The organism is Paraburkholderia sp. SG-MS1 (genome assembly GCF_012275575.1).
Taxonomy (GTDB): Bacteria; Pseudomonadota; Gammaproteobacteria; order Burkholderiales; family Burkholderiaceae; genus Paraburkholderia.
In genome coordinates, this window is record NZ_NPIH01000274.1 from 22,564 (window position 1) to 137,906 (window position 115,343).

Sequence of the window (115,343 nt, forward strand, 5' to 3'; positions counted from 1 at the left end):
GGGCAGTTCGATACGCCCGCCGATGCCAAGGGCCCGGGCTCGAGAACCGCGTCTGGTTGAATCTGAATCCGAATCTCACGTAGCGCCGCACAGGTGAGCCACCCTCACCTGTCGGCGAAAACTTTTCTTTTGCCGCTTCCGACGCTCGCTGCGACCATGGTGTCCAAGGAGATCAGAACCATGTCGAGCACCAATAGCAAACGCTTCGCCCCCGTCATCAACCCGACGATGCTCGTGATCCTCGCTGGCGCGCTGATCCTGAGCGCGGCGATGGGCATCCGCCAAACCTTCGGGCTTTTCATCGGTCCGTTCTCGTTCGACCGCGGCTTGCCGGTCACGCAGATCGCGTTCGCCATCGCGCTGCACAATCTCGTGTGGGGTTTCGCGCAACCGTTCGCGGGCGCCGCCGCCGACCGCTACGGCTCGGCGCCGGTGGTCGCGTTCGGCGCGACGACGTTCGCGGCCGGCCTCGGGCTCGCGGCCGTGGCACCGAACAGCACGCTGTTGATCATCGGCATGGGACTGCTGGTCGGCATCGGCGTGAGTTGCACGACGTTCGGCGTCGTGTTACCTGCGGTCGGCCGCATTGCAACACCGGAGAAGCGCAGCATGGCGATGGGGCTGGTGAGCGCGGGCGGCTCGGCGGGACAGGTGCTGATGATTCCGCTCGTGCAAGGCATCCGGCTGAGTTCGGGTGTTGCCACGTCGCTCTTCGTGCTCGCCTTCCTGATGCTGTCGATCGCCCCGCTCGGCATCCTGCTCGACCGGCGTGCGCGAGTCGGCACGCCGGTGCAGGAAGCGCCTGCCGCGCCGCTGCGCGAGGTGCTCGCGCTGGCGACCCGCCATCGCGGCTACCGGCTGCTGACCCTCGGCTTCTTTACGTGCGGTTTCCAGCTTGCGTTCATCGCGACGCATCTGCCCGAGTATCTGTCGCTCTGTCACATGCCGCTCGGGCTCGGCGCCACCGCGCTCGCATTGATCGGCCTGTTCAACATGGCGGGCAGTTGGGCGTGCGGCTGGCTCGGCGGCCGGTTCCGGCAGCATCATGTGCTCGGCTGGCTTTACCTGATTCGCAGCGTCACGATCGGCGCGTTCTTCGTGTTGCCGAAAAGCGCCGCGTCCGTGGTGATTTTCGCGGCCGTGATGGGCTTGACCTGGCTCGGCACCGTGCCGCTCACGAGCGGGCTGGTTGCGAAAGTGTTCGGCACGCGCCACCTCGGCAGTCTGTTCGGCGTGTGCTTCCTGAGCCATCAGATCGGCTCGTTTCTCGGCGCGTGGCTAGGCGGCCTGGTGTTCGATCTGACGGGGTCGTATTCGCTGCTGTGGGAAGCGACGGTTGTCGCCGGGCTCGCCGCGGCGATGCTGCATTTTCCGATCGATGACACCACGGTGAACAAGCCCCCGCTTCGGGGCGAACCAGTGCGTGCGTGAGTGGGCTTGTTCCGCGCCTCGATTCGATATGAATAGCGGATCAATCCGTGCGGTTATTTTTTCGGCTTCTCCGCCGCGTCTTTCGGCACGCGCCCCATCAGATAGAACTCATCGTTCGGGCGCATCGATATCACGTTGGCCATCCGGTTCGACAGACCAAAAAATGCGGTAATCGCCGCGATATCCCAGATGTCTTCATGGCTAAAGCCGTGCTCGCGCAGCGTTTCGAAATCGGCGTCGCCGACTGTGCCGGATTCGCGGCACACCTTCAGCGCGAAGTCGAGCATCGCCTTCTGCCGCGCGGTGAGGTCCGCTTTGCGATGATTGACGGCGACCTGATCGGCAAGCATCGGCGCCTTCTCGTAGATGCGCAAAATCGCGCCATGCGCGACCACACAATAGAGGCATGCGTTCACGGCGCTCGTGGCGACAACAATCATTTCGCGCTCACCCTTGGTGAGGCCACCGTCCTTCAGCATCAGCGCGTCGTGATAGGCAAAGAACGCGCGGAATTCGTCGGGACGATGGGCGAGCGTCAGAAACACATTCGGCACGAAGCCGGCTTTCTCCTGCACTTCAAGGATGCGGGCGCGGACGTCGTCCGGCCATTCGCCCGGCTGCGGCACGGGGTAGCGGCTGATTGGTTGAGCTTTTGTCATGCGATGTCTCCGTTATATCTCGTGGTGCACAAAGACGATTGTAGCAATCGCCGCCCCAGCTGCTGCGCGCTCGACAAGGTCTGATTTCGACGCCCCTATCGTCTAGACTTGCAGTCTCGGCGAACGTGAGCTGAACCCCGAGCAGCGGCGGCGACCAGCACAGGAGAAACCATGTCAGACGTTTTGCGCGAAGCGCAGGCCACGGTCGTCAAGGTGCGCCCCGAGCGGGAGATGATGACGACCCAGCGGCTGCCTTACTTTGTCGGCATCTCCGCGGGCACCGCGGGCGCCACGGGTTTGTCGATGTATATGGTGGTGGTGCCGCCGGGCGGTCATGCCGAGCCGCACTGTCACGCCGACTACGAAACCGCGATCTTCCAGCTCGAAGGCAAAATCGAGACCCGCTATGGTCCGGGTTTGCGCAAGTCCGTGATTACCGAAGCGGGCGACTTTCTGTTCATTCCTCCGGGCGTGCCGCATCAGCCCTTCAATCTCGACGACAGCCGCCCCGCGCGCGCCATCGTCGCGCGCAACCATCCGGACGAACACGAACGCGTGGTGCCCTACGACCCGGCCGCCGACGCGTGATCTGACCGGATCCGCCGCCTCTTTCGATTCGCGCTGGCAACCGGCCCATTGCTTCACGCCAGCCGGTTCGCGCGCGGCTTCCTGCCGACTAACCCAGCTAAAATCCACGCGGCGTTCGGCTGCACTCCCTGCGCCCTTTCGCCACCTGTGCTTAAATCCGCTCTTCGCGCGGATGCGTGTTCGCCATGCGCGGCGAGAGCCTGACTTCGTTTCATTTCCTTTCATTGCCTTCTCAGGAGCGCGGTTGTGTGGCATTTCCCGGTTGCTATTCCCTCCTCGCTGGGCGTATGGGCCGTTTTCATGAGCGTGCTCATCACGCAGCTCGGTGTGCCGATTCCCGCCGCGCCGATGCTGATCTTCGGCGGCACCATGGCCGCCATGGGGCAAACCTCTTACGTCAACGTCGTGTTCGCCGCGGTTGCCGCGACGCTGATCGCCGACTCGCTATGGTTCTTCACCGGACGGGCGTACGGCCGGCGTCTGCTGAACTATCTGGTGCGCTTCTCCCTTTCGCTGGATACCACGGTGCGCGTCGCGCGCAACACCTATGAGCGCTACGGTGCGCCGATTCTCACGATCGCCAAGTTTCTGCCGGGACTCGGGCTGATTTCCGCACCGCTGCTCGGCACGACCGCGATCAGTGTCGGCGTGTTTCTGTGGTGGGATCTCGTCGGCGCCACGTTGTGGGCCAGCGTGTGGGTGATCGGCGGCGCCGCGTTGCACGATCAGATCGTGCAACTGGTGCTGCTCGTGCGGCAAAACGGCGGCACGATCTTCGATGCTTTCGCGGCGATCTTCGTGGCCGCGCTGTTGTATCGCTGGGTGCGCCGTTGGCAGTTTCGCCGCTGGCTCGCGCATACGCGCATTACGCCGGATCAGCTCGACGCGTTGATGAAGTCGAATGAGCCGCCGCTGATTCTCGACGCGCGCCCACCCAGCGTGCGCGAAAAGGAGTCGCACCGGATTGCCGGCGCGCGGCCGCTCGATCTCGATTCACCTGATCCGATTCATCCCGAGTTCCTGAAGCGGCCGATCGTGGTCTACTGCGTGTGCCCCAACGAGGCGACGGCCAAGCGCATCGTCGCCCAGTTGCATCGCAAGAACATCCATCATATCCGCGCGCTGAAGGGCGGACTCGACGCGTGGGAGAAACGCGGCTATCCGGTCGAACCGCTGCCGCCGGACTTCAATACGGCAATGGCCCATATGATCGAGGATCATGATCATTCAGGTGCCGAGGATGAATACACGGTGCGTGCGAGGCTCGCGGAGTGAGCGCGGCGATCGGTGCCATGTGCGCAATGAATATTGAATCCTTTTTGATCACTTGAGTAATAGCACCATTGGGTAAATCCCGGTCCATCTTTTTTATAAAAGGGGTTTGACGGCCTTATTGGCTCGTATATGCTAGTTACCAGGCGGTCGTCTCGCGCATGCCAAAAAACATCGCACGATGTTCTGCGGCACAGCGAATTCATTTCGCACGCTTCGAGACGATCGTGCCAGCGGTCTGTTTCTTTAAACGCCCCGTGCGGATTTCGAGCAGGCCGTTCAACACTTTCAACGTTGCCAGTCGAGTGTAATCGTGAGAGTCCGAGGCCCTTTGGTTAGATGGAATCGCAGTCAGGCGGGTTGTACGCTCGCTGACAGCGCCATCGCCGACGGCAGCAACGGCAGCCTTACGTTCCGCCGCTTCCTGTCCGTCTTTCCGATCCTGTCCCGCCGTTCAGTTCGACGTCACAACTCCGTTTCCGCGCGCGCTTTCATTGCGGTGCGAACGGACGAAGTCGCCTCGCTGCTGCCGTAGCGCCTCCCTCCTTTTCGCCATTCGTTCCATCCGTTTGCCTATGCGTTCGTGCGTATGGGCGGTGCTGTCTGCCGTCCCTGCGCTTTGCGCGGACGCTTTGGGCGGACGCTTTGTGCCGCTTAACGCGGCTCCGTGACTCGCGCACTGCGGCGGATCGAATCGAGCGGCCATTCCTGCTGCGGCGCGCGGCGCGTCTTTCCTCGACAGCGACAGCACGCGAACTCCTGGCGGCCTCGCGCATTGTGCGCGGCCGCGGGGTCATGTCGCGCCGCGTTTTAGCGCTATTCCCATCACACACCTCGCTATGCGAAACAAACCCCTGGTCGGCATCAGCGCCGACAGAACGATGCTCGGAGCCCACCTGTCGCATGTAGTCGGCGAGAAATACATTGCGGCGATTGTCGATGGCTCGCAGGCGTTGGCCATGCTGCTGCCTGCGCTCGGTGAACGTCAGTCCGCTGAAGACGTGCTGCCGATAGTCGACGGACTGTTGTTTACCGGCAGCTATTCAAACGTCGAGCCGCATCGCTACGGCGGCCATCCCAGTGCGCCCGGCACGCTGCACGACGCCGCACGCGATGCGACGACACTGCCGCTGATGCGCGCGGCGCTCGCTGCCGGCGTACCGGTGCTGGCCATATGCCGGGGCTTCCAGGAAATGAACGTGGTGTTCGGCGGCAGCCTGCATCAAAGCGTTCACGCCGTGGCGGGCATGAACGACCATCGCGAGAACAAACACGACGAGCTCGACGCGCAATACGCGGCGTCGCATTCGATCACGTTGATGCGAGGCGGCCTGCTGCAGCGTCTTGCGGGCAACGCGCATGAGGCGCGCGTAAATTCCCTGCACGGCCAGGGCATCGAACGCCTGGGCGTAGGTCTCACTGCCGAAGCCATCGCACCGGATGGCCTGATCGAAGCGCTCAGCGTGAACGACGCATGCGCTTTCGCACTGGGCGTGCAGTGGCACCCGGAGTGGAAGTACGCCGACGACCCGCTCTCCACCGCGATCTTCCGCACGTTCGGCGACGCGTGCCGCGATCGAATGCGCACGAAGACCGGCTGCGGTGCGGCATTTGCATCCGCCGCCATGCAGGTTTGAGCCGGTCACGCATCAAAAACTGAGAGAACAATCATGCACGACATCGACGATTTTCTGAAGAAGCATCACGTCACCGAAATCGAAGCGATCATTCCGGATATGGCCGGAATCGCGCGCGGCAAGATCATTCCGCGCAGCAAGTTCGAATCCGGCGAGTCCATGCGCTTGCCGCAGGCGGTGATGATCCAGACCGTCACGGGCGAGTATCCCGAAGACGGTTCGCTCACCGGCGTCACCGATCCGGACATGGTGTGCGTGCCCGACGCGGCCACCATCCGGATGATTCCATGGGCCGTCGATCCAACTGCTCAGGTGATTCACGATTGCGTTCATTTCGACGGAACACCGGTCGCGATCTCGCCGCGCCGCGTATTGCGCCGGGTACTCGAACTCTACAAGGCCAAAGGCTGGAAGCCGGTCATCGCGCCCGAACTCGAGTTCTATCTGGTCGACATGAACAAGGACCCGGACTTGCCGCTGCAACCGCCCATCGGCCGCACGGGCCGGCCGGAAACAGGACGGCAGTCGTATTCGATCGAAGCGGTCAACGAATTCGATCCGCTTTTCGAAGACATCTACGAGTACTGCGAGGTGCAGGAACTGGAAGTCGATACGCTGATCCATGAAGTCGGCGCCGCGCAGATGGAAATCAACTTCATGCACGGTGATCCGTTGAAGCTCGCCGACAGCGTGTTCCTGTTCAAACGCACGGTGCGCGAAGCGGCATTGCGCCACAAGATGTATGCAACCTTCATGGCCAAACCGATGGAAAGCGAACCGGGTTCGGCAATGCACATGCATCAAAGTCTCATCGACGAAGAAACCGGCGAGAACATTTTTACCAGCGCGGACGGCAAGCCGACGGTGCAGTTCACGAGGTATATCGCAGGCTTGCAGAAGTACACACCGGCGCTGATGCCGATTTTCGCGCCGTACATCAATTCCTATCGCCGTCTTTCGCGCTTCATGGCCGCACCGATCAACGTCGCCTGGGGTTATGACAATCGCACAGTGGGTTTTCGCATTCCGCATTCGGGACCGGCCGCGCGCCGCATCGAAAACCGCATTCCGGGCGTGGACTGCAATCCCTATCTGGCCATTGCCGCGACGCTGGCCGCGGGCTATCTCGGCATGACACAGCAACTCGACGCCACCGAACCGCTGCTCAGCGACGGTTATGCGTTGCCGTATCAATTGCCGCGCAACCTCGAAGAAGGGCTGACGCTGATGGCCGCCTGCGAACCGATTGCCGAAGTACTCGGCGAGAAATTCGTCAAAGCCTACCTGGCGTTGAAAGAGACCGAGTACGAGGCGTTTTTTCGCGTGATCAGTTCGTGGGAACGCCGGCATTTGCTGCTGCACGTTTGAGACCGGATCAAATAAAAAGGCCCAGTCTTACGACGTCGTTATCCGATGCAAACATAAAATCTGGAGGCAGTATGAGCTACGGAATCGAAGAAGCCGCTTACATGCAACTCGCGCAAGGTGGGCAGAGCGCGTCGCGCAGCACCGCCGAATACCGCGCGCTCGACGCCGCCCATCACATTCATCCGTTTTCGGATATGGGCTCGCTCAATCGCAGCGGCAGCCGCGTGATCGTCAAAGCCCAAGGCGTGTATCTGTGGGACTCGGAAGGCAACCGGATCATCGACGGCATGGCGGGGCTCTGGTGCGTGAACGTCGGCTATGGCCGCAAGGAACTCGCCGACGCCGCATACCGGCAAATGCAGGAACTCCCCTACTACAACACCTTCTTCAAGACGACGCATCCGCCGGTGATCGAACTGTCGGCCTTGCTCGCGGAATTGGCGCCGGAGCCGTTCAAGCACTTCTTCTATTGCAACAGCGGCTCGGAAGGCAACGACACGGTGCTGCGCATCGTGCATCAGTACTGGGCGGCACAGCAGAAGCACGCGAAAAAGTTTGTCATCTCGCGCAAGAATGGCTATCACGGTTCGACGATCGCGGGCGGCACGCTCGGCGGCATGGGTTATATGCATGAACAGATGCTGTCGAAAGTCGGCAACATCGTGCATATCGATCAGCCGTATTTCTTCGGCGAAGCGCAAGACAAGCAGACGCCGGAAGAATTCGCGCTGGCGCGCGCGCAGCAGCTCGAAGCGAAGATCCTCGAAATCGGCGCGGACAAGGTGGCCGCGTTTATCGGCGAGCCTTTCCAGGGGGCGGGCGGTGTGATCTTCCCGGCGTCGACGTATTGGCCTGAGATTCAACGCATCTGCCGCAAGTACGACATTCTGCTGGTTGCCGACGAAGTGATCGGCGGATTCGGCCGCACGGGCGAGTGGTTCGCCCATCAGCACTTCGGTTTCGAGCCCGATCTGATCACGCTCGCAAAGGGGCTGACGAGCGGCTATGTGCCGATGGGGGCGGTCGGCCTACATGACCGGGTCGCCAAGGTGATCATCGAGAGCGGCGACTTCAATCACGGCCTCACCTACTCCGGCCACCCGGTGGCGGCCGCCGTGGCGCTCGCCAATCTCAGGCTGCTGCGCGACGAGAAGATCGTCGAGCGCGTCAAAACGGATATTGGCCCGTACTTCCAGAAAAAGCTGCGCGATACCTTTGCCCACCATCCCATCGTCGGCGAGATTGCCGGCGCGGGTCTCGTGGCCGGTCTGCAACTTGCGCAAGACCCGGCGGCACGCAGGCGTTTCGCCAATGGAGGCGACGTCGGCACGATTTGCCGCGACTTCTGCTTCAACGGCAACCTGATCATGCGCGCCACCGGCGACCGGATGCTGCTGTCGCCACCGCTCGTGGTCAGCAAGATCGAGATCGACGAAATCGTCTCGAAGGCCAAAGCGGCGATCGATTCCACTGCGCGGCAACTCGGCGTGGCGTAGAGGCGTTACGCAAGGCACCCGTCCGCCTATCCCCGTGCTCATCGAGCCGCATGCCGAGCGCGGCAGATCCAGCCGCTCGGCCCGTCCGCCCGCGGCATGCCATGCCGCGATGGACGCGCTCGCGCAGGCCTCTCCATCCAACCCTGGCGTTTACCCGATAAACCGAAATTACCGACTATTTATCGATAAATTATCGTGTTAGATTCCGTCGCCTGCCAGCCATTGCCAACCGGCAAATCTGCGCCGGAACACACGGCGGCGGCACAACTCCGACCAGGCAGAAGACAGAACAAGGAGACCCCTATGTGGGTTTTAATCGGCGTGCCGATCGTCGTAATCGGCTTCGCATTGCGCTTTAACGCGCTACTCGTGGTGACCATTGCGGGGGTCGCCACCGGCGTGGCCGGCGGCCTGCAGCCGGTGGAAATCGTCAGCGCCTTCGGCAAGGCGTTCGCGGATAACCGCTACATGGGCCTGATCTGGCTCACGCTGCCGGTGATCGCGCTGCTCGAACGCAACGGCCTGAAGGAACAGGCGCGGCACCTGATTTCGCGCCTTCACGCCGCCACCACCGGCCGCGTGCTGATGCTCTATTTCGTGATTCGTCAGGTCACGGCCGCGCTCGGGCTCACGTCGCTCGGCGGTCACGCGCAAATGGTGCGTCCGCTGATCGCGCCGATGGCTGAAGCAGCCGCCGCGAATCGCTACGGCGAATTGCCCGATGCGGTGCGCCAGCAGATTCGCGCCAACGCGTCGGCGGTCGACAACATCGCGGTGTTCTTCGGCGAAGACATTTTCATCGCGATCCAGTCGATCCTGCTGATCAAAGGCTTTCTCGAACAGAACGGCATCGTGGTCGAACCGCTGCACGTGTCGGTATGGGCGATTCCTACCGCCGTCGCCGCGCTCGTGATTCACATGGTTCGGCTCATGCTGCTCGACCGCAACCTGTCGCACAAAATGAATACATTGGGCGGGGGCGCCGCGCAATGACGATCAAACTCGAATCCCTCTATATGCTGGCCGGTTTGATGTTTGCCGCGTTCGCGCTCTTCAATTTGCAAGACCGTTCCAATCCGCGCCGCGTCGTCAATTTTCTATTCTGGGGCATCTACGCGATCACGTTCATGTTCGGCGGAGAACTGCCGCACTTCGTGATGGGCTGCCTCGCCATCGCGCTCGCGCTGATCGCCGGTTCCGGCAGGCTCGGCAAAGGCCGCGCGGACAGCAACAGCGAAGCGGCCGCCGCGCGCCGCGAAGCCAATGCGCAGCGCTTTGGCAGCAAGCTGTTCATTCCCGCGCTGCTGATTCCGGTCATTACGCTGCTCGGCACATTGACGCTGAAATACGCACCGTTCGTCGAAACGAAGAACGTCACGCTGATTTCGCTCGTAATGGGCACGCTCGTCGCGTTCGTCACGGCGCTGTTCATGCTGCGCGATTCGCCGGTGCACGCGCTCAAGGACGCACGGCACACGATGGACACCGTCGGCTGGGCCGCGATCCTGCCGCAGATGCTCGCCGCGCTCGGCGCACTGTTCGCGATTGCCGGCGTTGGCCACGTGGTATCGGATCTCGTGAAAACGTGGATTCCGGTCGACTCCGCATTCGCGGTGGTCGCGGCGTACACCTTCGGTATGGCGATCTTCACGATGATCATGGGCAACGCGTTCGCCGCATTTCCGGTGATGACCGCCGGCATCGGCCTGCCGTTGATCGTGCATCAATTCAACGGCAACCCCGCGATTCTTGGCGCGATCGGCATGCTGTGCGGCTTTTGCGGCACCTTGATGACGCCGATGGCCGCGAACTTCAATATCGTGCCGGCGGCGCTGCTGGAGCTGAAAGACCAGAACGGCGTGATCAAAGCGCAATGGCCGACCGCTTTACTATTGCTGATCGTCAATACCATACTGTTGTATATGCTCGTATTCCGCTTCTGAGGAGCCTGCCGATGACCGTTCAACTCACTCGCGAAATCGCGTCCCGTTTCGCCAATCTCGCGCTCGCTCACCTCACACGCGAGTATCCGAACAAGCTGACGCACTCGCTCGCCGGACCGCAGGACGTGCAAGGTCCGCGAGCTTTGCATCCGATCTTCTACGGCAGCTACGACTGGCATTCGTGCGTGCACGGTTACTGGCTGATCCTGCACCTGCTGGAGCGCTTTCCCGATCTGCCAGAGGCCGCGCGCATCATCGCGGTGGTCGACGAGCATTTCACCGACGCCAACGTGGCCGGCGAACTCGCGTATCTCGAGCAGCCGCACAACCGCGGTTTCGAACGGCCATATGGCTGGGCCTGGCTGCTCGCGCTCAGCGCGCAGCTGCACTCGTTGAAACTCGCGGACGCGACGCGCTGGTCGAAAACGTTCGCGCCGCTCACCGGGTTTTTCGTCGAACGCTTCGAGGAATTTTTGCCGAAGGCGACTTACCCGCTACGCGTGGGCACGCACTTCAACATGGCGTTCGCGCTTGCGCTCACGCTGGATTTTGCGCGCCAGACTTCACACAGCTCGCTCGAAGCGCTGCTCGTCAGCACCGCGGAGCGCTGGTTTCTGAACGACGTCGCGTGCCAGGCCTGGGAGCCGGCCGGCGACGAGTTCCTCTCGCCCTCGCTGATGGAAGCGGAGTTGATGCGCCGCGTGCTGCCGGCCGCGCAATTCGTCGACTGGCTCGGGCGCTTTTTGCCGGATCTCGGTGCGAAGAAACCCGCGACGCTGTTCGAACCGGTGAGCGTGACCGATCGCAGCGACGGCAAGATCGCGCACCTGGACGGCCTGAATCTGAGCCGTGCGTGGTGCCAGCGCTCGCTCGCGCGAGCGCTGCCCGCGGGCGACGTTCGCCGGACCGTGCTGTGCGATACCGCCGAGCGTCATCTGCAAAGCGCGTTGCCTCATGTGGCCGGTGACTATATGGGCGAGCACTGGCTAGGTACTTTCGCGACGCTTGCTCTGGAGGCTTGATTGATGAGTTTTTTGGGGCAGCGGTGTGGCGCTCTCGCCTGATTTTTTGAGGCCTTATTGACGGGCCTTATTCGAACCCGGACGGCTCGCATACCCCCTCAGCAATACAATAGCGGCGCCGTTAGCATGAAACGGCTTTCACAACATCAACCGCTTCGCGCCACGTGCGCCGCTTATCGATTGGCAACCCGATCGCAAGCCGCCGACCGTATCAGAGCCGATCGGCCGACCGGCTCCCTGCCTCACTGCCCCGTCAGCTTCTTCGGCTTCGGCGGCGTCTGCACCTTGTTGTACTGGAACTGGGGCGTCGCCTTCAACGCAGCCTTGGACGCGCCTGCCAGATAGAAATTGCCGTCATGAATATCGAGCGCGGCGATCGGCACGGCGACGTCATGCGACGCGACGCCGAGGAAGCCGCCGGCGGACACGATCGCTGCCGACAGCGAACCGTCCGGCGCGACCACCAGGTCACGCACCGTGCCGATCTTTTCGTTCTGATCGTTGTAGACGGCCTTGCCGAGAATGCTCTTCTTCACGCTCCAGCCGCTCAGCAGCGCATTCGACTGTTCGACCGTGACGCTCAGCGTCTGTGTGCCGGCGACCTGCGCCTGCGCACCCAGACTGGTTGCAGCTACCGCGACTACGACAACAAGTTTGCCCAACGTCATCTCATTCACTCCGTTCTTAGTAGACTTGACCAGCGCATGCGCTGCGCCGAGGGAATCGCTGCAGCACGATCATACAGATAGCGCCGCGAGGCTGCAGTGAGGGTGGGTCGTGGATGCCGCGTTCGAGAGGCGCGTCGTGGGTCGGCACCGCCCGGCGCGCATGGCGGTAAAATTGCGCGAGGCGATGACGCCCGTTTAAAGGTGGAAGTTTGACTGAGCTTGAGCAGGGTTTCATATTGACCCGACATTGGCGGGACACGCCCGCCGGCACGGAGATCGATTTCTGGCTGGCAACAGACGGCGGGCCCCGTCACATCCGCTTGCGGCCTCAGCCATCGGTCGCATTCATTCCCGCCGAACACCGCGAGCGCGCCGAAACGATCCTGCACCGCGACATGCCGCTCGATCTGCGTCCACTCGAACTGCGCGACTTCCAGCATAGGCCGGTGATGGGGCTTTACTGCTCGCAATACCGGCAATTGACGGGCTTCGAGAAACGCCTGAAACAAGGCGGCGTGGACGTCTACGAAGCCGATATCTTCCCGCCCGAGCGCTACATGATGGAGCGCTTCATCACCGCGCCGGTGTGGTTCAGCGGCGAGTCGCAAGCGGGCGGCCCGCTGCTGAACTGCGAGTTGAAACCGGCCACGAACTATCGTCCGCCGTTGAAACTCGTCTCGCTCGACATCGAAACCAGCGCGCATGCCGAGCTTTATTCAATCGCGCTCGAAGGCTGCGGACAACGCCAGGTGTACATGCTCGGACCGCCGAACGGCGATGCAAGCGGGCTCGACTTCGAACTCGAGTACTGCGAAACCCGCGCCCAGTTGCTCGAAAAACTGAACCTGTGGATGGAGCGGCACGACCCCGATGCCATCATCGGCTGGAATCTCGTGCAGTTCGATCTGCGTGTATTGCAGCAGCATGCCGAACAATATCGCGTACCGCTGCGGCTCGGGCGCGGCAGTACGGTGATGGAGTGGCGCGAACACGGCCTCACGCGCAATCACTTCTTTGCCGGTGCCGCGGGACGGCTGATCATCGACGGTATCGAGGCGCTGCGTTCCGCGACGTGGAGCTTTCCGTCATTCAGTCTCGAACACGTGGCGCGCGCGGTGCTCGGCGAGGGCAAGGCCATCGACAACCCGTATCAGCGCATGGATGAAATCCAGCGCCGCTTCGACGAGGACAAGCCCGCGCTCGCACGTTACAACCTGAAGGACTGCGAGCTGGTCACGCGCATCTTTGCGAAGACCGAGCTGCTGCCGTTCCTGCTGGAACGCGCGACCGTGACCGGCCTGCCCGCGGATCGCAGCGGCGGCTCGGTCGCGGCCTTCACGCATCTGTACATGCCGCGCATGCACCGGCAAGGCTACGTCGCGCCCAATCTCGGCGATGTCGCGGGCGCGGCGAGCCCGGGCGGCTTCGTGATGGACTCCCGGCCCGGCCTGTACGATTCGGTACTCGTGCTCGACTACAAGAGCCTGTATCCGTCGATCATCCGCACCTTTCTGATCGACCCGCTCGGTCTCGTGGAAGGCATGCTGAACCCCAGCGACGAGCACTCCGTGCCGGGCTTTCTCGGCGCACGCTTCTCACGCACGCGCCATTGCCTGCCATCGATCGTCGCGCAAGTGTGGCAAGGCCGCGAAAGCGCCAAACGCGAGCACAACAAGCCGCTTTCGCAAGCGCTGAAGATCATCATGAACGCGTTTTACGGCGTGCTCGGCTCTACCGGTTGTCGCTTCTTCGACCCGCGTCTGGCGTCGTCGATCACGATGCGCGGCCACGAAATCATGCACACCACGCGCGAGCTGATCCAGGCCGAGGGCTATGAGGTCATCTACGGCGACACGGATTCGACCTTCGTGTGGCTCAAACATGCGCACAGCGAAGAAGACGCCGGCCGCATTGGCCGCGCACTCGTCGAGCAGATCAACGCATGGTGGCGAGAGAACCTGCGCGCGCGGTTCGGGCTCGACAGCGCGCTCGAGTTGCAGTTCGAGCGGCACTATCGGCGCTTTTTCATGCCGACCGTTCGCGGCGCGGAGGAAGGCAGCAAGAAACGCTATGCGGGGCTCACGGTATTGCCCGACGGCGGCGAGGAGATCGTCTACAAAGGACTCGAAACCGTGCGCACGGATTGGACGCCGCTCGCGCAGCGGTTTCAGCAGGCGCTATACGGACGCATATTCAGGCAGCAGCCGTATCAGGACTACGTGCGCGACTATGTGCGCGACACGCTCGACGGCAAGCTCGACGATCAGCTCGTCTATCGCAAGCGCCTGCGCAGAGCGCTCGGCGAATACGAACGCAACGTGCCGCCGCATGTGCGCGCGGCGCGCGTCGCCGATGAGTTCAACCGTAGCCAGGGGCGCCCGCTGCAATACCAGAACGGCGGCTGGATCAGCTACGTGATGACGGTGGCCGGTCCCGAACCACTGGAAACGCTGCGCTCGGCAATCGACTACGAACACTATCTGACGCGGCAATTGCAGCCCGTCGCCGATGCCATTCTGCCGCTGCTGCGCGATGACTTCACGACGCTGCTGTCGGGGCAAAGGCAGTTGTTCTGACGCGGTGTCAGCATCGGGCGGGGCGCGACCCGATCAACCACGAGGAGTCGAAAGTTGACGACAGCAAGCGGACAGCAGAACCACGCGCAAACTGCGGCGAGCCGCGTGTTCGCAAACGATGCACTCAGTCTCGGGCTCACGCTGCCGCTGCTGCGCGCCGGCACCATCGTCGCCGATTTCGACGAGCAGTTGACGCTTGCGCGGCTCGCCGACGAACGCGGCTTTCGCGCGCTCTGGGTCCGCGACGTGCCGTTGAACAGCGCCGACTATCCGGACCCGGTCGGCCACCTCGACCCGTGGGCCCTGCTCGGCGCACTTGCCGTCCACACACAGCGTATCGCGCTCGTGAGCGGCGCGATCGTGCTGACGCTGCGCCATCCGTTGCATATCGCCAAGGCGGCGCTGTCCGTCGACATGCTCAGTCACGGCCGCTTCATTCTAGGACTGGGCTCCGGCGACCGCCCGCCGGAATACGCAGCCTTTGGCCGCGCCCCGGATGAACGGCGCGAACTGTATCGACGACATTGGGACACACTGGCGGCCGCGCTCGGCAAGCCGTCTCGCGTGATTCCCGATCGTGCGCCCGAAGGCGCGCCGACTTTCCAGCTACTGCCCGATAGTGCGAATACCGTGCCGCTGCTGGCGGTCGGCTCGGGCGGCCAGAGCGTCGATTGGATCGCACGGCACTCGCTGGGGTGGATGACTTATCATCGCGAGCCCGATGCACAGCGCGCGCGTTATAACATGTGGCGCGCCGCGGTCGAACGCGCGGCGCCCACTGCGTTTCGCGCATTCGGCGTGGCGATGCGGCTCGACCTCAGCCGCGATCCACATGAGCCGGCGCGGCCCGTCACATTAGGCTATCGAACCGGCCGGCGCGCATTGGTCGGCATCCTCAACGACATGCGCGCCGGCGGCACGCATCACGTGACGTTCAACCTTGCATCGGAGCGCCCGGCCGCCGACGTGATCGAAGAACTCGCGCACGACGTGTTGCCGCTATTGCAGCCGGAACCCTAACGCCGCGCGTCTGCTTCTAGATCTTCTCCAGTTCGAGCCCCTTCGTGCGCGGCCCCATCAAACCGATCGCCAGCATCACGATCAACATCGCACCGGCGATGAACACGAACACGCCGGTCGTGCCGAAGTGCTTCAACACCGCCGCGATCAGAAAGGCCGTGAAGATCGCCGAAAACCGGCTCCACGAATAAACGAAGCCCACCGCGCGTGCGCGGATGCTGGTCGGAAAGAGTTCGGTCTGATACGCGTGGTAGCTGTACGAAATGATGTTGCCCGCAAGCGTCAGACACACGCCGAGACTCACCAGCAGCACCGCGCCCGACGCCTGACTGAACCACAGCCCGCAGACGATGTTCACGCCGGCCATCACGACGATCACCGTCTTGCGCTCGAAGCGGTCGCCGATGAAGAGGCCGATGACGGGACCGAGCGGCGCGGCCAGCGCAATCATGCTCGAATACATGAGGCTCGTCGTGATCGTGATGCCCTGCTTGATCAACAGTGTCGGCACCCAGTTCGCGAAGCCATAGAAGCCCACGGTCTGGAAGATGTTGAAGAGAGTCATCATTAGCGTGCGGCTTCGATACGGCGGCACCCACATATCGCGGAAGCTGCCGCGCGGCGTAACCGGCAGCGGCGGTGCGGGCGGCGGCAACTCGCGGCCGTACTCGCGGCGCACCTTCGCTTCGAGCGCGCTCATCACGCGGTCCGCTTCGGCGAGACGCCCCTGCTGCGCGAGCCAACGCGGGCTTTCCGGCAGCGCGCGACGAATCCACCAGACGAACAGCGCGCCGTGCGCGCCGATGAGCACGACCCAACGCCAGCCGTCGAGACCGAATAGCGTGCGCGGCACGAGCAGAAACGACAGAAACGCGACCACCGGCACCGCCGTGAAGCCGACCGCCTGCTCGCACGCGAACGCGCGGCCGCGAATCTGCTTGGGTACCAGCTCGGAGATATACGTGCCGATCGTTACCAGTTCGACGCCGATACCGACGCCCGCGACGAAGCGCCAGAAATTCAGGCCAGTGGCCGTTTCCTGAAAGGCCATCACGACGTTGGCCGCTGTATACCAGAGCAGCGAATACGTGAAAACGGCGCGGCGTCCGAAGCGATCGGCCAGAAAGCCACAGGCGATCGTGCCGATAAAGAGGCCGCTGAACAGAGCGGCAATGAAACTCGCGACGCCGGTCGAGCCGAACAGACCGTGCGTCGTCGCGCTCAGCAAGCCGCTCTTGACGAGACCTGGCGCGACATAACCGGAGTACAGCAGATCGTAGAGTTCGAAGAAGAAGCCGAGGCTCAGCAGCACTACCAGCTTCCAGATGGAACGCGTGGCGGGCAGCCTGTCGAGGCGCGCCGAAATGCTGCCGGCGTCGAGCGGCACGGTGGCCGTGGTGTCGGAAGGTGTGTCGCCGAAAATGCTGGAACGCGTCACGCCGCCGCCGTTGCGTGCGACGGAGTCGGCGTGATCTGGGGAAGCCATGTCATTTGTCTCCTTTGTCGACTGGAGTTGGCGCTTTAGCGCCTACTCCAGTCCCATGCAAAGCTGTCGACTGGAGTTGCCGCTTTAGCGCCTACTCCAGTCCCATGCAACCTGAATGCTCGTAATACCGGCGAAAAATAAGGTTCGCCGAAACCGGTCTGACGCCGGCCTTTCGTAAGTTCGCGCGTCGCACGCACCACGATGCCGGCTCCAGGGTCCGGCCAGCATTCTAGCCGCGTGTGCGCTTCAATTGTTCAAAGCTCGTGATTTTCCCGGCCAGCGCACTCGCCGCCACCGTATACGGGCTCGCCAGCCATACGTTGCCCGGGCCTGAGCGACCCGGGAAATTGCGGTTGATCGCGCTGATCGTCACCTGACCCGCGTCGGCCGACTGGCCCGGGCCGCAATTCGCACACGAGCCGCAACCCGGCATGACGATCGTCACGCCCGCTCGCTCGAAGACGGGCAAATAGCCCTGCGCCTCGCAATACTCGCGCACCGCCATGGTGCCAAATTGCAGATATAGACGCGTCCCCTCCGCCACGCGGATGCCACGCTCGACGCCCCAACGTAGTACCTCGTGATAGAAATCGAAGTCTTCGCGCTTGCCTGCGGTACACGAGCCGCCATACGCAATGTCGATCGCGACGTCCTGCTCCAGTTGCCGCGCCGGCACCCCGTTGCCGGGATCGCCAGGACGCGCGAGCATCGGCTCGATGGCGCCGGCGTCGATGCGGATCGTGTCGCGGTAGACTGCGCCCGCATCGCTTTTCATCCAGCTTTCCAGCGCGAAATCGACGCCGCGCCGCTCCTTCAGAAACGCCACCGTGCACGCGTCCGGCTCCACGATGCCGGTGAAGCCGCCCAATTCCGCGACCATGTTGGTCAAGGTCGCGCGTTCGTCGATTGACATCGCGCGCACCGCTGCGCCGCCGTATTCGAACACGAGGCCGATTGCGCCGCCCGAGCGGATCGCATCCATTTGCAGCAGATGCAGCACGACGTCCTTCGCGCTCACGCCCTCGCCCAAGCTGCCGTCGACCTCGACACGCAGCGTCTGCGGCACCTTGCAGCGCACATAGCCCGTCACCCAGCTATTGGCGATTTCCGTCGCGCCCGCACCGAACGCGAGGCAACCGAGCGCGCCCGAATGCGGCGTGTGCGAATCGGTGCCGCACGCCACCTGGCCGGGCAACGCATAGTGCTCGGCCATCAACGCGTGACAGATGCCTTCGGAACCGGGCATGCCGTCGAGCGCGCCGTGCGAGCGCACCGGATAATCGCGCGAGAACGACGTATGCCCTTCCATCAGATTGGCAACGCCCGGCAACAGACCGTCGCGCACGTGCGGGATGCTCTGCGGCGCCAGCACCAGATGGTCCTGAAACGCGATGATGTGATCCGCCGCGTGCAGCGGCGCCGGCTTGCCGAACGCGCGATGCATCAGATGCGCGCACATGCCGGTGAAGTAGTCGTGGCTGAAGCGCCAGTCGGCGGCGATGAACACCCCGTCGCCGCGCTGCGCGCTGGCGATGCCCGGATGCAGATGGCGATCGATGATTTTCTCGACCAGCGTTTTCGGCTCGTCAACTTGAGTGCCTTGCGCTGCGTTGCCCACGGCATCGCGCACACACGGCGCGGGCCACTGCGCGAACTTGCTGTATGCAAGCAGGCCGCCGCTGCGAATGATCTGCTGCGTGAGCGCGTCGCGGCCTTTGAGAAACTCGTCGATCGGCACCGTTTCGCCGGCGACCAGCCGATCGAGTACGGAGAAATCGGTGGTCGTGAGAATGCCGATGTTGTCGCAATTCTGCTGATAGATCCGCTCGAAACTCTCCGCGACGATCAGCCGGATGCCCGCCGACAATTCCGCCAACGGGCTCGATTCACGCGACGAGCCCTTGCCGTAACGCTTGCCCGCCACCGTGACCTGAAAGCCGCCGTCTTTCACCGCATGGCGGCCGATCGGCATGCGCTCGCCAGCCTTGAAGCCGACGTAGGGATATTGGCCGAGCCGTTCGTCGTAGGTGAGCATCACGGTGACCGGCGTGATCTCATCGGTGGACACGTTCTCGCGTAACGGCCCGGCTGTGACGCGCGTGAAATTTTTACCCGCGAGTTGCGCGTCGATCACCGCAGGGTCTTGAGACAGGTACAGCACGCGGCCATCCAGACGAATCGTATCGCTCATCAGTGCATTTCTCCTTGCGCTCACTATACGGCGCACAGGGTCGATGCCGAAGTGCCAGTGCGGCAACGCAGCCTTCTCGTTTGGCGAGGGCGGGGTGCGTTATGTTGCTTTGAACATCACGGCGAAGCGCCTCGGCTGGCGTTGGTTCGCGCCAGCTTACCCTGCCTCGGTCATGCTATGGCTGGTTGCCGAGGAACCCGACCAAAGCTGCCCCGCTCGCGCTCAACTGCTCGCGCGCCTTGAAGATCATGATGAGACGGCGCACGGCCCACGCATCGCTCAAGGACGGCAGGCGCACGTCGAGCGCATTCACGTAAAGCAGCCCGACCTGCTCGGGCACGATCGCGATGCCGAGCCCGGCGTGCACCATTCGGCACAGCGCGTCGAGACTGCTGACGCGAATCCTCACATCGAGCTGACGCCCCGCGCTCGCCGCCTGCTGCGCGAGCAGCCGCGTCAAGGCGCTCTCGCTGCGCAGGCCGACGAAGCGGTCTTCGAGCAGTTCGTCGAACGTGACGCGCGGCGCGTTGGCGAGCCGATGCCCACCCGGCACCAGCACCGCCAGCCGGTCTTGCCAGTAAGGCACCTGCTCGAAAGCCTCACTGCCGGCGATCTGGTTGCAGATGCCGAAGTCGGCGCCGTGCTCATCGACGATACGCAGCACGTCCGCGCTGTTTTCCTCTTCCAGTTCAATCGATACCTCCGGAAACGCGCGCCCAAATGCCGCCACGTCTTCCGGCAAAAACTGCACGATCGACGAAAGATTCGCGACCACGCGCACGCGCCCTTTTGCGCCCGACGAAAAGCGCGACAACTCCGCACTCATCTGTTCGATGTTGCCGATGATCGCCAGCGCGTAGCGCAGCACGGTCTCGCCGACCGGCGTCACGGTGATGCCGCGCGACTGGCGCTGGATCACAGGCAAGCCGATCACGACTTCGATCTCGGCGATGCGCCGGCTCACGGCCGACGACGCGATGAACTCCCGCTCGGCCGCACGGGCAATGTTGCGCTCCTGGCAGACGGCAACGAACAGGCGCAGCGAAGTGAGGTCCAGCTTCTTGAGGAGGTTTTCCATGGTGTCGTGTCGCGGCGGATTCCTGAATTGTGACGCGGGTTGCGGAATTCGCCAAAGAAGACGGTGTGTGCCGGTGCGGACCTTCATGCGTGATGACGACAACGCCGCTTATGACGCTCTTTTGATCCCTGCGCGGCCGCTTCCAACCTGCACGACTCACCTCACAATGCGTCGTGAAAGATAATGCCCACGGTATGCCGGTGCCCCGACCGCAACCGGCTAACCCCATGACGCAGATTGACACGATATGGACCCCGCGTCCCCTGGACGGGCCGGCTGTTCACCGTAAATACCACTGCGTCGCCTTTTGCCAGCGGCACCACTTCCGCACGCGACTGCATACGCGGACGCTGCTCCGTCATGACGAACTCCCCGCCGGTAAAATCCCGCCCCGGCTCCGACAGCAAAATCGCGAGCTGAAGCGGGAATATATGTTCGCCGTAAAGATCCTGATGCAGACAGTTATAGTCGCCCTCGCCATATTGCAGCAGCAACGGCGTCGGACGGAGCTGGCCCGCGTCATGGCACCGGCGGATGAAGTCCGCGTGCCTCGCCGGATAACGCACGTCGATGTTCATGGCCTGATTCCATCGGTTCGCGATCGGCACGAGGTGCGGATATATTGCTGTGCGCAATTCTCCAATCAGGTTTGGCAGCGGATACTGGAAATACTTGTATTCGCCACGGCCAAAACCATGGCGAGCCATCACGACGCGGCTTCGATAAAGTTCGTCGCGCGGATACAGCGCCGCCAGAATGTCGCATTGGGACGCTGTGGCGAGTTCGGACACGGTAGCACATCCGTACAGGTCGAGATCCTGCTCGATTCTTCGCCAGTCCAGTGCGTCGATCCGCTGCGTTGCTGTAAATGGGAGGGTGGGAGCATTCGCTTCACTTGGGTTCATAGCTGCTTCGCGGGCGCACGCGTGCCCGGTTCCATGAGATATCATCATTCGAGCCAGTGTACGGCCGACGGCAAAAGAAAACACACCGGGACTTGCGCTTCAATTCGACAATGCTCGCCCATCGACGCGCGGTCCTGCAAGAGCCGGCGATTCAGGCTACGCTGTCGGCCTCTGTTGCGAACTTGCCGTGCAGGCCGCGCAACGCCCCATTCCAGCAAGGACCACAATGAAACAGGCGCTAACCATCGACTTTGTCTCCGACATCGCATGCCCGTGGTGTGCGATCGGTTTATCTTCGCTTCAGCTCGCGCTCGCGCGTCTGGGGGACACTATAGACGCTGAAATTGCCGTGCATCCGTTCGAACTGAATCCGCAGATGGGACCGGCCGGCGAGGCCATCGTCGATTATCTCGGCAAAAAGTATGGACGCACACCGGCGCAAATCGCCGAAACGCAAGCGATGATCCGCGAGCGCGGGGCGAGCGTCGGCTTTACGTTCGGCCCGCGTACGCAGGTCTACAACACCTTCGATGCGCATCGCCTGCTGCATTGGGCCGGCATCAAGGGCAAACAGTTGCCACTCAAGATGGCGCTGCTGCAGGCCTATCACTCCGATGGGAAAGACCCGAGCAATCATGGCGTGCTGCTCGAAGCGGCGCAGTCCGTGGGACTCGACGCTGCGCAAGCGCGCGACATCCTGACGAGCGGCATCTATGCCGATGAGGTTCGCGCGGAAGAACAGAATAATCAGGAGATGGGCATTCAGTCGGTGCCGGCTATTATTTTCAACCGTCGATTTCTGGTGACAGGCGGGCAGCCTGTCGAGCAGTTCGTGAAGGTCATCGAGCAGGTTCTGGCCGAGACGTAATTGACTGGTGTTGCTGGAAAGGGTTGATGGTTAGCGCTTGCCGAGGGCTGCGTGACGCCATTCGGTGTCGATACTGCAAACCGGTGTCAACGCGAGGAGAAAGTCCAATGGGAAACTCTATCAATCTTTTCCGTTCGGCCGCAGCGTTGGCGGCGCTCGTCTTCGTCACGGTCACTAGCACGGCGCATGGGGCAGATGCAAGCGAACCCTTCGCATGGCCGGCCTCACTTGCTCCCTTCGGTGACGGCTATCCCAAGGCAGGAGACGCGTGTCGCCGACTTGGCGAGTCGCCCGCGACTGCCGCCTACCTCGACCATACGGCAACGCTCGTCGGTTGTCCGGGCGGCGCTGATAGCGCGAGTGTGCGCGCCATGCTGCGCGATCATCGCGGGCATGTGGTCGGCCAGGCGGAAGGCGTCACACTGATTTCGGTGCCAATAGATGCAGCGATGAGCAGCGCCGCGTCCCGCCACAAAAACGAACACCCAAAGGCAAAGGGAACCGCTTTCAGCGCGACGGGGAAGCTTCCGTGCGTGCGAAGTGCGGGCCAGACTGCAGGCATGTGCAGATTCAGCGTCACACGTCACAGCGACCGTACTGCGAATGTCACGGTCTACTGGCCTGGAGGCGGGGCCCGCACAATCTTCTTCGGTGCGGACGGTGTAGTGACAGGAGTCAGTACAACGACCACCGGTCAGTCACTGGCGGAGAAATCTGTCGCCCGAAAAAACGGCGAGGTCAATCTGATTTCCATTGGCGATGAGCGGTATGAAATTACAGACTCGATTCTTTCTGGCAAATAATTCGGGCGACGTTCGAAAACCATTTCAGCGTAACCGATGAGATCTCAACGACGATCACAATGTTGGAACAGTCGTTCGCTCACGCTGAAGATGACGAGCAAAAGGCCAACCTCAAAGCCACCCTCTGCTCTCCTGCTGAATCTGCGCCCACTGCCTGAAGGCCACTGGCGGCGTAGCGTGCCGGCTGCGAAAGAAGCGCGTGAAGGCGCTTTGAGACGAGAAGCCGAGTTGCTCGCTGATCTGCGCGACGCTGAGGCGGGTGTCAGCCAGTAATCGGCACGCTTCCTTGAACTTGACCCGCGCTTCCAGCTCGCTGAAATGCAGGCCTTCTGCCTGCAATTGACGACGCAAAGTCCAACGCGAGGTATTCAGTTGTTCACAGATCTGAGCCAGCAAGGAGGATGACGTCGGCGCCTCCGCGCTTTCGTCCGCGATGATGTCCCTGACCAGCTCCGCGACACGGGCAGAAAACAAACCGCTCTGCTGAACGCGCTGCAATTCCTTTTGCGTCTGCTCCAGCAAAAACGGCGCGAGTACGGCGTTGTATTTGGAAAAGGGCAGGTCTAACGCTGCCGAGGAGAACTGCATCTGGTTTGCGGGCGCGCAGTACTGCACCGTCGCGCCGAAAAAATCGCCGGGCATGCGGGAGCGACGCGGCTCACTACACGTCAACGCAACACGAAATACCGTCGAGTGCAAGCCGTCGTACGCGCGAATCAATGAAGCGAGCACGTGAAAATTGGCGAGCGCCTGAAAGCAGTTGTCGGGCGCGAATTCGGCGATGTACTCGAAGCGCACCCACTCGGGCGTTTCCTTGTAGAAAAGGAAGTCGAACTCGCCAATGAGCGGACGAAAAGTAATGAACGCCTCGATAGCCTCGCGCAGCGTGCGCGCGTTCAAACACAGGTTGCCCAGCACAGGGAAATCCGGAAAGAGACCGCAGCGTTCGTCCAGAAGACGTTCGACATTCGGACTCATGGAAGCCATCAACTCGACCAGCCGGCGATGCCGCGCGCCGTCGATCCGGCCATTGATGTCGCTCAGGTCCTGTGCAGCGATGCCGGTGCGTGCAGTGAATGTTTCCGGCGGCATGCCGGCGGACACGGCAGCTTGCAGCGCGGCGACGGCTATGCGGTTCGAAACGGTACGGCGCGGGGCGATGCGCGACGTCGTGTTGGCAGACATGAATTCCAGATGGGCGGGCATGTCCCGATCATGCCCACAACACGCATGCGAATCCATCAGGAATTGCCATTACATTTCGCCTTCCCCTGCTTTCACCAAGGCTCGTTACGCGCCCTGCTCCACAAAGGCAAACCATGCACCGCCCAGTCAAACCGGTAGCAGACGGTAAGGATAAGGTAATGCGCGGCCCGTCGATTGGGCCGTCAGAACTCGAAAGATCCACCGAATCCCGGAGACACAGATGCGCCTCTTTTCCCAACCCGCTTGCCGGGTCACGGCAATCGCCGCCGCCAGCGCCGCGCTCGCGCTCGGCCTGTTCGCTTGCGGCAGCGACGTCAACGATTCCCCCACCGTCGCACAGCGCGACCTCGGATACACCACGCTGCCGCTGCTCACGAAGGACAACCTCAAGTTCAAGGACATGAATCGCAATGGCCAGCTCGACCCCTACGAGGACTGGCGTCTTTCCGCCGAGGACCGCGCACGTGATCTGACCGGCCGTCTGACGCTGGCAGAAAAAGCCGGCCTGATGATGCACGGCACCGCGCCCGTACTGAACGATACGACCGGTGCGGGAACCGGCACGGCCTACGATCTCGCGGCGTTGAAGACGCAAATCAACGATCTCGACATCAGCACCTACATTACCCGCATGAGCGGCGATGCGAAGACGATGGCATCGCAATACAACCAGATCCAGACGCTGGCGGAGCAATCGCGGCTCGGCATCCCCGTGTCGATCAGTTCCGATCCGCGCAATCACTTCCAGTATGTGCTGGGGGCGAGCGCAGGCGGCAGCGGCTTTTCGCAATGGCCGGAGACGCTGGGCTTCGCGGCGATCGGCGATAGCGCGCTGACACGCAAGTTCGGCGATATAGCGCGGCAGGAATATCGCGCGGCCGGCATCACGGAGGCGCTTTCGCCGCAGGCCGATCTGGCGACCGAGCCGCGCTGGGCCCGCATCAATGGCACCTTCGGTGAAGACGCGGATCTCGCCAAGGCGCAGGTTCAGGCGTATATCGAAGGTTTCCAGGGTGGCAGCACGGGCATCGACGAGAAGAGCGTGATTGCCGTGGTCAAGCATTGGGCCGCTTACGGCGCACAAAAATCAGGCTTTGACAGCCACAATTACTATGGCCGTTATGCGACTTATCCGGGTAACAACTTCGCCTATCACCTGAAGCCATTCGAGGGCGCATTCGCGGCCAACGTCGGCTCGGTGATGCCGACCTATTCGGAGCCGGACGGCCCTGTGACGGTGGACGGCGTCGCACTCGAGCAGGTGGGCGCGGCGTACGACAAAGCACTGCTGACCGACCTGCTGCGCGGCAAATACGGCTTCAAGGGCGTAATCGTGTCGGACTGGCTGATCGCCGCGGATTGCGACACCAACTGCATGAACGGCGCTTCATCAGGCTCGCCCTCGTTTGCGGGGCTCGGCATGCCGTGGGGCATGGAAACCGCTACGCGCCTGCAGCGTTTCGCAAAGGCCGTCACGGCAGGCATCGACCAGTTCGGCGGCGAAGACGATCCGTCGTTCCTCATTCAAGCCGTCAATCAGGGCTTGCTGAGTGAAACACGGCTCGCCGATTCCGCGTATCGCGTGCTGCTGCAGAAATTCCAGCAAGGGCTCTTCGATCACCCGTATGTCGATGCGGATGCAGCGGCCGCGATCGTCGGCAATGCGGATTTCAAGGCGCAGGCGCTCGATGCACAACGCCGTTCGATGGTGCTCCTGCAAAACAGTGGCAACGTCTTGCCGTTGGCGGCGACGGGAAAGAAAGTATGGCTGTACGGTATCGACCCGGCGGTGGCGCAGCAATACGGCTACACGGTTGTCGATACGCCACAAGCCGCCGATGTGGCCATTGTGCGCGTGAGCACGCCCTATGAGACCTTGCATCCGAACTACGTGTTCGGTGCCATGCAGCACGAAGGCAGTCTCGCCTTCGTCGATGGCAACAAGGACTATGAGGCAATCAAACAGGCGGCCGGCGCGCCGAAATCGATCGTATCGGTCTACATGGACAGACCGGCCATTCTGACCAATGTGCAGGACAAGACGACTGCGATTCTCGCCAACTTCGGCGCAAGCGATATCGCGCTGTTCGACGTGCTGAGCGGCAAAGGCAAGCCGGAGGGCAAACTCCCGTTCGAACTGCCGTCGTCGATGGATGAGGTCAACGCGCAGTTGGAGGACCTGCCGCACGATACGGCGCATCCGTTATATCCGTACGGATACGGGCTTTCATATTGAGCCTACGCGCAATACGTTAAATAGTTCGATGATGCGGCGACGCGGTTCTCAATCCGCCTGACCGGAAAGCGCAGCCGGTCGTGCGCGTTGCGTCTGCCGTCCTGTGCAGTGAGCGGCCCCCGCCGGCGTAGATGACCTGTCCGGCGAGGGCCTCTCGCGCGCGCATCGTGCTACGACGAAGAATCGCCGGCACCCCGGCCCGCTCTTTCGCCAACTCGCAACGGCGCGTGCGAATCGGTTCGATCAGCGATTGGAGCGGCTCGTCGAGTACTCGCTCGACGACGCTATCGCCCAATCCACCGCGGCGATAGCCGGTCCAGGATAGGGCGTCGATTGCGGCGGCCGGTCGGCCCACCGTTGCCGTTCGCCTACGCACGAACGCGCCCACTCGTACACGTCGCACGCTTTATTCGTGAGCGAGCGCCTGATTGAAGAAACTCTCGCACACCGCGGCAACCTGCTGCCGTGCCGCACGATTCAAGACTTCGTGGTCCATGTTCGGGATGACCATCGCACGCGCGTGCAACAACTTGTTGAGCCGGCGGCCGCCCGGTCCGAAGTGCATGCGCAGTTCGTCGAGCCCATGATCCAGCGGGCTGAACAGCAACCTGACACGCACGCCGCGCGCATCGAGATCTTTCATGCGCTGCCGGGCGCGGGAGCCTTTGTTCACCGTGGCGCGATTTGCGTCGCCGGTCAAGGCCGCGACATTGCTGACCACAGCGTCGACGGCATAGCGCGACAGGGTTCGCAACACAGGCCGCAGACCGACCTCGCCGCGCAGAACCTGCGACCATTTCCGCACCCGCAGCATTGCCCGAAAGTGGGCGCGCGTCGAACCCGCACCGATCCTCGTGGCGTCGCACATCCGGAAACCGGCCGGAAAATCGAAGGCCTGCAGATTGACCAGCAACAGCGCCCGCACCGCAGGATTGGTCGTGGCGGTGAGAAGGCCGAGATACGCGCCCGAACAGATGCCGAACACGGCCACGCGTGGATGCCCCCTAGCCACCGCCCAATCGACCGCCAGCGACGTATCGGCGGCAAGCTGCTCGTAGCTGAGCAAGGAAGGATCGGCGACCATCCATGCGTTGCGGCTGTCGCCGATGCCGTGCGCATCGACGCGCAAGGAGGCGAAGCCTGCGCGCGCCAGCGAGCGCGCGAGTTCGACGTTAAAGCGGCCGTCGCCGACATGGCTGGTCGCCGCCGTGTTGGCGATCACGACGAGCGGCGCACGTTCCGCACGGTTTTCCGGTTCGCACAGGATTGCGAACAAACGTCCGTCGGCGAGTTCCACGGGTCTTTCGACCGCGCCGCTCAACCCGCGCGAGCGCCGATACGCGAGCAGCGACGCCACCGTGTTGAATGCCGCAGGCGGAAAACCCGTCGCCGGGAACGACGGCTCGAACTCGCGGCCGAACCATGCTTCGATGGAGGCGAGGGTCGACTCGGGCAGCTTTGCCTGCCACGAGGGCTGCAGCGCCTCGGCGTAGTCGACAAATGGAAGCGAATCGACTTGCGCGCCGAGCGCACCATATTGGTCCGCCAACTCGTTACTGGGACCCTGGTCACCGGGATGGACGATCAGCAGCTTGCTCGCCGGGGATGCTGTCGCGCGGCGCAGATCGCATTGCGCGATCGCGTCGATGGCGGCGCGGCTGAAGCGATGCCCCAGCACGTCGAACGCGCCGACCGCCACGTCAGCGTCGTCACGAACGTTTTGCCTGGCCTTCTCCAGCCAGGTGCGCTGCAGCACATTCAATTCCCGCACGAACTGCCGTCCGCCGACGACCGGCGCGATAAGCGCCACGGTATCGACATGCGCCGCCCGCGCTGCCTGCGCGGCGACCATCGCGCCAAAGCGGAATCCCACCAGCGCGACTCGCTCGACACCCGTCGCGCGTCTCATGAAGCCCACGGCCTCGACGGCCTCATCCACCCATTTATCCGGTTCGACCAGGCCGCCGGGGTCGATGGAATCGCCGGTGCCCGCATAATCGAATCTCAGGACCACGAATCCCCGGGCCGCGAGACGCTCGCTTAGCGAGCGCAAAGTCTGATGCAACCACAAGGCTTCGTGACCGAGCGGAGCGCAAAATACGATGCCCGCTTTGCCATTTTTACCGGATTTTGGCAACGGTTCGGAAAGCCAACCAAAATGGCCGCCAAAACTGACGGGATGCATTTTGAAGTCGACTTTATTCGCCTCGCTATCCTCGCGCCGATTGTCGAGGGGTGTAGCAGAAAGCATTTCCAATGCGTTGGCCATATCAGGTTTTCTGAACGAGGAATTTTCGCTCTATTACGCGCCGGCGTAATGCACTCCGTCGGTGCGCTTACGCACATGACGGGTTGATGAACTGCGCAAGGATACGGTGCGTTCGCCGAGGCGGCCGTCGTCGCAAGGCCGGCTTCGTCCAGAAGACATGGGGCTGTCACAGTTTGAAGCTGCGGTTGATTATTCGTCCGCGGCGGTCCTCAACAGGGGTCGAACGGCGCCGAATCCCGCCAGTGACCGCGCTTGCGCACCTCGCCGCCGAGCCGCCATATATCCGGCATCCACTGCAATTAACCCGTCATTTGCCCTTCAATTCTTCAATCAACTTTCGGCCGGCTGTACTGAACTCGATTCTGTTTTGTTTTCCGCTCCATTCTGCATCCGAACCGAATTCAATTCCCAACCAGTGCAATGCCGCCGGAATGATCCGGCTGCCACGCACGAGACCCCAACTGAATAAACCACCGCATCGGCCAGTGCGGATTGCCGGGCGAGCCGTTTGCGAGCCATTTGCGAGCCATTCACCGGCGACCAATTCCGCGACTCTGCCAGTCGTCACTATTCGAGCTCTTATAAAAGCCGCGGACCGATGCAAAGTCAATACAACATAGGCTTGGTCGCCTTCTTTCTCGTCAACGCGACGCTCGCTTGCTGGCCTATGCGACTGTCAGCGCGGCATATAATCAGATCCGGCGGTCGCACACGCTTATCGAGGCGGCGTCACGTTTCACCGCTTCGCCCCCCGCTGGCACCACGCAGCTTCAAAGGCAGACCCGGACAAACCGGCAAAGGAGAAATAGTGAGAACAAACGGCACGAGCAGAATAGTCGGCGCGATTGTCGCCGTATCCCTCGCGATTGGCGCAACGTATGCGTTTGCGCAGACGCCCGGAGGCATGCCGAACGATGCGTCCGCGCAGAACCAGTCGATCACGACGTCTGCGTCTCGAGCCAGAACCGATAGCCAGCTGGTGCGCGACGTTCGCCGCGCCTTTACGCGCACGACCGGGCTGAACTCCGCGTCGATTCATGTGCAGGCGCGCCACGCCGTGGTGACGCTGACGGGCAGCGTGCCGCAGCGCTCACAGATTCAGCGGGCCGGAAATGCCGCACGATCGGTTCGCGGCGTCAGGGCCGTGACGAACCGGTTGACGGTGCGCACACGGCACAGCAGCGGTCACTAGGCTCGACACGGTGTCGCCGATGCGCGGCGCGACGGCATCGAACGTTCAGCATCGATGCCGCCGTAACGGCTTTTACATGACCAGTCTGGTTTGCATGAGCCGACCGGGCAACACTCCGGTTTGAGGCGCCATCTGCGCGCCTTGCGTGATCGCACTTCTCGTGCGTGCAAGGACTCAGGGCTCGGCGTGAATCTGCCGAGCCCACACAAACCCCATCGATTGTTTTCCAGGCGTTCGCTTTGCGCGCCGGCCTTGCGCCGCCGGCCAGCGACGCCTGGCTAACGCGTCAGCGCCACATCCGATAGCTCACCACCGGCGCGCGGTACGCATACATGCGCGGCGCGCTGTAGTAGACCGGCGGCCGATAGACCTGATAGGCGACAGGCGGCGCGACCGGCTGCATCACGGTTTCGACCACCGGCATCTCGTCGTACTGCTGCTGCGCGTAGACCTGAACATACTGGACCGGAGGCGGCGGCGCATACTCCTGCCGCACATACACAGGCTGGCTGTCGGCGTAGACCGGCTGCATCTGCGCCTGTGCATACTCGGGCGCCGGCTGGTACTGCATCGGCATCGCCGGTGCGTACTGGGGCTCCTGATAGGCCTGCCGGTACTGCGGCTGCGGCTGTTGCTGTGGCGGCTGCGGCACCTGGCGCGGCTGCGAGACCTGGCGCTGCGCGTACTGGCGAGGCTGCGGCGGGATGGTGGTGTACTTCGAGTTGTCGTCTTCGGGAAGGCCGGCCGGCAACGGCGGCACGTCCACTCGGGCGACCGGCGTGTTGGTGGGCTTGCGCTGGCCGTGGTTGTGCGATTCGATCATCGCGTTATAACCGGCCTGATCCTCCTTGCCGCGATTGATATAGCCGTTGCGATAAGCACGAGCCACATCCGACATCTTCGCTTTCGGATCCTCTTTCATGCCGTCCGCGTTGACCTGGTATTCATCCGGACTGAGCGAGGCAGCCGGCGCTTCCTCGTCGGCCGCATAGGCGGCTTCGGGACCGTCGGCCCACGCAGGGCCGCACTGCAGCGTTAGCGCCGAGGCAACCGTCGTCACCCCAAACCCTAAAAGCGTTTTTATTCTCATGATTCACCTCGCGGCGATTAAGAATTTTGAAAGCCCAAGATCGCTTTGCTCGCTTGCCCCGTACGGCTGTTTGCCGGTGCCCCCGTGCAGTTGTTATTTCTAGCACATTCGGTGAGGGTGAGGATTTTTTTTTGTGGGGGTATGAGGGGTGTTGCGCATGGGACGCCCTTCGCGGACCGCTGTCAGTGCCCTCGAGGGTTATATGTCGTTTGCATTGACCCGGGACCAGTCCGCCGTTAATGGCATATCGGAAAGCGATCGACTGGTGACCTTGAATTGCCGGCGAAGACTGATGCGAATCGTGTCATGAATTCGCCTCTTCGCCCGAACACAAACATTGAGCCGAGCCGCGAAATGGGTTCGGCTTGAAGGATGCCTTGAAGGATACGTTAGGCGGCAATTCGTCTTGCCCGGGAGAGCATGCGAAATTGCCGGCTCCCTGCGGAGATACCCGCTTTACTCGAACGATCCGGTGCGCACTTCGCCGTCGCGCAGGTAGCGGGTAATCAGCACACCGCCGGGCGTGCTGACCGAGTGAGCCAGCGTGAAAGCGCGGGCCAGTGCGTCGTCGCCGAACAAGCGCTTGCCGCGTCCAAGCATGACGGGGTAAATCAGAAGCCGAAGCTCGTCCACCAGACCGGCGGCGAGCAGTTGGCGCACCATCGCGCCGCTGCCGAACGTCAATAGATTGGCGCCGTCTTGCGGTTCAAGCGTGCGTATGGCGTCGATGAGGTCGCCCTGCAGCGCGCGACTGTTCTGCCAGTCGAGAAGACCGGGTCGATGCGTGGCCACGTGCTTGGGTACGCGGTTGAACAGCTCGGCAATGGCGCGGCTGCCTGAGTCGGACGGCACGTGCGGCCAATACCCCGCGAATATGTCGTAGGTGCAACGCCCCAGCAGCAACTCGAACGGTTCCGAGAGCACCTCCTGCAGGTTTTGGCCGACGGCTTCGTCGGCGTAGGGAACCATCCAGCCGCCAAAGCGGAATTCGCCGCTGGTATCTTCTTCGGGGCCGCCTGGAGCTTGAACGACGCCATCGAGGCTGATGAAAGTGAAAACAATGAGCTTGCGCATAACGTTCTCCGGGCCTACGGATGCGATCGGTTTGTCGATACGACGATCGACTCGCATCGGAATCGACAGGCGCCACACCACGTCGCTGCACGTCATGACCGCGCGAGGCCTAACCCTGAATCCGGCGTGCCGCGAAACAGTCTGCGCTTGAATGGATTGGCGGCCGTCGCCTGATCTGACTTCCTGTGCGATGTCGGCCTCGGGCCTCGGGCAGTGTGCTGCGTTCGCCGCCTGAGGATGTAAAAGCCGTTCACGGCAACCCAGTGAGGCTGTGCCCGCCATGAATGGCTGCCTCGCTGCATGCCCTGCATCGTTACCCGTCGACCATTGGCCTGGACCACCGCGCGAAACCAAAGACCTTTCGTGCCGGCGGATTGTCGTCCATCATGATTGAGCCGGAACGATCTTGCGTCACCGCGGGAGCCGGATTGTGGGTGCCTGGAACCCTTTGCCGCGGTGCACCCGCTCGTAACCGCTGTCGTTACCGGCGACATCAGGGATTTTCATGCTCGACGATTCAGCCCCACCCCGCAAGGCGTCGATGACCACCCCCCAACGCTGGACCATTCTCGTCGCCAGCACCGGCGGAGCGCTCGAAGTATTCGATTTCGTCATCTTCGGGTTTTTCGCGCGCAACATTGGCAACGAGTTCTTCCCGCCGCGAATGGGCGTGTCGGCGATGACCCTGTCGTTCACAGCGATGTCGCGAATTTCGTACACGGCAAAAAACACCGACCCTTCGCCCGATGCGCAAACGTTGTTGGCGCGGCTGACGCCCTCAGATTCGGCGTTTTCCCCGCTGTTTTAGTGATTTTCGGACACGCGAGGCCCTTGCGCTTGCATGTGATCGGAAATGCGTATTAATGTCCAATAGGTTAAACGCCTGACTCCGGGTCGAGGCAGCTTCAGAAATGGGGGTTTGCCTATGACGACGCTGAATCTGGTCGTACCGCGCTACAACGAAGAAGTGCTGCCCGAAACGGGTACGCGGCTTCTCGCGCCTGCGGAGCGATTGACCGACGTCGGCGAAGTGAGTGACAAAGGCCGCATCACTTTCGTCAACGACGGTTCCCGCGACCGCACCTGGCTCATTGTTGACGCGCTGCATGCGAAGAATGCCCGTTATGGCGGCGTCAAACGCTCGCGCAATCGGACGCCATCGGAATATTCACAAGATCGAGCCGTTGCCGGCGAATGTCTTTGCCAACAACGACTGCGATGCTGTGCTGGTGAGTCAAGCGGGTCAATGGTCGCTTTATGAGCGGCGCAAGTGTCGGTAGCGGCGCGTCTGGGGTTGTGCTGCGCATTCGGGGGGCTTTTGCAATGTCTGCGCCGTGCGAGGATGTTTGTGTGCTACGTATTCGTTAGCGGCAGACTCCGCTCATCGCACTGACGCGTCGGTCCTGAGACCGCGATCGGCATTCGCTCACAAACGTTCGGCGGGAATGCGTTCGGTTTTCTTCGTGATGTATGGAACGCCAGGCATCCACAACGGACGCGCAAGACTCGGGGAGTTATAAGGCGCCTCATGTGCGCTTTGCGTCTCGCGAAGGTCAAGAGCAATAAGATAAGCGTTCAGTTTTTCGCGTGAGGCGCACGTGGTTATCTGTTCCCGGCACGCCTAACGAGGGCCGATTCATGCGGATACTTATCATTGCGCAACGCTTTCCTGTGCTTTCCGAAACGTTCATCATAGAACAAGCGAAGGCGCTACGAGATGCTGGCGCCGATGTTTCGATTCTGGGCCTCACGCGGGGAGATGACTCGCTTGTCCGGGTGATAGACCGCGAATGTCCATCCTTCGCGAGTCCGAAGTGCGGCGCGAGTCGCGCTGCAAAAATGCTAGCTGTTGCACAACTCGTGTTTCGCGGACTTTACGATCGCCGCGCACACCATGCCTGTCGTGTCGCGGCGCGGGCGGTGCTTCAGCGACGGTGGGCGGCGGCGACCGATATTGCGCGCGTCTCGAGCATGAACTCGAGCATGAAGTACGAAGCAGTCATTGCACATTTCGGCATGGTCGGTGTTCGTGCGCAATACTTGCGCGAAGCAGGACTGATTTCTGGAGCCCTGGTTACTGTCTTTCACGGCCACGACGTAACGAGCCACCGGCTGGTTGATTCCTATCGTCGCGACTATCTTCGCCTCTTTCGATGTGGCCAACTCTTTCTGCCGGTCAGTCAGTTCCTTGCAGAGCGCATTCGGGGCTGGGGTTGCGATCCCGCAAAGATCCATGTCAGCCGTATGGGTGTGGATATCGACACATTTCCGTTCTCGAGGTGCAACTCATCACCGACGACGTTGAGTATTCTGCTCATTGGAAGAATGACGGAAAAGAAAGGTGTCGAATATGCGATTCGGGCGATGACATATATCAAGTCTGCGGTGAAGCTGACCATCGTCGGCTCAGGTCAACTTGAAAATTCGCTGAGAACTTTGGTAGTCCAGTTGAATCTCGAATCGCATGTCCGTTTTCTAGGCGGGCAACCTCACGAGAAGGTACGGGCGTTGATGAATGAAGCCGACATCTTCGTGCTCCCCTCGGTGACTGCGTCGGATGGCGACATGGAAGGGGTGCCGGTCGTGCTGATGGAAGCGATGGCCTCGGGCGTCATAGCCGTTTCGTCCCGTCATGGAGGCATTCCTGAGTTAATCGATCACGGTGTGTCAGGTTTTCTCGTGAAAGAGCGCGATCCGGTCGGCCTCGCGGGGGTCATCGATGAAATTGCCGCAGGCATGTACAACCTGGCGGAAATAGCAGCGAACGCGCGTCATAAGATCGAGGCGCAATTCAACTCGCGCATTGAAGCAGTCAAGCTTCTTGAGAAACTGACCGACGTTTGCAATGGCAATCACGCTCTGCCCGGCGAGCATTCGCATCAATCCGAACCGCAGAGCCTGATCCGCGGATTCAAGGAAGCCGGGAAATCACTGTTGCCCGACGCCCTGTTCCTTCGTTTGCTGCACAAGAAGTGCATTGGGCGCTTCCCTCGACTGCGCAATCCCGTGACGTTCAATGAGCAGATACTTCAACGTAATTTACGACCCGATCCGCGCTACGCGATACTGAGCGACAAACTTGCCACACGTGCGTACGTCGAAGGAAAACTGGGCAGCCAACATGTTGTTCCACTGATTGCGGCACCCGCCGATTTTTGCCGCGAAGTCTACGATAGCCTGCCGGATCAGTTTGTCATGAAAGCGAATCATGGCAGCAGTTTTGTCAAAATAGTCACGGACAAATCCAAAACCTCGTTTGAGGAATTAAAGCAACTTGAGGAGAAATGGCTCTCCACGGATTTCTATTGGGTGGATCGCGAGAGGCATTACCGCGAGATCAAGCCACGCATTTTCTTCGAGACCCTGCTGCTCGATCGCAACGGAAACATTCCGGCCGACTTCAAAATCCATTGTTTCTCGGGAAACCTCCGAAAACCGGTGATGTATATCCTTGTCATTAGCGACCGGTTTGGTAGCAACACACGCGGAGATGTGTACGATGCCAGTTGGAACCGCATGGAAATCGCAATTGGGCCGTACAAGCGGAGCGATCACCGGTTAGTGCCGCCATCGAACCTGAATGCGCTTCTGAAAGCGGCTGCAACACTGGCGAGCGATTTCGAATATGTCCGCGTCGACCTTTATGCTTTTGACAATCGACTCTATTTCGGCGAATTGACTTTCACGCCGGGCGCCGGTGTACTGCCTTTCACCCCGGATCGCGTCGACTACGAGTGGGGAGAATTGCTCAGCGCTGCGCGTGGCGTCTGAGCTATATCCGATCGTCGGCGCGTGAATGTGGTTCTATCGCAGCCGGCTCGGCCTTCACTTTCCAGGAGGCGGAGCGCGGCGAAAAATGTGCGGCCTTCTGGCATACACGTAGAATCATCGACAATCGGCCCGGAAAATGTCGAAGGCCGTCTCCCTTCTTGAGATACAGCGATGAAGGTAACGATTGCCTATATCGACGAACCACCGTTCGGTTGGACGAACGCGAATCGTATCGCTACCGGTGCTGACATTGACCTGGCCGAAGCGGTTCTTCGGGGGATCGGTGTCACCCGGATCGAGCATCATCTGACGACGTTCAGTGAACTGCTGCCGGGCGTCCAGGCCGGCCGGTGGGATATGAACGTTCCGCTCTTCGTGACGCCCGAACGTGCCGCTCGGGTGGCGTTCAGCGTGCCCGTATGGGCGATCGGAGACGGCTTCCTCGTGCGGGCCGGTAATCCGAAAGCACTCAAAAGCTACGCATCACTTGCCGAACGCCGCGATGCACGTCTCGGCATCATCGCCGGTCAGGTACAGCACGACGCGGCGAAAGAATCAGGTGTCGTCGAGAATCAAATAACTCTCTTCGAGCACCAGAGCGACGCAATCGCGGCGGTACGCTCGGGGACGATCGATGCATACGCGAGCACCGCCCTGGGAAATCGCATACTGGCTAATCGCATCGGCGACTCGGTCCTTGAGGCGGTGGAGCACGAGACGGGATCGCCCGAGCGGCAGCAAAACCTTCCTCTCGGAGCATTTTCGTTTAATAGAAGAAGCAGCGATTTGCTCAATGCGGTAAACGAACAGCTACGGTTATATCTGGGCTCGCCAAACCACCGTGCTCGCATGGCGAGATTCGGCCTGACACACAACGAGATCGACCCTGCCCTCGGCCGTCGAGGGTGAGGCGGTACCCGCCAGTTGCCGCCTGGCCCGGACAACAATGGCCATTAGATGCGAGCCGCGGGGGTTACTAACCCGACGGGAGCCGTGATCTGCCCGAGCGGTGGCTTCCGCCCAGCCAGGCCCCGCGCGGTGTGTCAGCCCCCGACTCTAATTGATCGAATGGCGGCGCGGTCGAGCCTGGCGGTCAAGCCTGCGCCGCAACGCCTTCTTCACCATTCGTTTGAGCAAATGGACCACCCGGTCCACGCCGACTTTAAGGTGCAATCGGCCGAGCTCCGCGTTGTGCCGTGGAGTCGCCCGCCCCTGATCGGAACAGGCCTCGCGACGATCGGCAGCCATCGCAAAGAGAATATCCAGGGCTTCGCGAAAGGAGCCGCGATCTACACGGGCGCCCACATGGCACGCACGCTCGAAATTATTATTGAACACGCGAAGCCAGAAGTCGGCAGCCTCGCTGTGGCCACATTGCGCGAGCGCTTCAAGTCCGTTCGTGCGCAGATCCTTGATGTCGCGCAAAGACGCCTGTTGCGTGATGCTGCCAAAGCGGCGTCGATAGCCAAGCAGCGGCGAGCTAATGCGAAACACGCTACGCGCTCGCATGTAGATCGACGGCATGACTGCCATGTCTTCGTAATGCCTGGCCACGGGGAACGACGCAACGTCGAACAACGACGTCCGGAACACGCGCGCCCATACGAATGTGTGGAAGAGATCGACGAACTGTCTGCGCCCGGCGTCGTCCATGCGCTTGCCGCCCTCGCTACCGGCCGGAACGATCTTGATGTCTTCGAGTCGCCGTCCATCGTCGTCAATAATAGTCACGTTGTACTCGATGATGTCCCACGCAAGATCGGCTAACTGCGGAATAACCGCAGCTGAGAATCCGTCGAGATAAATATCATCGCCATCCAGAAATCCCACGTACGGGGTGGTGACCGCTGCGAGACCTCTGTTACGCGCAGCACTCACGCCCGCGTTGTCTTGCCGGATCAATTCCACGCGCCTGCGACCATCGCGCTTTATGGCAGCCTGAACCGCAGCGTAGGTGTCGTCGGTGGAACCATCGTCGACTACGACGAGCCGGATTGCGTCACCATAGGGTTGCCCAAGTACTGACGCGAGCGCCTCTTCAATGTAGCCTTCGACGTTGTAGGCCGCTACAACGATGGTAAGAAGCGGGGCTTCGTAACGTGACGTGGACGTGTTGATCGTCATACCAGGGTGCGTGCGTGATGAAGCGCCATCGTTGGGCGACGGTCGGGCGTTGTAACTCATGCTCCAGAAGTGCGTCGCAACGGTTGTGAGTCAGCCGTCTGCATCCGCTCCTCTGGTACAGCAGCGAAGAGGCTTATCGAAAACTAAAACGTTATGGCTTTGGCGAGCGACGCGTTTTTCGAGCCGCTGGCCGAGTACTTTTTTATTGACTTTAGATCGCGTTAAAAAAACAGAAACCTCTCCGCACTTATCGTTCATGACGCGTACAGGAATTGCGCGGAGGCACGGCGCCGGGCGTGAGTGACGTGCCGCCCGGGCACTGGCTCATCGCACTTGCGCACGATGGCAACAGAATACGCTATATGCCAGCGAATATAGCTCGTAAGAAATTTTTGGAAATATAATATTTCCGAATCCTCTTCAAAAAATTGCTTCTGCACATAACGCGTGCAGAAGCGAACCAATTTGAGGCTGTGCGGGCTACTGTTTGGCGCATTGTTAATCGGCAATACGTTACTCCGTTCGTTGCATACCGCACATACTCATTCATTACTTCGGGTGCACGAAGCCAGAATGCAATGATCGACAGTGGGTATTCAGCCGTGGGCGGCGCTACTGACCGGGTCTTTCTTCGTTCAATCAATTGTCCTGCGGGTCAAACCCGAACCGTCCAGGCTAGCTCCCTGGCGGCCCGATGCATTCGTCCGGCATCTCGTTGTTATGGGCCGCGCCGGTCCGTAGCGCACGATCAGACCATCGGACAGGCTGGCGCCGGGTTTGAACGGCAACGGCAACGCCCACCTGACGCAGGCAGTCTATGGCGAGCCGTCGCCACGCGATACGCGGCACGAAAACGCAGCGGCGCCGCCGTCCTCGGGCCTTCATTTCCGTTAAAGTCGTGCTGATTATCCGACAAGCGAGTTCAGGGAGATGACATGAATGGCTGGTGGCATGAGGTTTGGCACAAGGTGCTGGGCGAGTTCGCCGATCTGAACGACGCGGCGGATCTGACCCAGCTATTCGTGCGGCTCGTGGTGGCACTCGTGCTCGGCGGCGTGTTGGGTTTCGAGCGGGAGATGGCAGGCCGGGATGCGGGTATGCGCACGCACATGATGGTCTCGGTCGGCTCTGCACTGTTCGTTCTGGTGCCGCTACAGGCCGGGTTCTCGCAGGACAACCTGAGCCGCGTGCTGCAAGGGCTGGTGTCCGGTATCGGTTTTCTCGGCGCGGGCGCGATCATTAAGCTCAGTGCCGAGCGCGAAGTGCGCGGCTTGACGACGGCAGCCAGTCTGTGGGTCGCCGCTGGTCTCGGGATGGCGGCCGGCATGGGCCGGGAAGCTACCGCGATTCTCAGCCTGGCCATCGCGCTGCTGATCCTCTCCGGCGCCCGCCTGTTCAAAAAGACGTCGTCGCCGGAGGACGATAAACTCCGCTGACGGGCCCATGCATGTTGACAACACTACATGCCGTGCCGGGCGATCCACGCCACCGAAAACGTGCCTGGCGCGATCGACGCGCGACTTAACCCGCTGGAAGATATGAAACGACTGTTCATCGCCGCGCTTGCAGCCGCCTCTTTCGCGACTTCCGTTCACGCGCAAAGCAGCGACGCCGGACCGCTCGTCACGCCGTCGGGCGAACTGCGGTTCGTACGCGACGACCGCGATTTCGTCGGGACGCTCGACAACAAGATCTTCGATCGTTTCGGCGCGAACACGCTGACGCATTTCGATGACACCAGCGATGCGAACGACAGCGTCGCGCGCACGCTCGTGCAGACCGATTCCGGCCCGGTGCTGTACGACTTCCGCCACACTCCGCCGATCGTAGAGCGTTCGGGCAAGCGCATGACGGTCAAACGCGTGTTTTGGCAAAACGATGAAGTCGTGATGCAAAGCTCGCAAGGCTGGTTCCGGCTCAAGCGCGGAGTCCTGACGAAGCTGCAGTCGTCCACGACGATCTATCATTGATGACGCCTGCGCCTCGAACTCACTCGCCGGCACTCGATTGCCGGAGGTGAAGGCTGCATCATCCACCGACACGGCACTCATTCGAATGCTTGAGGCAAACCCGGAGACAGCGCGATGCACACGACCGGATTGAAAACGATCAGCATATCGATGCAGCGCAGTGCGCAGGACGTGTACGACTTCACGGCACCACCCGCCGCGTTCGCGCGCTGGGCATCGGGTCTCGGCAAGCCGCTCGGCAACGAAGGCGCGGTGTGGCGATTCGAAGGCGAGAACGGCCCCGTGAAGATCCGTTTCACCGAACCCAACGCATACGGCGTGCTCGATCACTACGTCGAGTTGCCCGACGGCAGCGAGATTTACGTGCCGATGCGCGTCATCGCGAACGGGACAGGCAGCGAAGTGATGCTCACGCTGTTCCGCGTGCCGGGGATGAACGACGAAAAATTCGCCGCCGACGCGCAATGGGTCATGCGCGATTTGAGCAGGCTAAAGGAGCTGCTCGAGGCAAGGTGATCTGGACCTTCGTTTGTCGCGAATTCAGAAAAAAACCAGACGTATGAGCGCCTGGTTTTATAAAGCAACTGGCACTGCTGCAGAGATCAACCGCTTTAAAACGGCACCCCCGGCAGTTCCGGCAGTTTTAGCGCATGCACGCCGATCGCCGACGCGTCGAGCCGTTCCGCACCGCCGCTCGGCGTGTTGACGATGAACGGCACGCCGATCTGATCGGCGCGCACCAGTTCGGTCGAGCCGCCGCCGTCGAGATTGATTGCATCGTCCGCGCCGACCGCCTTCATGAGTTGAGCCGATTGCGCGTTGGTCGTGCCCGTCGAATAACCCGCGACACGCCCGTCGATCACGACGAAGTAAAGAAACCGCCCCTGATGCGACAGGCCGACCAGTGTGCGTGGATTAGGATTGAGCGGATCACCTTCGTTCGGGCTTTGGGCGCTGACATCCTGACCGTTTTTCAGCAGAATCGCCGAGCCGGCGACCGCCGTGTCGATCAGCTTCAGATCCTGCGCCGAAATCTGCGGCGCATTGGCGATATATGCGCGACCTTGCCGCGTAATCGCCAGCACCGCTTCGCTTTGCGTCGGATCGCTGGTCAGCGGGCTCACGATCTGACCATGCGACACCAGCAAGCCGATGATCGTCTTTGGCTCGGACGTCGTCGCGCAGCACGGTGCGAAAAAGTTCGCGTTGATGGCGAGCCGCACGTCGGTGCGCGCGGCAAACTGGGAAATCGTCTCCGACGTCGTCATCAGCGGGCCGCTATGGCCGGTTGTCTCGACGCTCACACCCGGCGCGCGCAGGTCGACGCGCATCACGTACGCGCGGCTCACGGTGGCCTTGCCGCCCGCCGCCGCGGGATTCGACGGCATGGTCGCGGTTTCGGCATCGACACCGACATATACCGGCGAGTAGCCGCTTTGCGTGATCTGCGTGGTGGGATCGGGCACGTCGGCTTGTGCGCTCGCCGAAGCGAGGCCGATGATCGCCGCGGCGGCGAGCGCCTTCAGAGTTGCCGATGCAGGGAAAAGAACGCGTGCCATGTCTTTAGTCTCCATTGACGGCGGCGACGAAGCTGTCGCCTCTTACCGTGCCGGAGACCTTATAGACGCGACATGACCGTCACGTGATTTCTTCTTTTCGTTCAGCTTTCGGCACTCGCAAGCGCCCTCGAACCATCGACACAACGCCTCAATCCCGCAGCGGCAGCGCGTCCAGCATCTCCAGGTGACGCGCTTGCGTTTCGTCATCCGCGGGAAACATGCATTCGATACGCAGTTCCTGCGCCGCAACGGTCTGCGGTGTGCCGACACTCGCGACCATCGAGAAATAGTTCAGCACATGACCGTTCTTGACGAAGCCAATGGGTATCACCGGCATCGCAGCAGCAGCACCGGCCTGACATTCAGCCCTCTCCCCCTCCGGCACATCCGGATACGCACGCAACGCCGCAACCAACTCACGCGTGCGCTCGTCAATCACCCGCCCCACCGCCTCCCGATAAACCCGCTGAATCAAACTATCCGCAACACTTTTCCAATCGGCGACAAATGGGCGCAATCCAGCGGGATCGAACATCAGATGCAGCATATTGCGCGGTCCCTTGCGCGCCGCCATATCGATGAAGCAATTGAAAAATCGCGGCGCGGACTCGTTGGTCATCAGCACGTTCCAGTAGCGGTCCATGACCAGCGCGGGAAACGGTTCGTGCTGGCGCAACATCCTGCCGAGCGCTTTCGTGACACTCTGCATTTCCTGCGCGTTCCACGCGGGGTCGGCGTACATCGGCGCGTAGCCTGCGGCCAGCAGTAGCGTGTTGCGTTCGCGCAGGGGGATGTCGAGTGCCTGCGCGATATCCATCAACATCTGACGGCTCGGCACGCTGCGTCCGCTTTCGATAAAGCTGATATGACGCTGCGAGACCCCCGCATTGAACGACAGGTCCAGCTGGCTGACGCCGCGCATATCTCGCCAGTGACGCAACAACGCGCCGAGGTCGTTCGGTGAGGCCTTCTTTATTGGTTTCGCAGGATTCATCGCTGTCTGTCCGCAAGTCTGGATGCATGCAAAGTCTGGCGACCGGCGAGCCACACGGGGCCGCCGAACCCAGCGGGTCAGCATACTCCCTTCGCTCTGCCGACTCTCAGTGAAGAGACTCAGGCGTGCTGCCAAACGTGCCCGTGAAACTGCTCCTCCAACGGCGGCTGCGCGATGTTGCCGACATAGTTCGTCATCGTCGACGCCGCCGCGACGGCCAGCACTTCGAGCAACTGATCGCGGCCGAAACCGGCTTCGAGAAACGCGCTCACGTCTCGCCGGTCGAGGTCACCGCGCTTCTCGATCGACGCCTTCGTCAGGATGGAAAGCGCTGCATGCTGGCGATCCGCAGGCGTACGACCGGCGCGAATCGCCTCGACGTCGGCGGGTGCAAGTCCTTCGTTCAGCGCCAGCGCGGTGTGAAACGCCACCGCCCATGAACACGCGTTGGTCACCGCGTTCGTCAGCAGCAAGGTCTGGATTTGCGCTTCGTTGAACGTCCCTGCATGAACCTTCTGAAACAGACCGAAGAAGGCATCGATCAGAACGGGCGACTCAGCCATCGCCCCCGCGATGTTGGGGATGAAGCCAAAGTTCTGCTGGAGCTGGCGCAATACCGGCCTGGATGATTCCGGCGCGGACTCGATGGTATGAATCTGAAACGTCGACATGATCTGTCCTCGATGATGAGCGCGATCCGGAATGAACCGCGCGACCACCGAAGATTAGATGCGGCTGAGCAGCGCGCCAATTACCCCGGATGTAATAACCCAGGCGAAAACGGCCGCGCAAAAAAAAACCGGGCTATCGAGCAACCCGGCTTCTTCACTACACGAACCTCACATCAGAAACGGTGGATGATGCCCACCCCAACCGCGAACTGGCTGCCCGACGAAGACGGTGTCGTGTTGTAGCCGTCGCCCAACGTCGCCGTCGCGTCGATGATCTGGCCGGCGCCATTGGTGCCCAGCGTCTTGCCCTTCGCCTTCTGATACGCCTGCAGCGCATACAGTCCGGTACGCTTGGACAGCGAGTAGTACTCGGAGAGATTGAACTGATGGTACTGCGCGTTATCGTCGATCGCGTTCGCGCGCGTCGCACGCGTGTAGCTATAGCCGAAGCCCAGATCCCATGCGATGGCCGGCTTCCAGTGGAGCACCGCGCCACCCGTGTTGAAGATGGCCGTGTCATGGAACTTCGAACCCGTGCCCGGAATGTACTGCACGTTCGAATAGGTTGCCGTGATGTCCCACGCGCTATTGAACGTGTAGCCGCCGCCTACTGCAAAGCGCTGCTGCGCCTGCGCGGTCTGATAGCCGTTGGTCAGCGCGGACACGCCGATCTGCGCGCCGCCGTTCGTGGTCGTCGAATCCGCACCCCACGCGCCGCCGCCGAGCGTCGAGTTGTTGATCCGCGAGAAGCCGACCGCAAAGCCGACCGGGCCGAGTGCATACTGCGCGCCGGTCGTCCATGTCGAGCCGCGGTTGAAGCTGCCCGGTACGCCCCCCAGCGAATACGAACCGCTGACCGTCAGACCGAAGATCTTCGGCGATGTGTACTCGAGCGTGTTGTTCGAACGGTAGATCGTGTCGAGGCCGTCGATATCGCCAGGGTGTGCGCCGTAGTAGCCGGTGATCCAGGTGGTCGGGCTGTACGGCGAGAGCATCTGGTAATACGACGCGTACTGGCGGCCCGCCGTCAACGTACCGTATGTGGCGTTGGTCACGCCGACCCACGCCTGACGGCCGAACATCGCGTTGGTGTACTGCTGCGCGCCGCTCGCCGAATTGAAACCGGATTCGAGCTGGAAGATCGCCTTCGTGCCGCCGCCCAGGTCCTCTGCACCCTTCAGGCCGAAACGGCTGCCGGCCCACACGCCGGGGGTCATCTTGACCGCCGATTTGCCGCCGCTGGTGGCGCCGAGCGATGCCTGGTTATTGGTGTACGACAGCCCGTTATCGACGATACCGTACAACGTCACGGTGCTTTGAGCGAAAGCCGGCACGGCGGCTGCCATGGCCGCGCCGAACAGCACGGCGTCGGCTCGTCTAAAACTCTTTTTCATGCTTCTGATCTCCAGGTTTTACGTCTCGTTGAAATTCTTTTTTATCGGCATCGCGCGTGAAGGGTTTGTCGAACCTGTTGCGCTAGTGCCGTTGGGGCTGCAGCAATCGCTTGACGGTCAAAGCCAGCGGCACGGTGAAGAAGATGTGCGACATGAACCCGCCGATAATCACCGCCGGGTCGTAATAGTTCGGGTGGTTGTCCGACGCGAGCATGATCGCCACGTGCATGACGATCCACGCGATCACCGCATAGAACAGCGCCACGAGCGTCGCTTCGTAGTCGCGTCGGCGAAAATAAGGCCACACGAGTGCGAACAGCACACCCCACGCCGCCGCGAACACGAAGTGAATCCCCGTGCCCACGACATACGCCCAGATGCCCAGCGACTCCTGCGCGTGTTTGCCGAACACGAGACCCGTCGCGTTGCGCGGTATGCCTGCGAGCGGCATCAGGTGTTGTGCGCCGACCCACACGAGTGCTTCGTAAATCCAGATGACCACCGCACCGATCAACCCACCGATCACGCCTGCGCGCAACGTCCTCATGCAGCCGGGTGATTCGAAATCCGCCGATCGCAAGCCTCTTTCGAGGTTCGCTCCGCTCACGCCGAAATCGCCACTCATGTCCTCTCTCCTCGAAACACGTTTCATCACAACGGATATCGTGCGCCGCAGCCGCAACGGCCCACGCGGCATCGCGTGATGCTGCCGCGCACGGGTTCAGGTTTCAAAGCTGCTTAGGCCGCGCGGCGCAACGTGTGAAAGGGGCGTTGCGGCAAATGCGCGAATGAATACGCACGCAATGAGGACGAACGCGGCATATGGCGCGCGTCGGCAAACACCGTGCTACCGGCTGAATGAGCGAAGGTCATGCGTGTCTCCGAGAAAATATTTTCCCGCCCCGGACTTCTGTCGAATCCAGGTTCTTTTAATGTCGAGAAGTGAATGCCTGCCGGTGTGTCCCGGCAGAATCCGGTGCCTTATACCGCGTCAGGCACCTTGCGCGTTTTCAAAAACGCTTCGAGTGTTTCTCCTCGCATGCTCGCGTACATGCCGAGGTTCGTGATCTTCACCACGCGCGCGAATTTTTCGAGCACGAAGAAACACACGCCATAACGAATCAGGCCGATCCAGTCGGTCTCGTCGACCAGCGCCCGCTCTTCGGCCGTGAGTTTCGCCGCGTCATAGGCGGCGCTGCGGTTTTCCAGCCACAGCGTGCGGGCCGGCGCTTCGCGCATCTGCCAGAAGAAGCGGTTCAGGCGCATCGCCTTCATGCTCTGGCGAATATCGAACGGATACGTGCCGGTCAGTTCTTCGACGCCGATCAGTTGCGGATTCATTGCGCCACCTCGTCTTCATAGATCGTCACGGCCATCGCGGTGCTGGTCGCGAGATAGTAGTTGCGGTGCAATTCGCGGACTTGCGGACCGAGCGCGCCACGCATCGCGAGCCACATGATCGTTTCGACGCTTTCCGCGCCGCCAAGGCGTACGTAATCGACGTGCTTCATCGCGGCGAGACGTTGCGGATCTTTGACGATCAGGTCGAGAAATTCCATGTCCCACTCGGTGTTGTTAAAGCCGCTGCGCTCGCCGTGCACCTGGTGCGACAGCCCGCCGGTGCCGACCACCACGACATCGAGATCCTGATCGAACGATTCGATCGCGCGGCGCAGCGCCTGGCCCAGCCGGTAGCAGCGGTTCGCGGTGGGCAGCGGATACTGCAGCACGTTGACTTCGAGCGGCACGAGCGACATAGGCCAGCCGCCGTCATGCGGCAGCATCAGCGAGAGCGGCGAATTGCAGCCGTGGTCGAGCGGACGGTCCTGGAAGATCGTCAGATCGAACTCGTCGGCGACCATCTGCTCGGCGATGTGGATCGCCAGATCGGGATGGCCCGCGATGTCCGGCAGCGGGCGCTTGCCCGCGCCTTCGTCCGCGAATTCGTGATTCGCCGACACGCCCAGCGCGAAGGTCGGGTAGCAATCGAAGAAGAAGCTGTTGGCGTGATCGTTGTAGAACATCACCATCACGTCGGGCTTGCGGTCCGCGAGCCATTTCGCCACCGGCTCGTAGCCCTTGAAGAGCGGCGCCCACGCGGGCTCGTTCTGCTTGCCCTTGTCGTACGCCAATCCGATAGTGGGCACGTGCGAGGTGCCGATACCGCCAATGATCCTTGCCATATTCGTTGTCTTCCGTTGCTTCGTGCCGCCTGCCAATCGGATAGGTTCGCGTGACCGGGGAGGTAGCCAGCACGACCATCTTGGGATACAAAGATAGGAATTGTGCGCTCTGACAGGAAGTGCGGGTAAACCTCAGTCGGCGATAGGGTAATCGGGTAAAACGCGGCCAGGCGGTGCTCGGCGAACGGCGGCGGGCCGCTGCAAGCCACGCGGCGCATGGCTTTGTCGGTATCCCAAGCCGGCTTGGCGGGGCCCGGCCTCCCCGGCCATCCGTCCGCGCGCGATAAACAGAACAGATGCCCCTGAAAAGAAGTCGCAAGCCGTTTTGCAGGCGTGGTGCGGTGCGGCGCGCGTAGCTATACTTCCGTGCTTCTGACGAGCAGACAACAATGAACGAGACGACCCAGCAGGCCATTGTCCAGACGTTACGCGAAAAGATCCTCGCGGGCGAGTTGTCGCCCGGCCAGCGGCTCGTAGAGGCGCAACTCGCGCAATGGCTCGGCGTGTCGCGCACGCCGCTGCGTTACGCGCTGAGCGTGCTGTCGTCGGAAGGGCTGCTGGACCGCTCGGGCTCGCGCGGCTACGTGGTGCGCCGCTTCAGCGTGCGTGACGTGCTCGACGCGATCGACGTACGCGGCGTGCTCGAAGGACTCGCGGCCCGCTCGGTTGCGGAGAACGGCGTGAGCGCGACACTCGCGGCGGCGCTCGACGACTGCCTGCGCGAAGGCGACGATCTCTTCGGCCAGCGGCATCTGAAGCCCGGCGACGACCTGCGCTATGCGCAGATGAACGGCCGCTTTCACGCGTTGATCGTCGACGCGGCGCAGAACATGGCGGTGGCGGCCGCCCTGCGCCTGAACGACAAGATTCCATTCGTTTCGCCCTTTACGATCGCCTTCGACGAAACCGCGCGCGAGCGCCAGTTCATGATGCTGATGTACGCGCATCGCCAGCATCATGCGATCGTGGATGCGCTGAAGAAGGGCGAAGGCGCGCGCGTCGATGCGTTGATGAAAGAGCACACGCACATTTCGAAGGAAAGCCTGAATTTGTCGCTGCCGTCGTTGCATCTGATCGCGGGGGCCGCGTGATGAGCGACGACACGTCGACGGCCAGCGACGCGGCGCCTGTCAAAACACCGTCGCCCGTGACCAGCAAAGAACAGCTCAACCTCGCGCAACTGCGCGCGTTCCGGCTCGTCGCCGAATTGGGCAGCGCAACGCGCGCGGCCGCGGCGCTGTTTCGCGCGCAGTCGGCGGTGACGCGTTCGGTGCAGGAACTGGAATCGGCGCTCGATGAGCCGCTCTTCGACCGCGGCCCGTCGGGCATGCTGCCCACGCCCGTCGGCCGCGCCGTGCTGCATCGTTGCGAGCGGATTTTCGCGGAACTGGAAGAACTCGCGCAGTGGTGCGCCGCGCGCCAGGCGCGCCGCCGTCCTGCAGCGGAAGGCGCGTTGCCGGCGTATCTGCTCAACACACGGCGGCTGCAGCTGTTCGCAGCGCTTGCTCGGCATCGGCACATGCCGAGCGCGGCGAAAACCTTCGGCATCAGTCAGCCCGCGGTGAGTACCGCGATTCGCGTGCTGGAGAGCGGCTCCGGCATGAGTCTGTTTCATCGAAGCCCGCGCGGCATCCTGCTCACCGCCGAAGGCGAAACGTTTTTGCTGCACGTGCGTCGCGCATTGAACGAACTGCGGCACGTGCCCGACGATATCGCGGCATTGCACGGCAAGATTCAAGGCTCAGTGACGGTCGGCGCATTGCCGCTCGGGCGCACGCTGATCCTGCCCAAAGCGATCGCGCGGATGACCTCGCAGAATCCCGGCGTGCGGGTCGTCACCGACGAAAGCTCCTACGAGACGCTGGTAGCCGGCCTGCGCGCGGGCGACATCGACTTCATTCTCGGCGCGCTGCGCGACAACGACGCGTCAAGCGGCCTGAAGAACGAGCGCCTGATGTCGGAAAACATGGTGGTACTGGTGCGCCGCGATCATCCGCTGACGCTTGAGAAAGGCCTGACCGTCATGGGCCTGCGCGACGTGCAATGGATCCTGCCGCGCAGCCACTCGCCGGCACGCGCGCTGTTCGAGGCGCAATTCAAACGGATGAAGGTGAAGCCGCCGTTGCCCACGGTCGAAACCGCCGACCTGGCGGTAATACGCGGGCTGCTGCTCGGCACGGACATGGCGGCCGCGCTGTCGGCGCAGCAGTTGCATCATGAGGTGCAGTCCGGGCAACTGGTGGTGCTCGACGTGCAGCTTCACAACACGCGGCGCGACATCGGCCTGACCGTGCGCGCGGCCGGCACGCCGTCGCCGGCGGCGCGCGCCTTGATCGATGCGATCCGGCTCTCGGTGGTCGACGTCACGCGCACGATCAGCATCGGCGCGAATTAGCCGCTGTTTTCAGCGCCTTTTTGTTACCGAGGGCCCGGCAAGCGGTCAAGGAACGCGCGCCAGTCGAATGGCGCGGGCAGCGCGTCATAGTCGATGCCGCCCGCCTGCATCGCATCCACGATGCTGTCCTGAAGATGCGCGCACGCGTCGCTCATGAACGGCGTGATGCCGGCCTCGTGCAGCGTCTGCGAGACTTCGCGCATTTCCGCCGCGCGCCGGCGGCCATGTTCGGCGACGCGGCTCACCAGGTAGCCGGGCACGTCCGCATCGTCGCGCATCTTGCCGAAGCTTTGCGCGAGCGAGGCCAGCACAATCGACTCCGCCCCGTAATGCCGCGCGGCGCGCAGACACTCCACGGTCAACGCTTCGATACCCTTGATCATCACGCTGCGGCACATCTTCGCCGCCGACGCCACGCCGATCTTCTCCGATACCGCGCTCGCATTGAAGCCCAATGCGTTGAGCAGCGGCGCGACATCCGCCGCGGCGGCGCCGCCCAACAGCATCGGCACGGCGAGGCCGTAAGGCGGCACGGGCGCCATCACCGCTGCTTCGACGTAGTGCGCGCCGGCGCCTTCGATGCACGCCTGAGCATGTTGCTTCGTGTTGGGCGAAACCGAGTTGATGTCGAGGCAGATCTGCCCGGCTTCTAGGCAGCGCCCGAGCGCTTGCGCCACGTCGAGGTCGGCTTGCGCCGTCACCGCCGATATAACCACCTGCGCGCCAGCGAGCGCGCTCTGCAGCGTCGCGGCGACTCGGACGCCTGCGGCCTGCGCCTTGTCGCGAAGCTGATCGTGCCGCAGATCGAACATCGACACCTGCACGCCTTTCGCGGCCAGCGCCGCGCCGAGTATGCCACCCGCCTCGCCGAAGCCGACGAAAGCCACTGTATCGATGCGTGTCAGGCCGCTCATCGCCATGCTTCCCATACGAAAGACGTGGCACGGATTGCGCGATCGAGGCGCGAACGGGTCGTGCATGGAATTGCCTGGTGTGGCATGTCCCCTCCTTCCTGTGGTCTGCGCACCAGCCCCATTGTAGGATTCAAAAGCGTTTTGAGCGCATGTCAAGCAGTACGCGAGGTCATCGCATCTGTTTATCGGTAGTAGCGAGACCTGCGCGCCGCGTCTCTCGCCGCACGATCGGAACGAAGCGTCCCGGCTTACATACGAACCTGCGCTGCCCAACCATGCACCGCGCGCTTTTCTGCTACAACGTACCTGTCCTTCCGTATCGACACATGACCAGGGTGAGACGATGAATCACGAACAGTGGAATGCGATGGATGATTATCTGACGAGCCGGTTGCTGCCGCAGGACGCCGCGCTCGATGCGGCGCTGGAGGCGAGCGCAGCGGCCGGGCTGCCGTCGATCAATGTGGCGCCTAATCAGGGCAAGCTGCTGCATCTGCTCGCGAAGTTGCGCGGCGCGCGGCGAATTCTCGAAGTCGGCACCTTAGGCGCCTACAGCACGATCTGGCTCGCCAGAGCACTGCCGCCGGACGGCCGGCTCATCTCGCTCGAAGCAAATCCCGGCAACGCCGAGGTGGCGCGCGCCAACGTCCAGCGAGCCGGTTTGTCGGGCGTCGTCTCGATCGTGATCGGCGCAGCCGCGCAGACGCTCGACAAGTTCGTCACGGATGGCGTCGAACCGTTCGACATGATCTTTCTCGACGCCGACAAGAAGAGCTATCCCGACTATTTACGCCTGTCGGTGCAACTGAGCCGGCCCGGCACGCTCATCGTCGGCGACAACGTGATACGCGGGGGCCGCATTGCCGATGCGGCGAGCACCGACCCCGACGTCATCGGTCTGCACGAATTCTTCCGACTACTCGCGACGAATCCGCGCCTCGACTCGACCGCGATTCAGACCGTCGGCTCCAAAGGATGGGATGGCTTCTCGATGACGCTCGTGTCGGCCTGATGCGCGTGAGTGGGCGCCGCGCCGAAACGCTCGGCCAACGCCTGCCTGACCCGCTCGACCGACGCGGACCACCCCTCGCCCGGCGCGCGGCGAAACAGCCGCAACGCGTGGGGATACCACGGCGAATCGTCGCGTTCGTGCATCCAGCGCCAGTCGGGATCCCGCTCGGGCAGCAGCACCCAGCAGGGTTTGCCCAGCGACGCGGCCAGATGCGCGATGGACGTATCCACGCAAATGACCAGATCGAGTTGCGCGACGATGGCGGCGCTATCGGCGAAATCCGTCACCTGCGCGCCTAGATCGAGCAACGGTTGACCGTCTGGCGCATCACGCGCTTCGTCCTCCCCCTGCCCTTTTTGCAGACTCACGAAGCTCAGGCCCGGCACGCGCCAGAGCGGCGCGAGCGTCGTCAATGAAGGAATGGAGCGATTCGCGTCGTTATGGTGTTTCGCGTTGCCCTTCCAGACCAGACCGATCTTGCGGCACGGTGCCAGCGCATCGAGCATCGGCCGCCATTGTTCGACGAGCGCGGGCTCGACCGGCAGTTGCACGGCACGCGGAATCGTATCGAGGGTCGTGCGCAGATAGAACGGTGCGCTCAGGAGACTCGTCCAGCAGTCGTAGCTCGACACGCGCGCCATCGCGGCGACATGATCGAGCACGGCGTCCACGCCGTCGACGCGAGCCATCAGCCGATGCAACGTCGGCGCGCACGCGAACGTGATATGCGTGGCCCCTTGCGCTTTGAGCAATGCGAAATAGCGGCCGAACTGCAGCATGTCGCCGAGGCCGTCTTCCTGCCAAACGAGCAGGGACTTACCGGCGAGCGTGTCCCCCTGCCACTGCGGGCATGCGAGCAACGCGCGTGTCTGGTGATGCACGAACGACGGCTGCCCGTAACGGCTCTCGTACAGTTGCCAGCCTTCTTCGAAGCGGCCCACGCCGAGCAGCAGCGCGGCCAGACCGAAGCGGGCGTCCGCATAGTCGTGTCGTCGCGCGAGCGCCTCGCGGTAGGCGCGTTCGGCCTCGTGCAGCTGCCCGGATTGCGTCAACGCACTGGCGAGGTTGAAATGCGCTTCGGCCAGTTCGGGGCAGATTGCAAGCGTCCGATGAAAGGCCTCGATTGCCTCCGGGAAGCGGTCGAGCAAACGGAGCACACAGCCCAGGTTGTTGTGCGCGTGCGCGATGCCCGGCTGCCAGCGAATCGCGTCGCGGTACGCCTGCTCGGCATCGGCGAGACGCTCCTGCCTGAACAGCGCGATGCCGAGGTTGTAGTGCGCCAGGGCGTAGTCGGGGCGGCAGGCAATCGCTTCACGGTAGGCGGCCTCGGCTTCGGGCAAACGCCCGAGGTCCACCAGCACCGCGCCGAGGTTCAGATGCGCCTCTGCGTAACCGGGCCGGATAGCCAGCGCGAGCCGGCAGGCCAACTCCGCTTCGACGAGCCGGTGCGCCGCCTTCAGCACGCCGCCCAGGTTGTTGAGCGCCTCCGGGTACTGCGGCCGGATGGTGAGCGCCTGACGATACGCCGCGTCGGCCTCCTCGTGACGGCCGAGTTCGACCAGCACGCTGCCGAGATTGTTGTGCAGCTCCGCGTGATCGCGCAGACCGATCAGCGCCTCACGATAAGCCGCTTCGGCTTCCTGCGGGCGGCGCAGATCGCGCAACACGATGCCCCGGTTGTAATGGGCCTGCGCATAGTCGGGGCGCAGCGTCAGCGCGTGACGATACGACGCTTCCGCCGCCTCCTTGTAACCGAGCTCATACAGCACGGTGCCGAGATGATGATGCGCATCGGCGTGATGCGGCTGCAGCGCCACCAGTTGACGATACATCGCCTTGGCGGCGGACAGGCGCCCGAGCGATCTGAACATCGAGCCGAGACTGCCGTACACCTCGGCATAAGCGGGCTTGACGCGCAGGCATTCGCGCCAATGGCGTTCGGCATCGGCCACGTTGCTCAACGCGAACGAACAGGCGCCCGCGATGTTCAGCGCGTCGGCGCGCGTATCGTTCAGCAGCGCCGTGTCGTCGAGCAGCGGCGTCACCATCGCCAGGGCCTCAGCGTACTGTCCGGCCGAACATAGCGTGACGGCCTGCCGGTTGATATCGGCGATCGGGAAAGCGAGCGTCTGCGTGGGCGTCATGAGCGAAGAGAAATGGCAAGCGGCACGGCGCCGGCCGGACGCGCGGCGTTGCGTGCAACCGGCAGCTTAAGTGATCCGTCACGACTCCGGCGCGCCGAAATGAGCGGCTTTTTGCCGTCTATTCCACCGCTATAACCGGCATCACGCGAGAAAGGATCGCGCGGCAATGTTAGAATCGCCCCGCCTTTATCCCGATCCTCATGACGCTACGATCCCGCAACCGCACGACCGCCTGGCTTGGCCTGTTCGCCATGTGGCTCGTCGTGTTCGCGCCGCTCGTGAGTCAGATGCTGATGGCGGGCCGGGCCCACGAGCCGATTGCCGCGCTATGTTCGGCGCTCCAGCCGTCCGGCGCGAGCGAGGCGGGCCTCGTTGCACAGGCCGCCCACAGCGCCCCTGAGCCGGTGCATCTGAGCCACGACGACGCCTTCGGCGCGTGCGGCTACTGTCACCTGCTCGAACATCATGTCGCGATGCCGACGGTGGACGCCGTCGAGCCCCCCGCCGCCCTCGTGTTGGCCGGCACCGCGCCGCCCACGCTTTCCACCCGCTTCACGCCACTCGGCGCGTTCCCCTCCGGACGCCCCAGAGCCCCGCCTGCCGTTTCCTGATCACTGCCAGTGCTGATCGCGCATTCGTCGCGCCCGTCGAGGGCGCGCGATCGTCTGTTCAATGCATCAAGGAAACGTTCATGTTCAACTTAGCCCTGCGAAGCCTGTCCCTTTGCGTGCGCCGTGACGCACGCGGTGTCCCGCGTGGTGGCTCACGCGTTGTCCCACGCGTTTTCGCACGCGTTGTCCTGTCTCGCCGGTGGCCGCAACCGTTCTTCGCGGCGGGCTTTCCCGCATACTGCCCGGCGCTGGTTCCAGCCTGCGTGTCGGCGTTCGTGCCGGCCCTGGTATCGTCGTCAGCCCACGCCGCCGACAGCACGAACACCGAGGCCACGCTGCCCGCGGTCAGCGTCAGCGCCAGTGCAAATACGGCCGCCGCGCCGCGCGCCGTCGATCCGAATGTGCCCGCATCGGTCGAAACCGTCACGCGCGAGCAGTTCGCCAACTGGAACGTCGTCAACACCGAAGACGTGCTGAAGTACATGCCGAATCTCGCCGTGCGCAAGCGTTTCATCGGCGATCTGAATTCGCTGATCGCCGTGCGCGGCACGAGCAACGCTCAGAGCGCGCGCGGTCTCGTCTACGCGGACGGTCTGCTGCTCTCCAACCTGCTCGGCAACAGCTTCACGTTCGCGCCGCGCTGGTCGATGGTGTATCCCGACGAGATCCAGCAGGTCGACGTGATCTACGGACCGTTTTCGGCGCTATATCCGGGCAACTCGCTCGGTGCGACGGTGCTCATCAGCACGCGCATGCCGAAGCAGTTCGAAGCCAACGCGGACGTCAAGGCGTTCACCCAGCACTTCAGCCTGTACGGTGTGAATCGCAATTTCAACGGCAGCGAAATGAGCGCGTCGATCGGCGACCGGATCGGCAGATTCTCCTATCTGCTCGGCGTGAATCACCTGGAGAATACCAGCCAGCCATTGCAATTCGCGACGCTCGCGCAATCGGGCACACCCGCGAAAGCCGGCGACACGCCCGTGACCGGCGGGTACTTCTACAACAACCAGACCAACACGCCGACCACCGTCCTCGGCGTGAACGGCGAAGGCATCGAACACACGGTGCAGGACCAGTTCAAGCTGAAGATGCAGTACGACTTCACGCCGACGCTGCAAGCGGGCTTCACGCTCGGCTACTGGCATCAGACCTACGACAGCCAGACCTCGACCTTCCTGCGCGATGAAAACGGCAGCCCTGTCTACGGCGGCACGGTGTCGATAGGCGGCTACCGCTACACGATTCCCGAGGCCGCATTCGCGCCGAGCCGCGGAAACAGCGAAAACTGGCTGTACGGACTCTCGCTCAAAACGCGCAACGCTACCGGCTGGAACGGCGAGGCGATTGCTTCGTACTACGACATCAGCAACAGCGTCGCGCGCACCGCGAATTCCGGCGCGCCGGGCAACGGTCCGGGCACGGTCATCTTCGGTGACGGCACCGGCTGGAAAACGCTCGATCTGCGCGGCACGTATACGCCGGTGACGACGCAGGCCGGTCTTCTGAATCACGCGCTGAGCTTCGGCTATCACTACGACAATTACTTCCTCGACAACCAGGGCTACAACACGCTGAACTGGCGCGACGGCGACGCGACGTCGTTTGCGAACGCCTTCGTCGGCAAGACGCAGACCCAGGCGCTGTACGCGCAGGACGCCTGGCGTTTTCTGCCGCGCTGGAAGCTCGTCTACGGCGTGCGCTACGAAAACTGGCTGGCCTATGACGGCGCGCAGTCGCTGCCGGGCAAGACCGTTGCGTTTGTCGATGCGAGCCAGAGTCACTTTTCGCCGAAGGCGTCGTTGTCGTTCGACGTCAGCGACGATCTGACCTTGCGCGCATCGATTGGCCGCGCTTACCGCTTTCCGACCGTCAGCGAATTGTTCCAGGGGCAAATCAACGGCTCGTCGATCGTCAACAACAATCCGAACCTGAAACCCGAAGACGATCTGTCGAAAGAACTGAGCGCCGAATGGGCGCACTGGAACGGCCTGTTCCGCTTCTCGCTGTTCCAGGACGACGTGAAGAACACGATCTTCAGTCAGACCGACACGACCGTGATTCCCAACGTGACGAACTTCCAGAACATCGGCAAGGTTCGCTCGCGCGGCGTCGAAACGAGCTACTCGGGACAGGACGTGCTGGTGCGCGGTCTGGATCTGCTGGCAAGCGTCGCTTATACGCAATCGAAGATCATTGCCAACGCGCAGAACCCGGCCACGGTCGGCAAGTACTTCTACCGGATTCCGCTGTGGCGTGCGGATATCGCCGCGACCTATCATTTCGACGAACGCGCCGCGCTCACGCTCGCCGCGCGCTATTCGGGACGTCAGTACAACACACTGACCAATACCGACACGAACCCGGACGTCTTCGGCGGCACGAGTTCATACACAGTAGCGGACGCGAAATTCACCTTCAGGCCGACGAAGCTAAGCGAGATCGGCATCGGCGTCGACAACCTGTTCGACGCGCGCTACTTCGTTTATCACCCGTATCCGGGCCGCACGTTTTATGTGGAAGCGAAGCTGCGCATCTGAGCGCTTCAAAAGCGCATCCGGGCGCTAGATATGAGTGCCTCACAAGCGCAAGCCGACCGACCCATTCATGCCTGACGAGGATTGCATGTCCACCACTACCGCCGCTCAACGCATCAACCCCGCCACCGGCGCCACGAACGCCGGCTACCGGACACTCTGGCGCTGGCACTTCTACGCCGGCCTCTTCGTGATGCCGTTTCTGGTCGTGCTCGCGATCACCGGCACGCTGTACTGCTTCCAGCCGCAAATCGAGCCGCTGCTGTATCGCCATCGGCTGATCGTCGAATCACAAGCGACGCCCCGGCTGCCCGACAACGCGCTACTTGCCAAGGCCCGCGCGGCAATGCCGCCCGGCTCGAGCGCGGTGACCGCCGTCATTGCGAGCGATCCGCGACGCAGCACGGAGTACGTGTTCCGTCTCGCCGACGGCAACAAGCTGAGCGTCTACCTGAATCCGTACAACGGCGAAGTGCTGGGGACCTTGAGCGTCGAGCGGCGCTTCATGCAGGTGGACCGGATGCTGCATCGCAAGCTGTTGCTCGGCAAACCCGGCGAACTGCTCATGGAGCTCGCCGCATGCTGGACGCTGGTGATGATCGGCACCGGCGTCGCGCTCTGGTGGCCGCGCGAGAAAACCACGGCGCGCGCGGCACTGCTGCCGCGCCTCACGCTCAAGGGGCGGCCACTGTGGAAGAACCTGCATGCCGTGATGGGCATCTGGCTCGCGCTCGGCGCGCTTGCCTTCGTGTTGACGGGCCTGCCCTGGTCGGGTTCGTGGGGGCAGCAGTTCAAGGCGCTCGCGACAGCGGCGAATCTCGGCGCGCCGCCGGGTTCCTGGGGCGGCTTGCCGTTGCGCTCCGTATTGCCGGGCGCGCGTCGCGAGCGAGACTCGTCGACGAACAGGCCTGCGCAGAGCGAGGCCAACTCCGAACAGCACGCACACGACGAACACAGCGGCCACTCATCCGGCGCTAACTCGATGCCCGGCATGGTGATGGACGACCTGCCGCTTCCGCTCGCCCCCTGGGCGGTCGGCAACACGCGCGTGCCGTCCTCCGCCGTCATCCACGACGGCGCCGACGCCGACGCGGCGCCAGCACTACCGCTCGGGCGCATCGTTCAAATCGCCGCGTCGCTCGGCGTGAAGGACAGCTACAACATCGTGCTGCCGACGTCCGCGACCGGCGTGTACACGGTCTCGTACTTTCCCGACGATCCGAAGAACGAGCGCACGCTGTACATCGACCAATACAGCGGCGCGGTGTTGAAAGACATCCGTTACAGCGACTATGGCGCGGTATCGAAGGCCGTGTCGTACGGGACATCGCTGCATATGGGCCGCTACTTCGGGCTCGCCAATCAGATTCTGTGCGCCGCGATTTCGCTCGGCCTCGCGGCGATGGCCGCGACGGGCTGCGTGATGTGGTGGAAGCGGCGGCCGCAGCGCACGCTCGGCGCGCCCTCGCGCGAACGCGGCGCGCCGCCGATGCGCGGTTGGAAAACCGGCCTCGTTCTGCTCGGTATCGTTTTTCCGCTGATGGGCGCGACGCTTGTCGCCGTGTGGGTGCTCGACTGGTTGTTATTTGCCCGGACGGCGCGGCGTTTGACCCGCGGCTAGCCGAAGCGCGCGGCTAGACGAACGAGTCGCCTTATCCACGCATACTCCGATCTGCCCGGGCCGTGGCAACCTCCGAGGTGTCGCCGCGCCAGGCGGCGCGTTCCGCCTGCAGCCACCTTCGCGGTGGCGCCGTTCCTCATGGACTTTCCAGCCCTTTCAAAAAACGCATTGCACGTGCCGCACGTTTACGCTAAATTTTGCTCGTTTATGATCGATTCAAGCCAAAGAGCAAGGTGGAAAAATGCAGCGAACGCGCGAAGAAGCCCTAAACGGACTGCTGCCCGAGCAGCGCGAGCAGGTCATTCTGGAGCGGCTGCGCACGCACGGGCGGGTACTGGCGGCCGCGCTCGCCGCCGAACTCCAGACCTCGGAGCACACGGTGCGGCGGCATCTGCGTGATCTGGCCGAACAGGGACATTGCAAGCGCGTCTACGGCGGCGCTTTGCTGATCTCGCCCGCCGACAAGCCCGCCGCCGTCCGCATGAGCGAAGCGGTGGAGCGGAAGGCCTGCCTCGCAAGCGCGGCGGCGTCGATCGTGCGCCCGAAGCAGATCATTCTGCTCGACGCCGGCTCAACCAATGTCGCGATTGCCGCGGCGCTGCCCGACAACGCGGACCTGACCGTCGTGACGAATTCGCCCGAGGCGTGCGGCCATCTGCTAAACCGCCCGGGCTTCGACGTGATCCTGATCGGCGGGCGCATTGCGCGCGGCGCGGCGGGCGCGCTCGGCGCGACCGCATTGCTGCAGATTCAGCAAGTGCGGGCCGACCTGTGCTTTCTCGGCGCGTGTGCGCTCGATCCCGACGAAGGCGTCGCCGCGTTCGATGCCGAAGATGCCGAACTCAAACGGGCGATGGTGAAAGCGAGCGGCCAGATCGCCATTGCGCTGACCTCGGAGAAGCTGATGACCGCCGCGCCCTTTTCGGTGGCGCCGGCTGCGGTCATCGACTATCTGTTCGTCGAAGCCGACGTGCCGGCCGCGCGGCTCGCGAGTCTCGAAGCAGTCTGCGACAACGTGATGGTGGCGCGCTCATGAACGCATTCGCCAACGCTCATGTGGACCACGTCAAGCCGCTCAAGGAGCGCATCGCGACCGTCGGCGTCTTTCTCGCCAACGGCTTCGGCATCGGCGCGTGGGCCGTCGAAGTGCCGCGTATCAAGGAAAGCCTCGCGCTCAGCGACACGTCGCTCGGTATCGCGCTGTTCGCGTTTGCGCTGGGCGCCATCGTCGCCATGCCATTGGCGGGCCAACTCGCGCCGCGCTTCGGCAGCGGCCGCGCGACCGCGCTGCTCGGCGCGGCGTTCGTCATCGCGTTGCCGCTGCCCGCGTTCGCGCCCAGCCTGGCCGTGTTGTGCCTCGTCCTGTTCGCGCTCGGCGCGGCGAACGGCGCACTCGACGTGTCGATGAACGGCCACGCCAGCACCATCGAAACGCAGTGGCGCGCGCCGATCATGTCGTCGTTTCACGCCGCCTGGAGTGCGGGCGGTCTGCTCGGCGCGGCGACGGGTGCGATGTTGCAGAAAGGCAGCGTCGGCGTGATCGGCGGACTGCTCGCGCCGGACGCGTTCATTGCCGTGCTGATCGTCGGCGCGGCGGCGCTGGCGTTGCGCGACCTCGGGCCGCGCGCGGCCGCTGCATCCAGTGGATTCGCGTGGCCCAGCGGCGGCGTGATGAAACTGGCGATGCTCGCGTTTCTCTGCATGCTGGTGGAAGGCGCGGTCGCCGACTGGAGCGCGGTGTACTTGCGCTCGACCCTGAATCAGGAGGCGAGCGTCGCCGCCATCGGCTATTCCGCGTTTGCGTTTTCGATGGCGGCCTGCCGCATCGTCGGCGATGTGTCGGTGCGCCGCTTCGGTCCCAGCCGGGTCGTCGCGCTCGGCGGGCTGGTTGCGGTGGCGGGCCTCGCGCTGGTACTGAGTCTGCCGACCGTGCTGACCGCGTGCGTGGGCTTTGCGATGGTCGGCGTCGGCCTCGCGAACATCGTTCCGGTGATTTTCAGCGCGGCGGGCCGCTCGACCCTGACGCCGGCGACGGGTGTGTCCATGGCGGCTACCGCCGGCTATGCCGGCTTCCTGGTCGGACCGCCGTTGATCGGCCTCGGCGCCGGCGTGCTCGGCTTGCGCGTGGCGCTGTGCGTGCTCGTGATGGCGACGGCGATCGTTTGCCTGCTCGGCGGCAAGGCGGTGCGCGGCGCGCGGCTCGCCTGATTCAGCGACCCGATCTCCGCCCGCTCGGCACCGTCACTTCGTTTCCTGGTCCAGCAGCGCGATCGGCTCGCGATCGAGCGCAACCGCGCGCCCGACGTGCACGCCCAGAGGCCAGCTAATCGCGCCGAGCAGCGAGCGCGGCTGCGTGCCGTCGTCGAGACCGGTGGCGGGCCACTCGTGTTTCGCCGGCACCCACAGCGTACCGAACAGGTGGTCCCACAGCGGCAACAGTTGCGTGAAATTGTGATCGAAATGCTCGGCGCGGGCCGAGTGATGCAAGCGGTGATATTGCGGATTGTTGATCCACGTGATGTAGCGGCCAAGATCCACGCGCAGATTCAGATGCGCGAAATAATTGCCGAACATGAACGCGACGGAAGTCGCCCCGACGATCCACGGCTCGACCCTGAACAGCACACCGACCAGCGGATACAGCAGACAGCCCTTGATCAGCGCTTCGGACCAGTGGTGCCGCAACGTCACGGTGACGTTGAAATCGACCGCGCTATGGTGCAGCGAATGCAGCTTCCACAGCACGGGCCATGTGTGCTGCAGGCGGTGGAATGCGTATTCGAGCAGGTCGATGGTCAGCAGCACGATCACGAACGACGCCAGCGCACCCCATCCCCGCGACACCAGCACGACCATGCCGCCGCCGAGCGCATTCACGATTGCCACGCTCGCTGCCGCGGCCAGTGGCTTCACGGCCTCCACGAGCGCCAGATATAAACCCGCATAGGCCATGTTCAGTCGCTGCCCCGAGCGCGACTGCAGCAGGGTGGCGGGCCAGCGCCGCTCCAGCAACGCCCCCACGCCCATCATGGCCAGCACGAGCGCGTACGCTTGCAGCCAGAGGCTCGCGTGGTGCAGCAGGCCGGAAAGCGGGCTTGACGCAAACATGGGGACGTCCAGGTGGCCAAGGGTGTATCGGAGGCGCCTCGCCGTGCAGCTAGCCGGCGTGGCGCGGCTCGATGCAAACCAGAGATGACAGGCGCTTTAATGCGATCTTCGCAGCCCGCCGGGTGGTACGCAAGCATTCGGTTCGCGTGGCGGTGCTATGAATGTGAAGCGCCACGTCGACGTCTCGGCCCGAGGGGTATCGAGCGGCATCGCAGTTTCAGCAAGCTTCTGTCCAGCTCGCGCTCGAGTGAGTGACGCTTCGCACGATCTGGAAAAAAGTGGCGAGGCCCCCGCGTCACACGTTGTCACGATCACGGGTGGTCGATACATTTCGGATCGGCCACCCGTGTCGCTGTTTTATCGACATCCGTATTTTTGTTGGCCCCGCCGCACCCCGTGAGATGCGTCGATTTCCCCAAACGCGATCCACGAAGACATTTGCTGCTGCCGGAATTTGTTCACTGCGTGGTACTGCTTTGTATCTCCGGCTGCAGCGTGTTTTGCTTTGTGATTCGCTTATTGCAACTGCTATGCCACACGGCCTCAAAGCGTTGCTGGACAACGTCGTGTGATTCGGTTTCCGCACTAACGCCTGCTTCACGGCACGCAATGAATCGGAATTGAGACGCGGGCCGTTTGCGTGGCAGCGCTTCCGCACGAGTCGGAGCACGCGATCCAGCGGCCAATGGAAAACCCTTAACCGTACCGGCTGACAAGAGTTTGCCGACCACTTCGATCAGATATACCGGTGTTTGAGCGAAGACACTAGTGGCTATCCAGCCCTGACCCACATGTAGCAAAACTGAGACGTAGTTGCTGCGCTCCCGGAGGACGTTTGCGTTCGCCATGGCGCGACGGCCCGCGAACGCGTTGCGTCGTCGCGGCCCGCGTCGGCTCACAAAAGTGCCGTCAATTCCGCGACGCGCGCCTTGAACTGCGGCATCTCGTCGGCGTGAAGCGGTGTCTTCTGCGGCAACTCGACTGTCAGCGGATCGTGCGGGACGTTGTCCACGTGGACTTCGTAGTGCAGATGCGGACCGGTCGCCCAACCCGTTTCGCCGACATAGCCGATCACCTGATCGCGGGTGACCCGGCTGCCGCGACGCAAGCCTTTGGCAAAGCGCGACAGATGAGCGAACGTCGTCGAATACGGCGGCGGATTCTGAATGACGACCACTTTTCCGTAGCCGGTCTGCCGACCGATGAAGCGGACCACGCCGCGCGCCGTTGCATGAACGGGAGTGCCGGCCGGTGCGGCGAGGTCGACACCGTCATGACTTTGCCAGCGATGCAGCACCGGATCGAGTCGATGCAACGAAAAGCCCGACGACACCCGCGTGAATTCCAACGGATAGCGCTCGAACGAAGGCCTGGTGCTCGCGCCGTCTTTCGAATAGTAAAAAGGCTTGCCCTGCAGATCCTTGTGCAGGAACAGGTCGTGTGTCGTCCCGCCACGAACGATGCGAACCGCGAGCGGCTCGCTCTGCGCAGCACCGTCACTGCTTTCGTCGAACACCGCGCTCACGCTGTCGCCGGATCGCAGATCGCGAGAAAAGTTGAGTTCGCCACGGAATGCGCGCGCCAGAATCGCCGTGGTGGCGGGATCGACACCCATGGCTTTCGCGGCGGCAGCGAAGTTGTGTTCGATCGATGCGTGCTTGACGGTGAAAGCGGGCGGCTTCGTCGCGGGGGTGCGAGTTGCGGCGGGCACGGCAGGTGAGGCGGTGGCAGGTTTCGCCGAGTCCTTGCTCACCAGAGACACGTCGGGGTCCTCGATGCGGGCAGTGCGATCGTGGCTCACCAGGTAGGCCGCGCACACGGAGCTGATCGCACAAACAACGATGATTTTGCCGGCCCGTCCGGGCAGGACATGAGCTACAGATAGGGGCATTGACTAAAAGCGGTCGACCGGCGGTGCGCCGACGACACGCACATGCGGGTGGGTTTATTGATCAGCACCCCCAGTCACTGCATGAGGCGCTGCATAAGGTTGGTGGCAAGCCTAGGGTTGCTTTCTTAAGCGGGGCTTAAGCTGGCCCCCAATAACCCGCACCCAAAGGTTTGCGGCTACGCGTGCATTGGGCATGCATTGCGGCGCGTCAGTGCGAAAGAGCGCGAATTGCCCGGAGTTCGTTTTTATCGGTTTTTTTGAGAGGGGCCGAATCGAAAGGCGTGGGGACGAGCGGCTGTTTGAATGCCGCTCGGGCTTGATTCGGCGACGCAGTACCTTGACAATTCCGCGCCGCCCTCTTCGCTCAAGACAACGAAGCCAGCATGTTCGACAGCCGTCTCATATGGGCCCTGAATGCGTCGCTGGCTTCGCGATCGGTGGTCGGATTCAGATGCGACGTTTCCGCGAGTTGAACCTGCTCATGGAAATCGTTGGCGATCTTGCGTTTGGTGTCCGCGGGCAACGATCGCACCACGGAGACCAGCAAAGCCTCTTGCGCGTGCATCATGCCCAGAATCGAATGCGTGTCCATGCGACAACCTCCGCTGAAGGTACCGTCAGTGCGATCCAGCATGGGCGCTGGCGCACTTCATGTTACCTCGCCGGCTTGCGCAACGGCGGCAGCAATGGGTCGCCGCCCTTACTCCGCAATCGAATAGCGCGATGCACGGGGTTGCGGCGTTTTCGCCGGACGCTCGATATGCGCGCTGGCGCCACGGATAAAAAGGATCGCGCAGAAGGCGACCGTGGCCCAGATGCAGAGAAGTACCGTTAAAGCGCTCATTTCAGTTTTCAGAGGATCGAGACTGTGATTGATGTCGTCGTGGCTGCCGGGCACTCAGTGCGTCGTAGGCTGATCGTCGCTGCTGCCAAACAGAAGCCCGTCGATCATGCGCGTGGTCAGCGTCAGTTGCCGTTCAAGCGACGTGCGCGCCATTTCGGCGCCGGCCATGTCGCTACGGGCGACGGCGGCGTAAGTCTGCGTGGCAAGCCGCAACACGCTCTCTGATGCACGTCGCAACTCGTGCATCGCCGCGTCCTGACCCAGCGGCGGCCTGTTCGATTCAGGCACGGCGGATTCCGGCAAGCGGGCTTCAAATGGGTGATCTTTGTCGTGGCGGGAAGACATCGCAGGCTCCTGGCGCGAATGGCACGACGCTAGTTTGTGCCGGCCCCGTGCTTTTCAATCCGTTGAACAGAAGCCGTTTGTGAAGCCAATCCGAAGTCTTCGAAAACGCGGCATTCCGCTGAAGAATAGGCGCGGGCCGCTATCTGACGCCCGCTTGCGATCACAAAGCCTCGAACTTTTCGCCTAGGGAAATCCGTCGAGGCTGACAGCGCTCTCCAGGTCTGCGTTTCCTGCTCCGCGTAGGGGGTTTTCCTGGCGATGGCGGCGAGCGTCCAGGCGGCCGAGTCCCCCAGCCGCTCATGATGGCCGCCAGATTGCGCCCCACCGCTACGACCGCGCTGCTGTCCGCGAGCGCGGCTTCGGCGATCAGTGCGACGTCTTGCCTCAGCCTGCGGCGACGACTTCGATACGCAACGCCTCGCCACCCGCCACGATCGCAAGCAGCAGGTCGACGTTCGGGTGCGCACCCGGACGGTTACGCGCGTCGGCTGTATGTTCGGCGAACAGCGCGAGGCCTGCCTCGGCCGCTTTGACGTCCAGCGTGCCGAATGCTTCGCGAAGATAGTTGTACAGCGCGAGCGAACCCTGCTTGCCCGGCTTGTTCTCGATGCTCGCGACCACGATGCCCTTACCGTCGATCAGATCGATACGCGCGATACCGTCGATCGCCGGCATCTGTGCGAGATTTTCTTTGAATACGCTGCTCGGTTGAATCACTGACAACACTCCTTCTTTTCTAAAAAATACATGGCGGGGCGTATCTTATCTGAGAGAGGCTTGCCCAGCGGCGTTGGCTCAACACAGTGTCGTTGCAAACAACCCTTGCTGAACCTGGGATCGCGCTGCGGATCAGGTCGATGCCAGGGATTCCTCCTTAAATCTGCAGGGCGGCTGCCCGCGCGATGTCGCACGTCAAATCCGTTGGCGTGCAGCTCTTTGATCAGCAGGCGCGTCTTCTTCGACGCAGGGCTGCTTCGGCTCGAGCCGCGCAAACGTTTCACACCGTACCGCCGGTTCAACGGCAAATATGCACCGATACGGAGTCGCCGATGCGGCGCTCGGGCCGCCGCCGGGCAAGAACTTCGTTGCTCTTAGCAATCCGCTATCGAGCGCATCATCCTCCAATTCAAATCGATCGAGAGAAGTCACTGCAAGTGCATATCCATTTCCAATTCAATTCAGTTCAATTCAATTCGCCATTCGTCACCGGTCACTCAATAACGTCCACAATCGAAAATCGCCCACTAGCCCCCGGAGTGGGGTCCGCGCCTCTGCGCTTTGCGAGTCACGCATGTTGCCGTCCTTGGGTCCGGCATTATCCGACTTGCCAATATCCGTGAGATATGATCTCCTATGACTTACAAATATTTCAGGCGCAGAAAGACGCACGTGATGGTGCGTTGCAGCAACGAATACCCGTCGGTGCGAGGTGCCCCAAGGTGGCGCGCATGGCGAAGCATGCAATCCGCCATGCACAACAAGGTACCGCGTGAATAGTTATATGACAACTGATGACAACAAGGAACGAAATCACCGAAGGCTTTCACACGTGAACGATGAATGCGAATTTGTCTTCGCAAGCTGATTGCGCCGAATTTCAGATTTAACTGGTCAAAGGGGGCTCAAAAAATAGACAACCATTATTAAAAAAGCCATCAATTCAGTCATCAAATCAAATTAAAACTGGAGACAAAATGCTTTCATTGAAAAAAGCCTCGCTTGCCTTCGCGCTGAGTACCGCCACGGCTTTTTTATTCAGCGCGTGCGGCGGCACTCATGACGACTCCAACGGTTCACCGAACATCCCGCCGGTCACCACACCAGATCCGTCCAAAGGCGGCGCTATTTCGCTGCACGGGATCGTCTACGGTGCACCCGACACGAGCGTCCAGGCCGACGCGGGCGTCCCCATTACGATGATGGGACAGATGAGAGCGTTATTCGATCTCATCAAGAAAGCGCCAGATTTCACGCAAGTCGTCATGGATCTTGGCGACGGCAATCCCGTGCACGTGCTGGATACCAACACGGGCGATAAATTCTTGCCCGGCAAACTCGCGCTGGGTCTATCGTGGATATTGATCGACATGAAATCGAAGGGCGATCCGGCCTACGCGGATTATCTGGCGACATATCAGAAAATAACGACCGCCATGATGACGCAGATGAACGGCGCCAATTACATGTACGCGAACACGTCCTGGGGCGAGTACTACTATCTCGTTGCGCTCAACAATTTCAAAGCGCACGGCATGCTCAACGAAGTCTTCAGCGACGCGATGCTGGCCACAATGCAAAGCCGCCTGACCTTCTGCGACATGTTCGGGGCGGATGCAAGCGGCAAGACGAATACATGCCCGGCCGCCGGCACGTCGATCGACGTCGCCTCGCTCAATACCGCTCAGAACTATTACGCGGTCTCTTATGGCATTGCGGGGCTCAGGCAGAAACTCGGCTGGAGCAATCCGACCTTCTCTTCCACTTCGGATGCGACGGTGGCAACCATGGGCGCGCGTGATGCACTGCTCTACACGCTGACCAAGCACATCAGGAACGATTCCTCTGGCGGCTTCTCGGACGAAGCGTCGAACACCCATACGACCTATTACGATCAGGCGCGTTTCGACCGGTACAGCACGCTGCTGATCGGCGAAGTCACCGAGCGGACGCTGGAAATGGGCAATGAGGCCAACCTGACGCCGGAATTGAAATCGTATCTGCGCAAATCGGTCGACCTGATTCTCCCGCAACTCAATGCCGACGGCCAGGGCTTCAACTATGGGCGTTCCATCGGCCCGTACGGCGATACGGCGTTCATGGAAGTGCTGACCGCGGCCGCCAATGCGGGCGTATTGACCCAGCAGGAAATGCAGGTCGCCTATTCGTTCATCTATAAGGCGGCTTATCGCTATGAAACGTTCTGGTACGACCCGACCTTGCCGACACCGTCCGTGAACATGTGGGTCAAAGGCCGCGGGACCGACACGTATCGCGGCAAGCCTCGGGTGATGGGTGAGAACTTCAGCCTGCTGCACCAGTTCATGTACGTGAATGCCTGGTGGGACAAGCTGGGTTTCAACGGCAAAGCGCCGATGGCCGATGCCGACCTGAAAGCCTGGCTCGATGCGAAACCGCATTACACGCTCACCTGGTACAACCAGCCGACCGATACCGGGCACCCTTATAGCGCCGCGCTCATCACTGTGCGGGACGGCAAGCGCGTCATCAACCTGAACCTGAGCCAGGCGCCCGACTACAACTCGTTCACGCCTTACTACCCGACGCCGTTCTCCGACAAGCTGATTTACGGCACAACGGACCTCAGCTACGCCTTGTTGATCCCTCAAGTTTCTTATAACAGTAAGACCTATATACCGGTCACCTATTACAAGAATCTGAACGTTCAGGAAAATAACGGCCAGGTCGTGGTCTCTTTCGATACCGCCAAATTCCGGCAGGCGGTGAAGAACGCAACCTATGCGTCCGACCTCGATCTCCAGGTTCATACGGTGTTGACGTTCAGTCACGGCGAAATGACGCGAACCGATACGCTGAGTTCGGCAACGCTGACCGGCAACCTGTCGGTCGAGACGGACTTCACGTCTTTCGGCGACTTCCAGAACACCACCTCGAGCGGTGCCTTCTCGGTCAACTATGCGAACAGCGCCGCGACCCACTACAGCACCACGGGTTTCGACAGTTGCGCGCTGTCTGACTTCTCGACGGCGGGCGGGGTCACCAATCCGCTGTCGACCACACCGATCGGGCAACTGCATTCGAACTTCGCCTGTACAACAATTCCGTTTGCACTGACGGGCGGTGGTAACCGCACATTGAGCTGGACGTTGAAGTACGCTGACGCGAGCTAAACGCAGCATCGGGCACGGGGATGCGCCGGCCTTCTTCCGAAGGCCGGCGTCCGAACCGGAACAGGGGTTGTCGCACCTCGATATGCGTCGGCAAAATTCATTCTTCAAAGCAGGTACCAGCCATACCAGTAGCAGAAGTTGTCTTGTTAGCCGAGCGTGACATCGCAACAATGCGAGTACAGCAATCGACCCGGCTCCCGATACATGACGCGTCGAATCCGCACCGAGACGGATGAATCCGGCTCAGACAACTTCACCGAGGGGAGAAGCCAATGCGCATTTCTTTTTTGCACACGATCAGCGGAAATCGCCAGGTATTCGAACATGCGGCCAACAGTCTTGGTCTGCGCAGCGATGTTCTTCGACATGAAGTGAGACCGGATCTCCGAGAAGCCGTCGAGCACGCCGGGGCACTCACCGCCGACCTGCTGACACAGACAAGCCTTTGTCTTCAGCAATTGGCCGCCGATTCCGATGCCGTCATCGTGACGTGCGCTACGCTCGGGCCCGCCGTCGCGGAGATGGAGAGTTCACCGGTGCCCATCGTGAGAGCCGATGCTGCATTGGCCGCCGCAGCAGCGGAAGTCGGCGGATCGATCAACGTGTTGTGCGCCGCTGAATCCGCGATCGAGCCTACCCGGCGACTCTTCGCGCAACACGCGAGCGGAACTGATGCGTCCGTGAAAGTCATTCATGTACCGGGAGTCTGGGCGCTGTTCAAAAGTGGAGATATGGACGCATGCCTCGCCGCCGTCGCGGCGTCGGCGGACGACGCGTATGAGGCGGGCGCAAGCGTCGTCGCGTTTGCTCATCCGTGGATGGCGCCAGCCGTGAAGTTTGCCAGCCAGGGCAGGCAACCGCTCGATAGCGCCCACGCAGCGCTGCGCGCCGTGATGCGGCCGGCCGTGAGCAACCATTCGTCGGAATAACAACCCGGAAAAAAGCCCGCTTTCGCGGGCAACCCTTCTACGGCATCAAGCATCAGGAATCAATCTACAGACGCCCTGGCCTCACCCCTTCGTCGCCCCAAACGTCAAGCCGGCGACGAAGTGCTTCTGCATCGCAAAGAACATCGCCACCGACGGCAACGCGGCCAGAATCGAGCCCGCCGAAACGAGATTCCATGCCGTCGTCCACTGCCCCTTCAAGGCGGCAACGCCCACCGTGATTGGCGCGGCGTCATCGCCTTGCGTCAGACACAGCGCCCAGAAATAGTCGTTCCACACGAACGTAAACACGAGAATCGCCAATGCCGCGAGTGCCGGACGAATCAGCGGCAGCACGATGCGGAAGAACACCGTCCACTCGTTCGCCCCTTCGATCCGCGCCGCCTCGACGAGTTCAAACGGCAACTGCTTGATGAAGTTGCGCAAAAAAAGCGCACAAAAACCAGTCTGAAACGACACGTGGAACAGAATCAGCGCGCTCACGGTATTGAACAGCCCGAGTTGCAACGACAGATCGCGCACGGGAATCATCAACACCTGCACCGGCACGAAATTCCCCGCGACGAAAGTGGCGAACAATGTCGAATTGCCGCGAAAGCGGTAGATCGCCAACGCGAAGCCGGCCATCGCGGCCAGGGCAATCGAGCCGACCACCGCAGGCACCGTAATCAGCACGCTGTTCCAGAAGTAATGCAGCATCGGCGAAGTGGTCAACGCCTCGCGATAGTTGTCGAACATCGCGAAGTGCTTCGGCCATCCCCAGTAGTTGCCCTCGCTCAGTTCTTCCGTCGAACGCACCGAGGTGACGAGCACCGCGATCATCGGCAGCAGCCAGATCAGCAAGGCGACGGGCAAGGTCAGTTTGTATGCGCGGCGCGTGAGTGGCTTCCATTTGTCAATCGGGATTGGAAACATGATCGGTTCCTTTATTGCTCGGCGCGCAGCATCCGCCGCAAGTGATAAACGATGTACACCAGCATGATGCCGAACAGCACGACCGCCACCGCCGCCGAATAGCCGATGCGGTAGTACTTGATCGCCTGGTCGTACATGTAATACGCGAGCACGGTCGAGCTTTCGAACGGGCCGCCACCCGTCATCACTGAAATGAGATCGAAGCTGCGCAACGCGCCGATGATCGTGACGACGATCGCCATGAAGGTGGTCGGCCGCAGTTGCGGCAGGATCACGTGCCATAGCATCGACCAGCCATGCGCACCTTCCATGCGCGCCGCTTCGATCTGCTCTGCGTTCAGCGACGTGAGCCCGGTCAGATAAAGAATCATGCAATAGGCGGTTTGCGGCCACAGCGCGGCGAACACGATCCCGAGCGTTGCATAGCGCGGGTCGCCGAGCACCGGCACGCCGTGGCCGAGCATCAACGCGAGCAGGCCGAAAGTCGGGTCGTAGAACCACGAGAAGATCAAACCGACCACCACGCCCGACAACACGAATGGCGCGAAGAACAGCGACTTGACGATGCGGATGCCAGCCACCGCCTGGTTCAGATATAACGCGACTGCGAGGCCCATCGGCGGAGCGAGCAGAAACAACACGAGCCAGATGAGGTTGTTCTTCAGTGCGGTGTAGAACGTCTGCGTGTGAAACAGCTCCACATAGTTCGCGAGCCCGATGAACGACGGCTCCGTCATACCGTCCCAGTTGAAGAAACTCAGCCGGATGGTCGACAGGATGGGCCAGACGACGTAGATCGCCACCATCACGCAGGCAGGCGCGAGAAACAGGAACGCGGCACGCCGCTGCCGGCGCGCGGTCGGCGTGGGACGGCGTCGGCGCGGCACAGCCGATGGCCCGCCACGCACCGCGCCGCCCGGTGCAGGCGCTCCCGGCGCACCGGGTTCAACAGGGGCGCCGACGGTGTGACGGCTCACGGATTGCGACACGATCTTTTCTCCTGTCGACCAGAGTTGGCGCTTCAGCGCCTTACTCTGGTCCCATGCAAAGCGGTCGGCCGGAGTAAGTGCTTCAGCACTTACTCCGGCCCCATGCAAGGCCCTTGCTCTGGTCCCACGCAAGATAGTTGCCAACAAATACAACGGCAAAGCGGCCCCCAGGCCGCGCCCGTTCACTTCTTGTAGATCCGCTTGCGCGTCTGCTCGAGTTGCGCGAGCACGTCGTCGAGCTTGGTGGGATCGGAGACGAACTGTTGCATCCCCTTCATCCCCTCGTCGGCCATTTCCTTGGTCATATCCCGATCGTAGAACTGCGCAATGCCGCCCTTCGTATTCGCGAGAATCTGGAAGCCGATCTTCGAGATCGGGTCTTCAGGTTCGGGCGACTTGCTGTTCGCCGACAGCGAGCCGAGCCCGGTCGCCAGTTGCGCGCCGATCTGCGGCGTTTCGACGAAGGCGAGGAACGCGTGCGCATCCGCCTTGTTCTTCGCTTTCGACGGGATATGCAGCGATTCGACCGGGCCATCTTCCGCCGTCGGCACCTTCGGGTCGATCACCGGGAACTGGAAGTAGCCCATTTGCGGCTTCACGTTCGCCGGGAAACCAGCCGTGATGAAGGTGCCCATCAGCATCATCGCGGCCTTGCCCTGGAACAGGAACGGCTGCACCGAGTCCAGATCGTAGGAGAGCGAATTGTCGATGAAATAGCCGGCGTCCAGCAGTTGCTTCCATGTCGTGTAGACCTTCTTCACGCGCGGATCGGTGTACGGAATCTCACCGGCCATCAGCTTCTGATGGAACGCATTGCCGTTCAGACGCAGGTCGAGATAATCGAACCAGCCGGCGAGCGTCCACGCGTCACGGCCTGCGACGGCGATCGGCGTGATACCCGCGGCTTTCAGCTTCTTCGCAGCGTCGAGAAACTCATCCCACGTTTTCGGCTCGCCCTTCACGCCGGCTTTATCGAGCAGATCCTTGCGATAGAACATGCCCCACGAGTAGTACACCGTCGGCGCGGCGTATTGCTTGCCCTTATACGACGACGCTTCTTTGGTCGACGCATACATGTCGTTCCAGCCGTTCTTCGCCCAATCGCCGCTCAGATCTTCGAACAGGCCGCGCTGCGCGTAATACGCCATCCGCTCGCCGTCATGCCAGTTGACGATATCGGGCGCGACGGTGGAGAGCCAGCCGGGCAACTGCACCTTGTACGCCTCTTCATCGATGAACGACACTTTCACGTCCACCCCGGGATGCGTCTTCTTGAACTGGTCGATCACCGACTGCCACACCGCGCGTTGGCTTGCGCCCTTGAACGCGATATTCACCGCGAGCGTACCGGCCTGCGAAGCCGTGCTGACGACCGATGCCCCCGCTGCCGCCGCAGCCAACGCGAATGCCAACAGAATCTTGCGTGGTTTCAGTTTCATGCTGCCTGTCTCCTTTATGCCTTGATTGAGCGTCGTTGTTTGTTACTGCGTGGAATCCTCTTCAAGCTCCTCGCTTCGGCGCATCAGCGCGACCGGTAGACTGCCACATCTTGCGGCGCGAGCGTGCGTGAACCGATCACGAAAGCGTCGTCAGCCACGTCACCGAGCGTATGAATGGCGTCGCCGTAGTTGAACGCGTAGGTCAACGCGCCGCGCCGGGCGACGCGCACGCTCTCACCAAGTTGCATAGTCGCGACACCGGCCTCCTGCGCGATCCGCTCGAACAGTCGCACCGTGAGCGCGTCGTCGAACAGACTCGCAAAGTAATGAAACGCGCCGCCGCGCACATACGCGGGATGGCCATCCGCAAAACGGGCGCGCACGTCGAGCGCGGCTGCCCCATCGCTATCGATGAAATCGCGCCAGTGACGCGCGTAGCCGTCGTCATTGCCCGTCTTTTTGCTGTCAGCGAGACGCACGCCGTCGGTCACATTCGGCCGCATCGATTCGACACGCCACACGCGCGCCGGCAGCACGGAGGCCAGCGGGCCCGGCGGCAGCTTCGCCGGAATCCGCAGTTCGGGCGTCTTCGAACCGGTACGCGGACCGAGCACCACCTGCGCGCCCGAGCGGGCGAGGCGCGCCGCGAAATCGTCGGGCACGACCGGCAACGGCGGCACGACAATCAGACTGTAGCCATCGAACGGCGCGTTCACCGGCACGACGTCGACATCGAGGCCGAGTGCACGCAACGCCGAGTAATACTCGAACGCGAAGCGCGGATAGTGAAAGTCCGCCCCTTGCGGATGAATCTCGAACAGCCACTTCGCCTCGTAGTCATAGACGAGCGCGACCTTCGAACGGATTGTGGCGTTGGCATCGGCATTCGCGGCGAGCACCGTGCGAATCTCGTCCGCCACCTGAGCCGCCTCGTTGCCGCCGACGTCGAGCCGGTTGTCCGGCGTGTTCAGCCCCGCGTGCATCTGTTCCTGCGCGAACGGCGCCTGACGCCAGCGGAAGTACGACACGCAGCCCGCGCCGTGCGCGAACGCCTCCCAACTCCACAAGCGCACCATACCCGGCAGCGGCGCCGGATTCCACAGCGCCCAGTTCACCGGACCCGGCTGTTGCTCCATCACCCAGAACGGCAGCTTCGACATGCCGCGATACACGTCGTGATTGAACGACGCGAAGTCGGGATGGCCGCTGCGCAGCCAGCGCGCCTTCACGTCCGGCGCGAACCATTGCTCTTCGAGCGCGCCGAGCGGATAGCTGTCCCAGCTCGCGACGTCGAGATCGGCCGCAACCTTGTAGTGATCGAACTCGGTGAAGAGCTGCATGAAGTTGTGCGCGACCGGGCGGCCCGGCGAATGCGCGCGAATGATCTCGACCTGCATGCGGTTGTAGCGCACCACTTCGTCGGAAGCGAAACGCCGGTAATCGAGGCGGTGGGAAGGATGCGCTTCGGTGACTGTTGCCACCGGTGCGTCGATCTCATCGAAGCTGCGGTACTCCATGCTCCAGAACACCGTGCCCCACGCGTCGTTCAATGCCTCAATCGTGCGATAGCGTGCCTTCAGCCATTCGCGAAAGCGCTGCACGGCCGCCGGCGAATAGCTGACTACCGTGTGATGGCAGCCAAACTCGTTGTCGGTCTGCCAGTACGCGACTGCCGGATGCTTGCCGTAACGCTCGGCCACCGCCGTGCAGATGCGTTGCGATTCTTCGAAATACGACGGCGACGAAAAATCATAATGACGCCGCGAGCCGAATGCGCGCGGCCGTCCGTCTGCGCCGATCGGAAGAATGTCAGGATAACGATCGATCAGCCACTTGGGCGGCGTTGCGGTCGGCGTGCACATGACGATCTTCAGCCCGGCCGCGCCCAGCACGTCGATCGCGCGATCAAGCCAGCCCCAGTCGTATTCGCCGGGCGTCGGCTCCATACGGCTCCATGCGAATTCGGCGATCCGCACCTGCTCGATGCCGAGCGCTTTCATGCGGCGGGCGTCGTCTTCCCACATCGACTCCGGCCAGTGTTCCGGGTAATAACAGACTCCAAGGCGCATCCCAATGTCCCCTAACGTTATGCGTAGTGTTCGACGGATTCGAGCGAAACGGCCGCAAAGCCGTCTTCTGTAAACAGATGGCAGGCGACGCGGGGTACGCGCAAGTGCGCAGCGTCCCCGGGTACCAGGCGCGTATCGCCCGGCGCTTTGGCGATCAGCACGGCGCCGCCGGGCTGATCGAGGTGAACGTAGCTGTGTTCGCCGAGTTGCTCGACGAGCGATACGGTGCGCGCGAGCACACCGTCGGCAGACCCGGCAGTTGAAGCGGACGATGCGTCGACGAACTCCAGATGCTCGGGACGTACGCCGAGCGTGACCGTTTGCCCGCTTTGCAGCCCTTCGCCGCTGACCGGCACGCGCAAGTCTTCAGCGGTGTGGTCGAGCATGATGGCCACGCCTTGCGGATCGATCGACGTCACTTTGCCCGGCAGGAAATTCATCCGGGGCGAGCCGATGAAACCGGCCACGAAGCGGCTCTTCGGACGGTGATACAACTCGAGCGGCGCGCCGATCTGCGCCACGCTACCGTAGCGCTCGGTGTCCTTGCCTGCATGCAGCAGCACGATCTTGTCGGCGAGCGTCATCGCCTCGATCTGGTCGTGCGTCACGTAGACCACGCTCGCCTTGGCGAACTGCTTGTGCAGCCGCGCGATCTCGACACGGGTCTGCCCGCGCAACGTAGCGTCGAGATTGGACAACGGTTCGTCGAACAGAAACACGCCGGGCTCGCGCACGATGGCCCGGCCGATCGCGACGCGCTGCCGCTGCCCGCCCGACAATGCCTTGGGCCGCCGTTCGAGCAACGCCTCGAGTTGCAGGATGCGCGCGGCTTCACGCACCTTGCGGTCGATTTCGTCTTTCGGGGTTTTGGCGAGCTTGAGGCCGAAGGCCATGTTCTCGAACACCGTCATGTGCGGAAACAGCGCGTAGCTCTGGAACACCATCGCCACGCCGCGCTGCGCAGCGGGTACGTCGTTGACGAGCTTGCCGCCGATCGACAGGTCGCCGTCGCTGACGTCTTCGAGACCGGCGATCATCCGCAGCAAGGTGGACTTGCCGCACCCCGACGGGCCGAGAAACACGCAGAACTCGTTCTCCGCGATCTCGAGATCGACGTCGCGGATCACCAGCGCGCCATCGCCATACGCCTTCTGCACCCCTCTTAACGAAATGCTCGCCATTGCATCGACTCCGTGATTTAATCACCTCGAAGTCGGAGATTAAGCGCTTAATCAGCGGACCCGAAAAAATCGATCGCTTGCGATCGTTGGGTCCGGCCGGTCTCCGATATCGATTGTTTGTGCGACAGATGGTGCCGCGCCTTGCGCCGCGACGCAAATGTCGAACAGCCATCCCAAATATTGAAAACACCATGCCCACACTTAGCGAAGTCGCGCGTCATGCCGGCGTCACCCCTGCGACCGTCTCGAACGTGTTGCGCAACCGCGGCCGCGTCGGTGCGACGACCCGGCAGCGGGTGCTCGATGCCGTCGAGGCGCTTGGCTATCGCCCGCATCTGGCCGCCCGCGCGCTCGCCGAAGGCCGCGCGCCGACGCTTGCGCTGATGGTATCGAGCATCGCCAATCCGTTCTATCCGGAGTTCGCGCTCGCCGTCGAACGCGCGGCGCGCACGAGCGGCCATTTCGTGATCATCTGCAATACGAACGAAGATCCGTTGAGCGGCCGCGCGTATCTCGACCAGATTGCAGGCACGCTGTCCGAGGGCGTGCTCGTGACGAACGCAAATCTCGACTTCGCCGACCTTCATACGACCGAAGCGCGCGGCACGCCAGTGGTGCTGTGCATGTGGGAACGGCCGCACGAACCGCCCGGGCTGCCGTGCGTCGCGGTCGACTTCCGGCGCGCCGGCGAACTGGCCGGCGCGCATCTGCTGGAACTTGGGCATCGGCGGATCGGCGCAATTGTCGGCAGCAAGGCTTCGGGCATTCATGCGGCCCGCTACGAGGGTTTCGTCGATGCGCTGCGCGCGGCGGGCGCGCCGAAGAACCGCGTCCGGCATGCGGCCGATACGATTCATGGCGGCTACGTCGCGGCGCGTGCGCTGCTCGAAGCCGATCCAAAGCTCACCGCGATCTTCGCGACCAACGACCTGCCTGCGCTCGGCGCGATGCACGCCGCCGCCGATCTCGGCTTGAGCGTTCCCGGCGAGCTGTCAGTGATCGGCATCACCGACATTCAACTCGCGCGCGACTCGCGGCCCGCGTTGACCACAGTGGCCGTACCTACGGTCGAGGTGGCTGGACTGGCAGTCTCGCTGCTGCGCGAGCTGATCGAGTCGTCGTATGGCCAGGCAAGGCGCGGCGCAGCCGACGTGCCGATGCGGGTCTCTTCCCCGCCCGAACTTGTCGTGCGGGCCTCCACGGGTGCGCCGCGCGCGCGGTGATGCGGCCGTAAAAGCAGCGCAGTCTTTCATGATCGGCTGCCAATTCGTAGGGATGCCAGGAGTCGCGCAGCGGATGCTACAGCGCGTCGTCACGCAACTCGAGACGAAACGGCAAACGGTTCTGCCGCGACATCGACCTCTCCACGCGCTCGTATCTCGCCGCAACACGGCAGCGGCAATCACCTCGCCGCCACCGCGTTCGCTGCGCACGTCACGGTTCGCTCAATAGCCACGCGACGCCTACCGTTTTCCGGCAAAAATCGCATCATTCAGACGTCAAACACCTTTCGAATGAGCCAGGACTTTCCCGAAGCCCTGATCCTTCACCTTGCAGCGCACCACAGCCTGTAAGCCTCTCCCGACAAGGGCTGCCGCCTCGCGGCGTGCTCGCGCGCGTCAACGTCCCGGCGAAATTCTGCCTTGACGCAAGTCAGCACGCCTGCTGTACTAAATCAACCAAAGTGATTTAGGGGAGCAGTGTTCACCGTCACCGCCACGAGCGGCCACTTCACATCAACGCAATAACCCTGGTTGTCGACCGGCAGCGTTTCGCATCCGCCGCCGGCAGCCAGTAGTGCAGAACGTCGTCGCCAACAACCGGAGGAGCGTCCCATGAATCAGCATTCCCGCAGGCATCCTGTCGTCAGGAAAATCGTGTCGATGTGCGTCGCGGCATCGGCGGTGTGGTGTGCGAGCGCGAGCCAGGCCGCCGACCAGCCGGTCGTCGGCCTGATCACCAAGACCGACACCAACCCGTTCTTCGTGAAGATGAAACAGGGTGCCGAAGCGGCCGCCTCGAAAAGCGGCGCGAAACTGATCAGCGCCGCCGGCAAGTTCGACGGCGACAACGCAAGCCAGGTCACCGCGATCGAAAACATGATGACGGCCGGCGCGAAAGCGATTCTGATCACGCCGAGCGACACAAAGGCAATCGTGCCGAGCATCAGAAAAGCACGCGCCGCCGGCGTGATGGTGGTCGCACTCGATACGCCGACCGATCCGCAGGACGCCACCGACGCCCTCTTCGCTACCGACAACTTCAAGGCGGGCGTGCTGATCGGCAAATACGCAAAGGCCGCGCTGAACGGCAAACCCGCGAAGATCGCCACGCTCGATCTCGCGCCCGGCGTATCGGTCGGCGTGCTGCGTCATAACGGCTTTCTGGAAGGCTTCGGTGTGAAGGAAGGCGACCCGTCGGTCGTCTGCAGCCAGGATACGCGCGGCGATCAGGCGAAGGGCCAGACGGCGATGGAGAACTGCCTGCAGAAATCGCCGGATATCAACGTGGTCTACACGATCAACGAACCGGCCGCGGCGGGCGCGTATCGAGCGCTCAAGGCGGCGGGCAAGGACAAGAGCGTGATGATCGTTTCGATCGACGGTGGCTGCGAAGGCGTGCGCAACGTGAAGGCCGGTTCGATCGCCGCGACCTCGCAGCAGTATCCGCTGAAGATGGCCGCACTCGGGGTGGACGCCGGGGTCGAGTACGCGAAGACCGGCAAGAAAGTCTCCGGCTATCAGGACACGGGCGTGACGCTGATTACCGACAAGCCGATGTCCGGCATCGACAGCAAGGATACGAAGTTCGGCCTCGACAACTGTTGGGGCAACAAGTAACGCGCACTGTGTGACGTGCCCGCCGCGGCGGGCCGCAATCTGATTTGCCGCGTGGCCCGTATGGCACGCTCATGTATCGAGGACATCATCATGTCGACTCCTTCCGCGCCCGCGGGCCATTCACGCACTCTCGCCGACCGTCTGCCGTCGCTTGCCGAGGTCGGTCCGCTGATCGCGCTGGTGCTGGCATGCGGCTTCTTCATTTCGCAGAGCAGCCGCTTCCTGTCGTTCCAGAACCTCTCGCTGATCCTGCAACAGACCATGGTGGTCGCGGTCATTGCCATCGGTCAGACGTTGATCGTGCTGACTGGCGGTATCGATCTGTCGTGCGGCATGGTGATGGCGTTCGGCTCGATCATCATGACCAAATTCGCGGTCACGCTCGGCGTGCCGCCGATTCTCGCCATCCTGTGCGGGATCGCCGCGAGCACCTTGTTCGGCGCGCTCAACGGCGTATTGATCACGCGCATCAAACTGCCCGCCTTCATCGTCACGCTGGGGACGTTGAACATCGCGTTCGCGCTCACGCAGATCTATTCGAATGCGGAGAGCGTGTCGAACCTGCCCGACGCGATCATGTTCTTCGGCAACACGTTCAAGCTCGGTCCGGCGGACGTTACGTACGGCACCGTCCTCACGCTGCTGATGTATCTCGCCACCTGGTTCGTGCTGCGCGACACGGTGCCGGGGCGTCACTTATATGCGCTCGGCAACAACGCAGAAGCTGCGCGTTTGATGGGCCTCTCTTCGCAGAAGATCCTGCTCACGGTGTACTCGCTGGCCGGCGCGATCTACGGTATCGCCGCGCTGCTGTCGGTATCGCGCACGGGCGTCGGCGATCCGCAGGCGGGGCAAACCGAGAACCTCGACAGCATTACCGCGGTCGTGCTCGGCGGCACGAGTCTGTTCGGCGGACGCGGCTCGATTGTCGGCACCTTGCTCGGTGCGTTGATCGTCGGCGTGTTTCGCAATGGCTTGACGCTGATCGGTGTTTCTTCGGTCTACCAGGTGTTGATCACCGGCATGCTGGTGATTCTCGCGGTGGCCGCGGACAAACTCTCTCACCGCCGCGGTTGAGTACTCACGGCACTTGTCTTGCATGGAGCCCGTCATGTCGACACCTATTTCCGCTTCCTCCACGATGCCCGTTCTGCAGGCGCGCGGACTCGTCAAACGTTATGGCAACGTAACCGCGCTCGATGGTTGCGATTTCGAAGTGCTGCCCGGAGAAATTCTCGCGGTGATCGGCGACAACGGCGCAGGCAAATCGTCGTTGATCAAGGCGCTGTCCGGCGCGACCGTGCCGGACGAAGGCGAGATACTGCTCGACGGCAAACCGGTCAGATTCCGCAGCCCGCTGGATGCGCGCGCGCAAGGCATCGAAACCGTGTACCAGGAACTCGCGGTCGCGCCGGCGATGAGCATCGCCGAGAACCTGTTCCTCGCCCGCGAACTGCTCAAGCCGGGCTGGCGCGGCTCGCTCTTCAAAATGATCGACAAGCGCCGCATGCTCGAAGAAGCGACTGCGCATATGAAGGACCTGCAGATCGGCATCCGTTCGATGCGCCAGGCGGTCGAAACGCTGTCGGGCGGCCAGCGTCAGGGCGTCGCGGTGGCGCGCAGCGCGGCCTTTGCACGCCACGTGGTGATTCTCGACGAACCCACCGCCGCGCTCGGCGTGAAGGAGGGCAACATGGTGCTCGAACTGATCCGGCGCGTGCGCGATCGCGGGCTACCGGTGATTCTCATCAGCCACAACATGCCGCACGTGTTCGAAGTCGCCGATCGCATTCATATTCAACGGCTCGGCCGGCGCGCGGCGCTCGTCAACCGGAGCGATGTGCACATGTCGGAGGCGGTTGCGATCATGACTGGCGCAAAGGAAGCAGACGTCAAGGCGATTGCATGACGCGCGCCTCCTGCTGAGCGGATTCGCGACGATGGATACCACCGGCGCTCGCTCCCCGCTCAAACGCACGGTCGGCTCGAATCAGGTCGGCATGCGTCAATTCAACGAACGCATCGTGCTGCAGGCGATCCGCCTGCACGGGCCGCTGCCGAAAGCCGACGTGGGCCGCCTCACGCGTCTGTCGATGCAGACAGTGTCGATGATCGTCGACCGTCTGATCGACGACGGCCTGCTCGAAAAACAGGCGCGCGTGCGCGGCAGGATCGGCCAACCGTCGGTGCCGATCGCGTTGCGCGCGGGCGGCGCATATACCATCGGCATCAAGGTGGGACGCCGCAGCCTTGACGTGCTGGCGATGGATTTTGCCGGTCATGTGGTGTGCCGCGATGTATTCGAGTATGCCTATCCCGATCCGCGCACGCTGTTTCCCGCGCTCGAAGGCAGACTCGCACGCGTAAAGCGCACGCTCGGCGCGAACGCCGCCAAGGTAGTCGGCGTGGGCGTCGCGGCGCCGCTGTGGCTAGGCGGCTGGCGCGACTTTCTCGGCGCGCCGCCGGACGCGCTCGACGCCTGGAACGAGATCGACTTGCGCGCCCGCATCGCGACCATGACGGGCCTGCCGGTGGAGTTCGCCAAAGACACCACCGCTGCCTGCGCGGCCGAACTCGTGATGGGCCAGGGTCGCGGCATTCACAACTTCCTGTATCTGTTCGTCGGCACCTTCATCGGCGGCGGGCTCGTGATCGACGGACGCCTGCATGGCGGGCCGCATGACAACGCGGGCGCCGTTGGTTCGATTCCGCTGCGCGACGGCAGCGCGCGCAAACCCGCGCGGCAATTGCTGCACGCGGCTTCGGGCTTCGTGCTTGAAAAGCTGTTCAGCGACGCGGGCGCGTTGCCGGCCGCCGCACACGATCATCGCGCGCTGTCGCCGGAATTGTGGCGGCATACCGAACAATGGCTCGACAGCGCATGCCCGGCGATCGCCAGCGCGCTGACCAGTGCGGCCGCGTTGCTCGACCTCGAAGCGATCGTGATCGACGGCGAACTCGACCGGCAACTGGTGCGCGAAATCATTCGTCGCACCGAACGCGTGCTCGATCGCTTCGAATGGGAAGGGATGGTGCGTCCGCAATTGCTCGAAGGCGCGATCGGCGCCGATGCGCGTGCGATGGGCGGCGCGATTCTGCCGCTGTATGCGCATTTCGCGCCGGTGCATGAGCTGTTCCTGAAACCGGCGACGGACACGGATTATTGAGCGCTGCTCACAGCGTTCATTGCTGAAGGCAAATAACACGCCATCACAACGCTCGCGCCATCACTTCGCCGCCACCTTCGCCATCACACCCGTCTTCGGCTTCGGACTATCCAGTAGCGGCTGCAACACGGGCGCCATCGACTTCAACAACTGCACCGACAACGCACTGGTGAATTCATAACGCGCCGCATACGGTTCATGCACCCATGCGGTCAACGTGCCGTAGAAACGGTCACCCATCGCGAACACGAAAGTCGCGCTGCGGTTCACCTTGCGCGACTCGATCAGCCGCGCGCCTTTGGCATAGACATTCAAGCGCTGGTCGCCTGTACCCGTCTTGCCGTACACCGCCAGCGTCTGGCCGTCGGGGAACGTCATGCCTTGCGCGAGCCGCCGCGCCGTGCCGCCCGTCACGACATCGCGCAGCAGCGTTTTCATCACGCCGGCGATCTCCGGTGACAACTGCTGCTCGGGCGCGACCGCCGCGCGCTTGAAGTGGGTTTCGTACGGCGTGTCTTTCGCGAAGTCGAGTTGCGTGAGGCTTTCGGTCGGCACCTTGTTGCCGTCGTTGGCAATCACGCCGATTAGTTGCGCGAGTGCGGCAGGCCGATCGCCCGATGCGCCGATCGCCGCCGCATACGAAGGCGTGAGCGTCGTGAACGGATAGCCGAGCGCCTGCCACGATTTGCCGATCGCGTCGTACGCGCGCAGTTCCACCATCCGCTTGATGCGGCGATCCTGCGTGGCGTGATAACGCGTCTTGAAGAGCCACGAATAGGTCGACAGCCGCACGTCACGGCTCGCTTTCTGAATCTCGTCGAGCGTGGCGGCAGGATGCGCGCGCAAATAGTTGAGCGTCCACAGTTCGAGTGGATGGACACTCGCGATATAACCGCGGTCGTTCAGATTGAAGCGGTCGATCGCATACTTCGAGTACAGGTTCGCGAGATCTTCATCGTCGAGCATCGACGCGGCCGGGGTGTTCTTCAGCGCCGCGCGCATCTGCGCGTTGAACCACGCATTCGATTCGTCCGGTGCGACGCTGCGCAACACGGTTGCCACCTTCGGCGGCGACTTGCGCACGCCGAGCACCAGCAGCGCCAACGCCTGATCCGGCGTCTTGCCGTGATACTTCGTGTAGAAACGGTTCATGTACACGCGGCTTTCCTGATCGGCGAAACGCGTCAGATACATCTTGCGGATCGCCGGGTCGCCGAGCCATTGCGCTGAGGGCCCCGTCGTCTGCACCATTTCGTAGTGGACGATGTCGCGCATCAGCCGCACGAACACCAGATTGACCGAATGCTGGAATGCGCGATGCACCGTCAGGATGCGGCTGTTGTCGTCGGACTCGAAGTTGTTGAAGCTCTGCGCGCCGCCGCCCGTGTAAAACGTTTCGCCGGGGCTGGCCGAGTATTTGCGCTCCACGGCCGCATCGAGCATCGGCTGCAACGAACGGTCCGAGGTGTGCGCGAGATAGTCGAGCGCCCAGCGCGTCAGCTGGTCGGTCGGATCAGGCTTCACGGCTTTCAGCTCCGCTGTGCTCAGCGGTGCATAACGCGCGTGCAGGTCGGAGATGATCTGCAAATACGTGACCATGGTACGCAGTTTCGCTGTCGAACCGAGGTTCAGGCGCGCGCCGGAGTTGATGTCGAACGGCTGGTTCACGCTATCGGTTTGCACCCGCACGAGGTTCGCGCCGTCGCGCCGCTCGAACAGCGTGAAGCTATAGGCGATTTTCGACGGATCGTCAGACGGCCGCAGCATCTCGAAGCCGACGAGTCCCGCGGCTTTCGCGCCGTCGCGCGTCGAGGCGGCGGCGAGCCGTTCGCTGACAGCCTGCTGCACGGCGTTGTTGAGCGTGCCTCTGGCCTGCAGATCGAGACGGTCGAGTTCGTAGAAACTCGACATGCCGAGCGAGGCCAGCAGATGCGAGCGCATCGACGTGACGGCCTTGCGCGATACGAACGACCCGGCGCTCTGCGTAGCGACGGGCGCGCGATGCAGTTCGACATGCGCGGACAGCGCCGCATCGCGTAGCTCACCCGGCACCACGCCGCCGCTCGCCAACAAGCGCAGATAGCTGTCGGTCAGCCGTTCGAGCTCGCCATAGCCGCGATGCAGAAAATACGACGGCGCGCGTTGCGCGATCATTAGCGAGAGCACCTCGCGGAACGCCTTGCCCTGCTCCGCCAGGTTCTGTGCAGTCGAAGACGCATTCAGCAAGCGGTTGACGTCGCCGAAATCGCGTCCGTACCACGCGGCGAGGCCATCGCCGATGCCGTTAATTTCCCCGATCCCCGGTTGCGCAGCGAGCGGCACAGAATTCAGATAACGGACCACGATCTGCTGCCGCGCGGGCAACGTCTGCGGACCGTTCATATACGCTCGCACCGACGCCGATGCGATCTGCCGCAGTTTCTCCGGCGGTGTCGCCGTGCGGCCGCCCGCGGAGTGGCGGAATTTTTCGATCTGCGTGGCGAGCGTGCTGCCACCAGGCGCAGGCTGATGACTGTTGAAAACGCGCACGCCCTGGTCGGCCAACGCGCGGCTGAAGCGTCCCCAGTCGATTGCCGGATTGCGGTTCGGCTGATTGGGATCGAGTAGATAGCGGTCTTCGATGAACAGCAGCGAGTTCACGATGACCGGCGGGATGGCGTCGAAGCTGTCGTACACGTGGCCCGGAAAGCGGGCGTCGAAAAGCGGCGCGCCGGTGCCGTCGAAAAGCTGTAGCCCGGCAATGTCTTTTTCGGCGTATGGCAGGAAGAGACCGTTATCGGCCAGCGACAGCATCCGCTCGGAATCGCGTGCCTGCGCGCTGATTTCAAACCCGCGTTTCAGCAAACGTTGCTGGATCGAAGGCAGCAGTGCATAGCCGAGACGGCTGTCGTACGGGCCTTTGTCGGCTTGGGGAAAACGGATCGAATGGCTGGGACCGTCGGCGATGGAATAGCCCACGTCGCGAGTCAGTTCGGAGAGGTAGCGCGCCTGGAGCCGTGAGGTTTCGATCTCGACCTGCACGAAACGCGCCGCCCATGCCAGCCCGAGCAGCAACGCAGCCGCCAGCCCCCATTTGAACCACTTCCGCACTGGTGTCGTGCCGGTCGCGCGAAGCGGAAACCGAAGCAGTGGCCGATTCATGGCTGCTCTCCCCGAGCGATCGCCAGGCTTCCTAACCCGGCTGACTTCGGAGCCAGTGTAGCGCGGAACCTCGGGCCGCCATGGGTTCGGATTAACCCGACAGTGTCGCGGCTACAACACATCGTCGCGGCACATGGCAAAACGCGAATTAGCGTGAGATATTTGGGTCTTTCACGCGCCGGAATCGTGCCGCTTCAGGCGGCTTTGCGCTTTTGCGCCACCCATTTGCGCGTGGGCGCCGGCGCCGGCGCGTGCTCCAGCGCCGCGTCGCGTAACAACTCGATGAACTGTTCGGCCGGCGACGACAACACGCCGCCTTTGCGCGTCACCACGCCGAAGGTTTGTGACGGCGACTTGAGTTTGACGGGCACCACCCGCAGCATCTTCTGCCGGACGAACATCGCGGCAATCGCGGTCGGCAGCAGGGAAACCAGCTCGGGGCTGCTTTGCAGCAAGGCGACCGTGACAAACGTGGAGGCCGTCGAAATCGGGTTGTCCGGCATGTCGAGGCCGGCGAGATCCATCTCCCGTTCGAGCAGCGCGTGCAACGGCATGTGCGACGGGTACATCACCCAACGGTGGCCGGCCAGATCGCGCAACCGCACCTCCTTCCTCGGCAACGGCGGATGACCGTAGCCCACCACCACCGACAACGGCTCGTCGCCGAGCGGACGGTACTGATACTTTGACGGATCGGCCGCCACCGCCGCGCGGCCGATCACCAGATCGAGCCGGCCGTCGTCGAGTTGCAGCAGCATCCGCGCGCTGGTGTCTTCCATCACTTCGATCGACAGATTCGGCTGCCCCACATGCAGCCGGTTCAGCGCCGGCACCACGCACTCCGGAATCGCGCCCATGATCGCGCCCACCGCAAGCCGGCCGCCGCGCCCCGAGCGTATCTCGGCGACGTCCTGGCACAGCGCGGTCAGGTCCGTCGCGACGAGGCGCGCGTAGCGGATCACGCAGTGGCCCAGCTGATTCGGGATCATGCCGGTCTTCGAGCGTTCGAAGAGCGGCGCGTCGAGCATCGATTCCAGTTCCTGCAGTGCCTTGCTCGCCGCCGATTGCGTCATCGACATTGCGCCGGCGGCTTTGTGCAGGGACTTCAGGTCGTCGAGCGCGATCAGCAGTTGCAGCTGCTTCATGCGCAGTTTCGACAACAGCACGTTCAGAGTGTCTTTCATGGAACAAGTGTAAATTTCAGGAGGTGAGTCGTAAAAGCGATCACAAGATGGAAACAATTCAATATACCTGCGGCGCGGGCCGCCGTATAGTCGGCGGTGGAGACATTCAAACAGCTTCACCGATCATCCACGGACAACGACATCACCATGACCCAGGCATCGCATCCCACCGCATTGCGCGGCGTGTTCCCCGTCGCGCCGACCATCTTCGACGACGCCGGCCGGCTCGACCTCGAAGGCCAGAAACGCTGCATCGACTTCATGATCGACGCGGGTTCGAACGGGCTGTGCATTCTGGCTAACTTTTCTGAACAGTTCGCCCTGTCCGACGACGAGCGCAATACGCTGATGCACGTCGTACTCGAACACGTCGCGGGTCGCGTGCCGGTGATCGTCACGACCACGCATTTCAGCTCGTATCAGTGCGCGCAACGCAGCCGCAGCGCGCAGGCCGCAGGCGCCGCGATGGTGATGGTGATGCCGCCGTACCATGGCGCGACGATCCGTATCGGCGAGCGTGGCGTCTATGAGTTCTATCGTACGGTGTCCGATGCAATTCAGATTCCGATCATGATCCAGGACGCGCCGGTGAGCGGCACGCCGTTGTCGGCGCCGTTTCTCGCCCGCATGGCGCGCGAGATCGACAACGTGTCGTACTTCAAGATCGAAGTGCCGCAAGCCGCGAACAAGCTACGCGAGCTGATCGAACTGGGCGGCGATGCGATCGTGGGTCCGTGGGACGGCGAAGAAGCGATCACGCTGATGGCCGATCTGGATGCGGGCGCGACTGGGTCGATGACCGGCGGCGGTTATGCCGACGGCATCCGTCTGATCGTCGACGCCTATGCGGCCGGCGATACCGAAGCGGCCGCCGCGCGTTATCAGCAGTGGCTGCCGCTGATCAACTACGAAAACCGCCAGGGCGGGCTTGCCTCGTGCAAGGCGCTGATGAAGGAAGGCGGCGTGATCCGCTCGGATGCGGTGCGTCATCCGCTCCCGGCGATGCATCCGGCCACTCGCGAAGGTTTGCTGAAAGTCGCGCGGCGACTCGATCCGCTGGTGTTGCGCTGGGGTCGTTAAAAGGCGTTAGTCGGGCGCTGGTCGAAACGCGGCCGCGAATCCCTTCCGCTTCGAACGCTTGCCAGGCACTCGGCAAGGGTTCGAACCTTCACAGGAAGGAGCGCTACGCTCAAGCAACACCACGTCAAACCCGTCCGCGATGCCTTGTCCGTCCTGCATCGCGTGGCTCCGCGACCGGCTGCCGATTCGAGCCCGTGCAACGGCACTCCTCTACCTGCGCACGCTTCGTGCGTTCTTGCTCTTGCTATCCGATTAAGCCGCACCGCTTCGTTTGCGGTCGAGAGGCCGCACGCATAAGCGCAACGCCAGCCTCCGTTACCCTCCTTTGCCCCTCTGTTGCGCTATACGCATTCCATCGCCACACGGATGCACGCCGCGCGAAAAACCCGCATATAAGGCCGGGAAGAAAGTGAGTAACATAGGCCCGCAAGCCCACCCTACTTCTTTCCATGACCGCCGATCCTCGAGAACTGACGCCGGAGACCCTCGCCGAGTTGCTCGAACGCATTGCCAGGGAAGATGAAGCGGCGTTGCGCGAGCTCTATGAGCTCGCCGCCCCCAAACTGTTTGGTCTCGCGCTCCATATATTGAGCCGGCATGAGTGGGCCGAAGAAGTCTTACAGGAGAGCTTCGTCAATATCTGGCGCTTCGCCGGCGACTATCGCCGCGCCCTGTCCGCACCGATGACGTGGATGTCCGCGATCGTCCGACACCGTGCTCTCGATCACCTGCGACGGGTCGATACGCAGGAGACGCAATGGAGCGATGTGTTGAACGATCTCGTGGCAAGCAGCGATCCGGATCCCGAAGCGTTGACTGGGGTCAGCCTGCAGGCACGCCTGTTGGCCGGCTGCATGCAGCAGCTGGAACCGGCGCAGCGACAGGCGGTGGCGCTTGCCTACCTGCGCGATCGGAGCCATAGCGAGATCGCCGACATGCTGAGGGTGCCGCTCGGCACCATCAAATCCTGGATCAGACGCAGCCTCGCCAAACTGAAAACCTGTCTGGGAGGCGAGCAATGAATTTGACTCGCTATCCTCGGCTCGTCGATCTGCTGGCCGCCGAGTACGTGCTCGGCACGTTGCGCGGCGCCGCCCGGCGGCGCTTTCAACGGTATGCGGACCAGGATGCGTCGATCCGTACCGCGATCGACGCCTGGCAGCGGCACCTCGCGCCGATGGCCGAACTCGCCGAGCCGCGCATGCCGCCAGCGGCCGTGTGGGAAGCGATCGAGCGGCGTCTCGGCCTGCGCGCCGCGCGCGAAGCCGCGCGGCCGCGTAGTGGAGCGGCAACGCCGGCGCGTCCTTCGCGCGGACTAGTCGACAACCTCGCGTTCTGGCGCGGCTGGGCGATCGGCGCCACGGCGCTCGCCGCCATCGCCGTGGTGGTCGCGGTGCGCGCGCTGTTGCCGGCCGCGTCAGTCCCGACTGCGCCGACACCTGCGCCGACCATCGCGCAGAAACCGGCACCGTCCGTGTCGCATGTCGCCGTGCTCAACAGCACGGACGCGCGTCCGGTCATGCTGCTCGCGTGGGACGAAGGCCGCTCGACGATGACGCTCCAACCGCTCGGCAAGGTCGACGTGCCGCCCGGCCGCACGATGGAGCTGTGGGGCATTCCGGCGAATGGGCATCCGGTGTCACTCGGCTTGCTGCCGGACAGCGCGACCGGCACGGTCACCGCGGGTCAGCAAAAGCCTGAGAATTACGAGGCGCTTGCGGTATCGATCGAAGCGCCGGGCGGCTCGCCGGACCACCATGCGCCGAGTGGTCCGGTCGTGTTGACGGGCAAGCTGCTGCCGGTGTCGTAAGCTGGGGTCTTTAGCCGTATGGCGAGGCCGGCGTTCGCTGCGTGCGGGTGCTGGACATTTGTTTGGAGTGTTGAGTGTTGAGCGCCGAGCGATGCCGCGACGCTGCGCCCCTTCGTTGTCACTCCACCCGAGCGCAACTGGACGCGAGCGCGCGATTGCGGGTACCTTAGCCCCATGCAAAGCTTTTACGAAGCCACCGTCACCCGCCCATCCACCTATGCGCCGCTGGCCGGCCAGCGCAGCGCCCCTGTTTGCATCATTGGCGGCGGGCTCGCTGGCCTCTCGACGGCGTTGGGACTCGCGGAGCGCGGCGTCGGCGAGGTGGTCGTCCTCGAAGCGCAGCAGGTGGGCTTCGGCGCATCGGGACGCAATGGCGGCTTTGTGTTCGGCGGCTACAGCCTCGATTGCGCCGACCTGCTGAAATCCCTCGGCCCCGCTCACGCCCGCGAACTCTATACGCTGACCACCGACGCTGTCGATCTGATGCGCCAGCGCATTGCGCGCTACCGGATCGATTGCGATGCAACCGATGCCGGCGTGATCCTCGCGAACTGGTTCGACGAACCGGCGCGCCTCGATGCGCAGCGGCGCCTGATGCGCGAATCGTTCGGCGTCGAATGGGAACCCGTGCCGGCCGCGCAACTCGCTTCGCAACTGAAGACGCGCCGCTATCACGGCGGCCTGTTCGAGCGCAACGCGTTCCATTTTCATCCGCTCAAGTACGTGCTCGGCGTCGCTGATGCCGCGGCGCGCGCGGGCGTCACGATCCACGAGCACTCGCCGGTCGTGCGCCTGCAGCGCGCGGGCGCGGGCTTCGTCGTGCACACGCCGCAAGGCGCGCTCGACGCGCGCCACGTCGTGATGGCGGGGGGCGGCTACGCGCGCAACGTCTACGCGCGCGTTGAACGCGCGGTGCTGCCGATCGCCACCTACGTGATGGCGACCGAACCGCTCGGCGCGCGCCTGCACGATGCGATCGACACGCGCGCCGCCGTCTACGACACCCGCTTCGCGTTCGACTACTACCGGCCCTTGCCCGACACGCGCATTCTGTGGGGCGGCCGCATCTCGGTGCGCGACCGCTCGCCCGACACGATCGCGCGACTGCTGCGGCGCGATCTGCTCAAGGTCTATCCGCAATTGCGCGATGTGCGGATCGAGTACGCCTGGGGCGGCCTGATGAGCTACGCGCGGCACAAGATGCCGCAAATCGGCCGCAGCGCGGACGGCGTCTGGTACGCGGTCGGTTTCGGCGGACACGGCATGGCGCCGACCACCGTGTCCGGCGAACTGCTCGCGGCGGCCATTGCCGGCGAGCGTCCGGTGCCCGACGCGTTCGCGCGCTTCGGCCTGACACCCGCCTTCGGCGCGCTCGGTCTCGCCGCCGCGCAACTGACCTACACCACGATGCAGACGCGCGACGCGCTCGCCGCGCGCCGCCGGCCCACGCGCTCCGTCGTCTGACCATCCCAATACGCCGCCACTTATGCCCGAGACCCGCGCCAGAGGCCAGTTTCGCCATGCTAGAATGCGCCGTCACTGCCGCTCGAATACACAATGAAAAAGGGAAGCAAGGCCGCCGAGCCTGATACCAACGGCATCCCGTCCGATACGCCGCGTGCAGACGCCCGGCGCAAGTACGACCCCGAACAGACGAAGCGCAACATCCTCGACGTCGCGACCCAGGAATTCTCCGCGATGGGACTGACGGGCGCACGCGTCGACGCCATCGCGGAACGCACGAACACCACCAAGCGCATGCTGTACTACTACTTCGGCAGCAAGGAAGGGTTGTACCAGGCCGTGCTGGAAAAGGTGTATGGCGACATTCGCGCGCTCGAACAGGATCTGCACGTCAGCGAACTCGATCCCGTCGAAGGCATGCGCGCGCTGGTCGAATTCACGTTCGACTATCACGACCGTCAGCGTGACTTCGTGCGCCTCGTGACCATCGAAAACATTCACGGCGCGAAGTACGTCGAGCAGGTGAAGACGTTCAAGGGCCGCAACGTCACCGTCATTCACACGATCGAAGATCTGCTCGCGCGCGGTATCGCCGCCGGACAGTTCCGTAGCGACCTCGATCCGATCGATCTGCATCTGCTGATCAGCTCGTTGTGCTTTCACCGCGTCGGCAATCGCCATACGTTCGGCACCGCGTTCGGCCGCGATCCGTCTCATCCGCGCCTGCGCGCAAGGCATCGCGCGATGATCGTCGACGCAGTGCTGCGTTTCGTGCGCAAGGAGGATTGAAGCGGGCCTGAACCGGTATCGCCCTGTGTCAGGCCAGCATGAAAATGAAAACGGGACGTGGGCTTTGGCCCACGTCCCGTTTCTCATTGGGCCAATAAAAGGCCGTTCAATCCGCCAGCACGATCCGCTTGATATCGCCAACGATGAAGATGTACGACAGCGCGCCGATCAGTGCGACCGCGCCGATGAACACCAGCGCGCCGACGAACGAGCCGGTTGCCGCAACGATGAAACCCACCACCAGCGGCGTGATGATGCCGGCCAGATTCGCGGCAAAGTTGAAGATGCCGCCGGTCACGCCGAGCAGCCCTTCGGGCGCGATATCCGACACGAGCGTCCAGCCCAATGCGGCCATTCCCTGTGCGAAGAACGCCACCGACAGGATCGCGATCACCACCACGTTGCTCTCGACATAGTTGGCGAGAATGATGGTCGACGCGAGCAGCAGGCCGGCGATGATCGGCAGCTTGCGCGCGACGTTCGGCGAGATGCCGCGGCGCAGCAGCCAGTCGGAGAACACGCCGCCGAACATCACGCCGATCGACGCTGCGATGAACGGCATGATCGCGAAGAAGCCGATTTTCAGCCACGCCATGTGGCGCTCGGTGGCGAGGTACGTGGGAAACCACGTGAGGAAGAACACCAGCGTCGAATTGCCCGCGAACTGCCCGAGGCAGATGCCCGTCAGTTGACGATGCTTGAGCAGGCGTCCGATGGTGCGCCATTCGAAGCCGCTCTTCGCAGGCGCCGCCACGGCGTCGCTCTTGCGGCTATGCGTGAGACCGCCGCCCGCTTCGATATAGTCCAGCTCTTCCTGATTGGCCCGCGGATGCTCGTGCGGTTCGCGATAGAACATCCACCAGATCAGCCCGAACACGATGCCCACGCCGCCCACCACATAGAACAGCGAACGCCAGCCGAACGCGCCCATCAGCATGAACAGGAACGGGCTGAAAAACGCGAGGCCGATATATTCGCCGACGGTGTACGTGCCCGTCGCCATCGCGCGTTCGCTTTGCGGGAACCAGGTGGCCACCACGCGGCTGTTGGTCGGAAAGCAGGGCGCCTCCGACACGCCGAGCCCCAGCCGGAACGCGAACAGCGCGCCGATACCGTGCACCAGGCCTTGCGCGAGCGTGCACAGGGACCAGAGCGTCATCGAGAGGAAATAGGTCACCTTGCTGCCGAAGCGGTCGAGAAACAGGCCGCCCGGAATTTGCGCGGCCACGTAGCTCCAGGAAAAGACGGAGAACAGCAGCCCCATCATCGCGGCATTGATGCCAAGTTCTTTGGTCAACTGCGGCGCCGCGATGCCGAGCACCGTGCGGTCCAGATAGTTGATCATCGTGCCGACTGCGAGCAGTCCGAGAATCTGATAACGGGCCTTCGAGCGGCGCGCGGTGTTCACCGTGGCGCCCTTCTGATGAGGCGTGCTGGAAGAAGTGGATTGAATCGGTTGCGACATGTCGAGCTAGTCTCCTCGTTCTGTTTATCGTTGCAGCAACGACTGAAAGTGCGTATACACGCGTTCGGCGTCCGGCTCGAGCCCCGTGAAGATGCGCATCGCGTCGACCGCCTGATACACCGCCATGCCGCCGCCGCTCAGCGTGCGGCAGCCGAGGGCTTCGGCTGCCTGCAGCAAGGCGGTGCGGATGGGGAAATAAACGATGTCCGCGACCCACAGATCGCGGTGCAGCAATTCGACCGGCAACGGCAGGCCCGGCAATTTCGCCATGCCCGTGGGCGTCGCGTGAATCAGACCGTTGGCGGCGGCGAGCGATTCGGCGAGCGACGTGCCGGCGCTGACCGTGCTGGACGGAAAGCGCTTTTGCAATTCGTCGGCGAGCGAAGCGGCACGCGCGGCGTCCACGTCGAACAGCGTGAGCGAATGCGCGCCCATCTGCAGCGCCGCATGCGCGACGGCCGCGCCCGCGCCGCCCGCGCCGAGTTGCACGACGCGCTCCAGCGATACGTCGGGCAAGCCGCGCTGGAAGGCACGCGCGAAGCCGGACCAGTCGGTATTGTGGCCGATGCGCTTGCCGTCCTTGAACAGCACCGTGTTGACCGCGCCGAGTGCGCGCGCGTCGTCGGACAGTTCGTCGAGCAGTGGAATCACCGCCTGCTTGCACGGATACGTGATGTTCAGACCGTTGAAGCCCATGCGCTCGGCGGCGTTCAGCAGGTCCGGCAGCGCGGCGGCGTCGAGCTTCAATGCTTCGATATCGATGCGCCGATACACGTAATGCAGGCCGAGCTTGCTGCCCTCCTCCTCGTGCATCGCGGGCGTCAGCGATCCGCCGATGCCCGCGCCGATCAGGCCGACCAGATACGAATTCGGCGTCGCCTGGGAGCTGACCAGCGCGTTCGCTGGTACGTTTGCTTGTGTGTTCGCTTGTGTGTTCGCTTGTGTGTTCGCTTGTGTGTTCGCTCGTGTGTTCGCTTGTGTGTTCGCTTGTGTGTTCATTTGGCCGCCCTATTCTTAAGGATGGTCGCCATCCGCTCCAGAGCGAAGACATAGCCCTGCGTGCCGCAACCAACGATGATCGCGTCCGCCACCGCCGACACATACGAGTGATGGCGGAACGCTTCGCGCCGATGCACGTTCGAGATATGCACTTCGACGACCGGCTTGTCGATCGCGGAAAGCGCGTCGGCGATCGCAACCGACGTATGCGTGTAAGCGGCGGGATTGATCACGATGCCATCGACCTTGGTGCGCGCCGCGTGCAGCCAGTCGATCAACTGATGCTCGGCGTTCGACTGGCAGAAGTCGACCCCGAGACCGAGGCGCTCGCCCGCGTCGCGGCACAGCTTCGCGACGTCGTCGAGCGTTTCCGCGCCATAGATGGCCGGCTCGCGCGTGCCGAGCAGATTGAGGTTCGGTCCGTTGAGGACCAGTACGGAGGCAAAACTCATGACAACGACTCCTGCAAAGTAAGGCGCCACCTGACCACGCCATTCGTGGTTGCTCCTCGACGTGGAGCGAAGTGTGCACCCATCGACGAGTCTCGTCATTGGGGGTTTCTACGAATTTGTACCATCTAGTTAGTTTGTATAAACTGGCGAAACTTCCGTTAGAGTGGGCAATTCTGGCCTGCGTCTTGCGCATGCACATCACCAGCCGGCGTGTTTGCGCATTGCAGCATGCAGCGCGCGACACGCGCGGGCGCGCCGCGCTAACCGTCGTGCGTATTCTTCCACTGCCGTTCTGATTGTTTTTGCAGGAGCCGTTCATGCAACGTTCGATTGCCACCGTATCGATTAGCGGAACCCTCGTCGAGAAGTTGACCGCGATCCGGGCGGCGGGCTTCGAAGGCGTCGAGATTTTCGAGAACGATCTGCTGTATTTCGACGGCTCTCCCGCCGACGTGCGCCGCATCGCGGAAGATCTCGGGCTCAAGATCATGCTGTTCCAGCCGTTTCGCGATTTCGACGGCGTGAGCCCGGAGCGCCTCGAACGCAATCTGGACCGCGCGAAACGCAAGTTCGACGTGATGCACGAACTGGGCACGGACCGCATTCTCGTGTGCAGCAACGTGTCGCCCGACACCATCGGCGACGATGCGCTGATGGTCGATCAACTGGGCGCGCTGGCCCGCGCGGCCGAGGCGGCGGGCGTGATCGCCGGTTATGAGGCGCTCGCATGGGGTAAGCACGTCAAGACTTACCGCCACGCGTGGAAACTCGTCGACGCGGTGAACCATCCGAACCTCGGGCTCGTGCTCGACAGTTTTCACACGCTGTCGCTTAACGACACGGTGGACGCAATCGCCGAGATTCCGGGCGACCGCATCGCGTTCGTGCAGATCGCCGACGCGCCGAAGCTCGCGATGGACGTGCTCGAATGGAGCCGCCACTACCGGTGCTTCCCCGGCCAGGGCGATTTCGACCTGGCGAACTTCACCGCGCAGGTCGTGAAAACGGGCTATAAGGGTCCGCTTTCGCTGGAGATTTTCAACGACGGCTTTCGCGCCTCCCCCACCACGATCACGGCCGCGGACGGTCACCGCTCGCTGCTGTTCCTCGAAGAACAGACCCGCGCGCTGCTCGAAACGACTCCGCAACCGGTCGGCGACCTGTACCGTTCGCCGGCGGCGCCCGCGCACGTCGGCTACCAGTTCCTCGAGTTCGCGGTCGACCACAGCACGCGCGCGCAACTCGTCGACTGGCTCGGCAAGCTGCGTTTTCGGCAGGCCGGCGAGCATCGCTCGAAAGAGGTCACGCTGTTCCAACACGGCGCCGCGTCGATCGTGCTGAACGCCGAGCCCGATTCGTTCGCCAATGCGTTCTTCCAGCAGCATGGGCTGTCGCTGTGCGCGTCGGCGTTTCGCGTGGACGACGCCAATCAGGCGTTCGAACGCGCGGCCGGCTTCGGCTACGCGCCGTTCTCCGGTCAGATCGGCCCGAACGAGCGCGTGCTGCCCGCCGTGCAGGCGCCTGACAGCAGCCTGAACTATTTCGTCGACGAAACCCCGGATCAGCCCACGCTGTTCGAAGCTGATTTCATCCTCACCGACGTCAACGGTCCGACTGAAGTGGGGCCGCTTTCCCGTATCGATCACGTGTGTCTGTCCGTGCCGGCGAATTCGCTGGATACGTGGGTGTTGTTTTTGAGAACCGCGCTGGGCTTCCAGGCCGAGCCGGGCGTGCTGGTGCCCGACCCGTACGGACTAGTGCGCAGCCGCGCGCTGCGCAGCCGGGATGGGTCGGTGCGGATCGTGCTGAACGCATCGGTCGATCACCACACGGCGGTGGCCGAAGCGCTGCATACGTATCACGGCTCCGGCCTGAACCACGTGGCGTTCAGCACTGGTGACATCTTCAGCGCGATTCCTGAATTCGTCGCCGATGGCCTGCCGGTATTGCGCATCCCGCGCAATTACTACGACGATCTCGCCGCGCGTTACGCGTTGCCCGACGAGGTGCTGCAGGCGTTGTGCGCCAGCAATATCCTGTACGACCGCGATGAGCGTGGAGGCGAGTTTTTTCACGCCTACACGGAACAACTGGATCAGCGCTTTTTCCTGGAGATCGTCGAGCGGCGTGGCGGCTACGACGGTTATGGCGCGGCTAATGCTGCGGTGCGGCTTGCTGCGCAGGCGCAGCGGCGCAAGTAGGCGGCGGGCGGTTTGCTTTTCGCGCGGACCGGGGACGGGGGTTGGCTTGCGGTTGGCGGTTGGCAGTTGGCGGTCGGCGGTTGGCCGTTGGCGCTTCAAGCTTGATACTTGCAGTCTGAAGCTTAGCGGTTCGGCAGACCCGGCAGACGGCGCAATTCCAGCCGCACCGTCACCCGTCTCAGGCACGCCACATGCGACCTCACCTCGGGCATCCGCGCCGTCCCGATATAATGGCGCCTGATTTTTGCGGCGCACGCCGCGCGGCCGCGCCACATACGGGGGTCACATCCCTGTCGGCCGAATGAAACGCCAGGAGAGATATGAAGAAGTTTGCCGCAGTCCTGTCAGTTCCCCTGCTCCTCAGCGCTTGCGCGTACTTTCAGAAGAATCCGGACGCCGGCGAGCCCGTCACGGACACCACCACGCAGCGTTCCGTCAACGACGTCGTCGCCTGCCTGACCCAAGTGGCCACCCGCCACGACGCCGCGTTCAAATCCACTGCGATCCCGCAAGGCCAGATGCTCGATTTCGGCGATTCGAACATCATCAAGGTGCGCAGCGACAATGGCGCCACCACTTACCGTTTCTATGCGGGCAAGCGCCATGTCAACAATCTGTGGCTGGAGTCGGCCGGCAAAACCTGCGCGCCGTAAGGGTTTGCGGGTTAAGGAACCGTAAGCGGGACGCCTGGAAAGTTGTCCCGTTGCAATGTTCATGTCACGGTGTTACAGGACAATGAAGTCTTAAGAATCGTTTAAGACTCCGTCCGCATGATCCCCCGGACACGACCCCGCACGAGGTGCGCACCATGAACCAGTCCGATCCCAACACGAACGACACGCCAGCGCCGGCAAAGCGCCCCACCATATTGCGCCGTCTGCTGAGCCATCACGAACTGGCGACGCTGCTACTGCTGTTGCACGCGCCGATCGACGCGTCCGCGAAACCTGAGATTCCTCTGCTCCACGAAGCCGGTCTGATCGAAACGGTTTCCGGCGACGCTGGTTCATCGCATATCCGCCTGACGCGCGAGGGCAATGCAGTGCTGCGCGGGCTCGGCGTCAAGTAACGCGAGCCGCGCCTTAGGCCGCCGACTCGCGCGTCCAGGCAAGAGACCCGACGTGCCGGTGTCAACGCGTTTCGGCCCGTTCACGCGCCGGGCACCCAAGCATCCACACTCACTCCCACCCGGTTCAAGCCTGCCACACACCGTATCCCGCTTCGCGCAGCCCGATCGCCAGTTCCACTTCCATATCCTGTGCGCCGCGGTAAGGCATGGGATTGAACACTTCGTATAGTTCAGGCACAAGACGCAAGCCGTAATCGCGCACATAGCGGTTCGCCTGAATGCCGGCCTTATGCCGGTCAAAGCGCAAGTCAGGGTCCAGTCCCGTCATCCCCACGTACACGCAAGGCTTGTCGAACCGGTAGTCCGGATTGGCGCGGCGAAAGCGCGCCTCGTTCCAGACCGCGTCGTCGAGCGCGACGACGTACACGCAGTAGTGATGCTTGCGACGAACCATGGGCGGCGGTTCAACTCCGCGAGGTGCCGTGCAGCAGCATCCGGTATTCGCTCGGCGTGACGCCGACGGTCGCCTTGAATTGCCGCGTGAATGCGCTGTGGTCGGTGTAGCCGCAGAGGGCGGCGACATCGGTGACCTTGTCGTGCGAGACCAGCAGTGCGGTGGCCGCGTCCAGACGCGTTTTCAACAGCACCTGACGCGGCGTCAGATGAAACACTTTATGAAAGTAGCGCTCCAGTTGCGCGACCGACATATCCGCCATCGCAGCGAGCTGCTTCAGATTCAACGGCTGCACGTAGTTTTGCTGGATCGACTGCACGACTGCTGCAAGCCGGCTGTAGGCCGGGTGGCTGCTTTCGTCCGCTTTCAGATCGCGGGAAGTGCCGGCGAGCCCGACCACCTTCCCCGCGGGATCCCGCAGCGGCTGCTTGCACGTGAGACACCAGCCAGGCTGGCGGCCGGGATACAGGTGCAATTCCAGTTGGTCCAGCATCTGGCTGCCGACGCCGATGATCGCCTTGTCTTGCGCCGTGTAAATCCGCCCGAAGCGGCGCGGGAACACATCCTCGGCGGTTTTGCCAAGCAGCGCAGACTTTTCCTTGAAGCCGCAACGCGACGCCAGCGTGCGATTGACGAGCGCATAACGCGCGTCGGCATCCTTCACGAAGAACACGACGTCCGGCATCGCGTCGAACACCGGCTCGAGCAACCTGAAGTGCGACAGCATGTCCGACAGCGTGGCATTGTCCGGTTCGAGCGGATGAGCGAGTGTGTTCATCGTGCGGGTCCCGTTGGTCCGTTGCTGAAAAGGCGTATTCGCGAATCGCTTTGGCGCAGTTGGTCGATTATAAAGCGGCGCTTGAGCCGACAATATCCGGAGCCATCCGGCGACGTGTGCGTGCGGCAACGTCAGTCACCCGGCGGCGGCTGCGCGCCAGGCGTCATCAACGTGCCGATTTGCGCCGGACTGAACGGGGGACGCGGCGCGGCGGCCGGCCAACCGAAGTACACGCTCGCCGCCGCGCCGCAGATTCGTCCCTGGCACGCGCCCATACCGCAACGCGTATGCAGCTTGGCCTCGCGCCAGTCCGCGCAGTGGCGCACCTCGCCGAGGCTCACGTCTTCGCAACGGCACAGCAGCGTGGCATCGGCGGGCGGCGTGCGCGCGGCGTCCTGCAACGCGAAGGCGGTGTTGACGCGTCGGCCGAAGCGGCGCCAGCGCGCCCGTGTCGAATGCAGCGCCGCGCGCTTTGCAGCGGCAGCGCCGCTCGCCGCGAGCCCGGCGATCTCGCCCTCGACACACGCCAGTTCGGCGCCGCCGATGCCAGTGCATTCGCCTGCCGCAAACACACAGTCGACCGACGTGCGCTGCTCGCCGTCGACGACGATCTCGCCCGCGTCGCTGATCGCGCAGCCGAGCGCCTGCGCGAGCGTGATGTTCGGCACGAGTCCGTAGCCGCAAGCGACGCGCTCGCAATCGAGCGCCACCTCCGGCTGGCCGCCACGCCGAATGATCGCTCGCTGCACGCGGCCCGCGCCCTGCACCTCGCGCACGATACTGCCGGTCCAGTAACGCAGCCCTGCGAAACCACGCGTCATGCCGAGCGCCTGCCGCAACTTCGCAGGCTCGGTCAGCAGTGAAGCGCCGAAGCGCGCGACCTCGAACGCCGGCGCCTGCTCCACCACCGCTACCACCCGCGCACCGGCCGCGCGCGCTGTGGCGAGTGCGGCGATCAGCAAGGGACCGCTGCCGGCGATCACGATCCGTTCGTCACGCACCGGCATGCCGCCTTTGATCAGCGCCTGCAACGCGCCTGCGCCGGTGACGCCGGGCAAGGTCCAGCCCGCGAACGGTAAAAGCCGCTCACGCGCACCGGTCGCGAGGATCAATCGGTCATAGCTGATGCACACACCACCCAGTTCCGCCGATTCGAGCAACAAGCCGCGCGAAGCCAGTGGTGCGATTACGCGAGTCGATGGCCAGTGGGTAAGCTTGCTCTGCCGTTTCAATGCAACGAGAAGCGTGCGCAGCGGCGCTTGCGGCGCCTGCCCCGGACCTTGCCGCCATATCTGGCCACCGGCGCGCGGATTGTCGTCGATCAGCGCGACCGTGGCGTTTTCGCGCAACGCTGCGTGTGCGGCGTTCAGGCCCGCAGGCCCGCTGCCGGCCACGACGATGTCGAAGTGCAGCGTCATCGCGTGAGCGCCGCGTCGTGCGTGTGGATGATCTGGCCTGCGCGGCACAGTGTCTGGCAAGCCAGCGCATGTGACCGGCCATCGATCGAAACGCGGCACTCCTGGCACACGCCCATACCGCACAACGCACTGCGACGCTCGCCGCCGACCGAGAGCCGCGAACTCTTCACACCCGCGAGAACGAGTGCGGCGGCCACGGTCGTGCCGGCTTCGACATCGATACTCCGGCCATCGATGGTCAAACGGATGCGGGCCGTGTCAGCGTCTGCGTCAGTCATGAGCCACCTGCTCGACGAAACGGATGGGCAAATAAGGTTCCACGGGAATCGGCATGGCGCTCGCCGTGATCTGCGCGGCGAGTAGTCTGGCGGTGGCGAGCGAGGTCGTCACGCCCAGCCCCTCGTGACCGACAGCGAGCCACACACCGGGCGCAAACTCGCCAGCCGGTCCGATCAGCGGCAATCCGTCCGGCGAGGCCGCGCGAAAGCCGGTCCACGCGCGAATGCCGTTGAGCGTCGGCAGCACCGGCAGATAGCGCGCGGCGCGTTGCAGCATCTGCGCGAGTACAGGCATTTCGACGGCGGGATCGTTGGTGTCGAACTGGCGTGACGAGCCGATCAACAGTTGCCCCGTGGGCCGCGGTTGCACATTGAATGCCACCGACGTACCGGCCGCGTGGTGCGCGCTCTTGATATAGCCGAGCTCAAGCAGCTGATGACGGATCAGTCCAGGATAGCGGTCGGTGATCAGCAGATGTCCCTTCTTCGCTTGCAGGGGCAGTCGCGGCACGAGTTGCCGCGCGCCGAGCCCGTTGGCCACGATCACATGCGCCGCGCCGATGCGCTCGCCGTCGGCCAGCGTGACGCCGCCCGCGTGGACCGACGCAACCGGCGCTGCGAGCCGCACGTGGATGCTCGCAGCATTGGGCGATTGCGTCAGCAGCCACCCGGCGGCGGTGGGCGCATACACGATGCTGTCGTGCTCGATACGCAAGCCGCCTGTCAACGACGCGGCCAATGCCGGCTCGCAGTCGCGCAGTTCAGCTGCGCTCAGCAGTTGGGCGGCGACGCCCTGCGCTTCGAACGCCGCCCGCATCGCGCGGGCGGCCTCCCATTCCTCTTCGTCGGCGGCGGCCCACAGCGTGCCACAACGCGCAAACGCGTCGCGCGCGCGCAACTGCGGCGCGAGTGTGAGCCACAAATCGCGAGAATAGCGGCTCAGCGCGAATTCCGCGGGCGAGTCGTTCATCACGACGATATGGCCCATACCCGCCGCCGTCGCGCCGCCGCCGATGCGCCCGGCGTCGAGCACGTCGACCCGCATGCCGAGCGCGGCCAGTTCCGCCGCGCATGCAGCGCCGACAATACCGGCCCCGACGATCACCGCGTCCGCGCTCATGCCGTGCGAATGCCCCACGCGAATGGATCGCGCTCGTCGAAACAGATCCGTCCTTCCGCCATGATGTGCGCATGGCCCGTGATGGTGGGAATCACCGAGAGGCCGTCGCCCGCCTGAACGTAGCTCGCTTCGAACACGCTGCCAATAATGCTTTCCTGCCGCCACACCGCGCCCTCGGCCAGCTTGCCGTCGGCCGCGAGACACGCGACTTTCGCGCTGGTGCCGGTGCCGCACGGCGAGCGGTCGTATGCATTGCCGGGACACAGCACGAAGCTGCGGCTGTCGATGCCGTCGCGCGAACCGGGTCCGAAGAGTTCGATGTGGTCGATCAGCGCGCCATCCGCCCCGGTGATTTGCTGGGCGATCAGCGCATCGCGAATCGCCGAACTGAACGCGGTCAGCTCACGAACATCCGACGCGTCCAGTAAGCGCCCATGATCGGCGACGAGAAAAAACCAGTTGCCGCCCCAGCCGATATCGCCGGTCAACGTGCCACAACCGGGCACATCGACGCGCACCGCTGCACGATAGCGATAGGCCGGCACGTTGCGCACGGCGACGCTGCCGTCGTCGTTAAGCATCGCTTCGACCACGCCGACCGGCGTCTCGATCCGGTGATGCCCGGCGCCGATCCGTCCCATATGCGCGAGCGACACGACGAGCCCGATCGTTCCATGTCCGCACATGCCGAGATAGCCAACGTTGTTGAAGAAGATCACAGCGGCCGCGCACCTGGCGTCGTCCGGCTCGCACAGCAGCGCACCGACCACCACGTCCGAACCGCGCGGCTCGGTGACGATGCCCGCGCGCCAGTCATCGAAGCGCGTGCGGAAGATGTCGAGCCGTTGCGCGAGCGTGCCGCCGCCGAGCTCGGGGCCACCTGATACCACCAGACGGGTCGGTTCACCGCCTGTGTGCGAATCGATGATATTCAACGTTTTCATGACGCTCATGGTAGGAACGGCGAGCATGCGGGTCTTGGTGAGCGTGCGCGTGGATTGTGACGATTTCGGCATAGCGGTGAAGCGAGGATACGGGTGCGCTCGTGGAGAACGCTCGCGCGGCGCGCCCTTGCGGGCAGTATGCGTCGGATATCACGGCGACCGTGGATGGACGGCTTTACTCACCTGCTTTCGACTAATGACGGGTGCTGCCGCCAATGCGCTTTGCAACTTGATTCCCGCGGTAAAACCACGTCTTCATACATCGATCGACTATGCCCAAATCGTCATCCGCCGCGCGCGCTTCACGCAAGACAGCAACATTTTCCCTGCTTACACTTCGCTTCGACATATCACACTCGGGAGAGCAGTCGTGGCGCATATCTGGGAAGGCGTATTGCCGGCAGTCACCACCAAGTTCCACGCGGATTTCAGCATAGACCGTGGGTGGACCGGCCAAAACATCGAAGCGCAGATCAATGCGGGCGTGGACGGCATCATCGTGTGCGGCTCGCTGGGTGAGGCGTCGACGTTATCGCTCGACGAAAAGCTGCAGGTGCTCGACGTTGCCGTCGACGCTGCGCGCGGCCGCGTGCCGGTGCTGTTGACGATCGCCGAAAACAGCACGCTCGACGCCTGCCGCCAGGCCGAAGCCGGCAGCAAGCATGGCGCAGCGGGTTATATGGTGTTGCCGGGGCTGCGTTATCTGTCTGACCGACGCGAGACGCTCAACCACTTTCGCAGCGTCGCCGATGCGAGCGCGCTGCCACTGATGATCTACAACAATCCGCTCGCCTACGGCGTCGACATGACGCCCGACATGTTTGCGGAAATCGCCGACGAAAAGAAGATCGTCGCAATCAAGGAATCATGCGGCGATGTGCGGCGCGTGACGGATCTGATCAACGTGGTCGGTGACCGCTTCGCGATTCTTTGCGGCGTCGACAACCTCGCGATGGAAGCGATGCTGATGGGCGCGCACGGTTGGGTCGCCGGTCTGGTATGCGCGTTTCCGCACGAGACGGTGGCGATTTACAAGCTGCTGACAGCGGGACGCCTCGAAGAAGCCCGCGCGATCTATCGCTGGTTCGCGCCGCTCCTCGCGCTCGACGTATCGCCGAAGCTCGTGCAGAACATCAAACTGGCCGAGACGATCGTCGGTTTGGGCACCGAGCCCGTGCGCCCGCCTCGTCTTGCGCTCGCGGGCGACGAACGCAAGGCGGTCGAAGCGCTGATTCGCCGCGCGATCGAAACACGGCCGACGCTGCCAGCCGTTTGAGGCGGCAGGAGGGGTTAGCCGCCGCACGTGGCGAGCCTGTGCGACGAGGACCAGCACCCCATGAGCCTCGCGTTGCAGCGAGATATTTGAATCAACCAGATAGCACACGTTGCAATCTATATCCGTAGCCATACAACGGCATTAGGCGATAGCCATTCTGTGGTCGGAGGCCCAGCTTTGTTCGGAGCATCGAGGCGTGCGTGCTCAACGTCCGCAACGCTGGCTCGTCGGGCGCCCTTCTCCACACCGCCTCGATAATCTGCGCGTTCGGTAACGGCGCATCCAGATGCTGGAACAGGAGCAAGGCGAGCGCAAACTGTTTTGGCGTCAACGATATGAGTGCGCCACGCAATCGTAGTTCTCCGCGTCCGGAGTGGAACTCGAAATCGTCAAAAATCTGCGGACCAGACAAGTCGATCGGCGCGGAACATCGCCGTAAAAGCGCGCGAGTGCGCGCCAGCAGCATGGCCGATGTGATCGGTTTGACGAGATAGTCATCAGCCCCCGAGTTCAGGATCGATGACATGTCGTCATCGCTCGCACGTGATGTCAGAAACAGGACCGCAAGCGTGCGTGGAAGGTTCGCTCGAACCCAATGAAGCACTTCCGTCCCAGGCCTGTCCGGAAGCATCCAATCGAGCACCAGAAGGTCAAACGTCTGCCGCCGCAACTCGTGCAGCAACGCGCTACTGTCGACAAACTCCTGACATTGATAGCCTGCGCCTGTCAGTTGGTGAGAGACAAACTCCCGAATCTCCCTGCAGTCCTCAAGTACAGCGACCTTCATAATAACTTCCTACGATCGTCCAGCATTCGCCTTTTGCATTCTGCAAAAGCGCATCATTCGGTTAACGTTTGTCGTCGTGAAGACAGCGGTAGCCGCTGCCTGACATTCAATCCTTCATGATTGCGCTCAACGAACAGGTAAGGATGGCGAACGAGTCTACGATGATTCACGTTTTGACACGGATATTTCGCCCCCCGTTCTGGCAGGCAGAGTAAAGACACCATGGTTGATGACGGCGCTCGGCCCGCGAAAGCCTTTCCTTCCACGCCGACAAACGAAGTGACTCCAGGCAAACCATTCATTCCATTGCACAGAAACTTTGCGGCAGCGATCTGTCAATCGTTGACAGCAACGTTACGGGCGCGCTGTTAGCATGGAAAGTGCCAACGCTCTGAGAGCAGAAAGTCTTTATACGATGTGCCCTCGCAGTCCCGTCATTTGTGTTTCCTCGTCCTGTTATCGATGCACTACCCGTTTCTAAACGTTGTCGAGTACATTCTCATTTCGCTTGGGATATTGGTCCTCTTCTTGGTAGTCGACCGGAACGCAAGCAAGAGTATTAGCTCGATCAACGATTGCTCACAGCAGTCCTATGTAGCCGCATCGTGCGAAACAGGAGGTGCCGACGCGACACCTTGTTCGCCACATTGCGTTGAGGAAAAAGACATCTAATGGTCTTAAAGTCGCCCTTTTGCGACACTTGGCATCAATCGAAGCAGCCGCCGGTCTCCGGGAGAGAACATCTCCTGATAAGCTCGGTGCGAAGTTCGATCGAACTGATGGTGATATTGGAAGTGCAACGCAGATCTTTCCGGCGAGATCCTTCACTGCGCGCCGCATCAAGCAAAACCTAAAAAAATTCCGCCCCTCCCAGTCTCCCCAAAATCGAATCGACTCAACACAACCTGAACGATCTCAAGCAGCCCGTTTCGGCAAGGCGTCGCATTCTTCATCCGATTCAGCTTGACGCAAATGCAGCAGCCTGTAACCGCTCTTATAAACCGGTTGCAGACGAAATTCGTTCTGCGGCTCGATTTCGAGTAACAAACGCAGCCGCGACACGTGGCTGTCGATCGTGCGGGTGAACTCACGGAACTCACGGCCCCAGACCATGGCGAAGATATGGTCGCGCGACATCACGCGGCCAATGTTGGAAAAGAAGAGTGTCGCCAGCCGGTACTGAGTGCCGGATAGCGGCACCGGCTGATCGCGCAGCATGACAAGCTGCCGACGCGTATCGAAATGATAGGGCCCAACCTGGAAGCTCGCGCCGCCGAGGCGATCCGGATACGCGCGCCGCAACAATGCCGCGACGCGCTCGCGGAACTCGGCCGGGCGCAACGGCAACGCGACGTAATCGTCCGCGCCATTGGCGAAGGCACGCACCATGCTCTCTTCCAACGTGTCGCTCGATGCGAACATGACGGGCAGGCGGCCGTCGCCAACCGCGCGCACCGACCTCAGCACTTCGGCACCCGACAAACGGATGCCGTGCCAGTCCAGTACCAGCAGATCCACCGTGGAACGAGCGAGCGCCTTCGACATGGCAAGACCGTCGTCATAAGCCACACAGGCATGGCCGGCTCTCACAAGAGCTTGTTCGATCGACAAACGCATGACCGGGTCACGCTGAAGTACAGCAACGCGCATGGGTGGCTCTCAACGGGATAGCTGGGACGCCATTCTCCAGGGCATGTCGTCTCTATCCCATAGGAGCATTCTTAATTTTCATATTTAAGGAGCCGGTGCCGCGACGACGATTCAGAGCACTCCCAAAAAGCCCTGCTCCAGGGAACTTTCTTCCATCGAATTAAGCACTTCCCGAAGCGAGCTGCTTCCATCCTGTAAAATCCCGGCCTGGCCCTAGTCGTCATCGCGTTCGTCCTACCCGGGCGGCGCGCCGGTGTCCCGTGCTCTACCCAGCGCCTGCCACACTTCTCGCCCGACGACCGCCGTATTTCCACGCGCTACGTGTGGCTTCCCATTTCAAAACAACGACATAGCAATGCAAGCGACAAATCTGGGTGGAGCGCAGGCTGTCACCCCACGCCCTCTTGGGCGCAGCGACTATAAAACGCTCGGTCTCGCCGCGCTCGGCGGCGCGCTCGAGTTCTACGACTTCATCATCTTCGTGTTCTTCGCGCCGGCGATCGGCCAACTGTTCTTCCCAGCCGCGATGCCTGACTGGTTGCGCCAGGTGCAGACCTTCGGCATCTTCGCGGCCGGCTATCTCGCGCGGCCGCTAGGCGGCATCATCATGGCGCACTTCGGCGACCTGTTCGGCCGCAAGCGCATGTTCACGCTGAGCGTGTTGCTGATGTCGGTGCCGACGCTGATGATGGGTCTGCTGCCCACCTACGCCAGCATCGGCGTGATGGCGCCTGTGCTGCTGCTTCTGTTCCGTGTGATGCAGGGCGCGGCGGTCGGCGGCGAAGTGCCGGGCGCCTGGGTGTTCGTCTCCGAGCATGTGCCGCAGCGGCACATCGGCTATGCCTGCGGCACGCTGACGGCTGGCCTCACGGCGGGCATCCTGCTGGGCTCGCTGATCGCGTCGGCAGTGAACCACCACTTCGCACCGGAGGAAATCTCCGCGTACGCGTGGCGCGTGCCGTTCCTCGTGGGCGGCGTGTTCGGCATGTTCTCGGTTTATCTGCGCCGCTGGCTGCATGAAACGCCGGTGTTCGCCGAACTCAAGCAACGCAAGGCGATCGCCGCGGAAGTGCCGCTCAAGGCCGTGCTGCGCGACCACGGCCGCGCCGTGATCGTGTCGATGCTGCTGACGTGGATGCTGTCGGCCGCGATCGTCGTCGTGATTCTGATGACGCCGACGCTGCTGCAAAAGCAGTTTCACATCGCGCCGGCCACGGCGCTGCTGGCGAACTGCGTGGCGACACTGTGCCTGACGATCGGCTGCGTGATGGCTGGCTCGATCGCCGGGCGCATCGGCGCGGGGCGCACGATTTTCATCGGCGGCCTCGCGCTGGCCGTGACGTACTACGTGATGTTCCAGCAACTCGCCGTCGATACCTCGGCGCTGCTGCCGCTGTACGCGGTGGCCGGACTGTTCGTCGGCGTGATCGGTGCGATTCCGTTCGTGATGGTCAAGGCGTTTCCGCCCGTCGTGCGCTTCTCCGGCATTTCGTTCTCGTATAACGTCGCCTATGCGGTGTTCGGCGGACTCACGCCGATCGCGGTGTCGCTGATGATGAAGTCGAACCCGATGGCCGCGCCGATGTATGTCGGGGCGATCTGCATTCTCGGAGCGTTGACGACGCTGTTCATCAAGGAGGCGCCGCGGGCGGCTTGAGCCGGGCGGTGCACGATCCTGGATGACCGAGCTGTTACGCGACGACGGCGCGCCTTTGGGCGCGCCGTCGTTGTTTGGGTTTCCGGTTGCTGGCTGCCACGCCGGACACGCCCCTCCACCAACATCCATACTTCACGCCGCCCCGAAACATGGTGCGCCGCATCGGGCCTACGATGTAGCGCATGAACTCGCCAACCTTCCCCCTTTCGCCTGCCCTCGGCCGCGTTCTGGCGACCGTCAGTGTCGGTTTCGTCGTCACGCAACTCGACGTCACCATCGTCAACATCGCGCTGCCGGGAATTGGCGCGGACCTGCACGCGAGCGTCGCGGGCCTGCAATGGGTCGTCGACGCCTACACGCTCGCCTTCGCGGTGCTGATGCTGTCGGCCGGCGCGCTCGGCGACCGCTTCGGCGCGCGACGCATGTACGCGGCCGGAATCGTCCTGTTCGCGCTCGCGTCGCTCGCCTGTGGCCTCGCGCTCGACGCCACGATGCTGGTCGCCGCGCGAGCATTGCAGGGCATCGGCGCCGCCGCGATGCTGCCGAACTCGCTGGCCTTGCTCAATCAGTCGTATGGACACGATCCCAAACTGAGGGCGCGCGCCGTCGGCCTGTGGACCGCCGCGGGCGCGATCTCCATCGCGGCCGGACCGGTTGTCGGCGGTCTGCTGATCGCGGCATTCGGCTGGCGCGCCATTTTTCTCGTCAATCTGCCGATTTGCGCGGCCGGTCTGCTGGCGACCCTGCTCTGGGCGCCGCGGCCCCAAGCCGAACGTCGAAGCCCGCCAGCAATCGGTGCCGGCAGAAACGCCGACGTCGACCCGCGCGGCATCGATCTGGGCGGCATCGATCTGGGCGGCCAGTGTCTCGCGATCGTCGCGCTGACCACCTTTGTCGCCGCGGTGATCGAATGGCGGCCGCTGGGGCTCGGCCACCCGCTCGTGGCCGGCGGTTTTGTCGTCGCGCTGCTCGCGGCCGGAGCGTTCGTCGCCGTGGAAGCGCGCGTCGCGGCGCCGATGCTGCCGCTTTCGCTATTCAGAAAGCGCACGTTCAGCGCGGCCGTTCTGTTCGGTATCTGCGTGAATCTGACGTACTACGGGATGGTGTTCGTGCTGAGTCTTTATCTGCAGCGCGTGCGCGGCTACACCCCGTTGCAGGCGGGGCTCGCGTTTCTGCCGTTGACGGGCGGCTTTCTGCTCTCGAACGTGGCGAGCGGCTGGGTGATCGGCCGCTTCGGCGTGCGCGTGCCGATGATCCTCGGTGCGATCACCGCCGGTCTCGGCTACGGCCTGCTGCATCAGGTCGATGCCGCCGCCCCGCTCATCGCCTTGCTGTTGCCGTTCCTGCTGATTCCCTCGGGCATGGGCCTCGCGGTCCCGGCGATGACCACCGCCGTATTGGCGTCGACCGACGCCCAACGCGCGGGCACAGCGTCCGCTGTATTGAACACGGCGCGGCAAGCGGGCGGCGCGGTGGGCGTGGCCGCCTTCGGCGCGTTGGCGAGCGGCGTGACGGCGACGCAGATCGTCACGGGGATGCAGGCTTCGACCGTGATTTCAGTCGGTTTGCTGGTGGTGGGCGGCGTATTGAGCTGCCTCGTGGATCCCGAGCCGCACGCCGCGGCCGCTGGCTCCCCGCAGACCGCCCAAGAACGGGACTCGACGCAAGTCGGCGAATCTCGTTGAGGGTTTGAGTCAGAGTGGCGCTTCCGGTCTTCGCGGCCGTCAACTTCGCCGTCCTGTTCGCGCTAAAAAACCCTCCCCGCGATGCTTGCGCACGACGCGGCATAGTAATGGGCACCTTGAAGAGCAACGGTGGGTGTCACGCAACACGCGTCGACACCACCCGCTTATAACGTCGCTTCCTGAATCACGCCGGTATCGATCGCGCGCTCGATCAGTCCTTCGCTCTGCGCCTTGGTGATCGCGTCGGCGATCAATTTCTCCGGCTCCTCGATTTCGGCCTTGATCGCGCTGATGAACCCGGATGCATCCAGTACCACCAGCGTCTTCGCCGAATCGGCGAGGCTGATGATCACGCGATGCGGCGTGGGTCCTTCGCCGAGACTGGCGCACAACTGCGTGACCGTCCCAGCAATGGTTTGCTCGAAAGTTTGAATCATTATGTGCTCCCTTGATGACAGCCAGAATCGAAAGCCGAGGCGACGATTGCCGAACCACGTGCGGCATCAGAGACCGAGGCCCCCGCGCGGCGCGCGCGCGCCGTCGACGCTCATGCGTCCCGCACCGGTCACGAACAGCAGCAGGAAGCCGCCGGCAATGCCGATGTTCTTCCAGAAATGAATCACCATGTCGCGTTGCAAGGCGGGATCGACCACGTTCCAGAAATCGTGGCCCAGCACCGCGGTGGCCACCGTGTACACCGCGAGAATCAGCGCAAGCGGGCGCACCTTGAAACCGACGATCAGCAGCAGACCGCCGAGCACTTCGACTGCGGTCGCAATCGGCGCGGCAACCTGCACGAACGGCACGCCCTTCGAATGCAGATAGCCGACAAAGCCCGCATAGCCCAGCAGTTTCATCACACCACCCCACAGAAACAGCACGGCGAGGGCGATACGTGCAACGAAAATAACGCCGGAATCGACGGGACGCGACATGAGGGACTCCTGTAGATGAATAAGCAGCAGACCCGCCCGAGCAGCCGCAGTTCCCCGCTTAGCACCTGAGCATATGTGCAATGGCCGCGTTTTCCAAGCTCGCGCGGAATTGCGCGGCGCGACACGCACTCGGCCGCGGAGAAGAAAAACACGTCCGGGCGCGCCGCTAACGGCCGCTTCGGACAGGCATCGCGGATGCGCATGTTGCCGCTGTGGCTAGGCGTCGGGATAGGTCGCGACTTCGATCAGATTGCCGTCAGGATCGCGGCAATACACCGAGGTCATCTTGCCGCGCGCGCCATCGCGCTCGACGGGGCCGGCCTCGATTGCGACGCCCTCGGCAAGCCAGTGCGCCTTGACGTCGGCCGGGCTCGCGTTGGTCACGAAGCACAGGTCGGCGCTGCCCGGCACCGGCTCGCGGCTGGTAAACCATGCGACGGTGTCGGCGGTGGTCGGGCGCAGGTTTATCTTCTGATGGCCATAAGTCATTGCCACCCGCGTACCCGTGCGCGACGCGAACTCGGTGCGCTGCATACCGAGCATGCGCGCGTACCAGGTCGCGCTAGCTTCAATGTCGGCAACATTCAGAACGAGATGATCGAGACTGTCTACTGAGAAGCTCATGGGTTCTTCACCGTAATGAAATGCGAAGGGTCGCGGCGAATCAGGCCAGCACGCCCGGTGCGAGCAGAGCGGAAATCGGTATGCGGTCGTCGCCCCGCGCGCAGCTCGAGGTGCCTTGCGGCTTACGCTTCACGTGATGGCGCTCGCGCTCCGCAAGTCACGAGCGGGGCGCATCCGGCGCGAGCAGGACGCCTTTCGTGAAGACGAAGCAACCATAGCCGCGCTCCTCGCCGGTCGCGATCACGCAATATGCCTTGCGCGCCCGCTCATAAAAAGCAAAGCGTTCGATCGAGGCAAACGGCACCTCGCGCCCTTCCGCTGCGTTGACCTCGGCTTGGGCTTCGCGCTGCACCGCAGGTATCGTATGCGGCTCGCCCACCACTTCCATGCGCGATGCGGGCTGCTCGATGAACGTGTCCAGCGGCATCACCGAGAGCACCGCGCGAATCGCACGCGGCGAACTCACGCCGTCGAGGTGAAGCAACTTGCCGAGCACGGTCCCCTGCGCAACCGACGTGCCCGGAAAATTGGCGTCGCAGATGACGAGTTCGTCGCCATGGCCCATCGAGCGCAGCGCATACAGGATATCGGCGTTCAGCAGCGGATCCAGATTCTTCAGCACGGTGTCTCCTTGTTGTCCGGTGGGTCCCGATCGACGGGCTAGCCGTCCGGGTTGGGTAGCGCAATGCGCTCGAGCTCGCGGCTGGGTTCGCGCCTGCCCGAATATGGTCGTGCGGCTGCAGCGCGTTGCATCGCACACATCGCATTGCGACGATCGATTGTAGCAAGCAACGTTGCGAGTCTCAGCGCAACGCGGCTGACCACCGCCGACCGCTACGACAGCGTCGCCGCCCGTTCTGTCGACGTGGCACAGCGGCAGGCCGCCACCGCGCCTGGCATCCGGAGCGGCGCTGGCTGCGCAGCCGCACTGCCAGCGCAGCCAGCCAATCAACGCAAGCAGCACGAGCCCCGCGCCGCCCAGCACCGGCTCGCGCCAGCCGAGCAACGCGATGAACATGAATGCGCGCGCGCCCGCCAGCAACGCGAAGCCGGCGATGGCGCCAGACCACGCGTCGACGGCCGCGGACACGCGCGCCAACGCGATGACAGTTTGAACCGGCGTTGGGGCGAAGGGCTCGTCCATGATCGTCTCCGTGAAGAATGCGCGGCTCAGGCGCTGCCGGGCGCCTCGTCCAGGAAACCGGTGACTGTCTGGAGACGGCCATGCGCGTCCACCACGCCGAAGTCCGATCCCTTGACGATCGTGTCGCCCGCGGGTGTGGTCAGTTCCCACGAAAAGCGTAGCCGGTTCGCAAAGCCGTCGACGTCGGTCGTGCGGCGAAACACGTGCTGGGGGAAGCGTTCATGCACCGCGCGAATCATCGCGTCGATGCCGTCGTGGCCCGCGCCGGCGAGCAGGGGATCGCGATAGTCGGCATCGGCGCTCCATGTCGCGGCGATCAACTCGCGACGGCGCGCGCCATCTGTCTCGTTCCAGACGTCGAAATAACGGTCGATCAGATCGGTATGCGCATTCATCTCAAGACTCCTTGTTGGCATGACTGAGCACTACGCTCGGCAGACACGTCGTATGCGGCGGGCTCGGTGTGAAGATTGGCGCCCCGCGGGCGTGGCGTCGATTACGTGGGAGGTAAGGATTCGGGCGCGCCATCTGGCGAGCGCCAGTATTTTGCGAGTGCCTTGCGCATGCGTTTGTCCATCAGATTGGCCATCTGGCCGAATCGTCAGGAACCGCCCAGACCGCTAACCTTATGTAGTAAATGGGGGCCGCGCAGAGGGCGCGCGGCATCGGAAGCAACGAACGGGGTGCGGTGGCGAGCCGCTACATCAATATGATTTTCACACTTGCATCTACGTATCCACAGGGATACAATCACAAACAGATCGGCACACCGCCTGTGTACACGGTCAACCGCACCGAGGTGCTCGACACCTGGCTGGCGGAGCTCGCGGACCTACGCGCAAGAGCGAAAATCCTCGTGCGGGTCCGGCGTACGGAGCGAGGGAATGTCGGCGACGTGAGGTTGCTGGAAGAAGGCGTGTTCGAGATGCGCATAGATTGCGGTCCCGGTTACCGGGTCTACTACGCGCGTGAAGGGCGCATGGTGTATCTGCTGCTCTGCGGTGGCAACAAGTCCACGCAGCAGGCCGATATCAAGCATGCCAAAACAATGTGGACAGCAATCAGAGAGGAAAGATCATGAGCAAGATCAAAACGGCACGGTTCGACGCATCGCACTACCTCGACAGCGAGGAAATGATCGCTGAATACCTCAACGCAGCACTCGAAGAAGGCGACGCCGACCTCCTTCTCGCCGCCATCGCCGACATCGCCAAAGCGCGCGGCATCGCAAAGGTCGCGGCTGACGCCGGACTCGGGCGCGAGAGCCTGTACAAAACGCTCGCACCGGGCTCCAAGCCGCGTATGGACACGGTGTTCAAACTGCTGCGCGCGCTCGGCGTCAAACTCAACGCCGTGCCCGAGCGCGTGGCGGCCGCCTGATCCGCATGGGCTGTTGTCGTCAGGGCGGCCCGCTGGATTTGTCGCGGGCCTTGGCATTGCCGGTCTGAACACACCCGCGTGGCCTCAAAGGCCCACATGCGGCGAATAAAAAAGCCAACGGTCAAGCTGATCAGGCTCCGCGTCCGCGAACATGCGCGCAAAACAGAACGGCGGACAGCGTCTCGACACCTCTATCTTTCGCGAGGATCATGCAAGCCTTGAGCGCGACCGGGCGTATCGATTTCGTGTGCACGCGCGCGATACAGAACAGGTTGAAGTTAAACTAACCAGATACCATTCCAGCCGACTTCCGGAAGCCTTGAGTGGGACGTGAGTCGCGACGCTCCGGCATGACCTCTCAGGTAATGGATTGCCCGGACGCTTTGGCTATCATCAAAGGCATGAACACACTTTCTCTTGCGCAAACGGTTCCTTCGCACGCCTGCGCGGCCGGCCGTACGGTCGGCGACCTGCTGCGCGAATGGCGGCAGCGGCGCCGTATGAGCCAGTTGCTGCTCGCCACTGAAGCCGAGATCTCGACCCGGCATCTGAGCTTCGTCGAATCGGGCCGCGCGGTACCTAGCCGGGAAATGGTCATGCATCTTGCCGAACGTCTCGACGTGCCGCTGCGGGCGCGCAATGCGCTTCTGGTCGCGGCGGGTTATGCGCCGCTCTTTCGCGAGCGTCCCTTGTCCGATCCGCAACTGGCCGCCGCACGCGAGGCTGTCGAGCTGGTACTCAAAGGCCACGAGCCCTACCCTGCGCTCGCGGTCGACAGACACTGGACTATCGTCGCGGCAAACAACGCGCTCGCGCCGCTGCTGACCGGCGCCGCTCCCGAACTGCTGAAGCCGCCGGTCAATGCGCTGCGACTAAGCTTGCATCCGGACGGCATCGCGGCGTCCATCGCCAACTGGCACGCGTGGCGGGAGCACGTGCTGGCACGGCTGCAACGGCAAATCGACGTAAGCGGCGACGAGTCTTTGAGCGCCCTACGCGACGAGCTGGCCGCATATCCCGCACCGCCGGGCGCCGATGCGGCTGACAAGGACGACACCGCCGTCAATCAGATCGCCGTGCCGCTGCGGCTGCGCACGCCGATCGGCATGCTGTCGTTTTTCAGTACGACCACCGTGTTCGGTACGCCGGTGGACGTCACACTATCGGAACTTGCGATCGAGGCGTTCTTTCCCGCGGATCAGCAAACCGCCGCGGCATTGCGCGAGTTTGCCGAAAGCCAGCGCGCGGAAGCTGAACGATAGACCTTTGCCAAGCTCTTGCGCGAGATAGGAAAGCAGGCTCGCACTCCGGGCCTTCCAGCTCCCGGCTATAGTCGCGCCAGTCCCCCGTATAGAGGTACGAAGAGATGCCCTTGAACGACGCCGCCGTACTCGTACGCCAACTCGGCCCCGCCGACCGCGACGCCTATTTCCAGCTTCGTCTACGCGGGCTGAAAGCGCATCCGGAACTGTTCGGCCAGAGTTACGAGGAAGCGCTGGCGAAGGGAGCGGCGCAGCACGATGCGAGCTTGCAAGGCTTGCACGCCGCCGAGGGTGACTTCCTGCTGGGCGCTTTTCTATCGTCCGATACACCGCTGATCGGCGTGGTCGGGATGGCGCGCAATCCGCGCGAGAGGGAGCGGCACAAGGCAGCGGTCGTCGGCATGTATGTCGCGCCGGAAGCCGCAGGCCGTGGCGTCGGACGCGCGTTGCTCAACGAGGTGCTGGCGCGAGCCGAACGCGTCGACGGTTTGCGGCAACTTCAGCTGATGGTCGACAGCAGCAACGAGGCGGCGCGCAAACTCTATGAGTCGGTGGGCTTTCGTCGATACGGCCGCGAAGTCGAGGGGTTGAATGTCGATGGCGTTTTCTACGACACCGATCTGATGATGCGGTTTATGTGACGGAGGCGGACGCGCGGTGCGCACGGCGGCTTCGGTGCACCGTCGAGAGCCGCGCCCGGCGGTGACAGTGCAGG

At 62.8% G+C, this 115,343-nt stretch carries 105 protein-coding genes and 1 pseudogene; 55 read left to right on the forward strand and 51 right to left on the reverse strand.

The genetic code is table 11. From position 1 onward, the window contains the following. Positions 1–180: 180 nt before the first annotated feature. Positions 181–1,431, forward strand: coding sequence for an MFS transporter (locus CIC12_RS27700; protein WP_168668914.1), 1,251 nt, complete (start codon positions 181–183; stop codon positions 1,429–1,431). A 53-nt stretch (positions 1,432–1,484) separates the two neighbouring features. On the opposite strand, the gene CIC12_RS27705 is transcribed toward CIC12_RS27700, so the two are convergent. Further along, positions 1,485–2,090 carry a peroxidase-related enzyme gene (locus tag CIC12_RS27705; protein ID WP_168668916.1) on the reverse strand — a complete coding sequence of 202 codons (606 nt, stop codon included), beginning with the start codon at positions 2,088–2,090 and terminating at the stop codon, positions 1,485–1,487. 171 nt (positions 2,091–2,261) lie between these two features. Between CIC12_RS27705 and CIC12_RS27710 the strand changes: the two genes are divergently transcribed. From CIC12_RS27710 to CIC12_RS27750, 9 genes are all read left to right on the forward strand, one after another. Next, positions 2,262–2,678, forward strand: a complete 417-nt coding sequence (locus CIC12_RS27710) for a cupin domain-containing protein (protein WP_168668918.1) — start codon at positions 2,262–2,264, stop codon at positions 2,676–2,678. 246 nt (positions 2,679–2,924) lie between these two features. Further along, positions 2,925–3,953 (forward strand): VTT domain-containing protein, encoded by a 1,029-nt coding sequence (locus CIC12_RS27715; protein WP_168668920.1) that lies wholly within the window; start codon positions 2,925–2,927, stop codon positions 3,951–3,953. Between the two features lie 328 nt (positions 3,954–4,281). Then, the gene (locus CIC12_RS33390) at positions 4,282–4,485 is read left to right on the forward strand and encodes a hypothetical protein (protein ID WP_168668923.1); all 204 of its coding nucleotides are present in this window, start codon (positions 4,282–4,284) and stop codon (positions 4,483–4,485) included. A 304-nt stretch (positions 4,486–4,789) separates the two neighbouring features. Further along, positions 4,790–5,587: a gamma-glutamyl-gamma-aminobutyrate hydrolase family protein gene (locus CIC12_RS27725; protein ID WP_168668925.1), complete on the forward strand. Its 798-nt coding sequence runs from the start codon at positions 4,790–4,792 to the stop codon at positions 5,585–5,587. 33 nt (positions 5,588–5,620) lie between these two features. After that, complete coding sequence (locus CIC12_RS27730; protein ID WP_168668927.1) at positions 5,621–6,955, forward strand: glutamine synthetase family protein; 1,335 nt, start codon at positions 5,621–5,623, stop codon at positions 6,953–6,955. A gap of 71 nt (positions 6,956–7,026) precedes the next feature. Beyond that, on the forward strand, positions 7,027–8,451 hold the full coding sequence (locus CIC12_RS27735) for an aspartate aminotransferase family protein (RefSeq protein WP_168668929.1): 1,425 nt from the start codon (positions 7,027–7,029) through the stop codon (positions 8,449–8,451). A 303-nt stretch (positions 8,452–8,754) separates the two neighbouring features. Then, a complete protein-coding gene (locus CIC12_RS27740) occupies positions 8,755–9,444 on the forward strand; it encodes a DUF969 domain-containing protein (RefSeq protein ID WP_168668931.1) in 690 nt (229 codons plus the stop codon). Then, positions 9,441–10,394: a DUF979 domain-containing protein gene (locus CIC12_RS27745; RefSeq protein WP_168668933.1), complete on the forward strand. Its 954-nt coding sequence runs from the start codon at positions 9,441–9,443 to the stop codon at positions 10,392–10,394. The genes CIC12_RS27740 and CIC12_RS27745 overlap by 4 nt, the downstream gene beginning before the upstream one ends. Positions 10,395–10,405: 11 nt before the next feature. Next, entirely contained in the window at positions 10,406–11,416 is a 1,011-nt protein-coding gene (locus CIC12_RS27750) for a DUF2891 domain-containing protein (RefSeq protein WP_168668935.1), read from the forward strand. Between the two features lie 242 nt (positions 11,417–11,658). On the opposite strand, the gene CIC12_RS27755 is transcribed toward CIC12_RS27750, so the two are convergent. Further along, entirely contained in the window at positions 11,659–12,084 is a 426-nt protein-coding gene (locus CIC12_RS27755) for a PRC-barrel domain-containing protein (RefSeq protein WP_121323160.1), read from the reverse strand. Positions 12,085–12,293: 209 nt separating this feature from the next. Between CIC12_RS27755 and CIC12_RS27760 the strand changes: the two genes are divergently transcribed. Further along, positions 12,294–14,660, forward strand: coding sequence for a DNA polymerase II (locus CIC12_RS27760; protein WP_168668937.1), 2,367 nt, complete (start codon positions 12,294–12,296; stop codon positions 14,658–14,660). A gap of 54 nt (positions 14,661–14,714) precedes the next feature. Continuing rightward, on the forward strand, positions 14,715–15,680 hold the full coding sequence (locus tag CIC12_RS27765; RefSeq protein WP_168668939.1) for an LLM class oxidoreductase: 966 nt from the start codon (positions 14,715–14,717) through the stop codon (positions 15,678–15,680). A 16-nt stretch (positions 15,681–15,696) separates the two neighbouring features. Here the strand turns inward: CIC12_RS27765 and CIC12_RS27770 are convergent, their stop codons facing one another. From CIC12_RS27770 to CIC12_RS27785, 4 genes are all read right to left on the reverse strand, one after another. Further along, positions 15,697–17,166, reverse strand: coding sequence for an MFS transporter (locus CIC12_RS27770; RefSeq protein ID WP_168668941.1), 1,470 nt, complete (start codon positions 17,164–17,166; stop codon positions 15,697–15,699). 229 nt (positions 17,167–17,395) lie between these two features. Further along, positions 17,396–19,357, reverse strand: coding sequence for an aconitase family protein (locus tag CIC12_RS27775; RefSeq protein WP_168668943.1), 1,962 nt, complete (start codon positions 19,355–19,357; stop codon positions 17,396–17,398). Positions 19,358–19,532: 175 nt separating this feature from the next. Next, on the reverse strand, positions 19,533–20,435 hold the full coding sequence (locus CIC12_RS27780) for a LysR family transcriptional regulator (RefSeq protein WP_168668945.1): 903 nt from the start codon (positions 20,433–20,435) through the stop codon (positions 19,533–19,535). 161 nt (positions 20,436–20,596) lie between these two features. Further along, positions 20,597–21,340, reverse strand: a complete 744-nt coding sequence (locus CIC12_RS27785; RefSeq protein WP_168668947.1) for a 2OG-Fe(II) oxygenase — start codon at positions 21,338–21,340, stop codon at positions 20,597–20,599. 226 nt (positions 21,341–21,566) lie between these two features. Between CIC12_RS27785 and CIC12_RS27790 the strand changes: the two genes are divergently transcribed. Together CIC12_RS27790 and CIC12_RS27795 are read left to right on the forward strand one after the other, a co-directional pair. After that, positions 21,567–22,208: a DsbA family oxidoreductase gene (locus CIC12_RS27790; RefSeq protein ID WP_168668949.1), complete on the forward strand. Its 642-nt coding sequence runs from the start codon at positions 21,567–21,569 to the stop codon at positions 22,206–22,208. 107 nt (positions 22,209–22,315) lie between these two features. Beyond that, positions 22,316–23,011: a hypothetical protein gene (locus CIC12_RS27795; protein ID WP_168668951.1), complete on the forward strand. Its 696-nt coding sequence runs from the start codon at positions 22,316–22,318 to the stop codon at positions 23,009–23,011. Positions 23,012–23,122: 111 nt separating this feature from the next. Here the strand turns inward: CIC12_RS27795 and CIC12_RS27800 are convergent, their stop codons facing one another. Next, positions 23,123–24,115 carry an AraC family transcriptional regulator gene (locus CIC12_RS27800; RefSeq protein ID WP_342030577.1) on the reverse strand — a complete coding sequence of 331 codons (993 nt, stop codon included), beginning with the start codon at positions 24,113–24,115 and terminating at the stop codon, positions 23,123–23,125. A 322-nt stretch (positions 24,116–24,437) separates the two neighbouring features. Here CIC12_RS27800 and CIC12_RS27805 point away from each other — a divergent pair, with 322 nt between their 5' ends. Further along, a complete protein-coding gene (locus tag CIC12_RS27805; RefSeq protein WP_168668955.1) occupies positions 24,438–26,453 on the forward strand; it encodes a glycoside hydrolase family 3 protein in 2,016 nt (671 codons plus the stop codon). Positions 26,454–26,859: 406 nt separating this feature from the next. Here the strand turns inward: CIC12_RS27805 and CIC12_RS27810 are convergent, their stop codons facing one another. Further along, entirely contained in the window at positions 26,860–28,590 is a 1,731-nt protein-coding gene (locus CIC12_RS27810) for an alpha/beta hydrolase (RefSeq protein ID WP_274597582.1), read from the reverse strand. On the opposite strand from CIC12_RS27810, the gene CIC12_RS27815 reads away from it, so the two are divergent. Next, positions 28,513–28,809 (forward strand): hypothetical protein, encoded by a 297-nt coding sequence (locus CIC12_RS27815; RefSeq protein ID WP_168668959.1) that lies wholly within the window; start codon positions 28,513–28,515, stop codon positions 28,807–28,809. The genes CIC12_RS27810 and CIC12_RS27815 overlap by 78 nt on opposite strands. A gap of 220 nt (positions 28,810–29,029) precedes the next feature. Here CIC12_RS27815 and CIC12_RS27820 read toward each other — a convergent pair whose 3' ends face one another. Continuing rightward, positions 29,030–29,290, reverse strand: a complete 261-nt coding sequence (locus CIC12_RS27820; RefSeq protein WP_238812919.1) for a hypothetical protein — start codon at positions 29,288–29,290, stop codon at positions 29,030–29,032. A gap of 336 nt (positions 29,291–29,626) precedes the next feature. On the opposite strand from CIC12_RS27820, the gene CIC12_RS33400 reads away from it, so the two are divergent. Further along, positions 29,627–29,914: a BON domain-containing protein gene (locus tag CIC12_RS33400; protein WP_238812920.1), complete on the forward strand. Its 288-nt coding sequence runs from the start codon at positions 29,627–29,629 to the stop codon at positions 29,912–29,914. 286 nt (positions 29,915–30,200) lie between these two features. Here the strand turns inward: CIC12_RS33400 and CIC12_RS27830 are convergent, their stop codons facing one another. Beyond that, positions 30,201–31,004 carry a hypothetical protein gene (locus CIC12_RS27830; RefSeq protein ID WP_168668965.1) on the reverse strand — a complete coding sequence of 268 codons (804 nt, stop codon included), beginning with the start codon at positions 31,002–31,004 and terminating at the stop codon, positions 30,201–30,203. Positions 31,005–31,460: 456 nt separating this feature from the next. After that, positions 31,461–32,078 carry a dihydrofolate reductase family protein gene (locus CIC12_RS27835; RefSeq protein ID WP_168668967.1) on the reverse strand — a complete coding sequence of 206 codons (618 nt, stop codon included), beginning with the start codon at positions 32,076–32,078 and terminating at the stop codon, positions 31,461–31,463. Positions 32,079–32,619: 541 nt separating this feature from the next. Between CIC12_RS27835 and CIC12_RS27840 the strand changes: the two genes are divergently transcribed. From CIC12_RS27840 to CIC12_RS27855, 5 genes and pseudogenes are all read left to right on the forward strand, one after another. Beyond that, on the forward strand, positions 32,620–32,886 hold the full coding sequence (locus tag CIC12_RS27840) for a hypothetical protein (RefSeq protein ID WP_168668969.1): 267 nt from the start codon (positions 32,620–32,622) through the stop codon (positions 32,884–32,886). A gap of 117 nt (positions 32,887–33,003) precedes the next feature. Beyond that, positions 33,004–33,339 carry a glycosyltransferase gene (locus CIC12_RS27845; RefSeq protein ID WP_168668971.1) on the forward strand — a complete coding sequence of 112 codons (336 nt, stop codon included), beginning with the start codon at positions 33,004–33,006 and terminating at the stop codon, positions 33,337–33,339. 377 nt (positions 33,340–33,716) lie between these two features. After that, a pseudogene (locus CIC12_RS33405) lies at positions 33,717–34,838 on the forward strand (glycosyltransferase); the annotation flags it as partial. 99 nt (positions 34,839–34,937) lie between these two features. Then, on the forward strand, positions 34,938–35,849 hold the full coding sequence (locus CIC12_RS33410; protein ID WP_238812928.1) for an ATP-grasp fold amidoligase family protein: 912 nt from the start codon (positions 34,938–34,940) through the stop codon (positions 35,847–35,849). Positions 35,850–36,020: 171 nt separating this feature from the next. Next, entirely contained in the window at positions 36,021–36,758 is a 738-nt protein-coding gene (locus CIC12_RS27855; protein ID WP_168668975.1) for a transporter substrate-binding domain-containing protein, read from the forward strand. Positions 36,759–36,905: 147 nt separating this feature from the next. Here the strand turns inward: CIC12_RS27855 and CIC12_RS27860 are convergent, their stop codons facing one another. Beyond that, positions 36,906–37,973, reverse strand: coding sequence for a glycosyltransferase family 2 protein (locus CIC12_RS27860; protein ID WP_168668977.1), 1,068 nt, complete (start codon positions 37,971–37,973; stop codon positions 36,906–36,908). Between the two features lie 935 nt (positions 37,974–38,908). On the opposite strand from CIC12_RS27860, the gene CIC12_RS27865 reads away from it, so the two are divergent. The 3 genes from CIC12_RS27865 to CIC12_RS27875 all read left to right on the forward strand — a co-directional run bounded on the left by CIC12_RS27865 (position 38,909) and on the right by CIC12_RS27875 (position 40,459). Then, positions 38,909–39,409, forward strand: a complete 501-nt coding sequence (locus CIC12_RS27865; protein WP_168668979.1) for an MgtC/SapB family protein — start codon at positions 38,909–38,911, stop codon at positions 39,407–39,409. 102 nt (positions 39,410–39,511) lie between these two features. Then, the gene (locus CIC12_RS27870) at positions 39,512–39,943 is read left to right on the forward strand and encodes a hypothetical protein (RefSeq protein WP_168668980.1); all 432 of its coding nucleotides are present in this window, start codon (positions 39,512–39,514) and stop codon (positions 39,941–39,943) included. Between the two features lie 114 nt (positions 39,944–40,057). Continuing rightward, entirely contained in the window at positions 40,058–40,459 is a 402-nt protein-coding gene (locus CIC12_RS27875) for an SRPBCC family protein (RefSeq protein WP_168668982.1), read from the forward strand. Positions 40,460–40,554: 95 nt separating this feature from the next. Here CIC12_RS27875 and CIC12_RS27880 read toward each other — a convergent pair whose 3' ends face one another. The 7 genes from CIC12_RS27880 to CIC12_RS27910 all read right to left on the reverse strand — a co-directional run bounded on the left by CIC12_RS27880 (position 40,555) and on the right by CIC12_RS27910 (position 46,744). Beyond that, positions 40,555–41,502 (reverse strand): phosphodiester glycosidase family protein, encoded by a 948-nt coding sequence (locus CIC12_RS27880; RefSeq protein WP_168668984.1) that lies wholly within the window; start codon positions 41,500–41,502, stop codon positions 40,555–40,557. 148 nt (positions 41,503–41,650) lie between these two features. Then, complete coding sequence (locus tag CIC12_RS27885) at positions 41,651–42,496, reverse strand: helix-turn-helix domain-containing protein (RefSeq protein WP_168669225.1); 846 nt, start codon at positions 42,494–42,496, stop codon at positions 41,651–41,653. A gap of 119 nt (positions 42,497–42,615) precedes the next feature. Next, on the reverse strand, positions 42,616–43,167 hold the full coding sequence (locus tag CIC12_RS27890; protein WP_168668986.1) for a carboxymuconolactone decarboxylase family protein: 552 nt from the start codon (positions 43,165–43,167) through the stop codon (positions 42,616–42,618). Between the two features lie 173 nt (positions 43,168–43,340). Then, complete coding sequence (locus CIC12_RS27895) at positions 43,341–44,561, reverse strand: porin (RefSeq protein WP_168668988.1); 1,221 nt, start codon at positions 44,559–44,561, stop codon at positions 43,341–43,343. An 82-nt stretch (positions 44,562–44,643) separates the two neighbouring features. Beyond that, positions 44,644–45,186 (reverse strand): DUF1440 domain-containing protein, encoded by a 543-nt coding sequence (locus CIC12_RS27900; protein WP_168668990.1) that lies wholly within the window; start codon positions 45,184–45,186, stop codon positions 44,644–44,646. A 356-nt stretch (positions 45,187–45,542) separates the two neighbouring features. Further along, positions 45,543–45,902, reverse strand: a complete 360-nt coding sequence (locus CIC12_RS27905) for a protocatechuate 3,4-dioxygenase (RefSeq protein ID WP_168668992.1) — start codon at positions 45,900–45,902, stop codon at positions 45,543–45,545. Continuing rightward, a complete protein-coding gene (locus CIC12_RS27910; protein WP_168668994.1) occupies positions 45,899–46,744 on the reverse strand; it encodes a gallate dioxygenase in 846 nt (281 codons plus the stop codon). Before CIC12_RS27910 ends, CIC12_RS27905 begins: the two co-directional genes overlap by 4 nt. 389 nt (positions 46,745–47,133) lie before the next feature. On the opposite strand from CIC12_RS27910, the gene CIC12_RS27915 reads away from it, so the two are divergent. Together CIC12_RS27915 and CIC12_RS27920 are read left to right on the forward strand one after the other, a co-directional pair. Then, positions 47,134–47,835 (forward strand): GntR family transcriptional regulator, encoded by a 702-nt coding sequence (locus tag CIC12_RS27915; RefSeq protein WP_168668996.1) that lies wholly within the window; start codon positions 47,134–47,136, stop codon positions 47,833–47,835. After that, positions 47,835–49,139, forward strand: a complete 1,305-nt coding sequence (locus tag CIC12_RS27920; RefSeq protein WP_174772227.1) for a LysR family transcriptional regulator — start codon at positions 47,835–47,837, stop codon at positions 49,137–49,139. Before CIC12_RS27915 ends, CIC12_RS27920 begins: the two co-directional genes overlap by 1 nt. 23 nt (positions 49,140–49,162) lie before the next feature. On the opposite strand, the gene CIC12_RS27925 is transcribed toward CIC12_RS27920, so the two are convergent. Then, positions 49,163–50,053, reverse strand: coding sequence for an NAD(P)-dependent oxidoreductase (locus CIC12_RS27925; RefSeq protein ID WP_168668998.1), 891 nt, complete (start codon positions 50,051–50,053; stop codon positions 49,163–49,165). 343 nt (positions 50,054–50,396) lie between these two features. On the opposite strand from CIC12_RS27925, the gene CIC12_RS27930 reads away from it, so the two are divergent. Then, positions 50,397–51,065 carry an O-methyltransferase gene (locus tag CIC12_RS27930; RefSeq protein WP_168669000.1) on the forward strand — a complete coding sequence of 223 codons (669 nt, stop codon included), beginning with the start codon at positions 50,397–50,399 and terminating at the stop codon, positions 51,063–51,065. Here CIC12_RS27930 and CIC12_RS27935 read toward each other — a convergent pair. Beyond that, positions 51,008–53,209: a tetratricopeptide repeat protein gene (locus CIC12_RS27935; RefSeq protein ID WP_168669002.1), complete on the reverse strand. Its 2,202-nt coding sequence runs from the start codon at positions 53,207–53,209 to the stop codon at positions 51,008–51,010. The genes CIC12_RS27930 and CIC12_RS27935 overlap by 58 nt on opposite strands. Positions 53,210–53,409: 200 nt before the next feature. Between CIC12_RS27935 and CIC12_RS27940 the strand changes: the two genes are divergently transcribed. From CIC12_RS27940 to CIC12_RS27960, 5 genes are all read left to right on the forward strand, one after another. Next, positions 53,410–53,820 (forward strand): DUF2946 domain-containing protein, encoded by a 411-nt coding sequence (locus CIC12_RS27940; RefSeq protein WP_168669004.1) that lies wholly within the window; start codon positions 53,410–53,412, stop codon positions 53,818–53,820. 80 nt (positions 53,821–53,900) lie between these two features. After that, a complete protein-coding gene (locus tag CIC12_RS27945) occupies positions 53,901–56,360 on the forward strand; it encodes a TonB-dependent receptor (protein ID WP_168669006.1) in 2,460 nt (819 codons plus the stop codon). Positions 56,361–56,445: 85 nt separating this feature from the next. Further along, entirely contained in the window at positions 56,446–57,978 is a 1,533-nt protein-coding gene (locus tag CIC12_RS27950; RefSeq protein WP_168669008.1) for a PepSY-associated TM helix domain-containing protein, read from the forward strand. Between the two features lie 241 nt (positions 57,979–58,219). After that, positions 58,220–59,014, forward strand: coding sequence for a DeoR/GlpR family DNA-binding transcription regulator (locus tag CIC12_RS27955; protein WP_168669010.1), 795 nt, complete (start codon positions 58,220–58,222; stop codon positions 59,012–59,014). After that, positions 59,011–60,186, forward strand: a complete 1,176-nt coding sequence (locus CIC12_RS27960; RefSeq protein WP_168669012.1) for an MFS transporter — start codon at positions 59,011–59,013, stop codon at positions 60,184–60,186. Before CIC12_RS27955 ends, CIC12_RS27960 begins: the two co-directional genes overlap by 4 nt. Before the next feature lie 33 nt (positions 60,187–60,219). Here the strand turns inward: CIC12_RS27960 and CIC12_RS27965 are convergent, their stop codons facing one another. The 6 genes from CIC12_RS27965 to CIC12_RS27995 form a co-directional block, all read right to left on the reverse strand. Continuing rightward, a complete protein-coding gene (locus CIC12_RS27965; protein ID WP_168669015.1) occupies positions 60,220–61,086 on the reverse strand; it encodes a sterol desaturase family protein in 867 nt (288 codons plus the stop codon). A gap of 895 nt (positions 61,087–61,981) precedes the next feature. Then, on the reverse strand, positions 61,982–62,887 hold the full coding sequence (locus tag CIC12_RS27970) for a M23 family metallopeptidase (RefSeq protein WP_342030578.1): 906 nt from the start codon (positions 62,885–62,887) through the stop codon (positions 61,982–61,984). A gap of 454 nt (positions 62,888–63,341) precedes the next feature. Then, positions 63,342–63,569, reverse strand: a complete 228-nt coding sequence (locus CIC12_RS27975; RefSeq protein ID WP_168669017.1) for a hypothetical protein — start codon at positions 63,567–63,569, stop codon at positions 63,342–63,344. Positions 63,570–63,677: 108 nt separating this feature from the next. Next, positions 63,678–63,875 (reverse strand): hypothetical protein, encoded by a 198-nt coding sequence (locus tag CIC12_RS27980; RefSeq protein ID WP_168668882.1) that lies wholly within the window; start codon positions 63,873–63,875, stop codon positions 63,678–63,680. Next, positions 63,876–64,166, reverse strand: coding sequence for a hypothetical protein (locus CIC12_RS27985; protein ID WP_168669019.1), 291 nt, complete (start codon positions 64,164–64,166; stop codon positions 63,876–63,878). A 384-nt stretch (positions 64,167–64,550) separates the two neighbouring features. Further along, positions 64,551–64,883, reverse strand: coding sequence for a DUF2322 family protein (locus CIC12_RS27995; RefSeq protein ID WP_168669021.1), 333 nt, complete (start codon positions 64,881–64,883; stop codon positions 64,551–64,553). A gap of 977 nt (positions 64,884–65,860) precedes the next feature. Between CIC12_RS27995 and CIC12_RS28000 the strand changes: the two genes are divergently transcribed. Continuing rightward, entirely contained in the window at positions 65,861–68,035 is a 2,175-nt protein-coding gene (locus tag CIC12_RS28000) for a hypothetical protein (RefSeq protein ID WP_168669023.1), read from the forward strand. Between the two features lie 146 nt (positions 68,036–68,181). On the opposite strand, the gene CIC12_RS33415 is transcribed toward CIC12_RS28000, so the two are convergent. Next, the gene (locus tag CIC12_RS33415) at positions 68,182–68,493 is read right to left on the reverse strand and encodes a hypothetical protein (RefSeq protein ID WP_238812921.1); all 312 of its coding nucleotides are present in this window, start codon (positions 68,491–68,493) and stop codon (positions 68,182–68,184) included. A 78-nt stretch (positions 68,494–68,571) separates the two neighbouring features. Here CIC12_RS33415 and CIC12_RS33420 point away from each other — a divergent pair, with 78 nt between their 5' ends. Next, entirely contained in the window at positions 68,572–68,964 is a 393-nt protein-coding gene (locus CIC12_RS33420) for a hypothetical protein (protein WP_238812922.1), read from the forward strand. A gap of 81 nt (positions 68,965–69,045) precedes the next feature. Here the strand turns inward: CIC12_RS33420 and CIC12_RS28010 are convergent, their stop codons facing one another. The 5 genes from CIC12_RS28010 to CIC12_RS28030 all read right to left on the reverse strand — a co-directional run bounded on the left by CIC12_RS28010 (position 69,046) and on the right by CIC12_RS28030 (position 75,575). Beyond that, a complete protein-coding gene (locus tag CIC12_RS28010) occupies positions 69,046–69,897 on the reverse strand; it encodes a carbohydrate ABC transporter permease (protein ID WP_121323237.1) in 852 nt (283 codons plus the stop codon). Positions 69,898–69,908: 11 nt separating this feature from the next. After that, positions 69,909–70,886 (reverse strand): ABC transporter permease subunit, encoded by a 978-nt coding sequence (locus CIC12_RS28015; RefSeq protein ID WP_168669027.1) that lies wholly within the window; start codon positions 70,884–70,886, stop codon positions 69,909–69,911. A 182-nt stretch (positions 70,887–71,068) separates the two neighbouring features. Then, positions 71,069–72,325, reverse strand: a complete 1,257-nt coding sequence (locus tag CIC12_RS28020; RefSeq protein ID WP_168669029.1) for an ABC transporter substrate-binding protein — start codon at positions 72,323–72,325, stop codon at positions 71,069–71,071. 83 nt (positions 72,326–72,408) lie between these two features. Further along, positions 72,409–74,394: a beta-galactosidase gene (locus tag CIC12_RS28025; protein ID WP_168669031.1), complete on the reverse strand. Its 1,986-nt coding sequence runs from the start codon at positions 74,392–74,394 to the stop codon at positions 72,409–72,411. A gap of 17 nt (positions 74,395–74,411) precedes the next feature. Continuing rightward, positions 74,412–75,575: an ABC transporter ATP-binding protein gene (locus CIC12_RS28030; protein WP_168669033.1), complete on the reverse strand. Its 1,164-nt coding sequence runs from the start codon at positions 75,573–75,575 to the stop codon at positions 74,412–74,414. A 191-nt stretch (positions 75,576–75,766) separates the two neighbouring features. On the opposite strand from CIC12_RS28030, the gene CIC12_RS28035 reads away from it, so the two are divergent. The 5 genes from CIC12_RS28035 to CIC12_RS28055 all read left to right on the forward strand — a co-directional run bounded on the left by CIC12_RS28035 (position 75,767) and on the right by CIC12_RS28055 (position 81,582). Continuing rightward, on the forward strand, positions 75,767–76,798 hold the full coding sequence (locus tag CIC12_RS28035) for a LacI family DNA-binding transcriptional regulator (protein ID WP_168669035.1): 1,032 nt from the start codon (positions 75,767–75,769) through the stop codon (positions 76,796–76,798). Positions 76,799–77,410: 612 nt separating this feature from the next. After that, positions 77,411–78,415 carry a sugar ABC transporter substrate-binding protein gene (locus CIC12_RS28040; protein WP_168669037.1) on the forward strand — a complete coding sequence of 335 codons (1,005 nt, stop codon included), beginning with the start codon at positions 77,411–77,413 and terminating at the stop codon, positions 78,413–78,415. Positions 78,416–78,505: 90 nt separating this feature from the next. Then, positions 78,506–79,492 carry an ABC transporter permease gene (locus CIC12_RS28045; RefSeq protein WP_168669039.1) on the forward strand — a complete coding sequence of 329 codons (987 nt, stop codon included), beginning with the start codon at positions 78,506–78,508 and terminating at the stop codon, positions 79,490–79,492. Positions 79,493–79,526: 34 nt separating this feature from the next. Next, complete coding sequence (locus CIC12_RS28050) at positions 79,527–80,324, forward strand: ATP-binding cassette domain-containing protein (protein WP_168669041.1); 798 nt, start codon at positions 79,527–79,529, stop codon at positions 80,322–80,324. A gap of 31 nt (positions 80,325–80,355) precedes the next feature. Next, the gene (locus CIC12_RS28055) at positions 80,356–81,582 is read left to right on the forward strand and encodes an ROK family transcriptional regulator (RefSeq protein WP_168669043.1); all 1,227 of its coding nucleotides are present in this window, start codon (positions 80,356–80,358) and stop codon (positions 81,580–81,582) included. Positions 81,583–81,642: 60 nt separating this feature from the next. Here CIC12_RS28055 and CIC12_RS28060 read toward each other — a convergent pair whose 3' ends face one another. Together CIC12_RS28060 and CIC12_RS28065 are read right to left on the reverse strand one after the other, a co-directional pair. Then, positions 81,643–84,723, reverse strand: a complete 3,081-nt coding sequence (locus tag CIC12_RS28060) for a transglycosylase domain-containing protein (RefSeq protein WP_168669045.1) — start codon at positions 84,721–84,723, stop codon at positions 81,643–81,645. A 194-nt stretch (positions 84,724–84,917) separates the two neighbouring features. Then, entirely contained in the window at positions 84,918–85,907 is a 990-nt protein-coding gene (locus tag CIC12_RS28065) for a LysR family transcriptional regulator (protein WP_168669047.1), read from the reverse strand. Positions 85,908–86,054: 147 nt separating this feature from the next. On the opposite strand from CIC12_RS28065, the gene CIC12_RS28070 reads away from it, so the two are divergent. From CIC12_RS28070 to CIC12_RS28090, 5 genes are all read left to right on the forward strand, one after another. Beyond that, positions 86,055–86,987, forward strand: a complete 933-nt coding sequence (locus tag CIC12_RS28070; RefSeq protein WP_168669049.1) for a dihydrodipicolinate synthase family protein — start codon at positions 86,055–86,057, stop codon at positions 86,985–86,987. Positions 86,988–87,436: 449 nt separating this feature from the next. Then, positions 87,437–88,009 carry an RNA polymerase sigma factor gene (locus CIC12_RS28075; RefSeq protein ID WP_168669051.1) on the forward strand — a complete coding sequence of 191 codons (573 nt, stop codon included), beginning with the start codon at positions 87,437–87,439 and terminating at the stop codon, positions 88,007–88,009. Next, the gene (locus tag CIC12_RS28080) at positions 88,006–88,797 is read left to right on the forward strand and encodes an anti-sigma factor (RefSeq protein WP_168669053.1); all 792 of its coding nucleotides are present in this window, start codon (positions 88,006–88,008) and stop codon (positions 88,795–88,797) included. The genes CIC12_RS28075 and CIC12_RS28080 overlap by 4 nt, the downstream gene beginning before the upstream one ends. A gap of 174 nt (positions 88,798–88,971) precedes the next feature. After that, entirely contained in the window at positions 88,972–90,261 is a 1,290-nt protein-coding gene (locus tag CIC12_RS28085; RefSeq protein WP_168669055.1) for an NAD(P)/FAD-dependent oxidoreductase, read from the forward strand. 93 nt (positions 90,262–90,354) lie between these two features. Continuing rightward, positions 90,355–91,050, forward strand: a complete 696-nt coding sequence (locus CIC12_RS28090; RefSeq protein WP_168669057.1) for a TetR/AcrR family transcriptional regulator — start codon at positions 90,355–90,357, stop codon at positions 91,048–91,050. 106 nt (positions 91,051–91,156) lie between these two features. On the opposite strand, the gene CIC12_RS28095 is transcribed toward CIC12_RS28090, so the two are convergent. The 3 genes from CIC12_RS28095 to aroQ are packed head-to-tail and all read right to left on the reverse strand — an operon-like array spanning position 91,157 to position 93,966. Further along, positions 91,157–92,515, reverse strand: a complete 1,359-nt coding sequence (locus CIC12_RS28095; protein ID WP_168669059.1) for an MFS transporter — start codon at positions 92,513–92,515, stop codon at positions 91,157–91,159. Between the two features lie 24 nt (positions 92,516–92,539). After that, complete coding sequence (locus tag CIC12_RS28100) at positions 92,540–93,514, reverse strand: shikimate dehydrogenase (RefSeq protein WP_168669061.1); 975 nt, start codon at positions 93,512–93,514, stop codon at positions 92,540–92,542. Continuing rightward, positions 93,511–93,966: a type II 3-dehydroquinate dehydratase gene (gene aroQ, locus CIC12_RS28105; protein WP_168669063.1), complete on the reverse strand. Its 456-nt coding sequence runs from the start codon at positions 93,964–93,966 to the stop codon at positions 93,511–93,513. Before aroQ ends, CIC12_RS28100 begins: the two co-directional genes overlap by 4 nt. A 317-nt stretch (positions 93,967–94,283) precedes the next feature. Between aroQ and CIC12_RS28110 the strand changes: the two genes are divergently transcribed. From CIC12_RS28110 to CIC12_RS28120, 3 genes are all read left to right on the forward strand, one after another. Continuing rightward, entirely contained in the window at positions 94,284–96,167 is a 1,884-nt protein-coding gene (locus CIC12_RS28110) for a bifunctional sugar phosphate isomerase/epimerase/4-hydroxyphenylpyruvate dioxygenase family protein (protein WP_168669065.1), read from the forward strand. Between the two features lie 320 nt (positions 96,168–96,487). Continuing rightward, entirely contained in the window at positions 96,488–96,820 is a 333-nt protein-coding gene (locus CIC12_RS28115; RefSeq protein WP_168669067.1) for a hypothetical protein, read from the forward strand. 155 nt (positions 96,821–96,975) lie between these two features. Beyond that, complete coding sequence (locus CIC12_RS28120; RefSeq protein WP_121323282.1) at positions 96,976–97,236, forward strand: hypothetical protein; 261 nt, start codon at positions 96,976–96,978, stop codon at positions 97,234–97,236. 124 nt (positions 97,237–97,360) lie between these two features. Here CIC12_RS28120 and CIC12_RS28125 read toward each other — a convergent pair whose 3' ends face one another. The 6 genes from CIC12_RS28125 to CIC12_RS28150 all read right to left on the reverse strand — a co-directional run bounded on the left by CIC12_RS28125 (position 97,361) and on the right by CIC12_RS28150 (position 102,237). Then, positions 97,361–97,690 (reverse strand): hypothetical protein, encoded by a 330-nt coding sequence (locus tag CIC12_RS28125; protein ID WP_168669069.1) that lies wholly within the window; start codon positions 97,688–97,690, stop codon positions 97,361–97,363. Positions 97,691–97,700: 10 nt separating this feature from the next. Continuing rightward, positions 97,701–98,468: an AraC family transcriptional regulator gene (locus tag CIC12_RS28130; RefSeq protein WP_168669071.1), complete on the reverse strand. Its 768-nt coding sequence runs from the start codon at positions 98,466–98,468 to the stop codon at positions 97,701–97,703. A 131-nt stretch (positions 98,469–98,599) separates the two neighbouring features. After that, complete coding sequence (locus CIC12_RS28135; RefSeq protein ID WP_168669073.1) at positions 98,600–99,886, reverse strand: FAD-dependent oxidoreductase; 1,287 nt, start codon at positions 99,884–99,886, stop codon at positions 98,600–98,602. Then, positions 99,883–100,164 carry a (2Fe-2S)-binding protein gene (locus tag CIC12_RS28140; protein ID WP_168669075.1) on the reverse strand — a complete coding sequence of 94 codons (282 nt, stop codon included), beginning with the start codon at positions 100,162–100,164 and terminating at the stop codon, positions 99,883–99,885. The genes CIC12_RS28135 and CIC12_RS28140 overlap by 4 nt, the downstream gene beginning before the upstream one ends. After that, positions 100,157–101,284 (reverse strand): NAD(P)/FAD-dependent oxidoreductase, encoded by a 1,128-nt coding sequence (locus CIC12_RS28145; RefSeq protein WP_168669231.1) that lies wholly within the window; start codon positions 101,282–101,284, stop codon positions 100,157–100,159. Before CIC12_RS28145 ends, CIC12_RS28140 begins: the two co-directional genes overlap by 8 nt. Continuing rightward, on the reverse strand, positions 101,281–102,237 hold the full coding sequence (locus CIC12_RS28150; protein WP_168669077.1) for a 4-hydroxyproline epimerase: 957 nt from the start codon (positions 102,235–102,237) through the stop codon (positions 101,281–101,283). The genes CIC12_RS28145 and CIC12_RS28150 overlap by 4 nt, the downstream gene beginning before the upstream one ends. Before the next feature lie 361 nt (positions 102,238–102,598). Here CIC12_RS28150 and CIC12_RS28155 point away from each other — a divergent pair, with 361 nt between their 5' ends. Then, positions 102,599–103,504, forward strand: coding sequence for a dihydrodipicolinate synthase family protein (locus CIC12_RS28155; RefSeq protein WP_168669079.1), 906 nt, complete (start codon positions 102,599–102,601; stop codon positions 103,502–103,504). A 91-nt stretch (positions 103,505–103,595) separates the two neighbouring features. Here the strand turns inward: CIC12_RS28155 and CIC12_RS28160 are convergent, their stop codons facing one another. Together CIC12_RS28160 and CIC12_RS28165 are read right to left on the reverse strand one after the other, a co-directional pair. Next, entirely contained in the window at positions 103,596–104,291 is a 696-nt protein-coding gene (locus CIC12_RS28160; protein WP_168669081.1) for a response regulator transcription factor, read from the reverse strand. Between the two features lie 915 nt (positions 104,292–105,206). Further along, positions 105,207–105,941 carry a response regulator transcription factor gene (locus tag CIC12_RS28165; RefSeq protein WP_168669083.1) on the reverse strand — a complete coding sequence of 245 codons (735 nt, stop codon included), beginning with the start codon at positions 105,939–105,941 and terminating at the stop codon, positions 105,207–105,209. A 355-nt stretch (positions 105,942–106,296) separates the two neighbouring features. Here CIC12_RS28165 and CIC12_RS28170 point away from each other — a divergent pair, with 355 nt between their 5' ends. Together CIC12_RS28170 and CIC12_RS28175 are read left to right on the forward strand one after the other, a co-directional pair. After that, positions 106,297–107,598 carry an MFS transporter gene (locus tag CIC12_RS28170; protein ID WP_168669085.1) on the forward strand — a complete coding sequence of 434 codons (1,302 nt, stop codon included), beginning with the start codon at positions 106,297–106,299 and terminating at the stop codon, positions 107,596–107,598. Positions 107,599–107,780: 182 nt separating this feature from the next. Then, positions 107,781–109,283: an MFS transporter gene (locus tag CIC12_RS28175; protein ID WP_168669087.1), complete on the forward strand. Its 1,503-nt coding sequence runs from the start codon at positions 107,781–107,783 to the stop codon at positions 109,281–109,283. A 164-nt stretch (positions 109,284–109,447) separates the two neighbouring features. Here the strand turns inward: CIC12_RS28175 and CIC12_RS28180 are convergent, their stop codons facing one another. The 5 genes from CIC12_RS28180 to CIC12_RS28205 all read right to left on the reverse strand — a co-directional run bounded on the left by CIC12_RS28180 (position 109,448) and on the right by CIC12_RS28205 (position 112,381). Continuing rightward, complete coding sequence (locus CIC12_RS28180) at positions 109,448–109,720, reverse strand: hypothetical protein (RefSeq protein ID WP_121323304.1); 273 nt, start codon at positions 109,718–109,720, stop codon at positions 109,448–109,450. A 66-nt stretch (positions 109,721–109,786) separates the two neighbouring features. Next, positions 109,787–110,218, reverse strand: coding sequence for a DoxX family protein (locus CIC12_RS28185; RefSeq protein WP_168669089.1), 432 nt, complete (start codon positions 110,216–110,218; stop codon positions 109,787–109,789). Positions 110,219–110,434: 216 nt separating this feature from the next. Next, positions 110,435–110,842 carry a VOC family protein gene (locus CIC12_RS28190; protein ID WP_168669091.1) on the reverse strand — a complete coding sequence of 136 codons (408 nt, stop codon included), beginning with the start codon at positions 110,840–110,842 and terminating at the stop codon, positions 110,435–110,437. A gap of 157 nt (positions 110,843–110,999) precedes the next feature. Next, entirely contained in the window at positions 111,000–111,464 is a 465-nt protein-coding gene (locus CIC12_RS28195; protein WP_168669234.1) for an RbsD/FucU domain-containing protein, read from the reverse strand. Between the two features lie 548 nt (positions 111,465–112,012). Then, positions 112,013–112,381 carry a nuclear transport factor 2 family protein gene (locus CIC12_RS28205; protein ID WP_168669093.1) on the reverse strand — a complete coding sequence of 123 codons (369 nt, stop codon included), beginning with the start codon at positions 112,379–112,381 and terminating at the stop codon, positions 112,013–112,015. A 293-nt stretch (positions 112,382–112,674) separates the two neighbouring features. Here CIC12_RS28205 and CIC12_RS28210 point away from each other — a divergent pair, with 293 nt between their 5' ends. The 4 genes from CIC12_RS28210 to CIC12_RS28225 all read left to right on the forward strand — a co-directional run bounded on the left by CIC12_RS28210 (position 112,675) and on the right by CIC12_RS28225 (position 115,269). Further along, on the forward strand, positions 112,675–113,067 hold the full coding sequence (locus CIC12_RS28210) for a type II toxin-antitoxin system RelE/ParE family toxin (protein ID WP_342030579.1): 393 nt from the start codon (positions 112,675–112,677) through the stop codon (positions 113,065–113,067). After that, complete coding sequence (locus CIC12_RS28215; RefSeq protein ID WP_168669095.1) at positions 113,064–113,366, forward strand: addiction module antidote protein; 303 nt, start codon at positions 113,064–113,066, stop codon at positions 113,364–113,366. The genes CIC12_RS28210 and CIC12_RS28215 overlap by 4 nt, the downstream gene beginning before the upstream one ends. A gap of 401 nt (positions 113,367–113,767) precedes the next feature. Beyond that, on the forward strand, positions 113,768–114,628 hold the full coding sequence (locus CIC12_RS28220; RefSeq protein WP_238812923.1) for a helix-turn-helix domain-containing protein: 861 nt from the start codon (positions 113,768–113,770) through the stop codon (positions 114,626–114,628). Between the two features lie 104 nt (positions 114,629–114,732). After that, entirely contained in the window at positions 114,733–115,269 is a 537-nt protein-coding gene (locus CIC12_RS28225) for a GNAT family N-acetyltransferase (RefSeq protein WP_168669097.1), read from the forward strand. Positions 115,270–115,343 lie beyond the last annotated feature (74 nt).

Coding starts and splice junctions, on each gene's coding strand:
- CIC12_RS28050 (WP_168669041.1), top strand. CDS start 79,527: ATGTCGACACCTATTTCCGCTTCCTCCACGATGCCCGTTCTGCAGGCG.
- CIC12_RS27855 (WP_168668975.1), top strand. CDS start 36,021: ATGAAGGTAACGATTGCCTATATCGACGAACCACCGTTCGGTTGGACG.
- CIC12_RS27985 (WP_168669019.1), bottom strand. CDS start 64,166: ATGTCTTCCCGCCACGACAAAGATCACCCATTTGAAGCCCGCTTGCCG.
- CIC12_RS27920 (WP_174772227.1), top strand. CDS start 47,835: ATGAGCGACGACACGTCGACGGCCAGCGACGCGGCGCCTGTCAAAACA.
- CIC12_RS27955 (WP_168669010.1), top strand. CDS start 58,220: ATGCAGCGAACGCGCGAAGAAGCCCTAAACGGACTGCTGCCCGAGCAG.
- CIC12_RS28035 (WP_168669035.1), top strand. CDS start 75,767: ATGCCCACACTTAGCGAAGTCGCGCGTCATGCCGGCGTCACCCCTGCG.
- CIC12_RS28000 (WP_168669023.1), top strand. CDS start 65,861: ATGCTTTCATTGAAAAAAGCCTCGCTTGCCTTCGCGCTGAGTACCGCC.
- CIC12_RS28160 (WP_168669081.1), bottom strand. CDS start 104,291: ATGAAGGTCGCTGTACTTGAGGACTGCAGGGAGATTCGGGAGTTTGTC.
- CIC12_RS28080 (WP_168669053.1), top strand. CDS start 88,006: ATGAATTTGACTCGCTATCCTCGGCTCGTCGATCTGCTGGCCGCCGAG.
- CIC12_RS28075 (WP_168669051.1), top strand. CDS start 87,437: ATGACCGCCGATCCTCGAGAACTGACGCCGGAGACCCTCGCCGAGTTG.
- CIC12_RS27895 (WP_168668988.1), bottom strand. CDS start 44,561: ATGAAAAAGAGTTTTAGACGAGCCGACGCCGTGCTGTTCGGCGCGGCC.
- CIC12_RS27840 (WP_168668969.1), top strand. CDS start 32,620: ATGACCACCCCCCAACGCTGGACCATTCTCGTCGCCAGCACCGGCGGA.
- CIC12_RS28055 (WP_168669043.1), top strand. CDS start 80,356: ATGGATACCACCGGCGCTCGCTCCCCGCTCAAACGCACGGTCGGCTCG.
- CIC12_RS28110 (WP_168669065.1), top strand. CDS start 94,284: ATGCAACGTTCGATTGCCACCGTATCGATTAGCGGAACCCTCGTCGAG.
- CIC12_RS27745 (WP_168668933.1), top strand. CDS start 9,441: ATGACGATCAAACTCGAATCCCTCTATATGCTGGCCGGTTTGATGTTT.
- CIC12_RS28090 (WP_168669057.1), top strand. CDS start 90,355: ATGAAAAAGGGAAGCAAGGCCGCCGAGCCTGATACCAACGGCATCCCG.
- CIC12_RS27740 (WP_168668931.1), top strand. CDS start 8,755: ATGTGGGTTTTAATCGGCGTGCCGATCGTCGTAATCGGCTTCGCATTG.
- CIC12_RS28140 (WP_168669075.1), bottom strand. CDS start 100,164: ATGACTGACGCAGACGCTGACACGGCCCGCATCCGTTTGACCATCGAT.
- CIC12_RS27905 (WP_168668992.1), bottom strand. CDS start 45,902: ATGAATCCGCAACTGATCGGCGTCGAAGAACTGACCGGCACGTATCCG.
- CIC12_RS27710 (WP_168668918.1), top strand. CDS start 2,262: ATGTCAGACGTTTTGCGCGAAGCGCAGGCCACGGTCGTCAAGGTGCGC.
- CIC12_RS27805 (WP_168668955.1), top strand. CDS start 24,438: ATGCGCCTCTTTTCCCAACCCGCTTGCCGGGTCACGGCAATCGCCGCC.
- CIC12_RS27960 (WP_168669012.1), top strand. CDS start 59,011: ATGAACGCATTCGCCAACGCTCATGTGGACCACGTCAAGCCGCTCAAG.
- CIC12_RS28115 (WP_168669067.1), top strand. CDS start 96,488: ATGAAGAAGTTTGCCGCAGTCCTGTCAGTTCCCCTGCTCCTCAGCGCT.
- CIC12_RS27880 (WP_168668984.1), bottom strand. CDS start 41,502: ATGGCACGCGTTCTTTTCCCTGCATCGGCAACTCTGAAGGCGCTCGCC.
- CIC12_RS33400 (WP_238812920.1), top strand. CDS start 29,627: ATGCCGAACGATGCGTCCGCGCAGAACCAGTCGATCACGACGTCTGCG.
- CIC12_RS27775 (WP_168668943.1), bottom strand. CDS start 19,357: ATGAGCGATACGATTCGTCTGGATGGCCGCGTGCTGTACCTGTCTCAA.
- CIC12_RS28135 (WP_168669073.1), bottom strand. CDS start 99,886: ATGACGCTGCACTTCGACATCGTCGTGGCCGGCAGCGGGCCTGCGGGC.
- CIC12_RS28020 (WP_168669029.1), bottom strand. CDS start 72,325: ATGAAACTGAAACCACGCAAGATTCTGTTGGCATTCGCGTTGGCTGCG.
- CIC12_RS27975 (WP_168669017.1), bottom strand. CDS start 63,569: ATGGACACGCATTCGATTCTGGGCATGATGCACGCGCAAGAGGCTTTG.
- CIC12_RS28220 (WP_238812923.1), top strand. CDS start 113,768: ATGAACACACTTTCTCTTGCGCAAACGGTTCCTTCGCACGCCTGCGCG.
- CIC12_RS28185 (WP_168669089.1), bottom strand. CDS start 110,218: ATGTCGCGTCCCGTCGATTCCGGCGTTATTTTCGTTGCACGTATCGCC.
- CIC12_RS28165 (WP_168669083.1), bottom strand. CDS start 105,941: ATGCGCGTTGCTGTACTTCAGCGTGACCCGGTCATGCGTTTGTCGATC.
- CIC12_RS27755 (WP_121323160.1), bottom strand. CDS start 12,084: ATGACGTTGGGCAAACTTGTTGTCGTAGTCGCGGTAGCTGCAACCAGT.
- CIC12_RS27770 (WP_168668941.1), bottom strand. CDS start 17,166: ATGGCTTCCCCAGATCACGCCGACTCCGTCGCACGCAACGGCGGCGGC.
- CIC12_RS27830 (WP_168668965.1), bottom strand. CDS start 31,004: ATGAGAATAAAAACGCTTTTAGGGTTTGGGGTGACGACGGTTGCCTCG.
- CIC12_RS27935 (WP_168669002.1), bottom strand. CDS start 53,209: ATGACGCCCACGCAGACGCTCGCTTTCCCGATCGCCGATATCAACCGG.
- CIC12_RS28180 (WP_121323304.1), bottom strand. CDS start 109,720: ATGATTCAAACTTTCGAGCAAACCATTGCTGGGACGGTCACGCAGTTG.
- CIC12_RS27915 (WP_168668996.1), top strand. CDS start 47,134: ATGAACGAGACGACCCAGCAGGCCATTGTCCAGACGTTACGCGAAAAG.
- CIC12_RS28190 (WP_168669091.1), bottom strand. CDS start 110,842: ATGAGCTTCTCAGTAGACAGTCTCGATCATCTCGTTCTGAATGTTGCC.
- CIC12_RS28125 (WP_168669069.1), bottom strand. CDS start 97,690: ATGGTTCGTCGCAAGCATCACTACTGCGTGTACGTCGTCGCGCTCGAC.
- CIC12_RS28045 (WP_168669039.1), top strand. CDS start 78,506: ATGTCGACTCCTTCCGCGCCCGCGGGCCATTCACGCACTCTCGCCGAC.
- CIC12_RS27750 (WP_168668935.1), top strand. CDS start 10,406: ATGACCGTTCAACTCACTCGCGAAATCGCGTCCCGTTTCGCCAATCTC.
- CIC12_RS28225 (WP_168669097.1), top strand. CDS start 114,733: ATGCCCTTGAACGACGCCGCCGTACTCGTACGCCAACTCGGCCCCGCC.
- CIC12_RS27945 (WP_168669006.1), top strand. CDS start 53,901: ATGTTCAACTTAGCCCTGCGAAGCCTGTCCCTTTGCGTGCGCCGTGAC.
- CIC12_RS28095 (WP_168669059.1), bottom strand. CDS start 92,515: ATGTCGCAACCGATTCAATCCACTTCTTCCAGCACGCCTCATCAGAAG.
- CIC12_RS27925 (WP_168668998.1), bottom strand. CDS start 50,053: ATGAGCGGCCTGACACGCATCGATACAGTGGCTTTCGTCGGCTTCGGC.
- CIC12_RS27930 (WP_168669000.1), top strand. CDS start 50,397: ATGAATCACGAACAGTGGAATGCGATGGATGATTATCTGACGAGCCGG.
- CIC12_RS28170 (WP_168669085.1), top strand. CDS start 106,297: ATGCAAGCGACAAATCTGGGTGGAGCGCAGGCTGTCACCCCACGCCCT.
- CIC12_RS27815 (WP_168668959.1), top strand. CDS start 28,513: ATGCAACCACAAGGCTTCGTGACCGAGCGGAGCGCAAAATACGATGCC.
- CIC12_RS27835 (WP_168668967.1), bottom strand. CDS start 32,078: ATGCGCAAGCTCATTGTTTTCACTTTCATCAGCCTCGATGGCGTCGTT.
- CIC12_RS28120 (WP_121323282.1), top strand. CDS start 96,976: ATGAACCAGTCCGATCCCAACACGAACGACACGCCAGCGCCGGCAAAG.
- CIC12_RS28030 (WP_168669033.1), bottom strand. CDS start 75,575: ATGGCGAGCATTTCGTTAAGAGGGGTGCAGAAGGCGTATGGCGATGGC.
- CIC12_RS28215 (WP_168669095.1), top strand. CDS start 113,064: ATGAGCAAGATCAAAACGGCACGGTTCGACGCATCGCACTACCTCGAC.
- CIC12_RS28065 (WP_168669047.1), bottom strand. CDS start 85,907: ATGAAAGACACTCTGAACGTGCTGTTGTCGAAACTGCGCATGAAGCAG.
- CIC12_RS27785 (WP_168668947.1), bottom strand. CDS start 21,340: ATGAACCCAAGTGAAGCGAATGCTCCCACCCTCCCATTTACAGCAACG.
- CIC12_RS28175 (WP_168669087.1), top strand. CDS start 107,781: ATGAACTCGCCAACCTTCCCCCTTTCGCCTGCCCTCGGCCGCGTTCTG.
- CIC12_RS27885 (WP_168669225.1), bottom strand. CDS start 42,496: ATGAATCCTGCGAAACCAATAAAGAAGGCCTCACCGAACGACCTCGGC.
- CIC12_RS27780 (WP_168668945.1), bottom strand. CDS start 20,435: ATGGAAAACCTCCTCAAGAAGCTGGACCTCACTTCGCTGCGCCTGTTC.
- CIC12_RS27900 (WP_168668990.1), bottom strand. CDS start 45,186: ATGAGTGGCGATTTCGGCGTGAGCGGAGCGAACCTCGAAAGAGGCTTG.
- CIC12_RS27965 (WP_168669015.1), bottom strand. CDS start 61,086: ATGTTTGCGTCAAGCCCGCTTTCCGGCCTGCTGCACCACGCGAGCCTC.
- CIC12_RS27950 (WP_168669008.1), top strand. CDS start 56,446: ATGTCCACCACTACCGCCGCTCAACGCATCAACCCCGCCACCGGCGCC.
- CIC12_RS28130 (WP_168669071.1), bottom strand. CDS start 98,468: ATGAACACACTCGCTCATCCGCTCGAACCGGACAATGCCACGCTGTCG.
- aroQ (WP_168669063.1), bottom strand. CDS start 93,966: ATGAGTTTTGCCTCCGTACTGGTCCTCAACGGACCGAACCTCAATCTG.
- CIC12_RS27795 (WP_168668951.1), top strand. CDS start 22,316: ATGGGAAACTCTATCAATCTTTTCCGTTCGGCCGCAGCGTTGGCGGCG.
- CIC12_RS27875 (WP_168668982.1), top strand. CDS start 40,058: ATGCACACGACCGGATTGAAAACGATCAGCATATCGATGCAGCGCAGT.
- CIC12_RS27860 (WP_168668977.1), bottom strand. CDS start 37,973: ATGACGATCAACACGTCCACGTCACGTTACGAAGCCCCGCTTCTTACC.
- CIC12_RS28145 (WP_168669231.1), bottom strand. CDS start 101,284: ATGAGCGCGGACGCGGTGATCGTCGGGGCCGGTATTGTCGGCGCTGCA.
- CIC12_RS27870 (WP_168668980.1), top strand. CDS start 39,512: ATGAAACGACTGTTCATCGCCGCGCTTGCAGCCGCCTCTTTCGCGACT.
- CIC12_RS28150 (WP_168669077.1), bottom strand. CDS start 102,237: ATGAGCGTCATGAAAACGTTGAATATCATCGATTCGCACACAGGCGGT.
- CIC12_RS28025 (WP_168669031.1), bottom strand. CDS start 74,394: ATGCGCCTTGGAGTCTGTTATTACCCGGAACACTGGCCGGAGTCGATG.
- CIC12_RS27725 (WP_168668925.1), top strand. CDS start 4,790: ATGCGAAACAAACCCCTGGTCGGCATCAGCGCCGACAGAACGATGCTC.
- CIC12_RS28070 (WP_168669049.1), top strand. CDS start 86,055: ATGACCCAGGCATCGCATCCCACCGCATTGCGCGGCGTGTTCCCCGTC.
- CIC12_RS28085 (WP_168669055.1), top strand. CDS start 88,972: ATGCAAAGCTTTTACGAAGCCACCGTCACCCGCCCATCCACCTATGCG.
- CIC12_RS27700 (WP_168668914.1), top strand. CDS start 181: ATGTCGAGCACCAATAGCAAACGCTTCGCCCCCGTCATCAACCCGACG.
- CIC12_RS27910 (WP_168668994.1), bottom strand. CDS start 46,744: ATGGCAAGGATCATTGGCGGTATCGGCACCTCGCACGTGCCCACTATC.
- CIC12_RS27790 (WP_168668949.1), top strand. CDS start 21,567: ATGAAACAGGCGCTAACCATCGACTTTGTCTCCGACATCGCATGCCCG.
- CIC12_RS28100 (WP_168669061.1), bottom strand. CDS start 93,514: ATGAACACACAAGCGAACACACAAGCGAACACACGAGCGAACACACAA.
- CIC12_RS28060 (WP_168669045.1), bottom strand. CDS start 84,723: ATGAATCGGCCACTGCTTCGGTTTCCGCTTCGCGCGACCGGCACGACA.
- CIC12_RS27730 (WP_168668927.1), top strand. CDS start 5,621: ATGCACGACATCGACGATTTTCTGAAGAAGCATCACGTCACCGAAATC.
- CIC12_RS27890 (WP_168668986.1), bottom strand. CDS start 43,167: ATGTCGACGTTTCAGATTCATACCATCGAGTCCGCGCCGGAATCATCC.
- CIC12_RS27865 (WP_168668979.1), top strand. CDS start 38,909: ATGAATGGCTGGTGGCATGAGGTTTGGCACAAGGTGCTGGGCGAGTTC.
- CIC12_RS27940 (WP_168669004.1), top strand. CDS start 53,410: ATGACGCTACGATCCCGCAACCGCACGACCGCCTGGCTTGGCCTGTTC.
- CIC12_RS27845 (WP_168668971.1), top strand. CDS start 33,004: ATGACGACGCTGAATCTGGTCGTACCGCGCTACAACGAAGAAGTGCTG.
- CIC12_RS28010 (WP_121323237.1), bottom strand. CDS start 69,897: ATGTTTCCAATCCCGATTGACAAATGGAAGCCACTCACGCGCCGCGCA.
- CIC12_RS28205 (WP_168669093.1), bottom strand. CDS start 112,381: ATGAATGCGCATACCGATCTGATCGACCGTTATTTCGACGTCTGGAAC.
- CIC12_RS28040 (WP_168669037.1), top strand. CDS start 77,411: ATGAATCAGCATTCCCGCAGGCATCCTGTCGTCAGGAAAATCGTGTCG.
- CIC12_RS27705 (WP_168668916.1), bottom strand. CDS start 2,090: ATGACAAAAGCTCAACCAATCAGCCGCTACCCCGTGCCGCAGCCGGGC.
- CIC12_RS27735 (WP_168668929.1), top strand. CDS start 7,027: ATGAGCTACGGAATCGAAGAAGCCGCTTACATGCAACTCGCGCAAGGT.